112 protein-coding genes and 1 tRNA gene (2 of these 113 running past the window's edge) are annotated in these 109,906 nt (G+C 67.1%); 64 read left to right on the top strand and 49 right to left on the bottom strand.

Annotation, left to right across the window (positions count from 1 at the left end; genetic code table 11):
• From rplF to BLQ28_RS20050, 13 genes are all read left to right on the top strand, one after another.
• A protein-coding gene (gene rplF / locus BLQ28_RS19990) for a 50S ribosomal protein L6 (RefSeq protein WP_093242997.1) crosses the window boundary here: on the top strand, positions 1–17 show its end. It extends 517 nt beyond the left edge of the window; 17 of the gene's 534 nt are visible here — the last part of the coding sequence; its start codon lies off the left edge, out of view; it ends in the stop codon at positions 15–17.
• A gap of 14 nt (positions 18–31) precedes the next feature.
• A complete protein-coding gene (gene rplR / locus BLQ28_RS19995; protein WP_093243465.1) occupies positions 32–397 on the top strand; it encodes a 50S ribosomal protein L18 in 366 nt (121 codons plus the stop codon).
• Positions 398–415: 18 nt separating this feature from the next.
• On the top strand, positions 416–934 hold the full coding sequence (rpsE, locus tag BLQ28_RS20000; RefSeq protein WP_093242999.1) for a 30S ribosomal protein S5: 519 nt from the start codon (positions 416–418) through the stop codon (positions 932–934).
• A gap of 26 nt (positions 935–960) precedes the next feature.
• Positions 961–1,146: a 50S ribosomal protein L30 gene (rpmD, locus tag BLQ28_RS20005; protein WP_009124818.1), complete on the top strand. Its 186-nt coding sequence runs from the start codon at positions 961–963 to the stop codon at positions 1,144–1,146.
• Positions 1,147–1,157: 11 nt separating this feature from the next.
• Positions 1,158–1,589 carry a 50S ribosomal protein L15 gene (gene rplO, locus BLQ28_RS20010; RefSeq protein ID WP_093243001.1) on the top strand — a complete coding sequence of 144 codons (432 nt, stop codon included), beginning with the start codon at positions 1,158–1,160 and terminating at the stop codon, positions 1,587–1,589.
• 27 nt (positions 1,590–1,616) lie between these two features.
• Entirely contained in the window at positions 1,617–2,930 is a 1,314-nt protein-coding gene (gene secY / locus BLQ28_RS20015; RefSeq protein WP_093243003.1) for a preprotein translocase subunit SecY, read from the top strand.
• Between the two features lie 77 nt (positions 2,931–3,007).
• Positions 3,008–3,121 carry a 50S ribosomal protein L36 gene (gene rpmJ, locus BLQ28_RS20020; RefSeq protein WP_013544106.1) on the top strand — a complete coding sequence of 38 codons (114 nt, stop codon included), beginning with the start codon at positions 3,008–3,010 and terminating at the stop codon, positions 3,119–3,121.
• Positions 3,122–3,144: 23 nt separating this feature from the next.
• Positions 3,145–3,510, top strand: a complete 366-nt coding sequence (rpsM, locus tag BLQ28_RS20025; protein WP_093243005.1) for a 30S ribosomal protein S13 — start codon at positions 3,145–3,147, stop codon at positions 3,508–3,510.
• 12 nt (positions 3,511–3,522) lie between these two features.
• Positions 3,523–3,927 (top strand): 30S ribosomal protein S11, encoded by a 405-nt coding sequence (rpsK, locus tag BLQ28_RS20030; RefSeq protein ID WP_009124825.1) that lies wholly within the window; start codon positions 3,523–3,525, stop codon positions 3,925–3,927.
• A 128-nt stretch (positions 3,928–4,055) separates the two neighbouring features.
• A complete protein-coding gene (rpsD, locus tag BLQ28_RS20035) occupies positions 4,056–4,679 on the top strand; it encodes a 30S ribosomal protein S4 (protein ID WP_009124826.1) in 624 nt (207 codons plus the stop codon).
• Positions 4,680–4,821: 142 nt separating this feature from the next.
• Entirely contained in the window at positions 4,822–5,811 is a 990-nt protein-coding gene (gene rpoA / locus BLQ28_RS20040) for a DNA-directed RNA polymerase subunit alpha (RefSeq protein ID WP_093059385.1), read from the top strand.
• Between the two features lie 93 nt (positions 5,812–5,904).
• Positions 5,905–6,303 carry a 50S ribosomal protein L17 gene (gene rplQ / locus BLQ28_RS20045; RefSeq protein ID WP_093243007.1) on the top strand — a complete coding sequence of 133 codons (399 nt, stop codon included), beginning with the start codon at positions 5,905–5,907 and terminating at the stop codon, positions 6,301–6,303.
• Between the two features lie 18 nt (positions 6,304–6,321).
• A tRNA-Met gene (locus BLQ28_RS20050) sits at positions 6,322–6,398 on the top strand.
• Positions 6,399–6,499: 101 nt separating this feature from the next.
• On the opposite strand, the gene BLQ28_RS20055 is transcribed toward BLQ28_RS20050, so the two are convergent.
• Positions 6,500–7,135, bottom strand: coding sequence for an HD domain-containing protein (locus BLQ28_RS20055; protein ID WP_371126690.1), 636 nt, complete (start codon positions 7,133–7,135; stop codon positions 6,500–6,502).
• A gap of 162 nt (positions 7,136–7,297) precedes the next feature.
• Here BLQ28_RS20055 and BLQ28_RS20060 point away from each other — a divergent pair, with 162 nt between their 5' ends.
• Positions 7,298–8,242, top strand: coding sequence for a GlxA family transcriptional regulator (locus BLQ28_RS20060; RefSeq protein ID WP_371126697.1), 945 nt, complete (start codon positions 7,298–7,300; stop codon positions 8,240–8,242).
• Between the two features lie 33 nt (positions 8,243–8,275).
• Here the strand turns inward: BLQ28_RS20060 and BLQ28_RS20065 are convergent, their stop codons facing one another.
• The 6 genes from BLQ28_RS20065 to BLQ28_RS20090 are packed head-to-tail and all read right to left on the bottom strand — an operon-like array spanning position 8,276 to position 15,213.
• Positions 8,276–8,674, bottom strand: coding sequence for a RidA family protein (locus tag BLQ28_RS20065; RefSeq protein ID WP_093243013.1), 399 nt, complete (start codon positions 8,672–8,674; stop codon positions 8,276–8,278).
• Positions 8,671–10,293 (bottom strand): AMP-binding protein, encoded by a 1,623-nt coding sequence (locus BLQ28_RS20070; RefSeq protein ID WP_093243015.1) that lies wholly within the window; start codon positions 10,291–10,293, stop codon positions 8,671–8,673. Before BLQ28_RS20070 ends, BLQ28_RS20065 begins: the two co-directional genes overlap by 4 nt.
• Before the next feature lie 5 nt (positions 10,294–10,298).
• On the bottom strand, positions 10,299–11,492 hold the full coding sequence (locus BLQ28_RS20075) for an acyl-CoA dehydrogenase family protein (protein ID WP_093243017.1): 1,194 nt from the start codon (positions 11,490–11,492) through the stop codon (positions 10,299–10,301).
• A gap of 4 nt (positions 11,493–11,496) precedes the next feature.
• On the bottom strand, positions 11,497–12,351 hold the full coding sequence (locus BLQ28_RS20080; protein ID WP_093243019.1) for an enoyl-CoA hydratase family protein: 855 nt from the start codon (positions 12,349–12,351) through the stop codon (positions 11,497–11,499).
• Entirely contained in the window at positions 12,348–12,827 is a 480-nt protein-coding gene (locus BLQ28_RS20085) for a MarR family winged helix-turn-helix transcriptional regulator (RefSeq protein WP_093243021.1), read from the bottom strand. The genes BLQ28_RS20080 and BLQ28_RS20085 overlap by 4 nt, the downstream gene beginning before the upstream one ends.
• 1 nt (position 12,828) lies before the next feature.
• Positions 12,829–15,213, bottom strand: a complete 2,385-nt coding sequence (locus BLQ28_RS20090; protein ID WP_093243023.1) for a bifunctional salicylyl-CoA 5-hydroxylase/oxidoreductase — start codon at positions 15,211–15,213, stop codon at positions 12,829–12,831.
• A gap of 118 nt (positions 15,214–15,331) precedes the next feature.
• Here BLQ28_RS20090 and BLQ28_RS20095 point away from each other — a divergent pair, with 118 nt between their 5' ends.
• Together BLQ28_RS20095 and BLQ28_RS20100 are read left to right on the top strand one after the other, a co-directional pair.
• Positions 15,332–16,600 (top strand): SAM-dependent methyltransferase, encoded by a 1,269-nt coding sequence (locus BLQ28_RS20095; protein ID WP_093243025.1) that lies wholly within the window; start codon positions 15,332–15,334, stop codon positions 16,598–16,600.
• A gap of 12 nt (positions 16,601–16,612) precedes the next feature.
• Positions 16,613–16,936 carry a DUF1840 domain-containing protein gene (locus tag BLQ28_RS20100; protein ID WP_093243467.1) on the top strand — a complete coding sequence of 108 codons (324 nt, stop codon included), beginning with the start codon at positions 16,613–16,615 and terminating at the stop codon, positions 16,934–16,936.
• A 21-nt stretch (positions 16,937–16,957) separates the two neighbouring features.
• Here BLQ28_RS20100 and BLQ28_RS20105 read toward each other — a convergent pair whose 3' ends face one another.
• Both BLQ28_RS20105 and BLQ28_RS20110 read right to left on the bottom strand, forming a co-directional pair.
• Positions 16,958–17,986, bottom strand: coding sequence for a Bug family tripartite tricarboxylate transporter substrate binding protein (locus BLQ28_RS20105; RefSeq protein ID WP_093243027.1), 1,029 nt, complete (start codon positions 17,984–17,986; stop codon positions 16,958–16,960).
• A gap of 61 nt (positions 17,987–18,047) precedes the next feature.
• A complete protein-coding gene (locus BLQ28_RS20110) occupies positions 18,048–18,974 on the bottom strand; it encodes a LysR family transcriptional regulator (protein WP_093243029.1) in 927 nt (308 codons plus the stop codon).
• A gap of 123 nt (positions 18,975–19,097) precedes the next feature.
• Between BLQ28_RS20110 and BLQ28_RS20115 the strand changes: the two genes are divergently transcribed.
• Positions 19,098–19,868, top strand: a complete 771-nt coding sequence (locus tag BLQ28_RS20115) for an SDR family oxidoreductase (RefSeq protein ID WP_093243031.1) — start codon at positions 19,098–19,100, stop codon at positions 19,866–19,868.
• Positions 19,869–19,891: 23 nt separating this feature from the next.
• On the opposite strand, the gene BLQ28_RS20120 is transcribed toward BLQ28_RS20115, so the two are convergent.
• The 4 genes from BLQ28_RS20120 to BLQ28_RS20135 all read right to left on the bottom strand — a co-directional run bounded on the left by BLQ28_RS20120 (position 19,892) and on the right by BLQ28_RS20135 (position 23,082).
• Positions 19,892–20,314: a MarR family winged helix-turn-helix transcriptional regulator gene (locus tag BLQ28_RS20120; protein WP_093243033.1), complete on the bottom strand. Its 423-nt coding sequence runs from the start codon at positions 20,312–20,314 to the stop codon at positions 19,892–19,894.
• 15 nt (positions 20,315–20,329) lie between these two features.
• Positions 20,330–21,295, bottom strand: coding sequence for an alpha-ketoacid dehydrogenase subunit beta (locus BLQ28_RS20125; protein ID WP_093243035.1), 966 nt, complete (start codon positions 21,293–21,295; stop codon positions 20,330–20,332).
• Positions 21,286–22,308, bottom strand: a complete 1,023-nt coding sequence (locus BLQ28_RS20130) for a thiamine pyrophosphate-dependent dehydrogenase E1 component subunit alpha (RefSeq protein WP_093243037.1) — start codon at positions 22,306–22,308, stop codon at positions 21,286–21,288. The genes BLQ28_RS20125 and BLQ28_RS20130 overlap by 10 nt, the downstream gene beginning before the upstream one ends.
• Positions 22,309–22,698: 390 nt before the next feature.
• Positions 22,699–23,082, bottom strand: coding sequence for a RidA family protein (locus BLQ28_RS20135; RefSeq protein WP_256327375.1), 384 nt, complete (start codon positions 23,080–23,082; stop codon positions 22,699–22,701).
• A gap of 233 nt (positions 23,083–23,315) precedes the next feature.
• Between BLQ28_RS20135 and BLQ28_RS20140 the strand changes: the two genes are divergently transcribed.
• The 6 genes from BLQ28_RS20140 (at position 23,316) to BLQ28_RS20165 (ending at position 29,166) form a co-directional block, all read left to right on the top strand.
• Positions 23,316–23,945, top strand: coding sequence for a response regulator (locus tag BLQ28_RS20140; RefSeq protein ID WP_093243041.1), 630 nt, complete (start codon positions 23,316–23,318; stop codon positions 23,943–23,945).
• 97 nt (positions 23,946–24,042) lie between these two features.
• A complete protein-coding gene (locus BLQ28_RS20145) occupies positions 24,043–24,699 on the top strand; it encodes an alpha/beta hydrolase family protein (protein ID WP_256327376.1) in 657 nt (218 codons plus the stop codon).
• Positions 24,700–24,879: 180 nt separating this feature from the next.
• On the top strand, positions 24,880–25,902 hold the full coding sequence (xylF, locus tag BLQ28_RS20150; RefSeq protein ID WP_093243043.1) for a D-xylose ABC transporter substrate-binding protein: 1,023 nt from the start codon (positions 24,880–24,882) through the stop codon (positions 25,900–25,902).
• Positions 25,903–26,017: 115 nt separating this feature from the next.
• Complete coding sequence (locus tag BLQ28_RS20155) at positions 26,018–27,208, top strand: sugar ABC transporter permease (protein ID WP_093243045.1); 1,191 nt, start codon at positions 26,018–26,020, stop codon at positions 27,206–27,208.
• A 1-nt stretch (position 27,209) separates the two neighbouring features.
• Entirely contained in the window at positions 27,210–28,007 is a 798-nt protein-coding gene (locus tag BLQ28_RS20160) for an ATP-binding cassette domain-containing protein (protein ID WP_093243047.1), read from the top strand.
• 1 nt (position 28,008) lies between these two features.
• Positions 28,009–29,166 (top strand): ROK family transcriptional regulator, encoded by a 1,158-nt coding sequence (locus BLQ28_RS20165; RefSeq protein ID WP_093243049.1) that lies wholly within the window; start codon positions 28,009–28,011, stop codon positions 29,164–29,166.
• Between the two features lie 37 nt (positions 29,167–29,203).
• Here the strand turns inward: BLQ28_RS20165 and BLQ28_RS20170 are convergent, their stop codons facing one another.
• Positions 29,204–29,953, bottom strand: coding sequence for an SDR family oxidoreductase (locus tag BLQ28_RS20170; protein ID WP_093243051.1), 750 nt, complete (start codon positions 29,951–29,953; stop codon positions 29,204–29,206).
• 108 nt (positions 29,954–30,061) lie between these two features.
• Here BLQ28_RS20170 and BLQ28_RS20175 point away from each other — a divergent pair, with 108 nt between their 5' ends.
• Positions 30,062–30,973 carry an AraC family transcriptional regulator gene (locus tag BLQ28_RS20175; RefSeq protein WP_093243471.1) on the top strand — a complete coding sequence of 304 codons (912 nt, stop codon included), beginning with the start codon at positions 30,062–30,064 and terminating at the stop codon, positions 30,971–30,973.
• 15 nt (positions 30,974–30,988) lie between these two features.
• Here the strand turns inward: BLQ28_RS20175 and BLQ28_RS20180 are convergent, their stop codons facing one another.
• Positions 30,989–32,281, bottom strand: a complete 1,293-nt coding sequence (locus tag BLQ28_RS20180; RefSeq protein ID WP_093243053.1) for a helix-turn-helix domain-containing protein — start codon at positions 32,279–32,281, stop codon at positions 30,989–30,991.
• 133 nt (positions 32,282–32,414) lie between these two features.
• Between BLQ28_RS20180 and BLQ28_RS20185 the strand changes: the two genes are divergently transcribed.
• Entirely contained in the window at positions 32,415–34,535 is a 2,121-nt protein-coding gene (locus BLQ28_RS20185) for a PQQ-dependent dehydrogenase, methanol/ethanol family (protein ID WP_093243056.1), read from the top strand.
• 33 nt (positions 34,536–34,568) lie between these two features.
• On the opposite strand, the gene BLQ28_RS20190 is transcribed toward BLQ28_RS20185, so the two are convergent.
• The 4 genes from BLQ28_RS20190 to BLQ28_RS20205 all read right to left on the bottom strand — a co-directional run bounded on the left by BLQ28_RS20190 (position 34,569) and on the right by BLQ28_RS20205 (position 38,865).
• Positions 34,569–35,555, bottom strand: a complete 987-nt coding sequence (locus BLQ28_RS20190) for a hypothetical protein (protein WP_143012524.1) — start codon at positions 35,553–35,555, stop codon at positions 34,569–34,571.
• A 12-nt stretch (positions 35,556–35,567) separates the two neighbouring features.
• On the bottom strand, positions 35,568–37,007 hold the full coding sequence (locus tag BLQ28_RS20195; RefSeq protein WP_093243061.1) for a hypothetical protein: 1,440 nt from the start codon (positions 37,005–37,007) through the stop codon (positions 35,568–35,570).
• Positions 37,004–37,765 (bottom strand): hypothetical protein, encoded by a 762-nt coding sequence (locus tag BLQ28_RS20200; protein WP_093243063.1) that lies wholly within the window; start codon positions 37,763–37,765, stop codon positions 37,004–37,006. The genes BLQ28_RS20195 and BLQ28_RS20200 overlap by 4 nt, the downstream gene beginning before the upstream one ends.
• Before the next feature lie 125 nt (positions 37,766–37,890).
• Positions 37,891–38,865, bottom strand: coding sequence for a tripartite tricarboxylate transporter substrate-binding protein (locus BLQ28_RS20205; protein WP_093243066.1), 975 nt, complete (start codon positions 38,863–38,865; stop codon positions 37,891–37,893).
• 198 nt (positions 38,866–39,063) lie between these two features.
• Here BLQ28_RS20205 and BLQ28_RS20210 point away from each other — a divergent pair, with 198 nt between their 5' ends.
• A complete protein-coding gene (locus BLQ28_RS20210; RefSeq protein ID WP_093243068.1) occupies positions 39,064–40,272 on the top strand; it encodes a M48 family metallopeptidase in 1,209 nt (402 codons plus the stop codon).
• Between the two features lie 168 nt (positions 40,273–40,440).
• On the opposite strand, the gene BLQ28_RS20215 is transcribed toward BLQ28_RS20210, so the two are convergent.
• Positions 40,441–41,598: a citrate synthase gene (locus BLQ28_RS20215; protein ID WP_256327377.1), complete on the bottom strand. Its 1,158-nt coding sequence runs from the start codon at positions 41,596–41,598 to the stop codon at positions 40,441–40,443.
• Positions 41,599–41,681: 83 nt separating this feature from the next.
• On the opposite strand from BLQ28_RS20215, the gene BLQ28_RS20220 reads away from it, so the two are divergent.
• Together BLQ28_RS20220 and BLQ28_RS20225 are read left to right on the top strand one after the other, a co-directional pair.
• The gene (locus tag BLQ28_RS20220) at positions 41,682–42,803 is read left to right on the top strand and encodes a citrate synthase/methylcitrate synthase (RefSeq protein WP_093243072.1); all 1,122 of its coding nucleotides are present in this window, start codon (positions 41,682–41,684) and stop codon (positions 42,801–42,803) included.
• A gap of 89 nt (positions 42,804–42,892) precedes the next feature.
• Positions 42,893–43,924, top strand: a complete 1,032-nt coding sequence (locus BLQ28_RS20225; protein WP_093243075.1) for a hypothetical protein — start codon at positions 42,893–42,895, stop codon at positions 43,922–43,924.
• Here the strand turns inward: BLQ28_RS20225 and BLQ28_RS20230 are convergent.
• The 7 genes from BLQ28_RS20230 to BLQ28_RS20260 all read right to left on the bottom strand — a co-directional run bounded on the left by BLQ28_RS20230 (position 43,915) and on the right by BLQ28_RS20260 (position 52,560).
• Positions 43,915–45,162: a phenylacetate--CoA ligase family protein gene (locus BLQ28_RS20230; protein WP_093243078.1), complete on the bottom strand. Its 1,248-nt coding sequence runs from the start codon at positions 45,160–45,162 to the stop codon at positions 43,915–43,917. The two genes, BLQ28_RS20225 and BLQ28_RS20230, sit on opposite strands and share 10 nt — an antisense overlap.
• 206 nt (positions 45,163–45,368) lie before the next feature.
• Positions 45,369–46,181, bottom strand: coding sequence for an ABC transporter ATP-binding protein (locus BLQ28_RS20235; protein ID WP_093243473.1), 813 nt, complete (start codon positions 46,179–46,181; stop codon positions 45,369–45,371).
• A gap of 89 nt (positions 46,182–46,270) precedes the next feature.
• Entirely contained in the window at positions 46,271–47,602 is a 1,332-nt protein-coding gene (locus BLQ28_RS20240) for an ABC transporter substrate-binding protein (protein WP_093243080.1), read from the bottom strand.
• A gap of 67 nt (positions 47,603–47,669) precedes the next feature.
• On the bottom strand, positions 47,670–48,734 hold the full coding sequence (locus BLQ28_RS20245) for a branched-chain amino acid ABC transporter permease (protein ID WP_093243083.1): 1,065 nt from the start codon (positions 48,732–48,734) through the stop codon (positions 47,670–47,672).
• Between the two features lie 5 nt (positions 48,735–48,739).
• Entirely contained in the window at positions 48,740–49,669 is a 930-nt protein-coding gene (locus BLQ28_RS20250) for a branched-chain amino acid ABC transporter permease (RefSeq protein ID WP_093243085.1), read from the bottom strand.
• A gap of 153 nt (positions 49,670–49,822) precedes the next feature.
• Positions 49,823–50,608, bottom strand: a complete 786-nt coding sequence (locus BLQ28_RS20255; RefSeq protein ID WP_093243088.1) for an ABC transporter ATP-binding protein — start codon at positions 50,606–50,608, stop codon at positions 49,823–49,825.
• Positions 50,605–52,560, bottom strand: a complete 1,956-nt coding sequence (locus BLQ28_RS20260; protein WP_093243090.1) for an AMP-dependent synthetase/ligase — start codon at positions 52,558–52,560, stop codon at positions 50,605–50,607. Before BLQ28_RS20260 ends, BLQ28_RS20255 begins: the two co-directional genes overlap by 4 nt.
• An 84-nt stretch (positions 52,561–52,644) precedes the next feature.
• On the opposite strand from BLQ28_RS20260, the gene BLQ28_RS20265 reads away from it, so the two are divergent.
• From BLQ28_RS20265 to BLQ28_RS20280, 4 genes are all read left to right on the top strand, one after another.
• A complete protein-coding gene (locus BLQ28_RS20265) occupies positions 52,645–53,418 on the top strand; it encodes a Crp/Fnr family transcriptional regulator (protein ID WP_093243092.1) in 774 nt (257 codons plus the stop codon).
• On the top strand, positions 53,415–53,879 hold the full coding sequence (locus tag BLQ28_RS20270; protein ID WP_093243094.1) for a hypothetical protein: 465 nt from the start codon (positions 53,415–53,417) through the stop codon (positions 53,877–53,879). The genes BLQ28_RS20265 and BLQ28_RS20270 overlap by 4 nt, the downstream gene beginning before the upstream one ends.
• An 88-nt stretch (positions 53,880–53,967) precedes the next feature.
• Positions 53,968–54,738, top strand: a complete 771-nt coding sequence (locus BLQ28_RS20275) for an SDR family NAD(P)-dependent oxidoreductase (protein ID WP_093243096.1) — start codon at positions 53,968–53,970, stop codon at positions 54,736–54,738.
• Between the two features lie 33 nt (positions 54,739–54,771).
• Complete coding sequence (locus BLQ28_RS20280; RefSeq protein ID WP_093243098.1) at positions 54,772–55,029, top strand: hypothetical protein; 258 nt, start codon at positions 54,772–54,774, stop codon at positions 55,027–55,029.
• A 145-nt stretch (positions 55,030–55,174) separates the two neighbouring features.
• Here the strand turns inward: BLQ28_RS20280 and BLQ28_RS20285 are convergent, their stop codons facing one another.
• Together BLQ28_RS20285 and BLQ28_RS20290 are read right to left on the bottom strand one after the other, a co-directional pair.
• Positions 55,175–56,182 carry an MBL fold metallo-hydrolase gene (locus tag BLQ28_RS20285; protein WP_093243100.1) on the bottom strand — a complete coding sequence of 336 codons (1,008 nt, stop codon included), beginning with the start codon at positions 56,180–56,182 and terminating at the stop codon, positions 55,175–55,177.
• Positions 56,183–56,242: 60 nt separating this feature from the next.
• Entirely contained in the window at positions 56,243–57,223 is a 981-nt protein-coding gene (locus BLQ28_RS20290) for a Bug family tripartite tricarboxylate transporter substrate binding protein (protein ID WP_093243102.1), read from the bottom strand.
• A 207-nt stretch (positions 57,224–57,430) separates the two neighbouring features.
• Here BLQ28_RS20290 and BLQ28_RS20295 point away from each other — a divergent pair, with 207 nt between their 5' ends.
• A complete protein-coding gene (locus BLQ28_RS20295; RefSeq protein WP_093243104.1) occupies positions 57,431–57,808 on the top strand; it encodes a VOC family protein in 378 nt (125 codons plus the stop codon).
• Positions 57,809–57,836: 28 nt separating this feature from the next.
• On the opposite strand, the gene BLQ28_RS20300 is transcribed toward BLQ28_RS20295, so the two are convergent.
• Genes BLQ28_RS20300 through BLQ28_RS33330 form a run of 6 tightly spaced genes read right to left on the bottom strand, consistent with a single transcriptional unit; the run spans position 57,837 to position 64,969 of the window.
• Positions 57,837–58,418, bottom strand: coding sequence for a superoxide dismutase (locus BLQ28_RS20300; RefSeq protein ID WP_093243106.1), 582 nt, complete (start codon positions 58,416–58,418; stop codon positions 57,837–57,839).
• A gap of 51 nt (positions 58,419–58,469) precedes the next feature.
• On the bottom strand, positions 58,470–59,141 hold the full coding sequence (locus tag BLQ28_RS20305; RefSeq protein ID WP_093243108.1) for a helix-turn-helix transcriptional regulator: 672 nt from the start codon (positions 59,139–59,141) through the stop codon (positions 58,470–58,472).
• Positions 59,142–59,187: 46 nt separating this feature from the next.
• A complete protein-coding gene (locus BLQ28_RS20310; RefSeq protein WP_093243110.1) occupies positions 59,188–60,624 on the bottom strand; it encodes an efflux transporter outer membrane subunit in 1,437 nt (478 codons plus the stop codon).
• An 18-nt stretch (positions 60,625–60,642) separates the two neighbouring features.
• The gene (locus BLQ28_RS20315; protein WP_093243112.1) at positions 60,643–63,753 is read right to left on the bottom strand and encodes a MexW/MexI family multidrug efflux RND transporter permease subunit; all 3,111 of its coding nucleotides are present in this window, start codon (positions 63,751–63,753) and stop codon (positions 60,643–60,645) included.
• On the bottom strand, positions 63,750–64,850 hold the full coding sequence (locus BLQ28_RS20320; protein ID WP_093243114.1) for an efflux RND transporter periplasmic adaptor subunit: 1,101 nt from the start codon (positions 64,848–64,850) through the stop codon (positions 63,750–63,752). Before BLQ28_RS20320 ends, BLQ28_RS20315 begins: the two co-directional genes overlap by 4 nt.
• Positions 64,847–64,969 (bottom strand): hypothetical protein, encoded by a 123-nt coding sequence (locus BLQ28_RS33330; RefSeq protein ID WP_256327378.1) that lies wholly within the window; start codon positions 64,967–64,969, stop codon positions 64,847–64,849. The genes BLQ28_RS20320 and BLQ28_RS33330 overlap by 4 nt, the downstream gene beginning before the upstream one ends.
• Positions 64,970–65,133: 164 nt before the next feature.
• Between BLQ28_RS33330 and BLQ28_RS20325 the strand changes: the two genes are divergently transcribed.
• On the top strand, positions 65,134–65,460 hold the full coding sequence (locus BLQ28_RS20325; RefSeq protein ID WP_093243475.1) for an ArsR/SmtB family transcription factor: 327 nt from the start codon (positions 65,134–65,136) through the stop codon (positions 65,458–65,460).
• Between the two features lie 49 nt (positions 65,461–65,509).
• Here the strand turns inward: BLQ28_RS20325 and BLQ28_RS20330 are convergent, their stop codons facing one another.
• The gene (locus BLQ28_RS20330) at positions 65,510–65,923 is read right to left on the bottom strand and encodes a DsrE family protein (RefSeq protein ID WP_093243116.1); all 414 of its coding nucleotides are present in this window, start codon (positions 65,921–65,923) and stop codon (positions 65,510–65,512) included.
• Between the two features lie 99 nt (positions 65,924–66,022).
• On the opposite strand from BLQ28_RS20330, the gene BLQ28_RS20335 reads away from it, so the two are divergent.
• The 11 genes from BLQ28_RS20335 to BLQ28_RS20385 all read left to right on the top strand — a co-directional run bounded on the left by BLQ28_RS20335 (position 66,023) and on the right by BLQ28_RS20385 (position 75,655).
• Positions 66,023–66,982: an MBL fold metallo-hydrolase gene (locus BLQ28_RS20335; protein WP_093243118.1), complete on the top strand. Its 960-nt coding sequence runs from the start codon at positions 66,023–66,025 to the stop codon at positions 66,980–66,982.
• Positions 66,979–67,452, top strand: a complete 474-nt coding sequence (locus BLQ28_RS20340; protein WP_256327379.1) for a thioredoxin domain-containing protein — start codon at positions 66,979–66,981, stop codon at positions 67,450–67,452. The genes BLQ28_RS20335 and BLQ28_RS20340 overlap by 4 nt, the downstream gene beginning before the upstream one ends.
• 174 nt (positions 67,453–67,626) lie before the next feature.
• Positions 67,627–67,923, top strand: a complete 297-nt coding sequence (locus BLQ28_RS20345; protein WP_256327396.1) for a c-type cytochrome — start codon at positions 67,627–67,629, stop codon at positions 67,921–67,923.
• 19 nt (positions 67,924–67,942) lie between these two features.
• A complete protein-coding gene (soxC, locus tag BLQ28_RS20350; RefSeq protein WP_256327380.1) occupies positions 67,943–69,301 on the top strand; it encodes a sulfite dehydrogenase in 1,359 nt (452 codons plus the stop codon).
• A complete protein-coding gene (locus BLQ28_RS20355; RefSeq protein ID WP_093243120.1) occupies positions 69,285–70,361 on the top strand; it encodes a c-type cytochrome in 1,077 nt (358 codons plus the stop codon). The genes soxC and BLQ28_RS20355 overlap by 17 nt, the downstream gene beginning before the upstream one ends.
• A gap of 50 nt (positions 70,362–70,411) precedes the next feature.
• The gene (gene soxY, locus BLQ28_RS20360) at positions 70,412–70,867 is read left to right on the top strand and encodes a thiosulfate oxidation carrier protein SoxY (protein ID WP_093243122.1); all 456 of its coding nucleotides are present in this window, start codon (positions 70,412–70,414) and stop codon (positions 70,865–70,867) included.
• A gap of 71 nt (positions 70,868–70,938) precedes the next feature.
• A complete protein-coding gene (soxZ, locus tag BLQ28_RS20365; RefSeq protein ID WP_093243124.1) occupies positions 70,939–71,238 on the top strand; it encodes a thiosulfate oxidation carrier complex protein SoxZ in 300 nt (99 codons plus the stop codon).
• A 20-nt stretch (positions 71,239–71,258) separates the two neighbouring features.
• On the top strand, positions 71,259–72,062 hold the full coding sequence (soxA, locus tag BLQ28_RS20370) for a sulfur oxidation c-type cytochrome SoxA (protein ID WP_093243126.1): 804 nt from the start codon (positions 71,259–71,261) through the stop codon (positions 72,060–72,062).
• 15 nt (positions 72,063–72,077) lie between these two features.
• Positions 72,078–72,743 carry a sulfur oxidation c-type cytochrome SoxX gene (gene soxX, locus BLQ28_RS20375; RefSeq protein ID WP_093243128.1) on the top strand — a complete coding sequence of 222 codons (666 nt, stop codon included), beginning with the start codon at positions 72,078–72,080 and terminating at the stop codon, positions 72,741–72,743.
• A gap of 22 nt (positions 72,744–72,765) precedes the next feature.
• On the top strand, positions 72,766–74,493 hold the full coding sequence (soxB, locus tag BLQ28_RS20380; RefSeq protein ID WP_093243130.1) for a thiosulfohydrolase SoxB: 1,728 nt from the start codon (positions 72,766–72,768) through the stop codon (positions 74,491–74,493).
• A 43-nt stretch (positions 74,494–74,536) separates the two neighbouring features.
• Complete coding sequence (locus BLQ28_RS20385; RefSeq protein ID WP_093243132.1) at positions 74,537–75,655, top strand: YeeE/YedE family protein; 1,119 nt, start codon at positions 74,537–74,539, stop codon at positions 75,653–75,655.
• A 24-nt stretch (positions 75,656–75,679) separates the two neighbouring features.
• On the opposite strand, the gene BLQ28_RS20390 is transcribed toward BLQ28_RS20385, so the two are convergent.
• Positions 75,680–76,885 (bottom strand): hypothetical protein, encoded by a 1,206-nt coding sequence (locus BLQ28_RS20390; RefSeq protein ID WP_143012525.1) that lies wholly within the window; start codon positions 76,883–76,885, stop codon positions 75,680–75,682.
• 274 nt (positions 76,886–77,159) lie between these two features.
• Between BLQ28_RS20390 and BLQ28_RS33335 the strand changes: the two genes are divergently transcribed.
• Genes BLQ28_RS33335 through BLQ28_RS33035 form a run of 7 tightly spaced genes read left to right on the top strand, consistent with a single transcriptional unit; the run spans position 77,160 to position 82,410 of the window.
• Complete coding sequence (locus BLQ28_RS33335; RefSeq protein WP_256327381.1) at positions 77,160–77,288, top strand: hypothetical protein; 129 nt, start codon at positions 77,160–77,162, stop codon at positions 77,286–77,288.
• Positions 77,285–77,383 carry a K(+)-transporting ATPase subunit F gene (kdpF, locus tag BLQ28_RS20395; protein ID WP_093243136.1) on the top strand — a complete coding sequence of 33 codons (99 nt, stop codon included), beginning with the start codon at positions 77,285–77,287 and terminating at the stop codon, positions 77,381–77,383. The genes BLQ28_RS33335 and kdpF overlap by 4 nt, the downstream gene beginning before the upstream one ends.
• Position 77,384: 1 nt before the next feature.
• Positions 77,385–79,184, top strand: a complete 1,800-nt coding sequence (gene kdpA, locus BLQ28_RS20400; protein ID WP_093243138.1) for a potassium-transporting ATPase subunit KdpA — start codon at positions 77,385–77,387, stop codon at positions 79,182–79,184.
• 10 nt (positions 79,185–79,194) lie between these two features.
• Entirely contained in the window at positions 79,195–81,294 is a 2,100-nt protein-coding gene (kdpB, locus tag BLQ28_RS20405) for a potassium-transporting ATPase subunit KdpB (RefSeq protein ID WP_093243140.1), read from the top strand.
• A 13-nt stretch (positions 81,295–81,307) separates the two neighbouring features.
• Complete coding sequence (kdpC, locus tag BLQ28_RS20410; RefSeq protein ID WP_093243142.1) at positions 81,308–81,910, top strand: potassium-transporting ATPase subunit KdpC; 603 nt, start codon at positions 81,308–81,310, stop codon at positions 81,908–81,910.
• A gap of 13 nt (positions 81,911–81,923) precedes the next feature.
• The gene (locus tag BLQ28_RS20415) at positions 81,924–82,283 is read left to right on the top strand and encodes a hypothetical protein (protein WP_093243144.1); all 360 of its coding nucleotides are present in this window, start codon (positions 81,924–81,926) and stop codon (positions 82,281–82,283) included.
• The gene (locus tag BLQ28_RS33035; protein ID WP_176801170.1) at positions 82,273–82,410 is read left to right on the top strand and encodes a hypothetical protein; all 138 of its coding nucleotides are present in this window, start codon (positions 82,273–82,275) and stop codon (positions 82,408–82,410) included. The genes BLQ28_RS20415 and BLQ28_RS33035 overlap by 11 nt, the downstream gene beginning before the upstream one ends.
• A gap of 54 nt (positions 82,411–82,464) precedes the next feature.
• Here BLQ28_RS33035 and BLQ28_RS20420 read toward each other — a convergent pair whose 3' ends face one another.
• Positions 82,465–83,871 (bottom strand): MFS transporter, encoded by a 1,407-nt coding sequence (locus tag BLQ28_RS20420; protein WP_093243146.1) that lies wholly within the window; start codon positions 83,869–83,871, stop codon positions 82,465–82,467.
• 132 nt (positions 83,872–84,003) lie between these two features.
• Between BLQ28_RS20420 and BLQ28_RS20425 the strand changes: the two genes are divergently transcribed.
• The 5 genes from BLQ28_RS20425 to fusA all read left to right on the top strand — a co-directional run bounded on the left by BLQ28_RS20425 (position 84,004) and on the right by fusA (position 92,411).
• The gene (locus tag BLQ28_RS20425; RefSeq protein WP_093243148.1) at positions 84,004–86,745 is read left to right on the top strand and encodes a DUF4118 domain-containing protein; all 2,742 of its coding nucleotides are present in this window, start codon (positions 84,004–84,006) and stop codon (positions 86,743–86,745) included.
• A gap of 4 nt (positions 86,746–86,749) precedes the next feature.
• Positions 86,750–87,448 carry a two-component system response regulator KdpE gene (kdpE, locus tag BLQ28_RS20430; RefSeq protein ID WP_093243150.1) on the top strand — a complete coding sequence of 233 codons (699 nt, stop codon included), beginning with the start codon at positions 86,750–86,752 and terminating at the stop codon, positions 87,446–87,448.
• Between the two features lie 713 nt (positions 87,449–88,161).
• On the top strand, positions 88,162–89,331 hold the full coding sequence (locus BLQ28_RS20445) for an FAD-dependent oxidoreductase (protein ID WP_256327398.1): 1,170 nt from the start codon (positions 88,162–88,164) through the stop codon (positions 89,329–89,331).
• Positions 89,332–89,350: 19 nt separating this feature from the next.
• The gene (locus BLQ28_RS20450) at positions 89,351–89,935 is read left to right on the top strand and encodes a hypothetical protein (protein WP_143012527.1); all 585 of its coding nucleotides are present in this window, start codon (positions 89,351–89,353) and stop codon (positions 89,933–89,935) included.
• Positions 89,936–90,392: 457 nt separating this feature from the next.
• Positions 90,393–92,411 carry an elongation factor G gene (gene fusA, locus BLQ28_RS20455; protein WP_093243160.1) on the top strand — a complete coding sequence of 673 codons (2,019 nt, stop codon included), beginning with the start codon at positions 90,393–90,395 and terminating at the stop codon, positions 92,409–92,411.
• Between the two features lie 42 nt (positions 92,412–92,453).
• On the opposite strand, the gene BLQ28_RS20460 is transcribed toward fusA, so the two are convergent.
• The 6 genes from BLQ28_RS20460 to BLQ28_RS20485 form a co-directional block, all read right to left on the bottom strand.
• Entirely contained in the window at positions 92,454–93,584 is a 1,131-nt protein-coding gene (locus BLQ28_RS20460; RefSeq protein WP_093243162.1) for a zinc-binding dehydrogenase, read from the bottom strand.
• A 90-nt stretch (positions 93,585–93,674) separates the two neighbouring features.
• Positions 93,675–94,217, bottom strand: coding sequence for a tyrosine-protein phosphatase (locus BLQ28_RS20465; protein ID WP_093243164.1), 543 nt, complete (start codon positions 94,215–94,217; stop codon positions 93,675–93,677).
• Entirely contained in the window at positions 94,214–94,708 is a 495-nt protein-coding gene (locus BLQ28_RS20470; protein WP_093243166.1) for a hypothetical protein, read from the bottom strand. The genes BLQ28_RS20465 and BLQ28_RS20470 overlap by 4 nt, the downstream gene beginning before the upstream one ends.
• Positions 94,705–95,859 carry an MGDG synthase family glycosyltransferase gene (locus BLQ28_RS20475; RefSeq protein ID WP_093243168.1) on the bottom strand — a complete coding sequence of 385 codons (1,155 nt, stop codon included), beginning with the start codon at positions 95,857–95,859 and terminating at the stop codon, positions 94,705–94,707. Before BLQ28_RS20475 ends, BLQ28_RS20470 begins: the two co-directional genes overlap by 4 nt.
• Before the next feature lie 406 nt (positions 95,860–96,265).
• Positions 96,266–97,711, bottom strand: coding sequence for a nicotinate phosphoribosyltransferase (locus BLQ28_RS20480; RefSeq protein WP_093243170.1), 1,446 nt, complete (start codon positions 97,709–97,711; stop codon positions 96,266–96,268).
• 66 nt (positions 97,712–97,777) lie between these two features.
• Positions 97,778–98,848 (bottom strand): bifunctional nicotinamide-nucleotide adenylyltransferase/Nudix hydroxylase, encoded by a 1,071-nt coding sequence (locus BLQ28_RS20485; RefSeq protein ID WP_093243172.1) that lies wholly within the window; start codon positions 98,846–98,848, stop codon positions 97,778–97,780.
• 251 nt (positions 98,849–99,099) lie between these two features.
• Between BLQ28_RS20485 and BLQ28_RS20490 the strand changes: the two genes are divergently transcribed.
• The 5 genes from BLQ28_RS20490 to BLQ28_RS20510 all read left to right on the top strand — a co-directional run bounded on the left by BLQ28_RS20490 (position 99,100) and on the right by BLQ28_RS20510 (position 103,718).
• A complete protein-coding gene (locus BLQ28_RS20490) occupies positions 99,100–99,882 on the top strand; it encodes a pseudouridine synthase (protein WP_371126698.1) in 783 nt (260 codons plus the stop codon).
• A gap of 23 nt (positions 99,883–99,905) precedes the next feature.
• The gene (locus BLQ28_RS20495) at positions 99,906–101,030 is read left to right on the top strand and encodes a winged helix DNA-binding domain-containing protein (RefSeq protein WP_093243174.1); all 1,125 of its coding nucleotides are present in this window, start codon (positions 99,906–99,908) and stop codon (positions 101,028–101,030) included.
• A 125-nt stretch (positions 101,031–101,155) separates the two neighbouring features.
• On the top strand, positions 101,156–101,812 hold the full coding sequence (locus BLQ28_RS20500) for a response regulator (protein WP_093243176.1): 657 nt from the start codon (positions 101,156–101,158) through the stop codon (positions 101,810–101,812).
• Entirely contained in the window at positions 101,809–103,191 is a 1,383-nt protein-coding gene (locus BLQ28_RS20505; RefSeq protein ID WP_093243484.1) for a sensor histidine kinase, read from the top strand. The genes BLQ28_RS20500 and BLQ28_RS20505 overlap by 4 nt, the downstream gene beginning before the upstream one ends.
• Positions 103,192–103,379: 188 nt before the next feature.
• Positions 103,380–103,718, top strand: a complete 339-nt coding sequence (locus BLQ28_RS20510) for a hypothetical protein (protein ID WP_093243178.1) — start codon at positions 103,380–103,382, stop codon at positions 103,716–103,718.
• A gap of 52 nt (positions 103,719–103,770) precedes the next feature.
• Here the strand turns inward: BLQ28_RS20510 and aqpZ are convergent, their stop codons facing one another.
• Together aqpZ and BLQ28_RS20520 are read right to left on the bottom strand one after the other, a co-directional pair.
• The gene (aqpZ, locus tag BLQ28_RS20515; RefSeq protein WP_093243180.1) at positions 103,771–104,475 is read right to left on the bottom strand and encodes an aquaporin Z; all 705 of its coding nucleotides are present in this window, start codon (positions 104,473–104,475) and stop codon (positions 103,771–103,773) included.
• 179 nt (positions 104,476–104,654) lie between these two features.
• Positions 104,655–105,665, bottom strand: a complete 1,011-nt coding sequence (locus BLQ28_RS20520) for a zinc-dependent alcohol dehydrogenase family protein (protein ID WP_093243182.1) — start codon at positions 105,663–105,665, stop codon at positions 104,655–104,657.
• A gap of 99 nt (positions 105,666–105,764) precedes the next feature.
• Between BLQ28_RS20520 and BLQ28_RS20525 the strand changes: the two genes are divergently transcribed.
• Positions 105,765–106,679 (top strand): LysR family transcriptional regulator, encoded by a 915-nt coding sequence (locus BLQ28_RS20525; protein ID WP_093243185.1) that lies wholly within the window; start codon positions 105,765–105,767, stop codon positions 106,677–106,679.
• A 69-nt stretch (positions 106,680–106,748) separates the two neighbouring features.
• Positions 106,749–107,795 carry an ABC transporter substrate-binding protein gene (locus BLQ28_RS20530; protein ID WP_093243188.1) on the top strand — a complete coding sequence of 349 codons (1,047 nt, stop codon included), beginning with the start codon at positions 106,749–106,751 and terminating at the stop codon, positions 107,793–107,795.
• 121 nt (positions 107,796–107,916) lie between these two features.
• Here BLQ28_RS20530 and BLQ28_RS20535 read toward each other — a convergent pair whose 3' ends face one another.
• The 3 genes from BLQ28_RS20535 to BLQ28_RS20545 all read right to left on the bottom strand — a co-directional run.
• The gene (locus tag BLQ28_RS20535; RefSeq protein WP_093243190.1) at positions 107,917–108,450 is read right to left on the bottom strand and encodes a DUF3761 domain-containing protein; all 534 of its coding nucleotides are present in this window, start codon (positions 108,448–108,450) and stop codon (positions 107,917–107,919) included.
• A gap of 77 nt (positions 108,451–108,527) precedes the next feature.
• A complete protein-coding gene (locus BLQ28_RS20540) occupies positions 108,528–109,184 on the bottom strand; it encodes a hypothetical protein (protein ID WP_093243192.1) in 657 nt (218 codons plus the stop codon).
• Positions 109,184–109,906 carry the 3' portion of a fimbrial biogenesis chaperone gene (locus BLQ28_RS20545; RefSeq protein ID WP_093243194.1) on the bottom strand. It continues 108 nt past the right edge of the window, so the window shows 723 of its 831 coding nt (coding positions 109–831); the start codon falls outside the window, past its right edge — the gene reads right to left on this strand; it ends in the stop codon at positions 109,184–109,186. The genes BLQ28_RS20540 and BLQ28_RS20545 overlap by 1 nt, the downstream gene beginning before the upstream one ends.

Raw genomic sequence — 109,906 nt, forward strand, 5'->3', positions numbered from 1 at the left:
AGACCAAGAAGAAGTAAGGGGCAGCAAAATGATGTTGACCAAAAAAGCACAGCGTCTTCGCCGCTCGCGCCAGACCCGCATTCGCATCGCGACGCAGGGCGTGGCCCGTCTGACGGTGAACCGCACCAACCTGCACATCTATGCCACCGTCATCTCCGACGACGGTACCAAGGTGATCGCAACCGCATCGACGGCCGAAGCCGAAGTGCGCGCCTCGCTCGGCGGTTCGGGCAAGGGCGGCAATGCCGCTGCAGCCACCGCCATCGGCAAGCGCATCGCTGAAAAGGCGAAGGCTGCCGGCGTCGAGAAGGTCGCTTTCGATCGCGCAGGTTTCGCCTACCACGGCCGCGTCAAGGCGCTGGCCGAGGCAGCCCGCGAAGCCGGTCTGCAGTTCTAATCGGACACGAGATTCAAAATGGCAAAGATTCAAGCAAGAACGCAGAACGAAGGTCCTGAGGACGGTTTGCGCGAGAAGATGATCGCGATCAACCGCGTCACCAAGGTGGTGAAGGGTGGTCGTATCCTTGGTTTCGCAGCGCTGACCGTGGTCGGCGACGGCGATGGCCGCGTTGGCATGGGCAAGGGCAAGTCGAAGGAAGTGCCTGCTGCCGTGCAGAAGGCGATGGAAGAAGCCCGTCGCAACCTGTTCAAGGCTCCGATCAAGAACGGTACGCTGCATCACCAGGTGCAAGGTCACCACGGCGCCTCGACGGTCGTGATGTACCCGGCTCCCAAGGGTACCGGCATCATCGCCGGCGGCCCGATGCGCGCCGTGTTCGAAGTCATGGGCATCACCGACATCGTGGCCAAGAGCCATGGTTCGTCGAACCCCTACAACATGGTTCGCGCCACGCTCGACGGGTTGAAGAACTCGACGACCGCGTCCGCAGTGGCTGCCAAGCGTGGCCTGACCGTCGAAGAAATCTTCGCCTGAGCGCAAGCAATCGGAAGAGCATTCAAATGACGACGCAACAACAAACCCTCAAGGTGCAATTGGTCAAGAGCCCGATTGGCACCAAGGAATCGCATCGCGCGACCGTGCGTGGCCTCGGCCTGCGCAAGCTCAACAGCGTGAGCGAGCTGCAAGACACCCCGGCGGTGCGCGGCATGATCAACAAGATCAGTTATCTGGTCAAAGTTCTGTAAGAGAGACTGATATGGAACTCAATGGCATCAAGCCGGCAGCCGGCGCCAAGCACGCAAAGCGTCGCGTTGGTCGTGGTATCGGCTCTGGCATCGGCAAGACCGCAGGTCGCGGTCACAAGGGTCAGAAGTCGCGCGCTGGCGGTTTCCACAAGGTTGGTTTCGAAGGCGGCCAAATGCCGCTGCAACGTCGCCTGCCCAAGCGTGGTTTCAAGTCGCACCTGCTGAAGTTCAACGCTGAAGTCACGCTGACTGCCCTCGAGCAGCTCGGCCTGGCCGAAGTGGACGTCCTGGCGCTGAAGCAAGCCGGCCTCGTGGGCCAGCTCGCCAAGGTCGTCAAGATCGTCAAGACCGGTGAACTCACCAAGGCCGTCAAGCTGACGGGCGTGGGTGCAACCGCTGGTGCCAAGGCTGCGATCGAAGCAGTCGGCGGCAGCATCGCCTGATCACCAACGGACTGAAAGAAGTTCTTCGTGGCAACTAACGCGGCAACGATCGCAAAAACAGGCAAGTTCGGCGACCTCCGTCGTCGGCTCGTCTTTTTGCTGCTCGCGCTCGTGGTCTACCGGATTGGCGCGCACATTCCTGTGCCGGGTATCAACCCGGACCAGCTGGCAGCGTTGTTCCAGGGCCAGCAGGGCGGCATTCTGAGCCTGTTCAACATGTTCTCGGGCGGTGCGCTGTCGCGCTTCACCGTGTTCGCGTTGGGGATCATGCCGTACATCTCGGCGTCGATCATCATGCAGCTGATGACCTACGTGCTTCCGACCTTCGAGCAATTGAAGAAGGAAGGCGAGGCCGGTCGCCGCAAGATCACGCAGTACACGCGCTACGGCGCGCTGGGTCTGGCCCTGTTCCAGTCGTTCAGCATCGCAGTGGCCCTCGAATCGTCGGCTGGTCTGGTGATCTCCCCTGGCTTCGGCTTCCGCCTGACTGCCATGGTGAGCCTGACGGCAGGTTCGATGTTCCTGATGTGGCTCGGCGAGCAGATCACTGAACGCGGCCTTGGCAACGGTATCTCGATCCTGATCTTTGCAGGTATCGCAGCCGGCTTGCCGAACGCCATCGGTGGACTGCTGGAGCTGGTGCGTACCGGTGCCATGAACGTCATCGTCGCGCTCTTCATCGTCGCGGTGGTGGTGCTGGTGACCTACTTCGTGGTGTTCGTCGAGCGCGGCCAACGCAAGATCCTCGTGAACTATGCGCGGCGCCAGGTTGGCAACAAGGTCTACGGCGGTCAGTCGTCGCACCTGCCCCTGAAGCTGAACATGGCTGGCGTGATCCCGCCGATCTTCGCTTCGTCGATCATCCTGCTGCCCGCAACGGTGGTTGGCTGGTTCAGCACCGGTGAAGGTGGCTTCCGCTGGATCAAGGACATTGCCGGCGCTCTGCGTCCGGGCGAGCCGATCTACGTGCTGCTGTATGCCGCTGCGATCGTTTTCTTCTGCTTCTTCTACACGGCACTCGTGTTCAACAGCAAGGAAACGGCCGACAACCTGAAGAAGAGTGGTGCGTTCATTCCTGGCATTCGCCCGGGTGACCAGACCGCTCGCTATATCGACAAGATTCTGGTTCGCCTGACGTTGGCTGGCGCGGTGTACATCACCTTCGTCTGCCTGCTGCCCGAGTTCCTGATCCTGAAGTACAACGTGCCGTTCTACTTCGGTGGTACCTCCCTGCTGATCATCGTGGTCGTCACGATGGACTTCATGGCCCAGGTGCAAAACTACATGATGTCCCAGCAGTACGAATCGCTGCTGAAGAAGGCCAACTTCAAGACATCGTAGGGCTGTGAGTTTCAGTATTGAGAATATTGGGTGAGTGGGCGGTGTACCGCCACGTTAAACAGTTTTAGGAGAATGAAATGAGAGTTTCGGCTTCGGTCAAAACCATCTGCCGTAATTGCAAGGTCATCCGCCGTAAAGGTGTGGTGCGTGTGATTTGCACCGACCCGCGCCACAAGCAGCGCCAGGGTTGATTGAAGAGTATTAGAGGACGCACATGGCACGTATTGCTGGCATCAACATCCCGCCGCACAAGCACGCTGAAATCGGCCTGACCGCCATTTTCGGTATCGGTCGCACCCGCGCCCGTCAAATCTGCGAAGCGAGCGGCATCGAATATTCGAAGAAGATCAAGGATCTGACCGACGGCGATCTCGAGAAGATCCGCGATCAGATCGCTCTGTTCACCATCGAAGGCGATCTGCGTCGCGAGACGACGATGAACATCAAGCGTTTGATGGACATCGGCTGCTATCGCGGCTTCCGTCACCGTCGCGGCCTGCCGATGCGCGGCCAGCGCACGCGCACCAACGCCCGCACCCGCAAGGGTCCGCGCAAGGCTGCGCAGTCCCTGAAGAAATAAGGATAGACCAGCATGGCTAAAGCACCTGCAAACAACGCCGCACAGCGCGTTCGCAAGAAGGTTCGCAAGAACGTTGCGGACGGTATCGCCCACGTGCATGCCTCGTTCAACAACACCATCATCACGATCACCGATCGCCAGGGCAACGCCCTGTCGTGGGCTTCGTCGGGTGGCCAGGGCTTCAAGGGCTCGCGCAAGTCGACCCCGTTCGCTGCGCAGGTGGCTTCCGAAGTGGCCGGCCGTGCTGCTGTCGAACAAGGTATCAAGAACCTCGACGTCGAGATCAAGGGCCCCGGCCCCGGTCGCGAATCGTCGGTGCGCGCACTGGCTGCGCTCGGCATCCGGATCAATTCCATTGCCGACGTGACGCCCGTTCCGCACAACGGCTGCCGTCCCCAGAAGCGTCGCCGCATCTGATCGTCAGTCCGCAAGGCGCAGCCAGCTTTCGAGCGGCTGCGCATTTGTTTTTTAACTAAGCCCACCGCCACCCGCGTCTCGCAGATGGCTCCCGCAGGCACCTGCGGCAGATACACAAAGGAAGAATCGTGGCACGTTACCTCGGCCCCAAGGCCAAACTTTCCCGCCGTGAAGGCACCGACCTGTTCCTGAAGAGCGCCCGTCGCTCCATTCAAGACAAGGCCAAGTTCGACTCCAAGCCCGGCCAGCACGGTCGCACTTCGGGTCAGCGCACGTCGGACTACGGTCTGCAACTGCGTGAAAAGCAGAAGGTCAAGCGCATGTACGGCGTGCTGGAAAAGCAATTCCGCCGCTACTTCGAAGAAGCTGACCGCCGCCGTGGCAACACCGGCGCCAACCTGCTGTTCATTCTCGAATCGCGCCTGGACAACGTCGTCTACCGCATGGGCTTCGGCTCGACCCGCGCTGAAGCACGTCAACTCGTATCGCACAAGGCGATCACGGTGAACGGCCAGTCGGTCAACATCCCGTCGTACCTGGTCAAGACCGGCGACGTGATCGCCGTGCGCGACAAGTCGAAGAAGCAGAACCGCATCGTCGAAGCACTGCAACTCGCCCAGCAAGTCGGTATTCCGGCCTGGGTCGATGTGAATGCCGACAAGGCCGAAGGCACCTTCAAGAAGGTCCCCGATCGCGACGAATTCGCAGCCGACATCAACGAATCGCTGATCGTCGAACTGTATTCGCGTTGATTTTTTCTACCCGCACCCGCCCTGTGGCGCGTGCGGGAGATTGTTATTGTTGTTCACGTTCCTGCTCCGTGCTTTGCCGCGGATCAGGTGCTTCACCAGCCTTACCGGTGTAACGAGCCGGGGGTATTGAGAGGAAGTCTGCATGCAAACCACCCTGCTGAAACCCAAGACCATCCAGGTCGAGCAACTTGCCCCCAACAAGGCCAAGGTCACGCTCGAGCCTTTCGAGCGCGGCTACGGCCACACGCTCGGCAACGCGCTGCGTCGCGTTCTGCTGTCGTCCATGGTGGGCTACTCGGCCACTGAAGTCACGATCGCTGGCGTTCTGCATGAGTACTCGTCGATCGACGGCGTGCAGGAAGATGTCGTCAACATCCTTCTGAATCTCAAGGGCGTGGTGTTCAAGCTCCACAACCGCGACGAAGTCACGCTGAGCCTGCGCAAGGACGGCGAAGGCCCGGTGCTGGCGTCGGACATCCAGACGCCGCACGACGTCGAGATCATCAACCCCGATCACGTGATCGCGCACCTGTCGCAAGGCGGCAAGCTCGACATGCAGATCAAGGTTGAAAAGGGTCGCGGCTACGTGCCCGGCACGATGCGCCGCTACGCCGACGAGCCGACCAAGTCGATTGGCCGTATCGTTCTCGACGCTTCGTTCTCGCCCGTCAAGCGCGTGAGCTACACGGTCGAAAGCGCCCGTGTCGAACAGCGTACCGACCTGGACAAGCTGCTGGTCGAGATCGAAACCAACGGTGCGATCACCGCTGAAGATGCCGTGCGCGCTTCGGCTAAAATCCTGGTCGAACAGCTCGCTGTGTTCGCGCAGCTCGAAGGCGGCGAACTGGCTGCATTCGATGCACCGGCACCGCGCAGCGCCCAGCAATTCGACCCGATCCTGCTGCGCCCTGTCGACGAGCTCGAACTCACCGTGCGTTCGGCCAACTGCCTGAAGGCCGAAAACATCTACTACATCGGTGATCTGATCCAGCGCACCGAAAACGAGCTGCTCAAGACCCCGAACCTGGGTCGCAAGTCGCTCAACGAAATCAAGGAAGTCCTCGCTTCGCGCGGCCTGACCTTGGGTATGAAGCTCGAAAGCTGGCCGCCGGCCGGTCTCGACAAGCGTTGATTTGAATTTTTGAAAGAGGCCCCCTGAAAAGGGCCAGTGCACCGGGCAGTACCTGACACGGCTGCCTGTTTTTATAAAGTAAAGGAAAGCACCATGCGTCACGGACACGGACTTCGCAAACTCAACCGCACCAGCTCGCACCGCCTTGCGATGCTGCAGAACATGATGAATTCGCTCATCGAGCATGAAGTCATCAAGACCACGGTCCCCAAGGCCAAGGAACTGCGTCGCGTCATCGAACCGATGATCACGCTTGCCAAGAAGCCCACGCTCGCCAACAAGCGCCTGGCCTTCGACCGCCTGCGCGACCGCGACAGCGTCGTCAAGCTCTTCGCCGATCTGGGCCCGCGTTTCGCGGCTCGTCCGGGCGGCTACACGCGCATCCTGAAAATGGGTTTCCGCGTGGGCGACAACGCGCCGATGGCTCTGGTCGAACTGGTCGACCGTCCTGAAATTAAAGAAGCAGATGCCGCCCAAGGCGCTGCAGAATAAGTTATAATTCCATCTTGCCGCGCGATGGAGCAGCCTGGTAGCTCGTTGGGCTCATAACCCAAAGGTCGCAAGTTCAAATCTTGCTCGCGCAACCAATTTAAAAGGCCCTTTGAATTTCAAAGGGCCTTTTTTCTTTGGCCAGTCAATTGAATGAATCAAGCCCTCGCAATGAGGGCTTTTTTATTTTTCGAATTTCTCAACCGTGCCAGGCCGAGCAGCGAATCACGCTGCAGAAATTGACTCGGTGAAAGTGCGGCTCCTTGTCCGCGATCACGTCGGCCTTCACGTTGCCGAAGGTGGTCTCGGGCTTGTGTTGGATGCCGTCGTAGAAGGCCTGGATGATGTCCTCTTTGAAGTGCTCGCTGCGTGGATGCGCGTGCACGACCTGCGTGCGCTCCGCCTCGCTGTATTCCGGATAGGTCAGGCCCAGCACGTCCATTTCGACGCCCGCCGTGACCAGTGCAACCACCGGATGCATGTGCTGCGGGATCCCCGGCGTCGTATGCAGCGCGATCGCGGTCCAGACCAGGTCGACTTCCTGCTGCGAAATGCCATGGCCACGCAGAAAATCGCGCGCCACGTTCGCGCCATCGACCTCGAAGCGCTCGTGCGCGCTGCTGTGTTTCTGCACGAGTCCCATGTCATGGAACATGGCGCCCGCATAAAGCAGCTCCGGGTCGAAAACCAGGCCACGGTGCTTTCCGGCGAGTGCGCCGAAGTAGTAGACCCGGCTCGAATGATGAAACAGCAGCGGCGGCGCCGTGTCCCGAACCAGTTCCGTGATCTCGCGTGCGAGCTTGCTGTCGGGGACGGACACCCCTTCGATGGTCATCGTCGTCAAAGCCATGTGGATTTCTCCTGAAAGTGTGGGAACAACTTTAGGAGTCGGCTAAAGTGTCCTCAACAGACGTAAAGCGACGAATCAAGCCATTGCATCGCCGAAAGAGACACAAGCGCCGTGCGAACAACCACCAAGACCATTGCGATCCTCGCCATGCCGGGCGTCCAGTTGCTGGACGTGTCGGGCCCGCTCGACGTGTTCGCCGAAGCGAACGTGCAAGCGCGAATGAACGCCTACAGGCTGCTCGTCATCGCAAGCCAGCCGGGCGCGGTCCGCAGTTCTTCCGGCGCGCGCCTGATGCCCGATGCGGTCGTCGGTGAAGAAGAGATCGAAGACCCGATCCACACCCTGCTCGTGGCGGGCTCTCCGCGGGCCGCGAACACTGTCTTCGACGCCAATGTCGGCATGTGGCTGCGCAAGCTCACGCCCAAGGTGCGCCGCTTCGGCTCGGTGTGCAGCGGTGCCTTCGTGCTCGCGCAGGCGGGGCTCCTGAGCGGCCGTCGCGTGACCACGCATTGGGCCGTGGCCGACCAACTGGCCCACGACTTCCCATCGGTCACGGTCGATGCCGATGCGATCCATGTGCGTGACGGTCGGCTGCGCACCGCCGCCGGCGTGACCGCGGGTCTCGACCTGTCACTGTCGCTTGTCGAGGAAGACCTCGGCCGCGAGATCGCCATGAAGGTTGCATCGCAATTGGTGATGTTCTTCAAGCGCCCTGGTGGACAGATGCAGTTCAGCCGCAAGGGCGAGGCTGCGCCAACAGGCCGGTCTGCGTTGCAGGAGGTGCAGCGCTGGATTGCCGCGAATCCTGCGATGGACCACAGCGTGGGGCAACTCGCCAGCCGGATGGGCCTCAGCAGCCGCCACTTCGCGCGCTTGTTCAGCCAGGAGGTGGGCGTCACGCCCGCCGTGTGGGTGGAAGAAACACGCGTGGCCGTCGCGCGCCGCCTGCTGGAGGCGGGCGACGTGGTGCCCAAGCAGGTGGCATCGCAATGCGGATTCGCCGATGTCGACACCCTGCGCCGCGCATTCCAGCGCCAGGTTGGCATCACGCCGGCGGAGTACCGCAAGCGCTACGCGCACGCCATCGAGTAACGACAACGACGACGTGGCGCGGAGAAAGCGCGATCAGTCCGGAATGACCGCCGTCACCTCGATCTCGACCTTGGCGCGGTGCTCGACCAGCGCTGCCACCTGAACGCAGGTCATCGCCGGAAAGTTGCGGCCCATCGCATCGCGGTACACCGGGCCCAGCTCGGCAAGACGGCGGCTGTACTCGTCGCGATCGGTCACGTACCAGGTCATGCGCACCATGTGCTCGGGGCCCGCGCCGCCCGCGCGCAGCACCTCGGCGATGTTGCGCAGCGCCTGGCCGCATTGGTCGATGAAGTCGTCCGACTCGAATTGCTGCTGTCCGTTCCAGCCGATCTGGCCGCCGACGAACAGCGTCGTGCCGCGCGCGGCGACGCCGTTTGCATAGCCCTTGGGAGGCAACCAGCCCTCGGGTTGAAGAAGTTTGTGGATCATGGTGTGGTGTTCAGTTGTCTCAGTTTGAATCGCTGGAGCTTGCCGGTCTCGGTGCGCGGCAAGGCCGCCACGAACTCGATCTCCCGCGGGTATTTGAAAGGCGCGATCGTCGCCTTCACGTGGTCTTGCAGCGCCTTCACCAGCGCGGCATTGCCTTCGTTGCCCGGCTTGAGCACGCAGAAAGCCTTCACGATCATGCCGCGCTCGGCATCGGGCTTGCCGATCACGCCGCACTCGGCCACGGCCGGGTGCTTGAGCAGCGCGTCTTCGACCTCGGGGCCACCGACGTTGTAGCCGGCGGTGATGATCATGTCGTCGGCGCGCGCCTGGTAGAAGAAGTAGCCGTCGTCGTCCTGCACGAAAGAATCGCCGGGGTAGTTCCAGCCGTTCTTCACGTAGTCGGCCTGGCGCGGATCGTCCAGGTAGCGGCAACCGACCGGTCCTTGCAATGCCAGCTTGCCGACCGTGCCGTGCGGCACCTCATTGCCCTGGTCGTCCACCACTTTCGCGGTGAAGCCCGGCACCGCCTTGCCGACCGCGCCCTTGCGCACCTCGTTGCCGGCCGCGGAAATGTAGATGTGGAACACCTCGGTGCCACCGATGCCGTCGAGCATCTCGATGCCCGTGGCTTCTTTCCACAGCTGGCGCGTCGCGTCCGGCAGTGCCTCGCCCGCGCTCACGCTGATGCGCAGGCTCGGCATGCCGTGCTGGCGCACGAAGGGCGCCATCTGGCGATAGAAGGTCGGCGCGGTGTAGCAGATGGTCGCGCCGACCTGGTTGATGAGCTTCACCAGCCCTTCGGGCGTGAACGGCGCATCCGCAAAGTACACCGAGGCACCCGCCCACATCGGAAAGATCAGCAAGCCACCGAGCCCGAAGGTAAAGGCCAGTGGCGGCGAGCCCACCACGATGTCGTCGCTGCGCGCCTTCAGCACATGGCGCGGCCAGGTCTCGCACATCGCGAGCACATCGCGGTGTGTGGTGACAGGCGCCTTCGGCTTGCCGGTGGTGCCTGAAGTGAAGGCGAGCAGCGCGATGTCGTCGGCCGCCGTCGGGCATGGGCTGAAAACGCCGCTCTTGCCCGCCGCGCGTGCGGACAGTGAATCCGGCGCATCTGGCTTGTTGAAGGCAATCACCGTCGCGAGCACCGGATGCGCTTGCTGCGCCGCCACGAGTTCGTCGAGCAGCCGCCCGTCGCACAGCGCGGCCACGGGGCGCGACTTCTCGATGATCTCGCCCAGTTCCTTGGCGCGCAGCAGCGGCATCGTCGCCACCGCGATCAAGCCGGCCTTGACCACTGCAAGCCATGCCAGCGCCATCGCGACCGAATTGCCGCCGCGCAGCAGCACGCGGTTGCCTGGCACGAGGCCGAGGTCTTCCGTCAGCACCTGCGCGATGCGATTGACCTCGAGCGCAGCCTGCGCATACGTGAGCGTGCCTTGCGGCGATCGCAGCATCGGCTTGTCGCCGAAACCCTTCGCGGCCGCCTTGTCGAGCAGCTCCTCCACCAGATTCAACTGGTCGGGCAGCTGAAGCTCTGGCAGGTCATAACGAAAGACCGGCAACTGCTGTGCAGGCGGCAGGCGGTCGTGAACGAAGCGGTCGACTTGGGCAGACACGGTATTTATCCCCGCAGAACGGATTTGCCAATGATCAGTTGTTGAACCTCCGTCGCGCCTTCGTAGATGCGCAGCGAGCGGATGTCGCGGTAGAGGCTCTCAATCTTCGTGCCAACCTTCACGCCCAGGCCGCCGTGCATCTGCAGCGCCATGTCGATCACGCGGCTCGCGTTCTCGGTGGCGCACATCTTGGCCATTGCCGCCGCGGCCGACACGTCGCCCACCGCGGGTGCACCGCGCCGTTCGGCGTCGTCGCGCATCCATGCGGCGCGGTAGGTGAGCAATGCGGCGCTGTCGATCAGCGCGGCCATCTCGCCGAGCTTGGCCTGCGTGAGCTGGAAGTCGGCGAGCGTCTGCCCGAACATGCGGCGGCTCTTCGCATGCGCGATGGCTTCGGCCAGTGCACGACGCCCCATGCCGAGCGCTGCGGCCGCAACCGATGCACGGAAGATGTCGAGCGTGCGCATCGCCAGCTTGAAGCCGCCGTTGAGTTCGCCCAGCTGTGCCGTGCGCGGCACGATGCAGTTGTCGAAGCGCAGCGTGGCCAACGGATGCGGTGCCATGACGTCGATGTGCGCCGAGGTGTCGAGCCCGGGCGTCGTTGCATCGACGATGAACACGGTGATGCCGCGCGTGCCGCCCGTGGGATCGGTCTTGGCGAACACGCAATAGAAGTCGGCGATGCCGCCGTTGCTGATCCAGGTCTTCTGGCCGTTCAGGCGCCAGCCGTCGGCTGTGGGTTCGGCGCGCATGGCCATCGCGGCCACATCAGAACCAGCATCGGGTTCGCTCAGTGCGAAGGCAGCGATCTTCCCGCCCTTGCCGACCGCCGTGAGGTACTGCGATTGCTGCTCGGGCGTGCCGGCGAGCGTGATCGCGCCGCTGCCCAGCCCCTGCATCGCAAAGGCAAAGTCGGCAAGTGGCGAGTGGTAGCCCAGCGTTTCGCGCAACAGCACGAGCGCGCGTGAATCGAGACGCTCCAGCGCACCGCCCGCGCTGCCGGGCACGGCATAGCGCAGCCAGCCGCCATCGCCCAGGCGGCGCACCCATTCGCGGCAGGCCGCGCGGTCGTCGCGCTCGTCGACCTCTTGCGCCGCGCACCAAGGCAGCAGGTCGTGCGCAAGCGCGCGATGCGCTTCATCGAAGAACGGCAGCGCAAGGTGCGCTGTCGAAGGTGGTGCGGGGATCTTGGTCATCATGGCGTCAGTCCCCACCGAACACCGGCTTGTGCTTGGCCGCGAAGGCTTCGTACGCACGCTTGAAGTCTTCGGTCTGCATGCAGATGGCCTGTGCCTGGGCTTCGGCTTCGATGGCCTGGTCGATGGTCATCGACCATTCCTGCGACAGCATGGTCTTGGTCATGCCATGCGCGAAGCTCGGGCCTTCGGCCAGCTCGCGCGCTACCTTGGTGGCGGCATCGAGCAGGGCGGCGCTTTCGTGCAGCGCATTGAAGAAGCCCCAGGCGTGGCCTTCCTGCGCCGTCATCGCGCGGCCGGTGAATAGCAGCTCCGATGCACGGCCCTGGCCGATCACGCGCGGCAGCAGTGCGCACGCACCCATGTCCGCGCCGGCCAGGCCGACGCGCGTGAAGAGGAAGGCGGTGCGCGTGGCGGGCGAGCCGTAGCGCAGGTCGCAGGCCAGCGCGATCATCGCGCCGGCACCGGCGCACACGCCATCGATCGCGCCCACGATCGGCTGCGGGCATGCGCGGATCGCCTTCACCAGGTCGCCCGTCATGCGCGTGAACTCGAGCAGCTCGGGCATGCGCATGCCGGTGAGCGGACCGATGATCTCGTGCACGTCGCCGCCCGAGCAGAAGTTGCCGCCCGCGCCCGTGACCACGATCGCCTTCACATCGGTGGCGTAGGTCAGTGCGCGGAACAGGTCGCGCAGCTCGGCGTACGAGTCGAAGGTCAGCGGGTTCTTGCGCTCGGGCCGGTTCAGCGTGATCGTGCCCACGCCCGCTTCGTAGTGCCATGCGAAGTGCTCGGCCTTGTAGGCTGCCTTCGCTTCGAATTGCGCGCGCATGGGGTTGCTTGCGCCGATGTAGTGCTTCATTCGGTCTCCGCCATCAATTGGTTGTGTGAGTGTTGCTTGACCTTGCCGAGCAGCTTGTGGAGCTGCGAGATCTCTTTGCCGCTGAGGCCCGCAAAGGCCTCGACGATCCAGTCTTCATGCTGCTGCGCCATCTCGTTGAAGAGCTTGCGGCCGCGTGGCGTCAGGCGCACGCGCCAGGCGCGGCGGTCGCCTTCGACGTTGATGCGCTCGACCAGCCCTTCGGTCACGAGCTGGTCGGTGATGCCGGTGACGTTGCCGCCTGTCACCATCATCCGGCGCGAGAGCTCGTTCATCTTCAGGCCGTCGGGCGAACGCTCGAGCTGCGACATCAGGTCGAAGCGCGGCAGCGTGGTCGAGAACTGCGAGCGCAATTCGTTGCGCACCTGCTTTTCGATGAGTTGTGTGCAGGTGAGCAACCGCAGCCAGAGCCGCAGGGCTTCGGGGTGTTCGCTGTGCGCGCGCGCTTCGAGGTCCATGTCAGTGTGTCTCCTCGGGGTTCGGTGCGGTGCCCATCGCGGCGTTCGCGGCAGCGATCTGCTGCTGCTTGGCGATCTCGCGGTACATCTGGTCGCGGCCGCTGAGGTACTGCTTGGGCCAGTCGACGTCGCGGCTTTGCAGCTTGGCGGCTTCGTGCAGCGTCCATGCGGGGTCTGCCAGGTGCGGGCGCGCAATGGCGCAGAGGTCGGCACGGCCGGCCGCGATGATGCTGTTGGCCTGGTCCGCGTCGGTGATCGCACCGACCGCGATGGTCGAGATGCCGACCTCGTTGCGGATGCGGTCCGAGAACGGCGTCTGGTACATGCGGCCATAGATCGGCTTGGCGGCGCGCGTGGTCTGGCCGGAAGACACGTCGATGAAATCGGCGCCGGCTTCCTTGAAGAGGCGCGCGACCACGACTGCGTCGGCATCGGTGTTGCCGCCGGGTGCCCAGTCGTGCGCCGAGATGCGCACGCTCATCGGCTTGTCTTGCGGCCACACGGCGCGCATGGCGCGGAACACTTCGAGCGGATAACGGCAGCGCGCTTCGATGTCGCCGCCGTATTCGTCGGTGCGCTGGTTCGTGAGCGGGCTGATGAAGGCCGACAGCAGGTAGCCGTGCGCGCAGTGCAGTTCGAGCCAGTCGAAGCCGCACTCGACGGCGCGGCGCGTGGAGTCGACGAACTGGTCGCGCAGCGTGTCCATCTCGACGCGTGTGATGGCGGCGGGCAACTGGTTCTGTTCGCCGTAGGGCAATGCGCTTGCGCCGAGCAGCGGCCAGTTGCCTTCTGCGAGCGGCTCGTCGGTGCCTTCCCAGCCCACGCGCGTCGAGCCCTTGGGGCCGCTGTGGCCGAGCTGCATCGCGATCTTCGCGCTCGACTGCGTGTGCACGAAATCGACGATGCGCTTGAACGCGGCTTGCTGCGTGTCGTTGTAGAGGCCAGTACAGGCTGGCGTGATGCGGCCTTCGGGCGTCGGGCTCGTCATTTCGACGAACACCATCGCGGCACCGCCGAGCGCGCGTGCGCCCAGGTGCACCAGCAGGAAGTCTTGCGGCACGCCATCGACCGCGCTGTAGGTGGCCATCGGCGACACCAGGATGCGGTTTTTCAGCGTGAGCCCGCGCACCTTGTAGGGCATGAGCATCGGCGCCATCGCCTTGCCGCCCGCGAGCCATTCTTCGTAGCCGCCGAGCCATTGCGTGTCGCGCACGCGCAGGTTCTCGTGGCTGATGCGCTGCGAGCGCGTGAGCAGCGAGTATGCGAACTGCTCGATCTGCATGCCGGTGTAGCGCGGCACGTTCTCGAACCATTCGGTGGAGTTGCGTGCGGCGTTCTGGATCTTCAGCACCTCGACGCTGCGGCGTGCCTCATAGCCTTCGAGCACGTGATCGACGGTGCCGCCCTGCGCGAATTCGTTGGCAAGGTCGATCGCGTCTTCGAGCGCGAGCTTGGTGCCCGAGCCGATCGAGAAGTGTGCGGTGTGGGCTGCATCGCCCATCAGCACCACGGGCACTGAGCGGCCATTGACGTCGATGCGGTGCGTCCAGCGCTCGCACACCACGCGCGGAAAGCGGATCCAGTTGGCCGAGCCGCGCAGGTGCGTGGCATTGCTGATGAGCGAGTGGCCGCCGAGGTACTTGGCGAACAGCTTCTCGCAGAAGGCGATGGCTTCGGGTTGCTCCATCTGGTCGAGGCCGTGGGCCTTCCACGCGGCTTCGGGCGTCTCGACGATGAAGGTCGAAGTCTTGTCGTCGAACTGGTAGGCGTGCGCCTGGAACCAGCCGTGCTCGGTCTGCTCGAAGGCGAAGGTGAAGGCGTCGAAGGTCTGGTGCGTGCCGAGCCACACGAAGCGGCAGTTGCGCAGGTCGACGTCGGGCTTGAACACATCGGCGTAGCGCTGGCGGATGCGACTGTTGAGGCCGTCGCTGGCGATGACGAGGTCGGCGTTGTACTGCGCGGCGATCGCCTGGTCGTCGGTGGCGTCGGTCTCGAACACGAGGTCGACGCCCAGCGCGAGGCAACGCTCCTGCAGGATGTTCAGGAGGCGCTTGCGGCCAATGCCGCAGAAGCCGTGGCCGCCCGAGCGCACCTGGCGGCCCTTGAAGAAGACCTGGATGTCGTCCCAGTGATGGAACTCGTTGCCGATGAGCGCCGCGGTGTCGGCGTCGGCCGCCTTGAGGTTGCCGAGCGTCTGGTCGCTCAGCACCACGCCCCAGCCGAAAGTATCGAAGGGGCGGTTGCGTTCCACCACCGTGATCTGCAGCGCCGGGTTGCGCGCTTTCATCAACAGGGCGAAGTAAAGCCCGGCCGGCCCGCCGCCGATGCACAGGATGCGTTGGAGGTCCGAGGCAGGAGCGGGGCGGACGTGGCTTAGGCTGTTCATGGTTCAATAGTTTAGACATAAACAATCTGCTGTCAATGCCGAATGGTTGCGGCCGCTGGTTGCGTCCGGTTGCGGGGCGGGGATGCAAAGCCTTGTAAAAATCAATACCATGAGCCCCATGCAAAACTTGATACCCAAGATCGAGTCGCAGCTGGCTTCGCTGCCTGTCCCCATCGCGCTGGAACTGCCGGATGGCCGTCGCGTAGCCCAGGCCGGAGCCCGCGTCACCCTGGCCTTCAAGGAGTGGGCGGTGCTGGCCAAGCTGGCAGCCCGCCAGGTCGGCGCCATCGGCGAGGCCTATGTCGAGGGCAAGGTGCAGATCGAAGGCGCGATGCGCGACCTGATCGATGCCACTGTCGGCATGCTGCCCGGCAACCCGGCCGAAACAGACACCGGCTGGTGGAGCCGCCTGCAGCACATGGCCAAGTCGCACGGCTCGCACTCGCTGCGCAAGGACGCGGCCCAGATCGAGTTCCACTACGACGTTTCCGACGATTTCTATGCGCTGTGGCTCGATCCGCGCCGGGTCTATTCGTGCGCGTATTTCCGTACACCCGACCTCACGCTGGCGCAGGCGCAAGAGGCCAAGCTCGACCACATCTGCCGCAAGCTCATGCTGCAGCCAGGCGAGCGCTATCTGGACATCGGCTCCGGATGGGGCGCGCTGCTGCTGTGGGCCGCCGAGCACTACGGCGTGGACGCCACCGGCATCACGCTGTCGAAAAACCAGCATGCGCACGTGCAGCGCCTGATTGAGGAGAAAGGCCTACAGGGCCGCGTACGCGTCGAGTTGCGCGACTACCGCGAGGTGCCGGCCGACCGGCCTTTCGACAAGATCTCGTCGGTCGGCATGTTCGAGCACGTGGGCGCGGCCAACATGCCGACCTATTTCCGCAAGATCCATTCGCTGCTCAAGCCCGGCGGCCTGGTCATGAACCACGGCATCACCTCGGGCGAGCTCAACTACCGCCAGCTGGGCGCGGGCATGGGCGACTTCATCGAGAAGTACATCTTCCCGGGCGGCGAGCTGCTGCACGTGACGCACGTGCTGCGCGAGACGGCGGCGGCCGGCCTGGAGATGGTCGACACCGAGAGCCTGCGCCCGCATTACGCACGCACGCTCTGGGCCTGGTCGGATGCGCTCGAGGCGCAGCTCGACACGGCGCGCGAAGTGCTGCGGCGCAGCGGCGGCCGGCAGGGCGAGAACGCGGAGCGCGTGCTGCGCGCCTATCGCCTCTACCTCGCGGGTTCGGCGATGAGCTTCGAGCAGGGCTGGATCTCGCTGCACCAGATGCTTTCCACCAAGCCCGACGGCAAGGTCGAACATGGCGTTTTGCGTGGCGCGCAATCGGTGTACCCTTTTGCCCGTGACTACATCTACAAGTGAGTGAAAAACACCATGCTCTATCGCTTCCAGTCCCGGGCTTCCGCTGATTTCGTGATGCTCGAAGTGCATGCGCGCCAGTTGCTCGACATCGTCGGCAAGTCGGTGGCGCCCCAGGGCATCATCACGGTCGAGCAGATCCCCGGCGCCATCTCCGCCCTTGAAGGCGCGCTGGCGCGCGAAGGCAGCAATGCCCACAACAACGACGACTACGCCGTCGAAGGCCATGCGGCCGACGCCGAGAAGCAGCATGTCGGACTGCACCAGCGTGCAGCCCCCCTGCTTCACATGCTCAAGGATTCGCTGGCCGAAAAGAAGGACGTGACCTGGAAGACCTGAGGCCCGGCCTCAGGCTTCTTGTCAGTCGACCTTTGCTCCGGAGTCCTTGACGACCTTCGCCCACTTCACGTGCTCGCTGGCAATCAGCTTCGTGAAGTCGGCCGGTGAATTGCCGCTCGGGATCGCGCCCTGGGCCAGCATCTTTTCCTTGATGGCCGGGGTGCCGAGCGACATGGCCACCTCCTGCTGAATCCGGTTCACGATTTCGGGCGAGGTGCCGGCCGGTGCCAGCAGCCCGAACCACGAACTCGCCTCGTAGCCCTTGAGCGACGGGCCACCCACTTCGGCCACCGTCGGAATGTCGGGCAGCGCCGGCGAGCGCTGCGCGCTGGTCACGGCCAGCGCCGTCAGCTTGCCGGCCTTGATCTGCGCCATCGACGAGGGCAGGTTGTCGAACATCACGTCGGCGTTGCCGCCCACCATGTCCAGCAGCGCCGGGCCCGAGCCCTTGTACGGGATGTGCGCCATGAAGGTGCCCGTCATGCTCTTGAACAGCTCGCCCGCCAGGTGGATCGACGTGCCGCTGCCGCTCGACGCCATGTTGAGCTTGCCGGGGTTGGCCTTGGCGTACTTGATGAAGTCCTGCACGTTGTGGATGTTCAGCGTCTTGGCCTTCTCGGCGTTCAGCTCCATCACGTTCGGCACGGCCGCCACCAGGGTGATCGGCGCGAAGTCCTTGATCGGATCGAAGGGCAGCTTGGGGTACAGCGCGCGGTTGATGCCGTGCGTGCCCACCGTGCCCATCAGCAGCGTGTAGCCGTCGTTCGGCGCGCGCGCCACGATCTCGGCGCCCAGGTTGCCACCGGCGCCCGGCCGGTTGTCGACGATGAACTGCTGGCCGAAGGCCTTCGACAGTTCGGGCGCCACGGCGCGCGCCAGGATGTCGGTGGTGCCGCCGGCCGCGAAGGGCACGACGATGCGCACCGGCTTGGTCGGCCACGTGCTCTGCGCCCACGAAGGAGCGGCCATCAGCGTGACGGCCGCGGCAACCGAAGCCGCGAGCACGCCGCGGCGATTCAACGAAAAGGAAGAGGAAGAGAGAAAAGTCATGCGCGCGGTTGTACAGGGGAGCGCCGCCCGCGTCGCGGGTAAAAACCCCGTGGGTTGCCGCCTACGCGACCTGCATCCGCTGCGCGAAGCGCTCGTTGCGAAAGCGTTCCAACACGAAATCGACGAACACGCGCGTCTTGGGCGGCAGCAGTTTCTTGCTCGGGTAATAAAGCCACACGGTGCCCGCGTCCTGGTGCCATTCGGGCAGCAGCCGCACCAGCCCGCCGCTGCGCAGGCCGCGCTCTACAAAAGGCATCGGCAGCATCGCGACACCCAGGCCCATCAGCGCGGCATGCGCGATGGCCTCGGGGTCGTTGAAGATCGCGCGCGGTCGCGGCAGATCGACCGCGGTTTCTTCGCCGTTCGCATGGCGCAAGGTCCAGCTGCGCAGCCGTCCGGTGGGCGAGGAGCGCCGCAGCAGCGTGTCGAGCCGCGCCAGGTCGGCGGGCTGCTCGGGCAGCGCGCGCCCTTGCAGGTACGCCGGCGCCGCGACCGCGACCACATGGATGCGCGACAGCTCGCGCGCCACCAGCCCGGCCGGCAGCTCGATGCCGCCGCCGATGGCCGCGTCGAAACCTTCGCCGACAAGGTCCACCTGCTGGTTGTCGAAATGCCAGTCCGGCTGGATGGCCGGGTAGCGCGCGAGGAAGTCGCCCAGCATCGGCAGCACATGCTCGCGGCCGAAGGCCTGGCCCATGCTCACCTTCAGCGTGCCGGCGGGCTGGCCGTCGTCCTTGTCGATGCCGGCCACGGCTTCCTGCAAGGTGGCGAGCGCGCCGCCGATCTGCGCGAGAAAACGCTCGCCGCCTTCGGTCAGCGTCAGGCGGCGCGTGCTGCGCTGGAACAGCCGCACGCCGAGCCGCGCTTCGAGCCGCGCGACGTTCTTGCTGACCGCCGCCGGCGTGAGGCCCAGGCGTCGTGCCGCGGCCGAGAAGCTGCCGCCCTCCGCGCTCTGCACGAAGGATTCGAGGTGATTGAGCGGTTCCATGGGCGCATTTTCAACGCCATCTTCAACCTTTGGTTGAATTTGATTGCGCCGATTGATGGCTGCCGGAGCAGGAGTGGAATCCCGACACTGAAGTCATTCCTCCACACACCGATCGGAAAAATCATGGCTTCCAACGCTTCTTCCTCCTCTTCTTCTCCCGTCCTGGCTGGCAAGGTCGCCTTCGTCACCGGCGGCTCGCGCGGCATCGGCGCCGCCATCGTTCGCCGGCTGGCGCGCGACGGCGCCGCCGTGGCCTTCAGCTATGCCAGCTCCAGCGCCCCGGCCGACGAACTCGTGCGCAGCATCCAGTCCGAAGGCGGCCGCGCACTCGCGTTGAAGATCGACAGCGCCGACGCCGCCGCGCTGACCGCCGGCATCGACGAGGCGGCCCGCACGCTCGGCAAGATCGACCTCCTCGTCAACAACGCTGGCGTGTTCCTCGGCGGCACCCTCGACGAGTTCTCGCTCGAAGACTTCGACAAGACGCTGGACATCAACGTGCGCGCCGTGTTCGTGGCGGCCAAGGCAGCCTCGCGCCACATGGGCGAAGGCGGCCGCGTCATCAACATCGGCAGCACCAACGCCGAGCGCATGCCCTGGCCCGGCGGCAGTGCCTACGCGATGAGCAAGTCGGCGCTGGTCGGGCTGGTGCAGGGCCTGTCGCGCGATCTCGGGCCGCGCGGCATCACGGTCAACAATGTGCAGCCCGGCCCGGTCAACACCGACATGAACCCGGTCGACGGCCCGAACGCCGCCGCGATGCATGGCCTGATGGCGCTGCCGCGCCACGGACACCCGGAAGAAATCGCCGGCATGGTGGCGTATCTGGCGAGCCCGGAAGCGGCGTTCGTGACGGGCGCCAGCATCAACATCGACGGTGGTTTTGCCGCCTGAGCCCCCGAGTCGTTTGCGCCGGGCTATCCGGCGTGCTGCACGGCGGCGATCAGCTTGTCGAGCGTCGCGTCCAGCCGGGCCAGTTCTTTCGCATCGAGGCCGGCGAACAGCTCCGCCTCGCGTTGCCGGCCGAGCGCGCTCACCGTGTCGTGCAGTGCCTTGCCGGTGGCCGTGAGGTAGAGCCGGCCACGGCGCTGGTCGGTCGGATCGCCGCGGCGCTGCACGCGCTGGTGATGCTTCAGGCCGGCCAGCGCGCGGCTCACTGCCATCTTGTCGAGGCCCGTCTGGTCAGCGATCTGCGTGGCGCTGAGCCCCGGCTGCGCCGCGAGCACCGCCATGGTCCGCCACTCGTTCAGCGTGAGCTGGTGCGCGCGGCCGACGCGTTCGTGGAACGGCCGCGCCGTGAGGTTGACCACCCGAACCAGCTTGAAGAAGAGCGGGTCCATGGCGCGGCGCCGTCGTCAGCCGAGCAGCTTCTTCGCGGTGGCCACGATGGCCTCGGTGCCGACGCGCGACTGCGCCTCCAGCACCGGCGCATAGCCGACCGGAATGCGCGGCGCACCCAGCCGCGCCACGCGGCAGCCCGTGGCTTCCGCCGCGCTGGCCGCGATCTCGGCGCCGAAGCCCGCGGCCTGCACCGCCTCGTGCACGACCAGCAGCCGGCCGGTGCGCGCGCACGACGACAGCACCGTCTCGCGGTCCCACGGCCAGAGCGTGCGCAGGTCGATCAGGTCGACCGCGATGCCTTCGGCCGCCAGCGCATCGCAGGCGGCGGCGCAGGCCTGCATCTGTTTGCTCCAGCTCACCAGCGTGAGCGCGTTGCCTTCGCGCACCCGCGCGGCCTTGCCCAGCGGCACGTCGATGTTTTCGTCGACTTCGCCGCGCAGGCCCCACAGCGTCTTGTGCTCGATGTAGACGACCGGGTCGCCGCACTGCAGCGCGGCGCGCAGCAGGCTGTGGTTGTCCTGCGGCGTCGAAGGGCTCACCACCACCACGCCCGGCAGGTGCGCGAACCAGGCTTCGAGCGACTGCGAATGCTGCGCTGCCGAGGCGTCCCAGATGCCGCCGGGCATGCGCGCCACCAGCGGCACGCGGCCCTGGCCGCCGAACATGAAGCGGTTCTTGGCGGCCTGGTTCACCAGCTCGTCCATGCCGCACAACGCGAAGTCGACCACGCGCATCTCGACCACCGGCCGCAGCCCCGCGAGCGCCATGCCCACGCCGGCGCCCATGATCGCGGCCTCGCTGATCGGCGTGTCGATCACGCGTTCGGCGCCGAAGGTCTGCTGCAACCCCTTGTACTGGCCGAAGATGCCGCCGCGGCCCACGTCTTCGCCGAGCACGACCACGCGTGGGTCGGCCTCCATCTCGTGCTGGATCGCGAGCGCCGCGGCCTCGGAATAACTCAGTTCTTTCTTCAATGCCATTGGCCCGCTCCGATGGTCTGCACGTCGGTGAAGGCGGCGCTGGCATCGGGCCAGGGCGCGGCATTGGCCACGGCCAGCGCGGTGTCGACTTCGTCGCGCGCCGCGTTCTCGATGGCGTCGAGCGTTGCGGCGGCGATGCCCATCGACAGCAGATGTCCGCGCGCCCGCGCGATCGGGTCCGTTTCCAGCGCGGCGGCCAGTTCGGCCGGGTCGCGGTAGGCCGCGAGGTCGACCGACACATGGCCCTTCACCCGGTAGGTCAGCGCGTGCAGCAGGCGCGGCCCGCCGCCGGCGCGCACCTCGGCCACCAGCCGCGCGGCTACCGCGTGCACCGCGAACACGTCGTTGCCATCGACCTGCGTGGCCGCGATGTCCATCGACGCGGCGCGCGCCGAGGCGCCGTCGCCGGCCGTCATCGGGCCGCTCGCGGTGGTCGCGCTCCAGCGGTTGTCTTCGCAGACGAAGAGCACCGGCAACTCGTACACGCGCGCCCAGTTCAGCGCTTCGAGAAAGGGGCCGCGGTTGATGGCGCCGTCGCCGAAGAAGCAGACGGTGATGTCGTCGCTTTTCTTGAGCAGCTTCTGCGCATGCGCCGCGCCCACCGCGATCGGCAAACCGGCTGCGACCACGCCGTTGGCGCCGAGCATGCCGACCGAAAAATCAGCGATGTGCATCGAGCCGCCCTTGCCGCCGTTGAAGCCCGTGGCCTTGCCGAACAGCTCGCACATCATCCGAGTGAGGTCGGCGCCCTTGGCCAGCGTGTGGCCGTGGCCTCGGTGGGTGGAGGTGAGGTAGTCGCTCGCTCGCAGGTGCGCACAGACGCCGGCCGGCACCGCCTCCTGCCCGGTCGAGAGGTGCAGCGGCCCGCGCACCTTGGCGGCGCCGGCGGCCTGTTGGCCATAGGCGCTCACGCCGCCCTGGCTGGCCGTTTCGGCGGCGTTCTCGAAGGCGCGGATGCGCACCATGACGCGGTACAGCGCCTTGCCGGCGCGGCCTGGAATGCTCGGGTCCATCTTGTCTCCAACGCCCTGGGAATCGGCGCTTTGACAAAAATCGTATCAAGCGAGATGGAATGGATGCAGCGGGCTTACCCCGGCGCGGCCGCGGCATCGGGCGCGACATCGCGCGCCGCACGCAAGGGAAAACTCTGGGGACAGTTTCGGCACAAAGTCACGGTTATCCACAGTCGGATCGACCGCGCCCAAGTTGTTCTTCTTTTCGAGACAGCTCGGAAGCACGGGTGCACACAGTGACACGGGCATGACAAGTCGTTGTCAGCCAAGGGAAAAAGTGCACTGTCCACAGATCGGGTTTACCCCTATCTACTACTACTAATTTAATTAAGAAGAATTAAGAAAGAAGAAGCGCGGAAGCGATGCGGCACTGCACGGTGAAAAAGCGGCTCATTCGACGACGGCCACCGCTTCGATTTCGATGAGCAGGTCCGGTCGCGCAAGCCTCGAAACTTCCACGAGGCTGCATGCGGGCAGCGGCGCCGAGAAGAACCGGTCCCTTGCTTCCCGGAACGCGGCGAGCCGGGACATGTCGCTCACGAACACCGTGAGCTTCACCACGTCGCGCAGGCCGGACTCGCTGGCGGCGAGCGCGGTGCGCAGGTTCTCGAACACCTGGGTCGTCTGTGCGTGCAGGTCGTCGGGCCCGACCAGTCGGCCTTCGGCGTCGAGCGCGATCTGGCCCGACACGTAGAGCGTGCGGCGCGCGACGACTTCGACCACATGGCTGTAGCCGGTCGGTGGATGCAGGGCGGGTGGGTTCGAATGCTTCACGTGTTTTCTCCGGGGTTGAGCGGCCGCAGCATGCCGCATTCAGGCGACGACCGGTGCGCCAGGCACGCCCGAACGCGCACGGCTCCTACGCCGCCGAAAGACATGCCAGCGTTCCGGTGCAGGACAACAGCCCGACCCGCGCCGGCGCCGCCCGATCGGCGGATGCGTGTGGCATGGTGGGGCATTCCCCGGCGCTTCTTGCGTCCATGAACCTGCCCGGAGGCACACATTCCATGATCAAGATCGGCATCGTCGACGACCACGCCGTCGTCCGCGCGGGCCTCAAGGCCTTCTTTTCAACCTTCGTCGATTTCCGCGTGGTCGGCGAAGCCGGCTCCGGCCGCGAAGCCATCGACCTCGTGCGCACCGCCGACATGGACGTGCTGGTGATGGACCTGTCCATGCCCGGCCAGAGCGGCATCGACGCGCTCGCGATGGTGCGCGCCAAGGCGCCCGAACTCGGCGTGCTGATCCTCAGCGGCTACCCGGAGGAGCACTACGCGGTCAACCTGATCCGCCAGGGCGCGTCGGGCTACCTCAACAAGGAATGCGAGCCGGAAGAAATCGCCAGGGCGATCCGCACGGTGGCGCTGGGGCGCCGCTACATCTCGGCCTCGGTCGCCGATCTGCTCGCGGGCCAGCTCGAACGCAAGGACGGCGCGCCGCACAAGCACCTGTCGGAGCGCGAGTTCCAGGTGTTCCTCAAGCTCGCCAAGGGCGAGTCGGTGGGCAGCATCGGCGAGGCGCTGTCGCTGTCGGTGAAGACCATCAGCACCTACCGCACGCGGCTGATGGAGAAGATGAACCTCTCCACCAACAGCGACCTGACGTACTACGCCATCAAGACGCAGCTGATCGATTGAGCGGGCGGCCGCGCACCGTTCGCGAGTCTTCGGTTTTGGGGCTCTGGATCTTGGGCAAACTGCGGCCGTGATCACCACCCATCCCCTTTCCATTTCCGTGGCACCCGACACCGTCGTGTCGGCCCTCGCCGTGTCGCCGCCCTCGCCTGAAGCCTGCTATGTGCTGGCACACGGCGCCGGTGCGGGCATGACGCATCCGTTCATGCAAGCGGTGGCCGAAGGGCTCGCGCAGCGCCGCATCGCCACGCTGCGCTACCAGTTTCCCTACATGGAGCGCGGCAGCAAGCGCACCGACGCGCCGGCCCTGGCGCACGCCACGGTGCGCGCGGCGGTGGGTTGTGCGTCGGCGCACTTCGGCGGGCTGCGTCTCTTTGCCGGCGGCAAATCGTTCGGCGGGCGCATGACCTCGCAAGCCCATGCGCTGGAGCCGCTGCCCGGCGTGCAGGGGCTCGTCTTTCTCGGCTTTCCGCTGCATCCCTCGGGAGCGCCATCGGCCTCGGCCGCGCGGGCGGCGCATCTGCAGGACGTCGATGTGCCGATGCTCTTCGCGCACGGTCCGCGCGACACGCTGGCCGAGCCGGCGCAGTTCCATGCGGTCACACAGGCGCTGGGCCCCATCGCCACCGTGCTGGAGATCGATGGCGCAGACCACTCGTTCCAGGTGCTCAAGCGCTCAGGGCGCACCGACGAGGACGCGCTGGACGAACTGCTCGACGGCATCGCCGTGTGGACGCAGGCCTGGCACATCGGCTGAAACCGCCTGCGAAACAGCCGTTCGCCGGCCGCGCGCGGGCGCAACGCACTTGCGGAAAGCGCTCCGGGAATTCCCGGATGCCCAGTGCCCAGCCCAGATGGGATAGTTAGTTCGCCCTTCAAACTAACTAATTTCTTACTCGGCTTTCTTGTCGGGCGAACCAACTCTGGAGAGACATCGATGCAACTGAAACACACCCTGGCCGCCATGGCTTTCGGTCTCACGGCAGTGGGCGCGTTGGCGCAGACCGTGGTCGGCGTGAGCTGGTCCAACTTTCAGGAAGAGCGCTGGAAGACCGACGAAGCCGCGATCAAGGCAGAGCTGGAAAAGCTCGGCGCCAAGTACATCAGTGCCGATGCGGGCGGCTCGCCCGAAAAGCAGCTGGGCGACATCGAGGGCCTGATGTCCAAGGGCGCCAAGGCGCTCATCGTGCTGGCGATGGACAAGGACGCGATCCTGCCCGCCGTCACCAAGGCCACGCGCCAGAAGGTGCCCGTGATCGCGTATGACCGGCTGATCGAGGCGCCCGGCGTTTTCTACATCACCTTCGACAACGTCGAGGTCGGCCGCATGGAGGCGCGCGAGGTCTTCAAGGTCAAGCCCAAGGGCAACTACGTGATCATCAAGGGCTCGCCAAGCGACCCGAACGCCGACTTCCTGCGCGCCGGCCAGCAAGAGGTGCTGGCGGACGCGATCAAGAAGGGCGACATCAAGATCGTCGGCGACGAATACACGGAAGGCTGGAAGCCCGAGGTCGCGCAGAAGAACATGGAGCAGATCCTCACCAAGGCCGGCAACAAGGTCGATGCGGTGGTCGCGGCCAACGACGGCACGGCCGGCGGCGCGGTGGCGGCGCTCACGGCCAAGGGCATCCGCGGCATTCCGGTGTCGGGGCAGGACGCCGACTTCGCCGCGCTCAACCGCATCGCGCTCGGCACGCAGACCGCCACCATCTGGAAGGACTCGCGCGAACTCGGCCGCGAAGCCGCCATCGCTGCCGTTTCACTGGCGGCCGGCAAGCCGGTCGACAAGGCCGCGCCATGGGCCGGCGGCGCCAAGAAGATCTCGTTGTCCTCGCGCCTGCTGACGCCGGTGCCGATCACGCGCGACAACCTCGACGTGATCGTCAAGGCCGGCTGGATCAAGAAGGACGAGCTGTGCAAGGGCGCCACGGGCGCCAGCGCGCCCGCAGCCTGCAAGTAAGGCAAGGCAGGCCGACACCGGCAGTCGTCAATCCGCGCGATGCAGGCGTCAGGCCGGGCTCCCGAGGCCCGGCCGGGACGCTCTCGCGCATCCGCTTCAAGGGGGTATCCAAAAAATGAGCAATGAAACGCCAGGCTGGTGGCGCCGCACGGGCATCGACCTGCGGCTGATCCTGATGTGCCTGCTGCTGGTGGCCATGGGCGTGGTCTTCAGCGTCATGTCGGGCGGCGTGTTCCTGTCGCCCGAAAATCTCTACAACGTCGCGCAGCAGACGGCCGTGGTCGGCATCGTGTCGACCGTGATGGTGCTCATCATCGTGGCGCGCCACATCGACCTGTCGGTCGGCTCGGTGATGGGCTTCGTCGGCGTGCTCATCGCGTACCTGCAATACACCTCGGGCTGGTCGTGGCCCACGGCCTGCCTTGCGGGGCTCGCGGTGGCGCTGCTGGTGTCGATCTACCAGGGCTGGCTCACGGCGGTGCTGGGCGTGCCTTCGTTCGTGGTCACGCTCGGCGGGCTGATGTCGTTCCGCGGCGCGGCCTTCCTGGTGGCCGACGGCAAGACGCAGCCCGTCAACGACGAATTCTTCCAGCGCTTGGGCGGCGGCTACGACGGCGGCATCGGCACCACGGCGAGCTGGGTGCTCGCGGGGCTGGTGGCGCTGGTGCTGTTCGGGCGCATGGTGCAAAAGCGCCGCGCGCGCCAGCGCTACGACATGCCGACCGAGGCGCTGTGGCTCGACATCCTGCTTACGGCCGTGCCGGTGGCCGTGGTGTTCGTCTTCGCGGCGGTCATGAACAACTACCAGATCTCGTCCAAGAGCGAGCCGCAGGGCATTCCGATCCCGGTGCTGATCTGGGCCGCGGTGGCCATCGTGCTGTCGTTCATCGTGCACCGCACGCGCTTCGGCCGCTACGTGTTCGCGATGGGCGGCAACCCCGACGCGGCGGCGCTGGTGGGCATTCCGGTCAAGCGCGTCACGCTGATGCTGTTCGCGCTGCTGGCGGTGCTGGTCACCATCGCGGCCATCGTGTCGATCGCGCGGCTCAACGCGGGCACCAACTCGCTGGGCACGGGCATGGAGCTGTACGTGATCGCGGCGGCCGTCATCGGCGGCACCGCGCTTGCGGGCGGCAGCGGCTCGATCTTCGGCTCGGTGCTGGGCGCGCTGATCATGCAGTCGCTCGACAGCGGCATGCTGCTGCTCGACGTGCCCATCGGCAAGCGCATGGTCATCATCGGCCAGGTGCTGATCGTGGCGGTGGTGTTCGACGTGCTCTACCGCCGCAAGTTCGGGGAGAACTGACATGGCCGACATCGATACCTCCAAACCCCTCGTCGAACTGCGCGAGATCCGCAAGTCCTTCGGCGGCGTCAAGGCCGTGGACGGCGTGAGCGTGAACCTCTACCCCGGCGAAGTGGTCGCGCTGCTCGGTCACAACGGCGCGGGCAAGTCCACGCTCATGAAGATGCTCGCGGGCGCCTACCCCATCGACTCGGGCGACACGCTCATCGCGGGCGAAAAGGTCCACATCCGCACGCCCTCCGAGGCGCAGGCACAAGGCATCGAGACCATCTACCAGACGCTCGCGCTGGCCGACAACCTCGACTCCGTGTCCAACCTCTTCCTCGGCCGCGAGAAGATGACCCGCTGGAACACGCTCGACGACCACTTCATGGAAGTGCAGGCGCGCAAGGTGTTCCATCGCCTCAACAAGAACTTCACCAACATCCGCGTGCCGGTGCGTCGCCTCTCGGGCGGGCAGCGGCAGGTGGTGGCGATCTCGCGGGCGTTGTACTTCAACGCGCGCATCCTCATCATGGACGAGCCCTGCGCCGCGCTCGGCCCCGAAGAAACCGCGATGGTCGGCGGCCTCGTGAAGCAGCTCAAGGCCGATGGCGTGGGCATCTTCCTCATCACGCACGACATGCCCGACGTGTTCTCGCTGAGCGACCGTCTCGCGGTCATGAAGAACGGCAAGCTGGTGGGCACCTACCGCACCGCCGACGTGACCGAAGACGAAGTGCTGGGCATGATCATCGCGGGCAAGCGGCCCGAAGGAAAAGAGCAAGCCCACCACGCCGACACCGTCGTGGCTGCCTGACGTGAAGACCATCGGCGACCAGCAACTGCTCAAGCGCATGAACCGCAGCGTGCTGCTGCGGCTGCTGCGCGCGCAGCCGGGCCTGTCTCGCGCACGGCTGGCCACCGAGAGCGGCCTCACCAAATCGACCGTGAGCCTGCTGGTGCGCGAGCTGATCGACGAAGGCTGGCTGAGCGAATCGGGCGCCGCCGTGGCCGATGGCCTGGGGCGGCCCTCGACGCCGCTCGAAATCAACGTCGGCGTGCGCGCATTGATGGGCGTGGAGATCGCCGTCGAGACCGTGCGCCTCGTCTGCGTTTCGCTGCAGGGCGAGGTGCTGTACTCGGACACGCATGCGCTGACCGATGGCTCCCCGGCCGGCGTGTGCGCGCAGGTCGCGCGCATGGCGGCGGCGGCGCACGCGCATCTGCAGGCACTGGGCCTGCGCCTGTCGAGCATCGGCGTGTGCGTGCCCGGCGCGGTGGACGACTGCACCGGCGTGGTCCGCTTCGCGCCCAACCTCGGCTGGCGCAACGTGAACCTGCTGCCGGCACTCGAAAAAGCCTTTGCCGCGGTCGGCCTGCCCGGCGTGACGGTGCAACTGCAGAACGACGCCGACGCCGCCGTGCTCGGCGAGTACGAGTTCGCGGCGGGCGAGGGCGAAGACCCGCTGATCTTCGTCAACTGCGACGTGGGCGTGGGCGCCGGCGTGGTGCTGAACGACCGCCTCTTCACCGGTGCGCAGGGCATGGCCGGCGAGATCGGCCACACCATCCTCCAGCTCGACGGCCCCTTGTGCTCATGCGGCCGGCGCGGTTGCGCCGAAGCCTTCTTCGGCTCGCGCGTGCTCGAGCGCGAGGGCGCCGACGTGCAACGCGCCGCTGCCTTCTTCGGCGTGCTGCTGCAGAACCTGTGGGTCACCTTCAATCCGCGCGCCATCGTGCTCGGCGGCAAGGCCTGCGCGGAACATCGCGGCTTTGCGCAGGCCGCGTTCGAGGGCGTCAAGCACCACGCCGATGGGGCCGGCATGCCGGCACCCGACCTGCGCACCGCGCGCTACGACGCGCTGGCGCCGGCGGTGGGCGCGGCCGCGCTCGCCCTGCATGAATATCTCCGGCCCCTGCAACCCGACGCGCGGACGCGCCGCGCGCGCGCCGCTCAGGTCCTTGCCACGGCCTGAGCCTTCGGCCCTGCAGCCTTGAAGACGATCGGACGGATCAGCGGGCTTCTGCGGCCCACTGCACGGCATCCGCACCAGCCGGGATGTGCATCGGGGCCGACGGATCGGTCGCCGCGCGCCACACGGCCTCGGCCACATCTTTCGCGCGCGTTCCCGGGCCCGTGGACGCGAGCATGCGGGCGACGGTCTGCTGCATGAAGTCGCCATAGGCCTCGTCGTCGATGCCGCGCAGGCGGGTTCGTGCGGTGTCGCGAAAGCTGGTTTCGCCCGAGGACCCGGGCAGCACGATGTGCACGCGCACGCCGAAGGGCTCGACCTCGCTGGCCATCGATTCGGTGAGCGCATTCACCGCCGCCTTGGCCGCGCGGTAGATGCCGACCAGCGGCAGCGGCTTGTACGTGACGCTCGACGTCACGTTCACCACGACGCCGGACTTGCGCGCACGCATCTGCGGCAACACCGCCTGCGTGACCGCGATCGTGCCGAAGGTGTTGGTCTCGAACAGCGCGTGCACCGTTTCCATGGAGGTGAGTTCGAGCGGCGCGGGCGCGCCGAAGCCGGCGTTGTTGACGAGCACGTCGATCGGCCCCGCAGCCTCGACGGCGTTGCGGATGCTCTGTGCATCCGTCACGTCGAGCTGCAGCACGCGCAGGCGCTCGGACGGCGGCAGCACGTCCTCGCGCGGCGTGCGCATGGTGGCGACCACCTGCCAGCCCTGCGCGAGAAAGTGGCGCGCGGTTTCGAGGCCGAAGCCGGAAGAGCAGCCAGTGATCAATACGGTTTTCATGAGGTTTCCTTCGTGTGGATGGTGTGGATGGCGATGCCTTCACGATAGGTGGCCTGAGCCGTACTTGCTACCATCCAGAGTCCATAACTCATGTTCGAGAGTCCGGCCATGGTCGATCCGTTTGCCGAGGTGGTCGCGTTGCTGCAGCCGGCTGCCCGGTTCTCGAAGCACGTCGTCGGCGCGGGTCCGTGGCAGATCCGCCGCTCCGACGCCGGGCAGCCCTTCTACTGCGCCGTCCTGGAGGGCGGCTGCCGCCTGGCGCTCGATGGGCACGAGGAGATCGTGCTGCAGGCCGGCGACTTCGTGCTCATTCCCGCGGCCTTCGGCGTCGCCATGTCCAGCCTTGTGCCGCCGGCCGGCGTGGCCGACTCGCTGCCGGTCGCGCTGGGCCAGGGGCTGTTCAGGGTCGGCGAGCAACAGGGCCCGACGGACCTGCGCATCCTGGCGGGCCACTGCAGTTTCGGCTCGCCCGATGCGGCCCTGCTGGTGCCGCTGCTGCCGCAGCTGGTTCATGTTCGCGGTGAACAGCGGCTCGCAACGCTGGTGCAACTGGTGGGCGAGGAGTCGCGTGCACAGCGGCCCGCACGCGAGGTCGTGCTGGCGCGCCTGCTGGAGGTGCTGCTCATCGAAGCCTTGAGATCGACGGCAGGCACGGCGGCATCGCCGGGCCTGGCGCGCGGGCTTGCCGACGTGCGCCTTGCGGCAGCGATCCGCGCGATGCACGAGCAGCCGACGCGGGCATGGACGGTCGTGGAGCTGGCGAAAGAGGCCGCGCTCTCGCGCTCGTCGTTCTTCGATCGCTTCAGCCGCGAGGTGGGCATGGCACCGATGGCGTACCTGCTCGCCTGGCGCATGGCGCTCGCGAAGGACCTGCTTCGACGCAAGGAAGGCGGCGTGGCCGAGATCGCCGAGCGCGTGGGCTACAGCTCCGCGAGCACGTTCAGCGTCGCCTTCACCCGCCACGTCGGGCGGCCGCCGAGCCAGTACGCGCGCGAGCAGGCGAGCGCTGTGCCGGTGTGAACAGGCCTTGATGCGCTAGTCGCAGGCGGCGTCGCCCCAGCCGCGCATGCGGCGGTACAGCGTGCCGCGCGACACGCGCAATTGCCGCGCCGCCTGCGACACATTGCCACCGTGCGCCGCGAGCGTTTCCTCGATCAGCTTGCGGCTGTGCTCGCGCAGCGTCGCCGCAAGCGGTGCGGGCTCCTCGGCGTCGGCATCGCTGTCGTCGGCCGTCGCGTCTTCACGGGTGTCGTCGATGGCCTCGGCCTGCACATGCCGTTCGATGGCAATGGGTGGATGGCTGCCCGCATGCGCAACGGCGCCGGGCATCGCCACCGAATGCCGGAAGTCCACGCCGTCCGGCCTCTTCAGATGCGCCTGCACCCACACGCCGAGCCCGCTCGCCAGCCGCAGCGGTTGCGCCGCTTCACGACGCCCCAGCCGCAGCAGGCTCGCCAGGTCGTGGCCCAGCAGGCATTCGACATCGCGTTCGTCCGCCGCTTCGGGCAGGCGCCCCAGCAGCCGCGCCCCCGCATTGTTGAGCCACGCGATGGTGCCGTCGGGCGCGATGCCGGCCAGTGCTTCGAGCGGCGTGCCGAGCAGCGTCGGGCTCGACTGGAAGCGCAGGATCAGGTGGTCGCGCGACTGCGCCTGCAGCAGCCGGTTCTCGATGGTCGTCGCGTGGATCGCCACCATCGATGCCGCATCGAAGCCGAAGCCCCGCGACTCCACCGTGAGGTCGAGCACGCCGGCCAGCCGGCCCGTCACGTCGCGGATCGGCGCGGCCGCGCATTGCATGTGGCTCAGCACGTCGAAGTAATGCTCGGCGCCATCGACCGTGCAGGCCTGCCCGGTGGTGGCCACGATGCCGGGCGCGGTGGTGCCGACGATGCGCTCGGAGATGTTCACGCCCACGCGCGCGGTCTTGCGCAGCACCGGCTGGTGCGCGTCGCTCGGCTGGCTGCTCACGTGCACCACCACGCCGTCGGGGTCGGTCAGGATCACGCGGCAGTCGGTGCCCGCGAGCATGTTCTCCATCTGCCCGAGTTCATGCCGCGCCACGTCGAGCAGCTCGCGGTTGCGCGCCAGCGTGGTGTGCAGCCGGCTCGGCGTGACCGCATCGAAGGGCACGATGCGCTGGCGGTCGCGGTGCGTGCGGCTGCAGCGCATCCACGACTGCAGCACCGCCTCGCCGACCAGTCCCGAAGGCCGCACGCCTTCTTCGAAGAACTGCTGCCGCGCGAGCGCCACGCGCTGCGCCGGCGTGCTGGCGAAGAGCTGGCGCGGCGCATCCGCCGTGCCGAGCCGCTCGAACTTGTCTGGGGACATGGGGTTCGCTGCCTCGCTGGATTCGGGACCAGCAGCGAATGTGTTCCGCAATGGAACAGCGCCGGACTGGGGAAATCCCGGGGGTGAGCGCGAAGGCCGTGCGCGCGATCCTTGCACCACAAGGAGACCCACGATGAAAAAAACACACTCCGGGCTGGTCATGCTCGCCGGCGCATTGCTGTGCCTGAACGCATCGACGGCCACGGCCCAGGATTCGACGGCACCGCAAGACCGCGCCGCGGCCGCCACGAAACGGGTCGACGGCAACTTCATCCGCGCCAACGCGGCGCAGAAGAAAACGCCCGACTGGCCCAGCGTGGGCCTCGATTATTCGGAGTCGCGCTTCAGCAGGCTCGACCAGGTGAACGCGGGCAACGTGAAAGACCTGGGGCTGATCTGGTCGTACAACCTCGAGTCGACGCGCGGCGTGGAAGCCACGCCGCTGGTGGTCGACGGCATCATGTACATCACCGCCTCGTGGAGCGTGGTGCATGCCATCGACACGCGCACCGGCCAGAAGCTGTGGACCTTCGATCCGCAGGTCGATAAGTCCAAAGGCTACAAGGGCTGCTGCGACGTGGTGAACCGCGGCGTGGCCATCTACGAAGGCAAGGTCTACGTGGCCGCCTTCGACGGCCGCCTCATCGCGCTCGATGCGGCCACCGGCAAGACGGTCTGGGAGAAGAACACGCTCGAAGGCCAGAAGGGCAGCTACACCATCACCGGCGCGCCGCGCGTGTTCAAGGGCAAGGTCATCATCGGCAACGGCGGCGCCGAGTACGGCGTGCGCGGCTTCGTCACCGCCTACGACGCCAACACCGGCGACCAGAAGTGGCGTTGGTTCGTGGTGCCCGGCGATCCGAGCAAGCCGTTTGAAGACGCGTCGATGGCGCGCGCCGCCAAGACCTGGGACCCGAGCGGCAAGTACTGGGAGGCCGGTGGCGGCGGCACCGCATGGGACAGCTTCGCCTTCGACCCCGAACTCAACCTGATGTACGTGGGCACCGGCAACGGCTCGCCGTGGTCGCACAAACTGCGCAGCCCCAAGGGCGGCGACAACCTCTACCTGGGCTCGGTGGTGGCGCTCGACCCCGACACCGGCAAGTACAAGTGGCACTACCAGGAGACGCCCGGCGACAACTGGGACTACACCTCCACGCAGTCGATGATCCTGGCCGACATGAAGGTGGGCGGCAAGCCGCGCAAGGTGCTGCTGCATGCGCCGAAGAACGGCTTCTTCTTCGTCATCGACCGCACCAACGGCAAGTTCATCTCGGCCAAGAACTTCACCGAAGTGAACTGGGCCACGGGCTACGACAAGAACGGCCGGCCCATCGGCATTGCCTCGTCGCGCGACGGCACCAAGCCCAACGACGCCATCCCCGGCCCGTTCGGCGCGCACAACTGGCACCCGATGTCGTTCAACCCGCAGACCGGCCTGGCCTACCTGCCTTCGCAGCATGTGCCGATCAACCTGATGGACGACAAGGACTGGAAGTTCAACGAAGACGTGCCGGGCCGTCCGCATGCGGGCCTGGGCTGGAACCTGGCCAAGTTCGCCAACGTCGAGCCGCCCAAGAGCAAGCCCTTCGGCCGCCTCGTGGCCTGGGACCCGGTGACGCAGAAGGAGGCCTGGGGCGTGGACTACGTGTCGCCCTGGAACGGCGGCACGCTCACCACCGCCGGCAACCTCGTGTTCCAGGGCACGGCCGACGGCCGCCTGCTGGCCTACAACGCCAAGACCGGCGAGAAGCTGTGGGAGACACCCACCGGCACCGGCGTGGTGGCCGCGCCCTCGACCTACATGGTCGACGGCAAGCAGTACGTGTCGGTGGCCGTGGGCTGGGGCGGGGTGTATGGCCTGGCGCAGCGCGCCACCGAGAAGCAGGGGCCGGGCACGGTCTACACCTTCGCGGTCGGTGGTACGGCCAAGATGCCGGACTTCGTGCAGTACCGCATGGACAAGCTGGTGCAGGGCGTGAAGTACGACCCCGCCAAGGTCCAGGCCGGCACCATGCTCTACGTGAGCAACTGCGTGTTCTGCCACGGCGTGCCGGGCGTGGACCGCGGCGGCAACATCCCGAACCTCGGCTACATGGACGCGGCGTACATCGAGAACCTCGACAAGTTCGTGCTCAAGGGCCCGGCCATGGCGCGCGGCATGCCGGACTTCACGGGCAAGCTCTCGGGCGAGGAGATCGAGAGCATCAAGGCTTTCATCCAGGGGACGGCGGACGCGATCCGGCCGAAGTAAGGCCCGAAGTAAGGGCTGCTCTTCGCGCGCCCCTTACCGGCCGCCGTACCAATACTGGGTGCTGGCGGCCCAGGTCGAGTTCGGGTAGTTCGCGTGCAGGGTCTGAAGGCCCTTGCGCGACCAGTCGCCCACGGCCTTGTCCGGGCAGGTGTAGCGCGCCATCTTCACCGCGACCGACAGCGCCTGCGGCACCAGCGGGTCGGCGCGGTTGCGCTGCATCAGCGCCAGGCTTTCCTGCGTGAAGTAGATCGAGTCCTGCGGAATGGCGCGCAGCTTGCCGACCAGTGCCTCTTGCTGCGCGCGCTCTTCCTGCGACAGGAACGCGGGCATCTCGAAGTCGGCGGCGGTGGCGGCCTGCGGGCCGGAGACCGGCACGCCGAGCGGGCGGCACCACTTGCCGTAGCTGCCGATGGCCATGGCGCGGTCGTACGCCGGCGCAATGCCTGGCTTGAGGGGCGGAGTCCGGATGCCTTCGGCGCCGGACCAGTGTGGCGGCAGCAAGACTTCGGTGGTGCTCGCCATGCGCTCCAGCAACAGGCGGTGCCAGGCGGCGGTGTCGGTGTCCGCCAGCTTCACCGAGCGGCGGATGCCGGCGATCGGGTCCGGCCCCTTCGCCGAGGTCGCCGCGGTCGCTGCCTGCGACGGCGATGCCACGCGCATCTGCGCCGCGCGGCGGGCCATCGCGTAGTCCTCGGCCAGCACCGCGCGGGTCCACGCGGTTTCGAGCAGGCCGTCGCGCAGCGCGGGCGCCAGGGTGGGGTCGGCGGCAAGACGCAGCCACATCGGCAGCGGCGCACGCGTGTTGAGGAAGCGGATCACGTCGTCGTCGAGGGCACTGGCCAGCGGCACCGCGTTCGGCTTGGCTTCCGTTGCCTCGGGGTCGCGGCGCGCGACCACGGGGCGGATCGCGAGGCGGCGCCATTCGTCTTCCGATGCGGCCGTGGGCAGCAGCAAGGCCTTCACAAGGTTCCGGCCCGAAAGGCTGCGCGCGATCAGCGGCGAATCGCCCGCGTCGGCCATGAGCTCGCGCACCTACTTGTAGCGGCCCTGCGCGAACAGGCGCTGCGCGCGCAACTGCGTGGCCGCGAAGCGCGCGGGATGGTCTTCGGGCACGGCCGCCAGCGCGGCCTGCAGTTCGGCCTCGCGCTTGTCGTCGCTTGCCGCGGCCACCGGCAGCAGGCTCGCGGCGGCCATCAGCCATGCGAGGTCGTGCGTGCGCTGGTAGCGGCTCCAGCTCAGGGTTTCGCGCCACTTGCCGTCCGGCTCGGCGCTGCTGCCCGGACCGTTGAAGCCGCGCACGGTGCTGAGCCATTGCACGAGGTCGGAGGTCTGTGCGGGGCCGACGTACGAGCAGTCGTAGATGAATCCGCAGGCGCGGAACTCGTGGTTCAGCAGCAGCAGCTTCGCGGCGGCCGCATCGGGCGGGCCCATGGTCTTCAGGCCGTCCGCCAGCCGCTGCATGCGCGTGGCGGGCAGCAGGTAACGGATGCGCAGCGCCTCGGCCAGCCGATGGACCGACGGATGCAGCGCCCGCAGGCGCGGGTTCTTCAGCAGCGGCAGCGCGATGGCGTCGACCTGCTTCGTGAGCTCGGCCTGCCGCTTGAGGGCCTCGGGGCTGTCCTTCTCGTTCTTGTTGTCCGAGGGCGCCTCGCCCGGGTTCTGCCGTGCCAGCACGCGCAGCCGCATGTAGGCCGCGAGGTCGCGCCAGGTGCTGGCCTTGTCCTCTGCGATGGTGGTGAATGCGGTGTCGGCTTCGTCGAGGTCGTCGGCATAGAAGCGCTGTGCGGCCAGCTGGTAGGCCTGGTCGGCCTTCAGCCAGGCGGGCGCGTGCTGCGGCAGCTCGGGGACGGTGCCGGACTGCTGGTTGCAGGTGTCGAACACCGCGTCTTGCGCCTTCAACCAGTGCAGCACGTAGGGAGCGGCAGCCTTGTCGCCGGCCACGCGCGTCATGCGCTGGGCCAGCGTCTTCGTGGCGTTGCGGAAGGCATCGCTGTAGAAACAGTTCGGGGACGCCTGCAGGCTGTCGGCGTTCCACTTCGGCGGCTGCTGCGATGGCGGCGCCAGGGCCGCCTTGTCGCGCGCCGACTGGGGATCGAGCTTCGCGGTGGCGGCGTCGTGCGCCTGTCGCCATTCGGTCCAGGCGTCGTCCAGCTCTTCCATGCTGTTGTCTTCGCGCGGCAGCTTCTCCAGCAGGTCGGTGAAGGCGCGCACCGCATCGACAGAAAACGCCTGGCCATGCAGGCGCCAGTACCAGAGCACCTGGTAGGGCACGAGGTAGCTGGTGTAGTAGCCCGCGGGCCGTTCGACGAACTCGCGCACCGGCTGGTCGGGCCGGTTGGTGGCGAAGAACAGGTCCTCGGGTTCGTAGCCGCCGCTGGCGTGCGCCATGGTGGCGCCGAGCAGTGCGGTTGCCGTCATTGCCAGCAGCCTGGCGCCGGCGCGCATCGTGCGCCTCGAGTTGGAAGAAATCATGGGTGCCTGTTGATGTCGATGTTGTTGTTGCTGCTGTCGATCCGTGCGAAGTCTTCGTTCTTCCATGCGCCCGCGTGGAACACATAGCGCCGCTTCACGCCGCCGAGCGCGGGCCAGTTCTCGCCGAACATCAGTCCCGCCGCATCGCGGCAGGCCGGCACCGTGGCCGCGCCCGTCGCATCGAGCCGCTGGCGGATGCGTGCGCCTTCCGCGCCCATGCGGAAGTACATCGGCACGATCTCGTCGAGCAGGCCGGCGGGCAGCCACGGATCGCTCATGCACCACGAGGCCAGCGCGGTGGCCGAGAGCCGCACGCCGCCTTCGCGCAGCGGCTGCAGGCGCTTGAGCAGCGCGACGTAGGCCTCGCGCTGGCTGCGCCGCGCCTCGAAGTCGAGCTGCACCCAGCCTGAGCGGTTGCCCTGCTTCGCGGCATGCTCGATGGCGGCGGCAATGGCCGCCTGCTGCGCATCGTCGACAGGCGAGGGCGCGAGGTTGTCCAGCGTGACGTGCACCACTGGCATCACCGTGGCACCCGGCGCGATGCGCAGCGGCCACTGGCGCCAGGTCGTGCGGCTGCGCTCGCCGCTCAGTTGCACCGTGGCATGCAGGTAGGCCACGCCGGTGGCTTCGGGCAATGCGGAGAAAAGCTGGGGCCGGTCCCATACCCACAGCAGCGTTTGCGGTTGGGCCTTGCCTTCCTGCGCCGGCAAGGCCAGGAAGACCGCAAGAACCGAAAGGGCCGCGCCGCGAAAACGCATGGAAAGGGGCTGGAGGGTGGAAGAAAAATCCCGGCCAGCATAACGAAAAAGCCGCCTGGCCCAGGGGGCTCAGGCGGCCTTGCGGCTGCTTGCGTGTGAAGGCAGCGGCGGTTGTTGTTCGTCGATCAGTCGGCGTACACGCCGGCGGCCTTGATGATCGGGCCCCACTTGGCGATCTCGGCCGCAACGAACTTCTTGTGCTCGGCCGGCTCGGTGCGCTTGTCGGTGGTGATCACCGCGCCCAGCGCTTCTTCGCGCTTGATGAAGCCCGGGTCCTTCATGGCCGCCTTGACGGCTTCGTTGAGCTTCTTCAGCACCGGTGCGGGCGTGCCCTTGGGCGCGTACACGCCGTGCCAGATCGTCACTTCGAAGCCCTTCAGGCCCGACTCGTCCAGCGTCGGCAGGTCTTTCAGGCCGGGCGTGGTCAGGCGCTTGGCGGTGGTCACGGCATAGGCCTTGACCTTCTTGGCCTCGATCTGCGAGGTGGTGTTGGTGGTCTGGTCGCACAGCAGGTCGATCTGGCCGCCCAGCAGGTCGGCGATGGCGGGGGCCGTGCCCTTGTACGGCACGGGCGTCATCTCGACCTTGATCGCGCTCTGGAACAGCAGGCCGCACAGGTGCGACGCGGCGCCCAGGCCGGCGTTGCCCAGGTTGATCTTGCCCTTGTTGGCGGCGATCCAGGTCGTCAGTTCCTTGTAGTTGTTGGCGGGCAGGCCGGGCTTGCCGATCAGCGTCATCGGCACTTCATTGACCATGCCCAGGTACTCGAAGTCGGTCTCGACGTTGAACGGCAGCTTGCGGTACAGCGCGGGCATGGTGGACATGCCGATGTGGTTCAGCAGCAGCGTGTAGCCGTCGGGGTTGGCGCGGGCCACCTTGGCCGTGCCGATGGAACTGCCCGCGCCCGCGGTGTTGTCCACCACGATCGTGGTGCCGAGCGTCTTCTGCATGGCTTCGGCGAGGTCGCGCGCCACACGGTCGGTCGGGCCGCCGGCCGCGAAAGGCACCACCAGCGTGACGGTCTTGTTCCCGGGGAAATCCTGGGCGTGAACACCGGCAGTGGCGGCGGCGATCGCCGCGAAGGCGAGCAGTTTCTTCATGATGTCTCCGAGAGGGGGTAAAAAGGCCGCGATCTTATCGGCTGACCGGGGCCTGACCTATACCGAATAGCCCTTAGACGGGTGTCGAATTTCGCCCCACTCTGGGGCATGATGCCGACCGGGCACTCGCGCAAGGGAAGGCGCGAAAACAACCACAAACAGCGCGGTCGCCACGGCCGCATCGAGGAGGAAATTCCAATGGATCCATGGGTCTATCCGCGCGAGCGCTGGCTCGGTACCGTCACGCTCGTGCTCGGCCTGCTGGTCTGGCTGCTCGTGATCGTCGGCACGCTGGGCATCGCGCTCGTCTATGTGCTGCTGGGCTTCATCGGCTACGTGTTCGCGCAGTCGGCCGTCATTGCGTGGATCAAGGGCACGGCCGTGAAGATCTCGCCGACCCAGCTGCCCGAGCTGCATGCGCGCTTCAAGGCCTGCTGCGGCTACCTCGGCATCGAGAACCCGCCCGAGGCTTACCTGCTGCACGGCAACGGCATGTTCAACGCCTTCGCCACCCGCTTCTTCGGCCGCAACTTCGTGGTGCTGCTGTCCGACGTGGTCGATGCGATGGAAGCGCAGCCCGACGGCATCAACTTCTACATCGGCCATGAGCTGGGCCACATCCGGCGCGGCCACCTCACGGGCCACATCTGGCGTGCCCCGGTGCTGTGGCTGCCACTGCTCGGTGCCGCCTATGCACGCGCGAAGGAATACACCTGCGACCTGCACGGCGCCGCCTGCTGCGAAGAGCCCGACTCCGCGCCGCGCGCGCTCGTGGCACTGGCCGCCGGTGCCCAGCAGTGGCGCAACGTCGACCTGCAGGGCTATGCCAACCAGTCGGCCGGCAACAGCGGCTTCTGGGCCTCGTTCCATGAACTGATCGGCGGCTACCCGTGGCTCACCAAGCGCGTGGCGCGTGCCATCGATCCGGCGGCGGCGTTGCCCAGCCGCAACCCGCTGGCCTATGTGCTCGCGATCTTCGTGCCCTACACGGGCCGTGCCGGTGGTGGCGCCCTGGGCGTGCTGATCGTCGTGGCCGTCATCGGCGTGGCGGCGGCCGCGGCGATCCCGGCCTACCAGGACTACGTTGCGCGCGCACAAGTCGTGCAGGCCTGGGCGGAAGGCGCACCGGTGCGCGAGGCGCTCACCAACTACTACACCGAGAAGGAAGAGATCCCTGACACCCTCGCCGCCGCGAACGCGCCCGAGACGTTGCCCGGCGGCTCGGTGCTCACGCTCGACCCCGAGACGATGGTCGTCGAGGCCACCTTGCCGAAGCTGCCCCGGGGAATGAGCGGCGTGCTGCGCATGGAGCCTTCGTCTGCGGACAACGGCATCGTCTGGCATTGCGTGAGTGGGGACGACTTGCCGGTGAAGCTGTTGCCGCTGGGTTGCCGCAAGGTGCGGTAACGGCCGTTCGCGTGCGTTGGGGGGGCGTGCGGATGGCACCGGGTGGTCCCCTCCGCGAATGTCCCCCGGCCTGCGGCCTCCTCCTTTATTTCGCTGCGGGGACCACCCGGCGCCATCCGCACAGTGGGCGCTGTGGGTGCATGGCAGAACAGCAGCGTGCCGTCTTTCTTATGAAGCGGCCGGCCCCGTGTACCGCGCACGCGGTCTTATCAAATGCCCCGTGGCCTGCTGCTCCAGCACATGGGCAGTCCATCCGACGGTGCGCGCGAGCGCGAACAGCATGAGCGGTGCGCCGGGCGGCAGCTTGTGCACGGCCGCCAGCGCGGCGAGTGCAAAGTCGATGTTCACCGTCTCGCCGAGCAGCTTCTCGCCGATCTCGCGCAGTTCAGTGAAGGCGGGCGGCAGTTCGATGTTGGCCAGCAATGCACCGCATCGCGCGTCGCCGTTCGGATAGAGCGGATGGCCGAAGGCCGCCAGTGACCGGTCATGCGCAAGCCATTCGCGCACGGCGGCTTCGGTGCCGATGGCCGATGCATTGCGCATCAGCGCCTGCACGGCTGCCGATGCACCGCCATGCAAGGGCCCGGTCAACGTGGAGAGCCCGGTGAGCAGGCTCGCGGCGAGCGATGCGCCCGTCGAAGCGGTCACGCGCGCGGCGAAGGTCGATGCGTTGAGCTCGTGGTCGGCCAGCAGCACCAACGCGCGACGCAGATCATCGGCCGCGCGGGGGCGGCGCCATGCCGAAGCCAGCCGCGCGTGCAGTGCCACCGGCTTCGTGGGTGCGGGGCCGATCAGCGCATCGGCCAGCGTGCCGATCACATCCGCCGCCTCGGCCTGCAACACCGCGCGTGAACGACCGCGCGAGGGTGGATCGACGGCGGCACGCGCCGCCAGTGCGAGCAGGCCGGCCTGCAAGGGCGTCGCGTCCTTGCGGGGCATCGTCATGGGCGCAACGGCCATGAAGCGCGGCGGCGCGCTTTCCCACAGCAGGGCGGCCACGTCTTCCAGCGTGGCGTGCGAGGCGAGCGCGCACGCGTCTTGTCCGCGGTAGAGAAGCCGGCCATCGGCCACCGTCGACACCGCCGATGCCAGCACCGGCTCGCCCCACTGGATCGTTTCGCTCGCCACCGCTTCGGTGCTGCGCCGCCCGCGCGTGCGCGCTGCGATGCGCTGCACGTCGTCGCGGTGGTAGAGGCTGCGTCTCGGGTCGGTGGCGTCGGGCTTGGCGCGGATGCGGCCACGGCTCACGCTTGCATAGAGGGTCTGCGGGCGAACCTGCATCAGTTCGAGGGCCTCGCCCGCGGGCAGCCAGAGTGCTGTCTTCATCACCATGTTGATGGAATAAATCAAGATTGACGTCAACGTCAGTGTGGCCAGAATCAATGACATCGTCAAACCAGGAGAGAACGATGATTGAAGAGAACGGCCTCGAAGGCGTGGTAGCCGCGCACACGGTCTTGTCGGAAGTGGACGGTGCCGAAGGCCGGCTGGTCATTCGCGGCCACACGCTCGACGAGATCGCGCAGCACTGGCGCTTCGAAGACGTGGTGGCGCTGCTGTTCAAGGGCTTCTTCGACACGCTGCCCGGCAACGCCGCCGCGTTGCGCACCGCCCTGGGCCGCGCGCGCCGCGAAGCCTTCGAGCGCCTGCAGCCCAACGACGACAGCGTGCTGCGCCGGCTGCCGCCCATCGAGGCGGTGCGCGCGCTGCTCGCGCGCCTGCCCGATGGCGACGACCTGCAGACCGCGTTGCGCCTCGTGGCCGCACCCGCCGTGTACACGGCGGCCGTCATGCGCTGGCGCCTGGGCGTGCAGGCGCTCGCGCCCGACGAAACCCTGCCGCACGCCGTCGACATGCTGCGCATGCTGCATGGCCGCACACCCACGGCCGCGCAGGGCGCCGCGCTCGACACCTACCTCGTCACCGTCTGCGATCACGGCCTCAATGCCTCGACCTTTGCCGCGCGCGTGGTGGCGTCCACCGGCGCGGGGCTGGCGTCGGCCGTGCTTGCCGGCATCAGCGCGTTGAAGGGGCCGCTGCATGGCGGCGCTCCGGGGCCGGTGCTCGATGCGCTCGATGCCATCGGCACCGCCGCCAATGCGCGCCACTGGCTCGAAGGCGCGGTGGCCAGCGGGCAGCGCCTGATGGGTTTCGGCCATCGCATCTACCGTGTGCGCGATCCGCGCGCCGATGCGCTCAAGGGCGCGCTGCAGCGCTTGAGCGCCGAGGGCAGCGTCAATGCCGCGCGCTTTGAACTGGCGGAAGCCGCCGAGCAGGCCGCGCTGGCGATCCTGCGCGAGAAGAAGCCCGACCGCGCGCTGGAAACCAACGTCGAGTTCTACACCGCACTGCTGCTCGAAGCGCTGGGCTTCGGCCGCGAAAGCTTCACCTGCGTGTTCGCCGCCGGCCGCGTGAGCGGATGGGTGGCGCATGCGCGCGAGCAGGTGCACAAGGGCCGGCTGATCCGCCCGCAGTCGGTGTATGTCGGCCCCGCGCCCGAGGAAGCGGGCGAAACCGCACTCGCGCACTGAGCCTGCACGGGTCGTTCCCCGTCATCCGATACCCTCGCAGTCTTCGCATGCCGGTTGCGGCATGCGCGATTCAACGCGAAAGTATTCCCATGACGGCGAACCCCTCTCACTCCCGCGCGCTGCGCCTGCCCCGCGACTTCGCGCTCCTCGCGGTGGGCCTCGACGCGCTCCTGTTCGTGATCAACATGGCCGCGCTGCTGCTGCCCTCCACGCCGCAGGCCGGGCAGATGCGCCAGGCGTATGCCATTCCGGGCGTGTGGATCATGCTGCTCGCGGGCACGGCCGTGTCGTGGGTGCTGGTGGCGACGCTCTCGTGGAGCCACGCGCGCAACGCGCTCGAACGGCAGGGCGTGGCCCGCGTGGCACTGGCGGACGACGCAAGGCTGCGCTTCGGCGGCGTGTGGGTGCTGGTGCTGGTGCTGAACTACTACGCGCTGACGCCGCTGTTCTACGAGGTGCAGGTGCTCTTCATGCCGGGCGGCCGGTTCGCGGAGGTCTTCGGCGATTCGCCGCTGCGCATCTCGATGAGCGTGGCCATGGTGCTGCAGTCGCTCATCCAGCTGGCGGTGACCGTGCTCGGCCTGTGGCTGGCGGCGCGCATCGCGCTGATGACGCGTCGCGGCGCGTCGGTGCCGGCGCAAGAAGAGACGCTGCCGGCCGAGGTGCCCGGTGCATCGCCTTCATCGCCGCGCCGGGCCGTCGCGATGGTCGCGGCGGCCATGCTCGCGGGGCTTCAGCTGTGGGGCGGCATTGCCGTGGCGCGCTGGGCCCCGCCGGGCAGCGACGTGGATGCGCCGACGCTGCTGCTGGCCTGGGTGTTGCCGGCCCTCGTGACCTTCGCACTCGCCTTCTGGGGCGGCTGGCTCGGCACCAAGCCCGGCCTGTCGATCGTGCGCCCCTTCCGGGCCGTGGCGGCCGCGGTGCTGGCCTTTCTGCTGGTGCAGGTGGGCTGCATCGTCATCGCGATCGTCTGGCTGTTCATGGCGGCGACGGCGTCGTTCAGCTTCTACGGCGGCGGTGGCCTCGTCGGTTTCATCCTGGCGCTGGTACTGCTGTACATGGCGCTGACGGTGCTGCTGATGCGCTTCGCCACGCGCTGGCTGTATCGCCGCTACTTGTAGCTGCGCGCGTCCTCAATCACCTTGCCGTCGTTGGGCAGGCTGCCCGGCGCCACCAGCTCGATGGTGCCGCGCAGCTTGGTCACTTCGCGCACCGCGTCGGCAATGCGCGCGTCGAGCCCGGCCGGTGCGCCCGCGCATTCGAGTTTGAAAGTCATCTGGTCGTCGCCCATCTCGCCCGACACCACGAGGCGCGCGCGCTGGATCTCCGGGAAGCGCCGCGCGACCTCCGCGACCTGCGACGGGTGCACGAACATGCCGCGCACCTTGGTGGTCTGGTCGGCGCGGCCGAGCCAGCCCTTGATGCGCTTGTTGGTGCGGCCGGTGGGGCAGGTGCCCGCTAGCACCGCGGAAAGGTCGCCGGTGCCGAAGCGCACCAGCGGGTAGTCGGGGTTGAAGCTGGTGACGACGATCTCGCCCACCTCGCCATCGGGCACCGGGTCGCCGGTGCCGGGGCGCACGATCTCGACCAGCACGCCTTCATCGATCACCAGGCCTTCGCGCGCGCTGGTCTCGTAGGCGATGAGGCCCAGGTCGGCGGTGGCATAGCACTGCGTGCCCTTCACGCCATGCGCGGCGATCCAGTCGTGCAGGCTCGGCGGAAAGGCCTCGCCCGACACGAGGGCCTTGGTGAGCGAGGGCAGCTTCTGCCCTTTCTCTTCGGCCTTCTCCAGCAGGATCTTCAGGAAGCTCGGCGTACCCGCATAGCCTTCGGGCTTGAGGTCGACCATGGCTTCGAGCTGCTGTTCGGTCTGGCCAGTGCCACCCGCGAACACGGTGCAGCCCATGGCGCGTGCACCGCTTTCCATGATCGAGCCAGCCGGCGTCATGTGGTAGCTGAAGCTGTTGTGGATCAGCTCGCCGCTGCGAAAGCCCGCCGCGTGCAGGGCCCGCGCGGTGCGCCAGTAGTCGCGCGCCTCGCCTTCGGGTTCGTAGATGGTGCCGGGGCTCGCGAACACGCGGGGCATGCGCGGGCCACGTGCGATCGATGCGAAGCCGCCGAACGGGTCGTCGGCGCGGCGTGCCTTCTGCAGGTCGAGCAATTCCGATTTGCGCGTGACGGGAAGTTTCGCGAGTGCTTCGCGCGTCGTGATGTCCGTCGGCTTCACGCCGTCGAGGATCTTGTTGAACGCGGAGGTCGCGGTCTGTGCCTGCGCGATCTGCTTCGGCAGCGCAGCCAGCAGGTCGCGCTCGCGCTCGGCGGGGTCGCGGATCTCAAGCTTGTCGTAGTGGTCGGTCATGTCCGCACCCTTCGTCTTTCAAATCGGTTTTCACCATGCTGGTGTGTGGTCCGGGGGCGTGCACAGGACACCGGGTACTCCCCTTTGCGAATGTCCCCCGGGCCTGCGGCCTCCTCCTTCATTTCGCTGTGGGGAGCACCCGATGCCCTGGGCACAAAAAGCGCTGTCGTCGTGTTCGCCGATGAACCTGCACCCCGAGTGCACCTTCAAGCCAGCCACCTCTTGCGCCGCTTGTAGCTCTTCACATCGCGAAAGCTCTTGCGGTCCGCGCCGCCGACGCCGAGGTAGAACTCCTTCACGTCTTCGTTCTCGCGCAGGCTCTTCGCCTCGCCGTCCATCACGATGCGCCCGTTCTCCAGGATGTAGCCGTAGTCGGCGTAGCGCAGCGCCATGTTGGTGTTCTGCTCGGCCAGCAGGAAGGTCACGCGTTCCTTGGTGTTGAGGTCTTTCACGATCTCGAACACCTCTTCGACGATCTGCGGCGCGAGGCCCATCGAGGGTTCGTCGAGCAGCACCATCGTCGGGTTGGCCATCAGCGCGCGGCCGATGGCGCACATCTGCTGTTCGCCGCCCGAGGTGTAGGCGGCCTGCGAGGCGCGCCGCGTCTTCAGGCGCGGGAAGTAGGCGTAGACCTTGTCCAGCGTCTGCTGCACGGCGGCCTTGCCGTCGGTGCGCGTGTACGCGCCGGTCATCAGGTTCTCTTCGATCGTCAGGTGGGCAAAGCAATGGCGGCCTTCCATCACCTGGATCAGCCCTCGCTTGACCAGCTCGGCCGGCGACAGTGCCTCGATACGTTCGCCGCGCAGCTCGATGGTGCCCTTGGTCACGGCGCCGCGTTCGCCCGCGAGCAGGTTGCTCACGGCGCGCAGCGTGGTCGTCTTGCCCGCGCCGTTGCCGCCGAGCAGCGCCACGATGCCGCCTTCGGGCACGGTGAGCGACACGCCCTTGAGCACGAGGATCACATGGTTGTAGATGACCTCGATGCCGTTGACGTTGAGGAGGATGTTGGGTTCGCTCATGGTGTGGTCCGAAGCATTCGACAACGCGGCAAGGCGTCGCGCTGTCGAATGGCGGCTCTTGCGAGCCGCCACGGAACTCGGTCAGTGCATCAAGACTGGCAATCCGCCGCGTCGCGGCGCGTCAGCTTTTTCTCGGTCGCGTACTTGTCGGCTGCGGCCTTGGCCATCGGCTTGATGATCTGGTCGTCGGCCTGGTACCACTCGGGCGCGATGTTCCACTTGGCGCCGTCCCAGGTTTCCATGCGGGCCCAGGTCGAGCCGATGTGGTCCTGGCACGAGGTGCTCACCGGGCGCATCACGCCGGCGAAGCCGAGCGCGTCGAGCTTCTTCTGGTCGAGCGCCAGGTTCTCAAGGCCCCAGCGCACCTGCTCGCCGGTCATGACCTTGCCCTTGCCGAAGCGCTCCTGCGCGCGCCGCACTGCCTCGACGCCGAGCATCGAGATGATCGTGCCGCGCGTGTACAGCACCGAGCCCACTTCTTCCTTCGGACCGGTGCCCTGGCCCTTGTCGTGCACCTGCTTGATGATGTCCTGGATCACCTTGTTGTCGGGGCCGGAACCGTTCAGCGCGAGCGCGTTGTAGCCCTTGGCATTGGCGCCCACGTCCTTCACGTCGGGCTCCGCGCCGGCCCACCACACGCCGTACATCTTCTCGCGCGGGTAGCCGGTGGCCACGGCTTCCTTGAGCGCGGTGGAGTTCATCACGCCCCAACCCCACAGCAGCACGAAATCGGGACGCTGCTGGCGCACCTGCAGCCAGGCCGACTTCTGCTCGACGCCCGGCGCCGTCACCGGAATCAGCGACAGGTCGAAGCCGTGCATCTTCGCGCGCTCCTGCAGCAGCGGGATCGGCTCCTTGCCGAACGGCGAGTCGTGGTACACGAGGGCGATCTTCTTGCCCTTGAGCTTGTCCATGCCGCCTTCCTTCTTGCCCAGGTGCTGGATCAGGATGTCGGCCGCGGTCCAGTAGGAGCCCATCAGCGGGAAGTTCCACTTGAACACGCCGCCATCCTGCGAGGCCGCCAGGCCATAGCCCAGCGTGACCAGCGGGATCTTGTCGGCGTTGACCTTGTCGGTCAGCGCGAAGGTGATGCCGGTGGCTTGCGGGTCGAACAGCGCAACGCCGGGGCGGCCCTTCAGGCGCTCGTAGCATTCGACGCCCTTGTCGGTGGCGTAGCCGGTCTCGCATTCTTCAAAAGTGATCTTCACGCCGTTGATGCCGCCTTGCGCGTTGACCAGCTTCAGGTAGTCCTGCTTGCCGTTGGCCCAGGGCGTGCCGTTGGGCGCGTAGGGGCCGGTGCGGTACACCAGCAGCGGGAAGAACTGCTCCTTGGCCTGCGCCTGTGCGAGCGATGGCGCGAGCATGGCGCCGAGGGTGCTGGCCACCAGGGCGGCGGTCAGAGCGAGCGATTTCAGTTTCATGCCTGTCTCCTTATGTGGGCACCTCGGTGCCGGGGTTTTGACGAACGGGAACTCTCGAGATGCCTTGTCAGTGAGGGAAGGGCCAAAGGCGCAGCTTCTCCTTGGCCGTGGACCACAGCCGCGCAAGGCCGTGCGGCTCGACGATCAGGAAGAACACGATCAGCGCGCCGAAGATCATGGTCTCCAGGTGCGAGGCCAGCGCGGTCGAAATCGAAAAGCCCAGCCACGCCGGCAGCTGGTTCAGAAAGAGCGGCAGCAGCACGATGAAGGCGGCGCCGAAGAAGCTGCCCATGATCGAGCCGAGCCCGCCGATGATCACCATGAACAGCAACTGGAACGAGCGGTCGATGCTGAAGGCTGCCGGCTCCCACGCACCCAGGTGAATGAAGCCCCACAGCGCGCCGGCCACGCCGACGATGAAGCTGCTCACCGCGAAGGCCGTGAGCTTGGCGTACACCGGGCGAATGCCAATCACCGCGGCCGCCACGTCCATGTCGCGCATGGCCATCCACTCGCGGCCGATGGCGCTGCGCACGAGGTTCTTGGCGAGCAGCGCGAACACCACCACGAAGACCAGGCAGAACAGGTACTTCTGCACCGGCGACTCGATCGGCACGCCGAACACGTTCAGCCCCGCCACGCTCACCGAACCCGACGACGAGTTGTTGGTGAACCACTGGATGCGCAAGAACGCCCAGTCGGTGAAGAACTGCGCCGCGAGCGTTGCCACAGCAAGGTACAGGCCCTTGATGCGCAGGCTCGGAATGCCGAACAGCACGCCGATCACCGTCGCGCAAAGCCCGCCCAGCAGCAGCGACGCAATCAGCGGCATGCCGTCGATGCGCACCTGGAAGTTGTAGGCCGCATACGCACCCACCGCCATGAAGGCGCCGGTGCCCAGTGAGATCTGGCCGCAGTAGCCGACGAGGATGTTCAGGCCCAAGGCTGCGAGCGACAGGATCAGGAAGGGCGTGAGGATGGCGCGCATCCAGTAGTCGGACACACCCAGCGGCACGACGATGAAGGCCACGAGCAGCAGCACCAGCATCGCGATGCGGTCCTGCGCGATGGGCAGGATCTGTTGGTCGGCCCTGTAGCTCGACTTGAACTGGCCGTTTTCTCTGTAGAACATCGCGTTCAGACCCGATCGATGATCTTTTCGCCGAACAGCCCTTGGGGCCGCACGAGCAGGAAGACCAGTGCAAGAACATAGGCAAACCAGATCTCGATGCCGCCACCGAGCATGGGGCCGAGATAGATTTCGGACAGCTTCTCGCCCACGCCGATCAACAGGCCGCCGATGATCGCGCCCGGTATCGAGGTGAGCCCGCCGAGGATCACCACCGGCAGCGCCTTCAGTGCCACCAGCGAGAGCGAGAACTGCACGCCCAGCTTCGACCCCCAGATGATCCCGGCCACCAGCGCCGAGAAGCCGGCCACCGACCACACGATCACCCAGATGCGCGACAGCGGAATGCCGATCGACTGCGCGGCCTGGTGGTCGTCGGCCACCGCGCGCAGGGCACGGCCCGTGGCGGTCTTCTGGAAGAAGATCGCGAGCACCACCACCAGCGCGGCCGCCACCAGTGCGGCAACCAGGTCTTCCTGGCTCAGCAGCAGGCCGCCGTCGAAGGTGCCCTGCAGCACCATCAGCGGCTCCTTGGGCATGCCCACGTCGATCTTGTAGATGTCGTTGCCGAACAGCGTCTGGCCCAGGCCGTCGAGAAAGTAGGCAATGCCCAGCGTGGCCATCAGCAGCGTGATGCCTTCCTGGTTCACCAGCTTGCTGAGTGCGAGCCGCTCGATCAGCCAGGCGACGACGATCATCACGGCCATGGCCGCGACGAAGGCCAGGATGTTGGCGAGGATCTGGCTCTGGAAGCCGAACCACAGCGGGAACCACTCGGCAAAGCGCGCCATGGCGAGCGCCGCGAAAAGCACCATCGCGCCCTGCGCGAAGTTGAAGACGCCCGAGGCCTTGTAGATCAGCACGAAGCCGATGGCGATCAGCGAATAGAGCATGCCGACCATGAGGCCGCCGAAGAGGGTTTCGAGGAAAAAGCCCATGGTCAATGTCTTTCTTGTTTTTCTCCCTCCCCCGCTGGGGGAGGGTTGGGGTGGGGGCAGGCGGCGCATCCATCGGGCGCTCTGCATGCCCCCATCCCAGCCTTCCCCCAGAGGGGGAAGGAGCAATGCTTCAGGGCGAGGTGGGGCATGGCGTCAGTGCTCCACACCCAGATACGCCCGGATCACGTCTTCGTTGTTCCGCACTTCATCCGGCGTCCCATCCCCGATTTTTTTGCCGTAGTCCAGCACCACCACGCGGTCCGAGATGTCCATCACCACGCCCATGTCGTGCTCGATCAAGACGATGGTCGCGCCGAACTCGTCGTTCACGTCGAGGATGAAGCGGCTCATGTCCTGCTTCTCTTCCACGTTCATGCCGGCCATGGGCTCATCGAGCAGCAGCACCTGCGGCTCCATCGCGAGCGCGCGGCCGAGGTCCACGCGCTTTTGCAGGCCGTAGGGCAGGCGGCCCACGGGCGTCTTGCGGTGCGCCTGGATCTCGAGAAAGTCGATGATGTGCTCGACGAACTCGCGGTGCTGCAGCTCCTCGCGTTCGGCAGGGCCCCACCGGAAGGCCTGCGCCAGCAGCCCGCTCTTCATCTTGAGGTTGCGCCCGGTCATGATGTTGTCGAGCACGCTCATGCCCTTGAACAGCGCCAGGTTCTGGAAGGTGCGTGCCACGCCCATCTCGGCCACCTGGCGCGAGTTCATGTGCTTGAAGGTCTGGCCGCGGAAGGTGATGGAGCCCTGCTGCGGCCAGTACACGCCGTTGATGCAGTTCAGCATCGAGCTCTTGCCCGCGCCGTTCGGTCCGATGATGGCGCGAACCTCGTGCTCGCGCACGTTGAAGCTGATGTCCGTCAGCGCCTTCACGCCGCCGAAGCTCAAGGAGATGTTCTGCACGTCGAGGATGACGTCGCCGGTTTTACGCGCGCTCATGCCGCTGCCTTCACGATGGGGAAGGTCTTGGCTTCGACGATCTTCAGCGTGGCACTCACCACGCCCGTGCGTCCGTCCTCGAACTTGACCTGGGTCTCGATGTACTGCTCGGTCTTGCCGCCATACAGGGCATTGACCAGCACCGCGTATTTCTCGGCGATGAAGCCGCGCCGCACCTTGCGCGTGCGGGTCAGCTCGTCGTCGTCGGGGTCCAGCTCCTTGTGCAGCACCAGGAAGCGCGCGATCTGCGTCTCGCCCATGCCGTCTTCGCCCGCAAGGTCGGCGTTGACCTTGGCGATGCACTCGGCCACCAGCGCGAGCACATCGGGCTTGCCGGCCAGGTCGACATAGCCGCCGTAGGCCAGGCCGCGTCGCTCGGCCCAGTTGCCCACCGCCTCGAAGTCGATGTTGACGGCCGCGCACACCTCGTCGCGCCCGTTGCCGAAGCACACTGCTTCCTTGATCTGCGGAAAGAACTTGAGCTTGTTCTCGATGTAGTTGGGCGCAAAGATCGCGCCGCTCACGAGCCGGCCCACGTCCTTGGCGCGGTCGATGATGCGCAGGTGTCCTTCGCTGTCGAGCACGCCCGCGTCGCCGGTGTGGAAGTAGCCGTTGGCATCGAGCACCTCGGCCGTGGCGTCGGGGCGCTTGTAGTACTCCTTGAGCACCGACACGCCGCGCACCAGCACCTCGCCGTCGTCGGCGATCTTCAGCTCGATGCCCGGCGCGGCGGTGCCGACCGTCTGCAGCTTGACCTTGCCGTCCTGCTGCAGGCACACGTACGCGCAGGTCTCGGTCTGGCCGTAGAACTGCTTGAGGTTCACGCCGATGGAGCGGTAGAAGCGGAACAGGTCGGGCCCGATGGCCGCGCCGGCCGTGTAGGCCACGCGGATGCGGCTCATGCCCAGCACGTTGCGCAGCGGCCCGTAGATCAGCAGGTTGCCCAGCGCGTACATCAGCCGGTCGCCGGTGCCCACCGGCGCGCCGTTGAGGATGTCGGCACCTACGCGCTGCGCCAGCGCCATGAACTTCGCATACAGCCAGCGCTTGGGCGCGGCCGCGTCTTCCATGCGGATCGACACGGCCGTGAGCAGGCCTTCGAAGGTGCGCGGCGGGCCGAAGTAGTAGCTCGGCCCGATCTCGCGCATGTCGTTCATCACCGTCTCGCTCGACTCGGGGCAGTTGAGCGTGAAGCCGCCCACCAGCCATTGCGCCACCGAGAACAAATGGTCGCCCACCCACGCCATCGGCAGGTAGCTCATGATGTTGTCGCCGGGGCCGAGCTTGTCGGTTTCCACGCCACCGCGGCCCGCCGCGATGAAGCTCGCATGCGTCTGGCACACGCCCTTGGGGCGGCCGGTGGTGCCCGAGGTGTAGAGGATCACGCCGACGTCGGTGGCCTCGCCGCTCGCCACCGCGCGGTCGTAGTAGCCGACGTTGGCCTTGTCGAAGGCCCGGCCCAGCTCGCGCAGCTGCTCGTAGCTCATCAGCCCCGGCTGGTCGTAGTGGCGCAGGCCCTTGGGGTCGTCGTAGATGATGTGGCGAATGCCTGGCTGCTTGTCCTTCTGGAGCTCGCGGCATTCGAGCAGCTTGTCGACCTGCTCCTGGTCTTCGACGATCACGAACTCGATGCCCGCATCCTGCAGCATGAAGACCATCTCGCTGGCCACCGCGTCCTGGTAGAGCGGCACCGGCACGCCGCGCAGGCTCTGCGCCGCGATCACCGCCATGTACAGGTGCGGCCGGTTGGCACCCACGATGGCGAGGTTGTCGAAAGGCTTGAAACCCAGGCTCGCCAGACCGCAGGCCATTTCGCGCACCTCTTGCGCCACGGCGTTCCAGGTCCAGGTTTGCCAGATGCCAAGGTCTTTCTCGCGCACGGCGGGTGCCTCGGGACGGGCCTCGGCATGCGCGAGCAGCAGACGGGGGAAGGTGGGGGCGGTTGTTTGCACAGTGGGCGGATCGTAGGTCTCACTTTGACGCCCGGTTGTCGTTCCAACGACAATCCTAGGGACACTACTCCCCGGAGTTTCCCGATGCCTCACGGCAATCTCAATCCCCGCAACGTGCTTGGCGGTTCCATCAAGGACCGCGTGCGCCCTCCCAGCGACGCGGAGCTCGGCGGCATTCCCTGGCTGCCCACGCTCACGCCCGCCGAGCGGCGCCGCGCCGAGGCCACGCTGGTGGTCGGCGAGGCCGAGCCCGGCGACCTGGTCTGCCGCGTCGGCCGCTCGCCCACCTACTGGTTTGGCGTGGTCGAAGGCCTGCTCAAGATGAGCAACGACAGCGCCGACGGCGGCTCCGTCACCTACACCGGCGTGCCGCCCGGCGGCTGGTTCGGCGAAGGCACGGTGATGAAGCGCGAGCCCTACCGCTACAACATCCAGGCGCTGCGGCGCAGCCTGATCGCGGGCCTGCCGACCGAGAGCTTCCACTGGCTGCTCGACCATTCCATCGGCTTCAACCGCTTCGTGATGAACCAGCTCAACGAGCGGCTCGGCCAGTTCATCGCCGCGCTGGAGATCGACCGGCTCAACAACCCCGACGCGCGCGTGGCGCGCAACCTGGTGTCGCTGTTCAACCCGGTGCTGTATCCGGGCGTGGGCGAGGTCTTGCGCATCACGCAGCAGGAGCTGGCGTACCTGGTCGGCCTGTCGCGCCAGCGTGTGAACGAGGCGCTGAACGGCCTGTCGGCGCAGGGGTTGATCCGGGTGGAGTACGGTGGCCTGCGCGTGCTCGACCTGCCGGGCCTGCGCGTGAGCGCGATGTCGAGCAAGAAGAACCCCGCACCGGAAACCGAAAAATCATGAGCCTCACCGACCAGCTACAGATCGTGCCCGCGAATGCGGAAGCGGGCTTCATCCCGCCGCCCGAGGCGCCGAAGCCGAAGGCCGACGACACCGGCCCGACGCTCGAGGAAGCCATCGCGCGCAACGAGGCGCTGACCGAGAAGATCGATGCGCTCGACGCCATCCTGGCCAAGCCGCTCCATGAGATCCTGGTCGACCGCGAGAAGGCCGAAGAGGCGGCGCTCGCGTGGGACCGCTTCGGTGCGATGTGGATGCTGTCGCAGCGCGCCATGCGGCGCGTGGCGCTCGACCTCGCGGCGCAGCTCGGCGTGAGCGAGCAAGAGGTCGTCGCGCGCGCCATGGCCAATGCCAACGCGGTGCTCAATGGCGCGGACGAAGTCGATCTTGGCGGCAGCGTCGCGCCGGCGCAGCTGCAGCACATCGCGCGGCACCGCAACTTCCTGCGCAAGCAGTTCAAGTGAACCTGGCACCGGTCGGCGCGCATGCCGACGTGCCCGGTCGCCTCATTCCATTTACCCTTACCGCCTTCGTTCAAGAAAGAGTTTCCCGATGACCGCTGCTTCTTCCCACCTCACCCTGATCACCGGCGCCTCGCGCGGCCTGGGCCGTGCCATGGCCGAACAGCTGCTGCAGGCCGGCCACACGGTGCTCGGCATTTCGCGCAAGCAAGACCCGCAGCTGGCAGAAATCGCCAAGGCCGCCGGCGCCGAACTCACGCAATGGGAGCAGGACCTGTCCGACCCCGTGGCCGCATCGGCCCGTGTGTCGGCATGGCTCAAGGCCATCGACGCGCAGCGCTTCGACAGCGTGACCCTCATCAACAACGCCGGCACCGTGGGCAACCCCGCGCCGCTGTCGAGCGCCGTCGAAGCCGAGCTGTCGCTGGCCCTGCGCATCGGCCTCGAAGCGCCGATGCTGTTGACCGCCGCCTTCCTGGGCGCGACCCGCGGATGGCGCGGCGCGCGCAAGGTGCTGAACATCTCGTCGGGCCTGGGCCGCAACGCCATGGGCAGCCAGGCGCCTTACTGCGCGGCCAAGGCAGGCATGGACCGTTTCTCGCAGGCCGTGGCGCTCGAAGAAGCAGGCGCACCGAACGGCGCGCGCATCGTGTCGCTCGCGCCCGGCATCATCGACACCGACATGCAGGTGCAACTGCGCGGCGCGTCGGCCGAGAAGTTTCCGGACCGCACGCGCTTCGTGAGCATGAAGGAAGAGGGGCGCCTCGACAGCCCCACCTCCGCGGCGGCCAAGGTGCTGAAGTACCTGGCGCGCGAAGACTTCGGCAGCAACCCCGTGGCCGACGTGCGCGATCCGGCCTGAGCGCGGACGAAGAAAGAAACAAGCGAGCACACCATGGCCACTGCCAAGTCGATCGACACCCTCGAATACAAGCTCTTTCCGTCGCCGAGGAACGTGCACCGCATCGTCTTCGCGCACCAGGTCTTCGTGCCGTACCCGTACGCGTTGATCGTGATGGACGAGTTCTATTTCAAGGGGCGCTACAGCCTGTTCTCGGCGTGCCGGATGAGCGACGGGAAGATGGGGCAGGTGGCGACGTTCGAGGATGCGGCGGACGTGGCGATCTTCAACGCGAAGTTTGTGCCGGACTGAGCCCGTCCTTCGGTATTTCTCCCTCCCCCGCTGGGGGAGGGCAGGGGTGGGGGCAGGCGGCGTATCAAATGCTGTCGGCGCAACCAGCGCCGCTTGCCCCCATCCCGACCTTCCCCCAGAGGGGGAAGGAGCAAGGCAGCATCGCTCACTGCATCGCAAACCTGTCGCGCTGCGCCTGCGCACATTCCCCCATCACGCTCAGCGCCCGCTCCACCGTCGGCGTGCCCATCACGAACGGGTTCGCCGCACCCGCCGGCTGCTGCCGCAGCGCCGCCATCTTGGCCTGCGAGCTGTCGACGTTCGAGTGGTTCGACAGCAGCACGTCGATGCCTTGCGCCTTGGCCACCGCGTCCATGCGCCGCGTGGACGCGATGTAGCTGTCCAGCCGCGGCACGTCCTTGCCGAAGTTGAAGCCCGTGCCGCCCCAGAGCATGGCGCGGTGCTTCCTGCCGTTCTCGCTCACGTCGAACACCGGCGAGAGCGTGCCCATGGTGTGGCCTGGCGTCAGGTACAGCGTGACGGTGGTGTCGCCCAGGGTGACGCGGTCGCCGTCCTTCACCGAGATGTCGCGCTTGGGCGGCGCGCCCCAGACCGGCGTGGCGAACTCCAGCCGGGTCTCGGTCATCGTCCAGTCGGCATCGCTCATGACCACGCGCGCGCGGTATTTTTGTGCCAGGTAGGGCGCGCCGCCGTAGTGGTCGCCGTGGCCGTGCGTGACGATCACGTACTTGATCTGCGACGGATCGAGACCCAGCTTGCGCATGCCGCCCTCGATCAGCGCGGCCGCTTCCACCTGGTTGTTGAGCGCATCGATGAGGATGATGCCGTCCGACGTCTTGATGGCCCAGGCGCTCACCCAGTCGGCGCCCACGAAGTACAGGTTGTCGAAGGCCCGGGTGGCCGGCGGCGCCGGCTTGTTGATGAGCAGGGGAAGGCCCTTGTCGAGTTCCTCCTGCGGCGGCCGCGTGGCGGGGGCGGGCTTGCACAGCGAGAGCAGGGGGCCGAGGTCGGTGCCCGCGGCCTGCGTGGCCGCCGCGACGTGGGCGGCCACGGTGGCGTCGGAGGGCTTCTGCGCGGGCGTCTGCGCGCAACCCTGGACGAGAGCGACAACCGCCGCCAGGGCGGCTGTCTTCAGTGAAAGCGAAGGAACCATCGGTGTCTCCATGCCGTCGTCGCGGCTTGTCCTGGAGACACCATTCTGCGGTGCGCCGGCTTATTCGATGGTCGCGCCCGAGGCTTGCACGATGCCCTTCCACTTCTCGTAGTCGGTCTTCAGCAGCGCACCGAACTGCTCCGGCGTCATGCTCTCGGGCTCCGCGCCCTGCGCGATGATGGCCGCCTTCATTTCGGGCGTGGCCAGCAGCTTGTTGATCTGGGCGTTGAGCGTGGCGACCACGTCCTTCGGCGTGCCGGTCGGCACGAAGATGCCGTACCAGGTGCTCACGTCGAAGCCCTTGTAGCCCAGTTCGGCCACGGTGGGCGTGTCGGGCAGCGAGGTGCTGCGCTTGATCGATGTCACGGCCAGCGGGCGCAGCTTGCCCGACTTGATCTGCGCCATGGCCGACGGCACCGACGACACCATCAGGTCGACGTTGCCCGCGAGCACGTCCATCATGGCCGCGTTGGAGCCCTTGTAGGGTACGTGGCGCATCTTGATCTTGGCGGCGCCATTGAAGATCTCGCCGGCCAGGTGGATGGTGGTGCCGTTGCCGGGCGAGCCGTAGGTGACGGTGTCGGGCGCGGCGCGCGCGGCCTTCACCACGTCGTCGAGCGTCTTGAACCTGGAGTTGGCCTGCGTGACGATCACCACCGGCGTGTAGGCCACGTGGGCCACGGCCGTCAGGTCTTTCACCGGGTTGTAGCTCAGGTTCTTGTAGAGCCACGGCGCGACGACCATGTTGTCTTTCTGGCCCATCACGATGTCGTAGCCTGTGGGCGCGGCGCGCGCGGCCTCGGCGATGCCGATGGTGCCGCCGGCACCGCTGCGGTTGTCGGGCACCACGGTCCAGTGGTTCGCCTCGGTGAGCTTCTGGGCGACCAGGCGCGCCAGGATGTCGGTGCCGCCGCCGGGCGGGAAGGGCACGACCATGCGGATCGGCTTGGCGGGGTAGGACTGCGCTTGCGCGGCGGTCGAGAAGAAAGCCAGCGGGAGCGCCAGCGCGATGGCCAACTGGCCGAAGTGTCTGCGGATCATGGGTGTTGTCTCTTTGTCGGGGCGATTCGGGGTTGCAGCCATTGCCTTCACTGCACCAGCGGTGCAGTGTGCCGGAAGCCGCGCAGCGCGGATTTCTTCATTCGCGATGGGGCTCGTATCGGCTCGCGGTGGCTGTTTCCCTTCGTGGCTTGACAGACGCCTGCTTGCGCCGAACATGGCGTGTCATTGATTTCACAGGAGACGCCCATGCTCGGAAACATCAATGCGGTGGCCACCCTCGCGGTGAAAGACCTCGCCGCGGCCCGCCGCTTCTACGAAGACGCGCTGGGCCTGGCGCAGGTCGGCGCGCACGGCGAGGAGGTGATCGTCTATCGCTGCGGCAGCACCGTCGTGAACGTGTACCGCTCGGCATTCGCCGGCACCAACCAGGCCACGGCCGTGACCTGGTCGGTCGGCGCCGACATCGGGCGCATCGTCGATGCGCTGAAGGCCAAAGGCGTGCGCTTCGAGCACTACACCCTGCCCGACACCACGCTCGAAGGCGACCTGCATGTCATGGGCGACATGAAGGTCGCGTGGTTCAAGGACCCGGACGGCAACATCCTCAACCTCATCAACGCTTGAGGCGTTGCCGCCCTGCGGCTGTCGTCGATCAGCCGAAGTTCCTGGCGACGAAGTCCCAGTTGACCAGCTTGGCCAGGAAGGTCTCGACGAACTTCGGGCGCAGGTTGCGGTAGTCGATGTAGTAGGCGTGCTCCCAGACGTCGACGGTCAGCAGCGCGGTGTCGGCGGTGGTCAGCGGCGTGCCGGCGGCGCCGGTGTTCACGATGTCCACCGAACCGTCGGGCTTCTTCACCAGCCAGGTCCAGCCCGAGCCGAAGTTGCCCACGGCCGACTTCACGAAGGCTTCCTTGAAGGCGTCGAAAGTGCCCCACTTGGCATCGATGGCCTTGGCCAGCGCACCGGTGGGAGCGCCGCCGCCTTGGGGCTTCATGCAGTTCCAGAAGAAGGTGTGGTTCCAGATTTGCGCGGCGTTGTTGTAGATGCCGCCGCTGGACTTCTTGATGATCTCTTCCAGCGTCAGGGCTTCGAACTCGGTGCCCTTTTGCAGGTTGTTCAGGTTCACGACGTAGGCGTTGTGGTGCTTGCCGTAGTGGTACTCCAGCGTCTCTTGCGAGTACTCGGGTGCCAGCGCGTCGAGGGCGTAGGGCAGGGGAGGGAGCTTGTGTTCCATGGTGGGTCCTTGTGGTTGGTTGGAGAGAAACAGATCAACAGATAAATCGATTCAGGCCTGCGGCGTGCCTGTTTTCGGAACGACCTGGTAGGCGCAGCGCCGCGCGCCCGCCAGCACGTGTTCGACGCGGCTGACGCTCACGTCGGGCCCCAGCACTTCGTCGAAGAGTTGCAGTTCACTGCGGCAAAAACCCGTGCAGGCCTGCGCCGCGGTGCAGATGGGGCAATGGTTCTCGATGAAGAGAAAGCCGTCGCCCTCGGGCCGGAACTCGGCCATGTAGCCCTCGCGGCTGCGGATCTCGGCAAGGCGCTCCAGCCGCGTCTTGAGGCTGCGCGCACCGCGCATGGCCTCCGTGTAGTTGGCGCGCATGGTGTTCTCGCGCGCACCGATGAGCTGGTCCATGCCCTTCTGGCCGAACACGCTGATGACGGCGCTGATCATCTGCACCGTCATCTCGGCATGCGTGTCGGGAAAGCGCTTGTGGCCTTCGCCGGTGAGCCGCCAGATCTGCGTGGGCCGGCCGCGCCCGCTGGGGCGGCTCTCGGCGTCCACCAGCTTGTCGGCCTCCAGCTTGGCCATCTGCTGGCGCACCGCTTCCACCGTGACGTTCAGCACCTTGGCGATGTCGGGAATACCGAGCGCGCCACGGGTCTTGAGCGTGGAGAGGATGCGGTCTGCCGGCTGGTGCGGCATCCAGGTGGGCTTGGCATCTGGGGCGGACATGGGCGGGTTCAATCGTGGAGAAAGTCGGGGCTGATCGGCGTCATTGTCAGGTGGTTGGACCTCCCCTTACATCCGAAGGTGCTTGCCACCCGCCGCCCAGCGCCTTGTAGAGCGCCACGAGGCTGGTGTACGAGGCGGTCTCGGCCTCGGCCACCGCATCTTGCGCGCGCAGCAGGGTGCGCTGCGCGTCGAGCACGCTCAGGTAGGGCGCGGCGCCTTCGCGGTAGCGCACTTCGGCCAGTTCGGCGGCGCGGCCGCTGCGGGCCGCGGCTTCCACCAGCCGCTGCAGGCGCAACTGGTTCTGACCGTAGCCGGTGAGCGCGCCTTCCACGTCCTCGATGGCGCGCAGCACGGTCTGCTCGTAGAGCGCGCGGTCGCCTTCGGCGCGGGCCTCGGCACCGCGCACGCGGGCCTTGACCGAGCCCAGCCGCAGCGCGGGCCAGCTCACGCCGGGCGTCACGCTGAAGGCGCGGCTCGACGAGCTGCCGAGGTCGGAACCCCGCAGCGCGATGAAGCCCAGGAAGCCGCCGATGTCGAACCGCGGATACAGCTCGGCCGTGGTGGCGCCCACGTCGGCGGTGCTGGCCGCAAGGCCGCGCTCGGCGCGCAGCACGTCGGGCCGGCGCCGCAGCAGGTCGCCCAGGTCGCCGATGGGCAGGCGCTTGTCGAGCACGCGCAGCGGCTGCGGCCGCAGCATGGGTTCCAGCTCGGCCGGGCGCAGGCCCGCCAGCACGGCCACGCGGTAGGCCGATTGGCGGCGCGTGGTCTCGAGCGCGGGCAGCTGGCTTTCGGTGGTCGCAAGGTTGGCCTGCGCGCTCGCCAGGTCGCCTTCGAGGCCACGGCCGGTCTGCACCTGCGCCTCGGTCACGCGCAGGCTCTGGCGCAGGCTGTCGAGCGTGCGGCGCGTCACGGCGATGCGCTGCTCGGCGCCGCGCATCTCGTAGTAGTTGCGGGCCAGCTCGGCCACGGCCACGATGCGCACCTGTTCAAGGTCGGCCGCCGAGGCCTGGGCGCGCGCCGTGGCCGCTTCGTCGAGCCGCTGCAGGCGGCCGAACAGGTCGATCTCCCACGAGGCATCGAAGCCCGCGCGGCTGCTCTGCGCGAGCGACCGCACATCGGGTTGGGCACCGTTGTTGCCCTGCGCGATGCTGCGCGTCTTGCTCGCGCTCGCCGTCACGACGGGCAGGCGGTCAAGCTCGGCTTCGGTCTGCGTGGCACGGGCTTCCAGCAAGCGGGCCTGCGCGATGCGGATGTCGTGGTTGTTGCCGAGCGCGCGCTCGATCAGCGCATCGAGCTGCGCATCGTCGAGCTGGTGCCACCAGTCGCGCTGCACCGCGTCGTTGGCGAACAGCGACTGCTCGGGCGCGGAGATGGCCACCGGCGCATCCGCCGGTGCCGTGTAGGTCGGCCCGACGGCGCAACCGGCCAGCACCAGCAGGCTCAACGCGAAGGGCGCGGTGTACGAAAAGAGTCTTGTGTTCATGGTCGTGCTCCTTCGGTGTCAGGCGGGGTCGCCGGCCGGCTCGCTGGCCGGTTCGCGCGCCGCGAGCGCATCGAGTTCGGTGGCGCGCTGCGAGCGGCCCACCGTGCGGTGGTCGCGTGCCAGCAGCGTGTACATGGTGGGCAGCACGAACAGCGTGAACAGCGTGCCCACCAGCATGCCGACCACGATCACCAGGCCGATGCTGAAGCGGCTGGCCGCACCCGCGCCGCTGGCGAACAGCAGCGGCACCAGGCCCACCACCATCGCGGCGGTGGTCATCAGGATCGGGCGCAGCCGGATGCGCGCGGCCTGCTCGATGGCGGGGCGGCGTGCCAGGTTGTCGCGCTCCTGGATCTCGTTGGCGAACTCCACCATCAAGATGCCGTGCTTGCTGATGAGCCCGATCAGCGTCACCAGCCCGATCTGCGTGTAGATGTTGATGGTGGCGAAGCCCATGGCCAGCGGCACCAGCGCGCCGCAGATCGACATCGGCACGCTGATCAGAATGATCAACGGGTCGCGCAGGCTTTCGTACTGCGCGGCCAGCACCAGGTAGATCACCACGATCGCGAACACGAAGGCCATCACCAGTGCCGAGCCCTCCTGCGTGAACTGCCGCGCATCCGACTGCCAGTCGAAGCTGAAGCCGGCCGGCAGCTTCTTCGCCTCGCCGCTCAGGAAGGCCACCGCATCGCCCATGGTCACGCCCGGCATCGGAATGGCCTGGAAGGTCGAGGCATTGAGCTGGTTGAACTGCGTGAGCTTGTTCGGCCCGACGCTGGTCGACAGCGACACCAGGTTGCCCAGCGGCACGGCTTCGCCGCTCGCGCTCTTCACGAAGTAGCGCGAGAGCGCCTCGGCCGACAGGCGCAGGCCGCGCGGCGATTGCGGAATCACGTCGTACGAGCGGCCGTCCATGCCGAAGCGGTTGACGTAGTTCTCGCCCACCAGCACCGCCAGCGTGTCGCCGATGGCCTTCATGGTCACGCCCATGCTGTTGGCCTTGGCGCGGTCCACGCGCACTTCGGTCACCGGGTTGTTGAACTCCAGGTCGCTGTCGACCACGGCGAACTTGCCGCTCTCGCGCGCTGCCTTCTTCAGCGCCTCCATGGCCTCGAACACGGTGCGGTGGTCGCCCGCGCTGCGGATCACCATCTGCACCGGCAGCCCGCCGGTCGAGCCCGGCAGCGAGGGCAACTGGAACGCGAAGACGCTGCTGCCCTCGACCTCGTTCATGCCGCCCTGCACCTCGCCCTGGATCTGGTCGGCGCTGCGCTTGCGGTCTTTCCAGTCCGACAGCTGCACGCCGCCGATGCTGTTCGACACACCGTCCGAGCCGTTGATGAGCCAGCGGCCGGTGTTCTCGGGCAACGTGGCGAGCACCTCGTCCCACTTCTTGCCGAACTTCTCGACGTAGTCGATGTTGGCGTGCTGCGGCGACTTGATGACGGTCAGCACCATTGCCTGGTCTTCACCGGGTGCCAGCTCGCGCTGCGCCGCGTTGTACAGGAAGGGCAGGCTCACCAGCACCGCTGCCGCGAGCAGGCCCGTCACCCAGCGGTGGTGCAGCGACACGTCGAGCAGGCGGCCATAGGCCGTGGCGAGCTTGTGGAAGAAGGCTTCGGCATAGCGGGCCATGCGCCCCGCGCTCGCATCCTGCGGCAACAGGAAGGAAGCCATCACCGGCGACAGCGTGAGCGCGATCACGCCCGACACCACCACCGCGCCCGCGAGCGTGAAGGCGAACTCCTTGAAGAGCGATCCCGTGAGGCCGCCCATGAGGCCGATGGGTGCATACACCGCGGCCAGCGTGAGCGTCATCGCGATCACCGGGCCGGCCACTTCGCGCGCGCCGATCAATGCGGCCTGCACGCGCGACTTGCCTTCCTCGATGTGGCGGTGCACGTTCTCCACCACCACGATGGCATCGTCCACCACCAGCCCGATCGCCAGCACCATCGCCAGCAAGGTCAGCAGGTTGATGCTGAAGCCGAACAGCAGCATCAGGGCCGCCGCACCGAGCATCGACAGCGGAATCGTCACCACCGGAATCAGCACCGCGCGCATCGAGCCCAGGCACAGGAAGATCACCACCACCACGATGGCAATGGCTTCGAGCAGCGTCTTCTGCACTTCGTCGATCGAGGCCTCGATGAAGCGCGCCAGCTCGAAGGGCAACTGCACGTCCACGCCCGGTGGCAGGTTCTGCTTGATGCCGGGCAGCAGGTCGCGGATGCGCTTCACGATCACCAGCGGATTGCCGTTGGGCGCCGCCTGCAGGCCCAGGTAGATGGCCTTGTCGCCGTCCATCGTCGCGCTGCTGTCGGCGCTGGCCGCACCCAGCTCGACGGTGGCCACGTCGCCCAGGCGCACGATGGCGTCACCGTTGCGCTTGACGACCATGTCGCGGAACTCCGCCACGCTCACCAGGTCGGTGTTCACGCGGATGTTCGACACCACGTACAGGCCCTTCACCTGCCCAGGCGCGGCCTGCACGTTGTTCTGTCGCAGCGCGTCGGCCAGCTCGCCGGCCGAGATGCCGCGCGCGGCCATGCGGTTGGGGTCGAGCCACACGCGCATCGCCAGCGTCTGGCCGCCCGACACTTCCACGCCCGACACGCCGGGAATGGACGCGAACTGCGGCTGCACCACGCGCGAGAGGTAATCGGTGAGCGCCGGCACCGGCATCGTCTTGCTCGAGAAGCCGACGTAGGCCACGGCGGTGGCCTCGCCCGACGACTTGAGGATCACCGGGTCGAAGGCCTCGGCCGGCAGCCGGTACTTGACCTGGCTCACTTGCGCCATCGCCTGCGTGAGCGCCTGGTTGGCGTCGGCGTTGAGCTTCATGCGCACGCTGATGACGCTGCGGCCCAGCGTGGAAGACGACGAGAGGTAATCGACGTTCTCGATGGTCGCCACCGCCTGCGCGATCGGCTGCGTGACGAAGCCCTGCATCAGCTCCGGCGAGGCGCCGGGGTACTGCGTGGTGATGGTGAGCGTGGTGCTCTCGGTCAGCGGGTATTGCCGCACCGGCAGGTCGCCCAGCGCGCGGGCGCCGAGCAGCAGGATCAGCGTGCTGACCACCAGCGCCAGCACGGGCCGGCGCACGAAGAGGTCGGTGAACGTCATGGCCGGGGCTCCTGCAGGGCGAGCGTGTCTTTCTCGCTCGGTGCCACGGCGGCACCGCTGTACAGGCGCAACTGGCCGGAGGTGACGACCTTCTCGCCGGCCTTCAGGCCTTGCTCGATGACGACCAGCCCGTCCTGCCGGTCGCCGGCCTTCACGAACACCTGCTGCGCCGTGAAGCCGCCCTTGTCGCCGGGGCGCACCACGAAGACCGAGTCGCCGTGCGTGCTGTAGGTGATGGCGGTCTCGGGCACGGTGATCGCGTCGGTGCGTGCCGGCAGCGCGACGCGGCCGTTGACGAACATGCCGGGCGTGAGCGCGCCATCGGCGTTGTCGACCGTGGCCTGCAGCCGCACGGTGCGCGTGTCGCTGCCGATCTGCGGCTCGATGGTGCTCAGCTTGGCCTGGAACACGCGGCCCGGATAGGCATCGACCATCAACGTCACCGCTTGCTGGCGCTTGAGCACCGGCAGCGCGGTTTCGGGCAGCGTGAGGTTCGCGAACAGCGTGCGGGCATCGGTGAGCGACACCAGCGCGTCGCCGGCCCGCACGAACTGGCCGAGGTTGACCTTGCGGATGCCGAGCACGCCGTCGAACGGCGCCTTGATGCGCTTCTGCTCGACCAGTGCCTGCACCCGCCGCAGGTCGCCGCTGGCCTGGTCGAAGGCGGCCTGCGCCTGTTCGAGCTGCTCCTGCGTGGCCGCCTGCTGCGGCACCAACCGGCGCGTGCGGTCGAGCAAGGCCTTGGCGTTCGCGCGCTGCGCGGTCAGGCGCTCGATGTCGCCTTGCTCGGGCGCGTCGTTGAGCTGCACGAGCAATTGCCCGGCATGCACCTGGCCGCCGGGCGTGAACAGGATCCTGGCGACGCGGCCTTCCACTTCGGCCGGCACCTCGACCTGCCGGTTGGCTTCGAGCGTGCCGATGCCGCTGAGAAAGCGCGCCATCTCCGTGGGCTTGGCGATGGCCACCGCGACCTTGGACGGCGGCCTGCCGTCATGGCTGTCGGCGGGTTTGGACTTTGCCGTGAGCGCGTAGCCCGCGACTCCCACGACCACTGCTGCGAGACCGGCCCCGAGCCAGGCCCTTGATTGTTTGTTCATGCGCACCCCGGCGTTTTATCAAAGAATGTGCTTTGATTATTAAATCGGCGCGAAAGGCTGTCGAGAAAGACGTGGCAATGCCCGCGATAGGCGAGGGCTATCCCTTGAATGCTGTGCATGCTGAGTTCTCCTGGTGGTTGGACGGGGGAATCCCGCTGACCAGGAGACGGCCGGGCCTGCCGGCTTGTGACACGCGGCCGCAAAAAGACACCACGCACGGGCCGTGCATCGCCCGTGGCACAGGCCCGATGTACATTGCGGCCTGCTCATGAACCTTTTCAGCATGGCCACCAAACCCCGCAAGAAGTCCACGGCCATCACCGAGGACGAGGTCTTCGACATTGCCGCGGACCTGTTCCGGGCCATGGCCGCGCCGATGCGGCTGAAGATCGTGAGCCAGCTGTGCAACGGCGAGAAGAACGTCAGCGAGCTGCTGGCCGAGATCGACACCACGCAGCCCAACATGTCGCAGCACCTGAACACGCTCTACCAGGCGGGCGTGCTGGCGCGGCGCCGCGAAGGCGTGAGCATCTACTACAGCATCGCGAACGAGACCGTGGTGGCGCTGTGCCGCAGCATCTGCGTGCAGATCGCCATCGAGCAAGAGTAGTAGGCGGGGCTTGCCGCCAGGCGCTTTGCTTCAAGCGCCGACCGCAGCCTCAGGGCTTCAGGTAGACGTAGCCTTCCTTGGCCTGCAGCCGCGCGACCTCGGCCACGCCCGAGGGCACGACCTTGGTTTCCATCAGCAGCTTGCCCGGGTCGATGTTGCGCGTGGTCAGCGTGTTGTTGCACACCTTGAACTCCACGCCGCGCGCGGCCAGCGCACTCACCGGGCCGCTGAACTCGCGGCCCTTGCTGTCCTTGGCGTCCGTCAGAAGAAAGTCGATGCCGGGGCCGTGCGTCACGACCACGATCTTCACCTTCGGGTCGGCATTGAGGTGGTTGGTGATGTTGGCGAGCACCGCCGCGCTGGTCTCGATGCCGGTGTTGACGTGATAGACCACCTTGACCTCCTGCGCGCCCGCGAACGGAGCGACCAAGGCGAGCAGGAAGGCGATGAATGCGTGTCTCATGGGGAAACCCTCTGGATGTTGTCGTTGTTCGCAAAATATCATCTTCTGCTTATATGTACAGCCGGGCAAGCCCGCAGACCCGGCAGGAGACAACACACGATGGTCCCGGTTTTTCTTCGATGCAGGCAGGCTGCGAAAGCGCTGCTGCTGGCGGTCGCTTCGCTCGCCACCGCGAACGCGCTCGCAGTGCCGGACATCCAGCCGGTGAACGTGGCGCCCGATGTCTATTACGTGCAGGGCATCTCGGCGCTGGGCTCCACGGAGAACCAGAACTTCATTTCCAACGCCGGCTTCGTCGTCACGCGCGACAGCGTGGTGATGATCGACGCGCTGGGCTCGCCCGCCGTGGCCGAGCGCGTGGTGGCACAGATCCGCAAGATCACGCCCAAGCCGATCAGCCACGTGATCCTCACGCACTACCACGCGGACCACGTCTACGGCCTGCAGGTGTTCAAGGCGCTGGGCGCGCAGGTGATCGCGCACACGCTAGGCAAGGCGTACCTCAACTCCGACACGGCGCGCCTGCGGCTCGAAGCCTCGCGCAAGGACATCGCGCCGTGGATCGACGACAAGACGCGGCTCGTGCCTGCCGATGTGTGGCTCGACGGCCCCACCGAGATGACCATCGGTGGCACGCGCTTCGTCATCCAGCCGGCGGGCCCGGCCCATACGCCCGAAGACCTGGCCATCTACCTGCCGCAGCAGAAGGTGCTGTTCGCGGGCGACATCGTGTTCCGCAACCGCATTCCGTACGTGGGCACGGCCGACAGCCGCCACTGGATTGCATCGCTCGATGCGCTGCTGGCGCTCGATGCCCGCACCATCGTGCCGGGCCACGGGCCGGCGTCCGATGAGCCGAAGAAAGACCTGCAGCAGACGCGCGACTACCTCGTCTTTCTTCGCGCCGCGATGAAGAAGGCCGCGACCGACATGACGCCGTTCGACGAAGCCTATGCAGCGACCGACTGGTCGCGCTTCGAGTCGCTGCCGCTGTTCAAGGTCGCCAACCGCATGAACGCCTACAACACCTATCTGCTGATGGAGCAGGAGGCGCGATGAGCCACGGCGACACCACGCGCCGCCAGCTCGTTGCGAGCCTCGCCGTGCTGTGCGTTGCGCCGATGGTTGGTGCCGCCGAGGTTGAACTGCCCGCGCCGGCTTCACTGGCCGAGTCCCTTGCGATGGCGCTCGCGAAGTCGCAGCCGCTGGTCGTCATGGTGAGCCTGCAGGGCTGCCCCTTCTGCAAGGTCGTGCGCGAAAACTATCTCGTGCCCGAGCATGCAACGGGCCTGCCGGTGGTGCAGATCGACTTTCGCGACCAGCGCATCGTGCGCGACTTCGACGGCACGCCGCGCACGCACGATGCACTCATCAAGTCGTGGCACGTCGGCGTTGCACCGACGGTGCTCTTCTTCGGGCGCAACGGCCGCGAGGTCGCCGAGCGTCTGGTCGGGGGCGCATCGGACTTCTATGGCGCGTACCTCGACGCACGTTTGCAGCAGGCGCGCGCCGCAGCACGAGGCTCATGAAGCCGGCGTTATGCATGGCGAAACCGAGCGGGTTTCCCCCAAGCATGAAGGGCTTCCCTTGCGCGCGATCACTCCTAAAATCAATACATAACGATTTGCTTATTTAACGATGAAACCGGCAGCTCCTGCACGCGTTTCGAGGAGACCGAATTGAAGTTGTCGCCGTCGCTCGCCGTGGCAGTCTCAGCCGCTGCATTGCTGCTCTCTCCCCAGGTTCATGCCAGCAAGGAACTCGCCCAGAAGAACGCCTGCCTCGCCTGCCATGCGATCGACAAGAAGCTCGTGGGCCCGGCCTACATCGATGTGTCGAAGAAGTACGCGGGCCAGGCCGATGCACTGGCGGTGCTCACGGCCAGCATCCAGAAGGGCAGCAGCGGCAAGTGGGGCGCGGTGCCGATGCCCGGCCAGCCCGCATTGAGCGAGGCCGATGCCAAGGCGCTGGCCGCCTGGGTGTTGGGCGGCGCGAAGTAACCCACGCAAGGCGGCGCGCATGGGCACACGCATCCAGCAGCAACCCGGCCAGGTGCGCAAGGCGCCGGAAAACTTCGTCGACACCGACGGCGTGCGCACGGTCTTCGCGCAGGCCCGGGGCGGGCGCCGCGACTTCATCCGCAATGCTTTCGCCGCAGCAGTGGCGGGCACGGCCGCTTCGACAGCGCTTGCACAGAGCAGTACCGCCGATGGTGACCCGGCCATTCTTCAACTGCCGGCGCACAGCACGGGGCTCGGCCAGCCGGTGGTCACCGATGGCTACGGCAAGCCGTCGAAGTACGAAGCCAATGTGCAGCGCCGGCAGAGCCCGGGGCTCACGCCGACCGCGCAGGCTTCGGTGTCCTTTGCGCCGCTGCAGTCGCTGTTCGGCATCGTCACGCCGAGCGGCCTGCACTTCGAGCGACACCACCAGGGCTGGTGGGACATCGATCCGTCGAAGCACCGCCTGATGATCAACGGCATGGTGAAGGCGGCGAAGGTCTTCACGCTCGACGAGCTGATGCGCCTGCCTTCGGTCTCGCGCTTTCACTTCATCGAATGCGGCGCCAACACCGGCATGGAGTGGGGCAACGTTGCGGTGCCCACGGCCCAGTACACGCACGGCATGCTGTCGTGCAGCGAGTTCACCGGCGTGCCGCTCATCACCTTGCTGGAGATGGCCGGTGCCGACCTGAAGGGCGAGCGCTTCGTGCTGGCCGAAGGCGCCGATGGCTCGTCGATGACGCGCACCATTCCCATGAGCCTCATCCGCTCGGGCGAGGTGCTGGTGGCCTACGGACAGAACGGCGAGATGCTGCGGCCCGAGCAGGGCTACCCGCTGCGGCTGGTGGTGCCCGGCGTGCAGGGCGTGAGCTGGATCAAGTACCTGCGCCGCATCGAGCTGGGCGACCAGCCCTACGGCACCAAGGACGAGACGGTGCACTACGTCGATCTCATGCCCGACGGCCAGCACCGCCAGTACACCAGCATCCAGGAATGCAAGAGCGTGGTCACCACGCCTTCGGGCGGGCAGATGCTGCTCGACAAGGGCTTCTACAACATCACCGGCCTTGCATGGTCGGGGCGCGGCAAGGTCAAGCGCGTGGACGTGAGCGTGGATGGCGGACGCAACTGGCGCACCGCGCGGCTCGAATCGCCGGTGCTGTCGAAGTGCCTCACGCGCTTCAACATCGACTGGGTGTGGGACGGCTCGCCCGCCATCATCCAGAGCCGCGCGATGGACGACACCGGCTACGTGCAGCCCAGCTACCGGCAACTGCGCGCGGTGCGCGGCACGCGATCGATCTATCACAACAACGCGATCCAGTCGTGGCAGGTGCAGCCGAGCGGGGAGGTGGCCAATGTCCAGCTCAGCTGAACGCGCGGCCTTGCGGGCCCTGCTGGCGCTGGCCGCCTGCAGCGTGTGCATTGCCACATGGGCGCAGCCCAAGGCCACGGGCTACCCCGGCATCGGTCGCGACGCCACGCCGAAGGAAGTGGCCGCGTGGGACATCGACGTGCGCCCCGACTTCAAGGGCCTGCCGCCCGGCTCGGGCTCGGTGACGCGCGGGCAGGACGTGTGGGAGAGCAAGTGCGCGTCGTGCCATGGCGTGTTCGGCGAATCGAACCAGGTGTTCAGCCCGATCGTCGGCGGCACCACGGCGGACGACATCAAGACCGGCCACGTCGCGCGCTTGAAAGACCCGGCCTTTCCGGGCCGCACGACGCTGATGAAGGTGTCGAGCCTGTCGACGGTCTGGGACTACGTGTACCGCGCGATGCCATGGAACCAGCCCAAGTCGCTGACGCCGGACGACGTCTATGCCGTCACGGCCTACATATTGAATCTGGGCGGCATCGTGCCCGACGACTTCACGCTGTCCGACAAGAACATCCGCGAGGTGCAGGCCCGCATGCCCAACCGCAACGGCGCGACCACCGCGCACGCGATGTGGCCGGGCACCGAGTTCGGCCGCAACGCCAAGCCTGATGTGGCGGCGGTGGCCTGCATGCACGACTGCGTGCCGGGAGAGCAGAAGGTCGCCCAACTGCCGCCGCATGCACGCGGCAGCCACGGCAACCTGGCCGACCAGAACCGGCTGGTCGGCGCGCAGCACGGCATCGAGACCGCGCCGCCTGCATCCAAGACCGCCGCACCGCAAGCCGCCGCTGCAGCATCGAAGGTGCCCACCGCGCTGCTGGAGAAGAACAGTTGCACGGCCTGCCACGGCATGACGCAGAAGCTCGTCGGCCCCGCCTTCTCCGATATCGCGAAGAAGTACCCGGGCCAGGCCGACCACCTGCTGCAGAAGATCAAGGCCGGCGGCTCCGGCGTGTGGGGCGCGATCCCGATGCCACCACAGACCATTGCCGACGACGAGGCCAAGTCCATCGCACGCTGGCTCGCCGAAAGCGCGGCGCCCGAGGGCAAGCCATGACACGCAGGCCGCCCGCCCGGCCTACCATCGATTCGACAGGAGACAACCCCATGAAAAACCGCAGACAGATCCTTGCGCAGTCCGCCGCCCTCGCGGGCGTGGTGGCCACTGCCGGCTGGCTTCCCACCACGGCGCTCGCCTATTCGAAAGACGCCTTCGAGGCCAAGAGCGTGGCCGACGCGCTGAAGGCCGTGGGCGCCGGCGCACCCACCGAAAGCAAGGACGTCACCATCACCGGTCCCGACATCGCCGAGAACGGCGCCGTGGTGCCATTGAGCGTGGCCACCACGCTGGGCGGCGTCAAGCAACTGATGCTGCTGGTCGAGAAGAACCCGAACGCCGTGGTCGCGATCTTCAACACGTCGGAGTTCGTCGAGCCGAACTTCACCACGCGCGCCAAGCTGGGCCAGTCGTCGGACGTGTATGCCATCGCGATCATGAACGACGGCAAGGCCTTCTTCGCGAAGAAGGAAGTGAAGGTCACCCTCGGCGGCTGCGGCGGCTGAAGACGCAGGCACTTTCCGCGCGGCAGCACCCCACGACAACAACAAGGAGACACACCATGGCAGCAGATCCCATGCGCATCCGTGCCCAGGCTTCGGGCGACAAGACAACCGTGCGCATTCTCATGGCGCACGAAATGGAAACCGGCCAGCGCAAGGACGCCGCCGGCAAGATCATTCCCGCGTGGTTCATCCAGGAGGTGACGGCCTCGCTCAACGGCAAGACCGTGCTCACGGCCGACTGGGGTCCGGCGGTGTCGAAGAACCCCTTCATGCAGTTCACGCTCAAGGGCGCGAAGGCCGGCGACAAAATCTCCGTGACCTGGAAAGACAACCGCGGCGAAACGCGCACCGACGAAGCCACCGTCAGCTAGCCCCGAAGAAGAGGCAGCCCATGAGAACGACCACATGCCTGAGCCTGCTGGTGCTGGCAGGCTGCATTCCGCTGCATGCCTCGGCGCAGAAGAGCGCCGCCGAAGGCATCGCCGAATACCGCGCGTTGCTGCAGGACGGCAACCCCGCCGAGCTGTTCGAAGCCAAGGGCGAAGACCTCTGGAAACAGAAGCGCGGCCTCAAGGCCGCCTCGATGGAGAAGTGCGACCTGGGCAAGGGTCCGGGCGTGGTCAAGGGCGCCTTTGCGGAACTGCCGCGCTACTTTCCCGATACCGGCCGCGTGCAGGACATGGAGTCGCGCCTGCTCACCTGCATGGAAACGCTGCAGGGCTTCGATGCGGCGGCCATCGCGAAGACGCCTTTCGGCACCGGCGAGCAGAAGAACATCGAAGGGCTGGTGGCATGGATCTCGGCCGAGTCGAAGGGCATGCCGCTGAACCTGCCGCAATCGCATGCGAGCGAGCGGCGCGCCTACGAAGTGGGCAAGCGCCTCTTCTTCCTGCGTGCCGGCCCGCACGACTTTGCTTGCGCCACCTGCCACGGCGCGGACGGCAAGCGCATCCGCCTGCAGGACCTGCCCAACCTCACGAAGAACCCCGGCGCCGGTGAAGGCTTCGGCGCGTGGCCGGCCTACCGCGTGTCGTCGGGCGAGTTGTGGGGCATGCAGCGGCGGCTCAACGACTGCTTCCGCCAGCAGCGCTTTCCGTACCCTGGTTATGCGAGCGACGTGACCGTGGCGCTGGCCGTGTACATGGGCGTCAACGGCAAGGGCGGGAAAACCACCGCGCCGGCCATCAAGCGCTGAAGGAGCCGGCACACCATGAACACCGATCACCTCTTTGGCATGGCCGCCGTGGCCTGCGCGCTCACCGTGTTCGGTTGCGCGTCCGTCGACAGCGCGGCCGACCTCGACAAGCTCACTGCCCAGGCATTGCAGCGCTCCTTCCGCGACCAGGGCATCGCCAAGGTCGACCGGCTGGTGCAGGACCCGGCCAACCTCGCCTGCAGCGAAGCCGATGCCAGCGGCAAGCCGCTCGACGAGAAGACCGCGAAAGACATCGAGGCTGCCAACATGAAGACCATCCGCTGGCCCGCCGATGGCAAGTTCATCGGCGACTGGCGCGAAGGCGAAAAGCTCGCGCAGAACGGGCGCGGCCTGACCTGGACCGACCCGGCGCCCACGGCCACCACGTCGGTCAACGGCGGCAATTGCTACAACTGCCACCAGATATCGAAGGAAGAAATCTCCTTCGGCACGCTCGGCCCCAGCCTCTATCACTACGGCAAGCTGCGCGGCGTGAGCGATCCGGCCAGCGCGGCGGCCAAGCCCATCGTCGAATACACCTGGGGCAAGCTGTGGAACGCGCGCGCCTACAACGCCTGCTCGAACATGCCGCGCGTCGGCCACGCCGGCATCCTCGACGAGAAGCAGATCCGCGACGTCATGGGCCTGCTGCTCGACCCCCAGTCTCCCGTCAACCGCTGACCGCACGGCGCTCATTTTTTCCATGAATCTTTCCAAGCGCGAGTTCGTCCAGATGCTCGGGGCCGGCGCCGTGGCCGGCATGGGCCTCGGCCGCTACGGCACTGCCGACGCGGCCGCCGGCCTCGACAGCATGTATGCGCTGCCGCGCTTCGGCAACGTGTCGATGCTGCACATGACCGATTGCCATGCGCAGCTCAAGCCGCTGTACTTTCGCGAGCCCGGCGTGAACATCGGCGTGGGCAACATGCGCGGCAAGGTGCCGCACCTGGTGGGCGAGCACCTGCTCAAGGCCGCGGGCGTGCCACCCGGCACGCGCATGGCGCATGCGCTCACGTACCTCGACTTCGACAAGGCCGCGCAACGCTACGGCAAGGTCGGCGGCTTCGCGCACCTTGCGACGCTGGTGAAGCAGCTCAAGGCCAGCCGGCCCGGCGCGCTGCTGCTCGATGGCGGCGACACCTGGCAGGGTTCGGCCACCTCGCTGTGGACGCAGGCGCAGGACATGGTCGATGCCTGCAAGCTGCTCGGCGTCGATGTCATGACGGGGCACTGGGAGTTCACCTATGGCATGGAGCGGGTGCAGCAGATCATCGAGAAAGACTTCGCCGGCAAGATCGAATTCGTCGCGCAGAACGTCAAGACCGCCGACTTCGGCGACCCGGTCTTCAAGCCCTATGTGATGCGCGAGATCAACGGCGTGCCCTGTGCCATCGTCGGCCAGGCCTTTCCGTACACGCCCATCGCCAACCCGCGCTACATGGTGGCCGACTGGACCTTCGGCATCCAGGACGACAACCTGCAGCGCGTGGTGAACGAGGCGCGTGCCAAGGGCGCGCAGGTGGTGGTCGTGCTCTCGCACAACGGCATGGACGTCGACCTGAAGATGGCCAGCCGCGTGACCGGCATCGACGCCATCCTCGGCGGCCACACGCACGACGGCACGCCGATGCCCACGCTGGTGAGCAACGCGGGCGGCAAGACCATCGTGGTCAATGGCGGCTCCAACGGCAAGTTTCTCGGCGTGATCGACTTCGACGTCAAGGGCAAGAAGGTCAGCGACTTCCGCTACCGACTGCTGCCGGTGTTCTCCGACCTGATACCGGCCGACAAGGAAATGGATGCGCTCATCGCGCGCATCCGCGCGCCTTATGAAGCCAAGCTCTCGGAAACGCTCGCCCACACCGACGGCACGCTGTACCGGCGCGGCAACTTCAACGGCACCGGCGACCAGGTGCTGCTCGATGCGCTGATGGAAGTGCAAGACGCGCCCATCGCCTTTTCGCCCGGCTTCCGCTGGGGCACCTCGCTGCTGCCGGGCCAGCCCATCACGCGCGAATGGCTGATGGACATGACGGCCACCACCTACTCGTACGCGACCGTGACGCAGATGACCGGCGAGACGCTCAAGACCGTGCTCGAAGACGTCTGCGACAACCTCTTCAACCCCGACCCCTACTACCAGCAGGGCGGCGACATGGTGCGCGTGGGCGGGCTGCAGTACACCTGCGACCCGACCGCAGGCATGGGCCAGCGCATCCAGGACATGCGCCTGGGCGGCAAGCCCATCGAAGCGAGCCGCACCTACAAGGTCGCGGGCTGGGCGCCGGTGAGCGAAGAAGCGCGCACGGCCGGCAACAAGCCGGTGTGGGAAGTGATCGAGCCGTGGCTGAAGTCGCGCAAGGTGATCTCCACGCGCCGGCTCGACGAACCCGTGCTGAAGAACGTCGCACCGAATCCCGGCCTGAGCTGAATCGAACCGGCGCTGCCGCGGGGCCGCTCCCTAGAATCGCGGCATGTCCATTGAGCAGGTTTCTCTTCTCACGTCGCTCGCACTCGTGGCCGCCTTCGTGCTGTCGGCGGTGTTCGGCGCCGTGGCGCGGTCCACGCGCTTTTGCACCATGGGCGCGATCAGCGACGTGGTGAACCTGGGCGACTGGACGCGCGTGAAGCAATGGGCCGCTGCCGGCGGCATCGCGCTGATCGGTTTCTCTGCGCTGGTCTTTGCCGGGCTGGTCGATCCGAACCAGACGCTGTATGCCTCGAACCGCATCCTCTGGCTGGCGGCGCTGGTCGGCGGCCTCCTGTTCGGCGCGGGCATGGTGCTGTCTTCGGGTTGCGGCAACAAGACGCTGGTGCGCCTGGGCGGCGGCAGCCTGAAGGCGCTGGTGGTGCTGCTGGTGATGGGCGTGTCGGCCTTCGCCACGCTCAAGGGCATCACCGCCGTGCTGCGCGTGGCCACCGTGGACAAGGTGCATGTCGACATGGCGACCAATGCGTCGCTGCCCGACGTGCTGGCCGCGGCGCTGCAGGTGCATGGCCCGTCGCTGCGCCTTCTCATCGGCCTGGTCGTCGGTGGCGCACTGATCGCATGGGCTGCGTGGGGCCGTCGTGACACGCGCGACGTGCGCAGCCTTGTCGGCGGATTGCTGATCGGCCTGCTGGTCGTGGCGGCGTGGTGGCTCAGCGGCCACTGGGCCGTGGTCGACGAGCATCCGCTCACGCTGGAGCATGTCTTTCTTGCGACCAACTCCGGCCGCGCCGAGGCGCTGAGCTTCGTCACGCCGGTGGCCTATGCGCTCGACTGGCTGCTGTTCTACAGCGACGCCAACAAGCTGCTGACCCTGGGCATCGCATCGGTCGCTGGCGTGGTGGTGGGCGCTGGTGTGCATGCGCTGTGGTCGCGCGAATTCCGCTGGGAAGGCTTCGCGAATACAGGTGACCTCGCGCACCACGTGACGGGCGGCGTGCTGATGGGCATCGGCGGCGTCACGGCCATGGGCTGCACCATCGGGCAGGGGCTGAGCGCCTTTTCCACCTTGAGCATCGCCAGCCTGCCGGCCATTGCCGGCATCGTCGTCGGCGCGGTGGCGAGCCTGAAGTACCAGGCCTGGCAGCTTCAGCGGGCGCTTTGACACCCGCCGGCGATGCGTCTGGAATCAGGGCACGACGTCCATGACCACCGGGTAGTAGATCTCGTAGACGGGGCCTCCACCCGGGGCGTAGCGGAAGTGAACCTGCGCGCTGTAGCGCCCGGGCACCAGGCATCGGCCGCCGTAGCAGGCCTGCACCTGCGTGCTCCAGCTGTCGCCCTTCGTCGCGTACCTGGGCAAGCCCGCTTCGTTGGTGGAGCGGAAGTAGAGCCACAGATTGGGGCCCGGATACATGCTGGTGTCCACGCCGGGCGGTGTGCTCATCACCGTATCCACATAGCTCATCTTGTCGCTGGTGTTTCCCGGGAAGTAGACATAGTTGTCCTGTTGGGGCGCCAGGGTGGCCGTCCCTTGCTTGACCACGAAATGCGCATCCGGTTTGGACAGGACGTAGGGCGCGTTCGAGGGGTTGGTCAGCACGCTCACGTCGAGCATCCTGGACAGCTTCTGCCCATCCGAGGTCGTGGCGCTCACGCTGAAGCTGGCCTTGTACGACGAAGCGCTCGGCATCAGTCCCTGCAGTGCGACCACGACGTTCGGCGAGCCGTCGGCCGCCTTCTCGACCTTGAAAATATCGGTAGCACCGAGCGTTGGCGCGACGGCCCACGAGCTTGCGTCCGCAGGCAGTGTGATCGGAACAGTCACGGGTGACACGGCGGCGCCGAAAGGTGTGACGAAGTCGACGCTCTTCCTGCTCAGCCCCAGCCCGGCCTTGACGGTGATCGAATACGGAATCTGTGGATTCTCGACCCGGATTTCCGACAGGCAAGCCGTATCCAGACAGGCCTTGACAGTCATGTTGCCCTTGTAGGCCTTGGGCCCGTCGGGTGCCACCTTGCCGGTCATGCTCAGCGAAGCCGACTGTGCAGCGGCATTGATGGCGACGGCAGGCTTTTCTTCGAACAGCGGATCGGGCATCACGACAAGGAGTACCAGCACCTTGCCGCTGAGGAGGTTCACGTCGCCCGAAAGCGTGCCCGACACCAGGACGCCCGGGACCATCTGCCCTTCGTAGACTGTCTTGTCGATGCTGGCCGGCTGAGTGATGCGAATGGAAAGCCCATTCACATAGTTCGCCGTGGGAACGACGGGTGCAACGCCCATCGGAAAACCACCACCTCCTCCGCCACCCCCTCCGCCGCCGCCACAAGCGGCGATCACCAGGGACACAAGGCCGGCCGAGGCCGCCTGAAAAACACGCTTCAGTTTCATCTCTTCCTCCCAGTGGATTTCACTTGCTTGCGAATCCGATCGATCGCTCTTTCGGACTGCACCCTCTTTGGCTCGCTTTTGCTTTTGCTTTTTGCGCGCTTGATTCTAGAGATTGTTGTCGATTCCGCCTGGTTGCCGTGCCAGCCGTGCAGGCCTGACCGTCCCCGTTGCCTGCGGTTTTTACGCTTTCTTTACGCCCACCCACCGACTCTTTCCCCCGGTTTTACGCACGACTGCCGAGACTGAAGCCTGTCTTGTTTTGCAGGAGTGATGTATGGACATCGTCTGGATGGGCGCCTTGCTGGCGCTGTGGGTCGTGGTGGCGGCCATGGTCGTCGGGCTGAACCGGCTCGAAGGGCCGAACCCGTCGAAAACCGCTGTTGGCGATGGAGAAGCATCGTGATCAGCCTTGAAGTTCTTTATGGGTTCGGCGCGCTGATCGCCGTGATCCTGTTCGCCTACCTCGTGTTCGCGCTGATCTGCGCGGAGGAATTCTGAAATGACTTCCTCCGCCTGGGGCCTGTTGGCCTTTTTCCTGGCCGCGCTGCTGGTGCTGGCCTGGCCTGTCGGCAAGTTCCTTGCCGCGCTGTGCAACGAGCGCGTGCCGCGCTGGATGCAGCGCGTCGAGTCGCCGCTCTACAAGATCGCCGGTACGAAGCCGGAGCAGTCGATGCACTGGCTGCGCTACGCGCTCGCGCTGCTGGCCTTCAATGCCATCGGCGCCATCTTTCTTTATGCCCTGCAACGCGTGCAGGGCTGGTTGCCGCTGAACCCCGCGGGCATGACGGCCGTGTCGCCCGACTCGGCCTTCAACACCGCGGTGAGCTTCGTCGCCAACACCAACTGGCAGGGCTATGCCGGTGAGTCGACCATGAGCTATCTCACGCAGATGCTCGGCCTGACGGTGCAGAACTTCCTCTCGGCCGCCACCGGCATCGCGGTGGCCTTCGCACTGGTGCGCGGCTTTGCGCGCCGGGGTGACGGCAAGGGCCTGGTCGGCAACTTCTGGGCCGACGTCACGCGCATCACGCTGTGGGTGCTGGTGCCGCTGTCGTTCGTGCTCGCGCTGTTCCTCGCGGGGCAGGGCGTGATCCAGAACTTCGACGACTACAAGACCGTGAACACGGTCGAGACCACCGCCTTCCAGCAACCGAAGAACGGCGCCGACGGCCAGCCGCTGAAGGACGACAAGGGCCAGCCGGTGATGGAAGACGCCACCACCAAGACGCAGGTGCTGGCCATGGGCCCGGTGGCTTCGCAAGAGGCGATCAAGATGCTCGGCACCAACGGTGGCGGCTTCTTCAATGCCAACTCGGCGCATCCGTACGAGAACCCGACCGCGTTGACCAACCTGCTGGAAATGCTCGCGATCTTCGTGATCCCGGCGGCGCTGTGCTTCACCTTCGGCCGCGTGGTCGGCGACATGCGCCAGGGCTGGGCCGTGCTGGCCGCCATGACGATCATGTTCGTGATCGCGGTGGTGGTCATCACGCCCGCCGAGCAGGCCGGCAACCCGCTGCTGACTTCGCTGGGCGTCGACCAGGTGTCGAGCGTGCTGCAGACCGGCGGCAACATGGAAGGCAAGGAAGTGCGCTTCGGCATCGACGCCACCTCGCTGTTTGCCGCGGTGACCACCGCCGCCTCGTGCGGTGCGGTCAACGCCATGCACGACTCGCTCACGCCGCTGGGCGGCATGGTGCCGATGGTGCTCATGCAACTGGGCGAAGTGGTGTTCGGCGGCGTGGGCTCGGGCCTGTACGGCATGCTGATCTTCGCGATGCTCGCGGTGTTCATCGCCGGCCTCATGATCGGCCGCACGCCCGAGTACCTCGGCAAGAAGATCGAGGTGCGCGAGATGAAGCTGATCTCCATCGCGATCCTGGTCACGCCGATTCTGGTGCTGGCGGGAACCGCCGTGGCGGTGGTCGCGGGTGCCGGCAAGGCCGGCATTGCCAACCCCGGCGCGCATGGCTTCTCGGAAATCCTCTACGCGCTGACCTCGGCCGCCAACAACAACGGCAGCGCCTTCGCGGGCCTGTCGGCCAACACGCCCTTCTACAACGGCCTGCTCGGCCTGGCGATGTGGCTCGGCCGCTTCGCGATGATCGTGCCGGTGCTGGCCATTGCCGGTGCACTGGCCGCCAAGAAGCGCCTGCCCGTCACCGGCGGCACCTTGCCCACGCACGGCCCGCTGTTCGTCTCTTTGCTGATCGGCACGGTGCTGCTGGTCGGCTTGCTCAACTACGTGCCGGCGCTGGCCCTCGGGCCGATCGTCGAACACCTGGTGCTCTGGAAATAAGGAGCCCACCATGACTGTCAACACCAAAACTTCTCTCTCGCTGTTCGATGCAGCGCTGGTCAAGCCCGCCCTGTGGGGCGCCTTCGCCAAGCTGAACCCGCGCACCCAGTGGCGCAACCCGGTGATGTTCATCGTCTACATCGGCAGCATCCTGACGACGCTGCTCTGGGTGCACGCGATGAACTTCCCGGGCGACACCGGCATGAAGCCCGCCTTCGTGCTGGCCGTGACCATCTGGCTGTGGTTCACCGTGCTGTTCGCCAACTTCGCCGAAGCCCTGGCCGAAGGCCGCAGCAAGGCGCAGGCCGCGTCGCTGCGCGGCCTGCGCAAGGACACCTGGGCCAAGAAGCTGACGGAGCCGCATCACGGCGGCCAGTGGCTGCCCGAGCAGGCGCCCAACCTGCGCAAGGGCGACGTCGTGCTGGTCGAGACCGGCGACGTGATCCCGCTCGACGGCGAAGTCATCGAAGGCGTGGCCTCGGTCGACGAAAGCGCCATCACCGGCGAATCGGCACCCGTGGTGCGCGAATCGGGCGGCGACTTCTCGGCCGTGACCGGCGGCACCCGCGTGCTGTCCGACTGGCTGGTGGTGCGCATCTCGGTGAACCCGGGCGAGTCTTTCCTCGACCGCATGATCGGCATGGTCGAGGCCGCCAAGCGCCAGAAGACACCGAACGAGATCGCGCTGACCATCCTGCTGGTGGCGCTCACGCTGGTGTTCCTGATGGTCACCGTCACGCTGCTGCCGTTCTCGGTGTTCAGCGTGGAGGCTGCCGGTGCGGGCACCGTGGTGTCGCTCACCGCGCTGGTGGCGCTGCTGGTGTGCCTGATCCCGACCACCATCGGCGGCCTGCTCTCGGCCGTGGGCGTGGCCGGCATGAGCCGCATGATGCAGGCCAACGTGATCGCCACCTCGGGCCGCGCGGTGGAAGCCGCCGGCGACGTCGACGTGCTGCTGCTCGACAAGACCGGCACCATCACGCACGGCAACCGCCAGGCCACGGCCTTCCTGCCGGCGCCCGGCGTCCCCAAGGCCCGGCTGGCACGCGCCGCGATGTTCGCCTCGCTGGCCGACGAAACGCCCGAGGGCCGCAGCATCGTCGAACTGGCGCGCCGCGACGGCCTGGACGCCACGGCCGTCGAAGGCGCCCGCTTCGTGCCCTTCACCGCGCAGACCCGCATGAGCGGCGTCGATCTGCCGGCCGCACCCAACAGCCTGGACACCGACGCCATCCTGCTGCGCAAGGGCGCGGTCGATGCGATCCGCCGGCATGTGGAATCGCTCGGCGGCGCGATGCCCGCCGAGATGCTGCGCGCCGCCGAGGAAACGGCCCGCCGCGGCAGCACGCCGCTGGCCGTGGCCGAAGGCGACCGCGTGCTCGGCGTGGTCGAGCTCAAGGACATCGTCAAGACCGACATCAAGGAGCGCTTTGCCGAGCTGCGCCGCATGGGCATCAAGACGGTGATGATCACCGGCGACAACAAGCTCACGGCAGCCGCCATCGCGGCCGAGGCCGGCGTCGACGACTTCCTGGCCGAAGCCACGCCCGAAGACAAGCTCGCGCTGATCCGCAAGTACCAGGCCGAAGGCCGCCTGGTCGCCATGACCGGCGACGGCACCAACGACGCCCCCGCGCTCGCACAGGCCGACGTGGCGGTGGCCATGGGCAGCGGCACGCAGGCCGCGAAGGAGGCCGGCAACATGGTCGACCTCGACTCCAACCCGACCAAGTTGCTCGAAGTGGTGGAAACCGGCAAGGCGCTGCTCATGACGCGCGGCTCGCTCACCACCTTCTCGATCGCGAACGACGTGGCGAAGTACTTCGCGATCATTCCCGCGATCTTCGTGTCGACCTACCCGCAGCTCGGCGCGCTCAACGTGATGCGGCTTGCGAGCCCTTCGTCGGCCATCCTGAGCGCGGTGATCTTCAACGCGCTGGTCATCGTGTTCCTGATTCCGCTCGCGCTCAAGGGCGTGCGCTACCGGCCGGTGGGCGCGGCTTCGCTGCTGCGCCGCAACCTCGCCATCTACGGCCTGGGCGGCCTGCTCGTTCCTTTCATCGGCATCAAGTTGATCGACTGGCTGCTCGTGGCCGTCCATCTCGTCTGAGGAGTTCTTCATCATGAAAAACAACAACGGCAGCATCTTTCGCCCCGCGCTCGTGCTCTTCGTATTGCTGAGCGCGATCACCGGGCTGATCTATCCGGCGGTCGTCACCGGCGCCGCGAAGGCGGTGTTTCCGGCGCAGGCAGCCGGCAGCCTGATCGTGCTCGATGGCACGACCGTGGGCTCCAAGCTCATCGGCCAGAACTTCAGCGACCCGAAGCACTTCTGGGGCCGCCCATCGGCCACTTCGCCGCAGCCCTACAACGCCAGCGCCTCGGGTGGCTCGAACCAGGGGCCGCTGAACCCCGCGCTGACCGATGCGGTCAAGGGCCGCGTCGAGGCCCTGCGCGTGGCCGATCCGGGCAACACCGCACCGGTGCCGGTCGACCTCGTCACGGCATCGGCCAGCGGGCTCGACCCGGACATCAGCCCCGCCGCCGCGCAATACCAGGCGGCACGCGTTGCGCGCGTGCGCGGCGTGCCGCTCGAACAGGTCAACACGCTGATCGCGAAGAACACGCAGCGCCCGTTGCTGGGCTTGTTGGGTGAATCGCGCGTCAACGTGCTCGCATTGAATCTCGCGCTCGACGCAGTTCCTGCTTCGACCACCGCGCGTTGAGGAGAAAAAAACCATGGCCTATGCCGCTTACCGAGAACACCCTGGCGTCTTGCGCACCGCGCACGCCGCGATGAGCAAGACGAGCCCGTTCTACGTGCTCGACGTCACCGTCTGCTGCGCCGACGCCCTGCGCGTGCGCCGCAGCATCGCCGGTTGCGCCGACGCGGGTGTGGTGCGCTGCGAGCCGCTGCTGCACGCGTGCAGCACGCAGGAAAGCGATGCGCCCTGCGTGCGCCTGATGATCCGCCTGCCGATCACCAGCTACGCGGACGTGCTGCACCGCCTGATCGAATGCGTGCCTTCGGGCGAGATCGGCCGGCTCGTGAGCTGGCGCGAGCACCTCGCACGCTGCGGCCTGCGCCATGGTCACTGACCTGCTCCTTGCCTTGCTGGCCATGGCGGCACTGTTCGTGCCGCTGGGTTTTGCCTGGTTCGTGCTGTCGCGCACGGCCCGGCGCCATCACCACCGTTCGCGTGGCAAGGATGGTCCGGCGCGCTGAGAGGCGCGCCGTTTCCCCATGCTGCGGGCCAACCCCTTAGCCGACGCCACCGGGTCAGGCCGGCTGCGTGCGCGTCATGCGCCACGCCAGGGCCGCGCAGGCCAACTGGACCGCAGCGCCCGCGAACATCGCGAGCCGCAGTCCGTCGGCACCGCCGTGCACCAGCGCGTAGAGCGCGCCCAGCATCGCGACGCCGAGCGTGGCTCCCGCGATGCGCGCGACGTTGATCAACGCCGATGCCGTGCCCGAGCGTGCGGCATCGACCGCACCGACCGCCACGCCCATCAGCGGCCCGGTGGCGAAGCCCATGCCGATGCCTGCCAGCAGCAGCCCCGCTTCGGCCAGCACGATCGATGCGATGGGCGCACCGCTTCCGATCAGGACCAATCCGCAGCCGATGACCGCCACGCCGCCGCAGGTCGTGGTGCGCGCGCCGAACCGCGTGGTCAGCCTGCCGCTGAACGGCGAGACCGCCACGAACACCAGCGACATCGGGATCAATGCAAGGCCGGCCTGCGTGGCGTCGAGCGTTCCGGTGCCCAGCCATGTGAGCGGCACCAGGAACAGCGTGCCGTACATGCCGAAGGTCATGCCGATGGTGGCGACCATCGCGCTGCGGAACGCGCGAATGCTGAAGAGGTCGAGTGGCACCAGCGCCGCGGCGCCCTTGCCGTGCTCGATGCGAAGGAAGAGCACGAAGGCAACCACGGCCGTCGCCAGAACGGCGGCGGCCAGTGCCGGCGCGTCATGCGACTGGATGGCTGCGAAAGCCAGCCCGCCCAACGCGAGCGCTCCGAAAACCTGTGCCGGCATGTCGAGGCTGCGCCCCTTGGGGTCCGACGATTCGGGAATCGACCGCAGCACCAACAGCAATGCGGCCCCGCTCAGCGGAATCACCGCGAGAAAGATGCTGCGCCATCCGAAGTGATGAATCAGCAAGCCACCCAGCGGTGCGCCGATGGCCATGGCGAGGCCGTTGCACGCGGCCCAGATGCCCAGCGCCCGGCCGCGCTCGGCACTGTCTTGCCACACCACGCGGATGATCGCGAGCGACGCGGGCATCAGCAGCGCCGCGCCCAGGCCCGCCAGTGCGCGGCCGGCGATCAGCATCCAGACGGACGTCGAGAGCGCGCACAACAGCGTGGCGCCGGTGAAGACCGCCGCGCCCGTCATGAAGATGCGGCGCCGGCCATACAGGTCGGCCAGCAGGCCACCGGTGAGCAGCAGCACGGCATAGACCAGGTTGTAGCTGTCCACCACCCACTGCAGCGCGATGACGCTCGCAGAGAAGTATTCGCCGATGGGCCGCGTGCCGAGATTGACCACCGCCATGTCGACCTGCGCGACCAGGACCGCCAGGCACAGCGTGACCAGCGCGAGCCCGCGATGCCTGCCTGTATCGCGGCCGCCGTGGGTGGATGGCGAAAGAACCGGACGGGCGGAAGAAGAGGGGCTGTTCATGGTGTCGTGTCTGCTTTCCAGGCTTCAGACGGTTCATTCTGGCGAGCAGGAAATTCGCCGCTTCGCCCACGAGCGAAGCGTTCGATGCACCCCTGGCGCCCGTGCCCCCCGATGCGATAACCTGCGTTGCCGATGAACGAGATGCTCCGCCCCGACCCCGATGCCCTGATCGCGCAACTGCGCAGCGACGAGGCGCGCGCGCAGCGCGGCAAGCTGCGCATCTACTTCGGCGCCAGCGCCGGCGTCGGGAAAACCTGGGCCATGCTCAGCGCCGCCCAGCGCGAGCGCGCCACCGGCCGCGACGTGCTCATCGGCGTGATCGAAACCCACGGCCGCAGCGAAACCGCCGCGTTGCTCGCGGGCCTCGACGCGCTGCCGATGCGCGAGCTGGACTACCGGGGCCGCACGCTCGCCGAGTTCGACCTCGACGCCGCGCTGGCGCGCAAGCCCGCCGTGCTGCTGGTCGACGAACTCGCCCACACCAACGCCCCCGGTTCGCGCCACACCAAGCGCTGGCAAGACGTGCAGGAGCTGCTGGCCGCCGGCATCGAGGTGTGGTCGGCGCTCAACGTGCAGCACCTGGAAAGCCTCAACGGCACGGTCGGTGCCATCACCGGCGTGCGCGTGCACGAGACCGTGCCCGACACCGTGCTCGACGAGGCCGACGAAGTGGTGCTGGTCGACGTCACGCCCGACGAACTCACCGCCCGGCTCGCGGCCGGCAAGGTCTACCTGCCGCAGCAGGCCGAGCGCGCGGCGCAGAACTTCTTTCGCAAGGGCAACCTGATTGCGCTGCGCGAGATCGCCCTGCGCCGCACCGCCGAGCACGTGGAAGACGATGTGCGCGGCTGGCGCGTCGAGCAGTCGGGCGTGGGCGGCAATGGCCGTGGCCTGCAGGCGTGGAACACCTCGGGCGCGATCCTCGCGTGCGTCGGCCCGCATGAAGGCGCGGCGCAAACGGTACGCACGGCGGCGCGCCTGGCAGGCCAGCTCAACGTGCGGTGGCATGCGGTGTATGTCGAAACGCCCCGCCTGCAACGGCTGGCCGCCACCGAGCGCGACCGCATCCTTGCCGTGCTCAAGCTGGCCGAAGAACTGGGCGCGGCCACGGCTGTGCTCACGGGTTCCGATGTGGCGGAGCAGCTCGCCGAACAGGCGCGCCGGCTCAACTGCGCGACGCTGGTGCTGGGGCGCTCCGAGCCGGCCACCGGCTGGCGCCGCTGGTGGCCCGCGCGCACGCTGCCGCTGTCGCGTGCGCTGGCCCAGCGCGCACCCGCGCTCGACATCATGGAAGTGGCACGCGCCGACAGCTCGCGCCGCCTGTCGCGTGCGCCGCTCGAAGGCGCGCGCATCGACAGCGACGATCACGAGAAGGCGCCGACCTACTGGCCCGGCTACGCATGGGCCGCCGCCACCAGCGTCGCGCTCACGCTGGTCTGCACGCCGCTGGCCAGCGTGCTCGAACTGTCGAACATCGTGATGCTCTTCCTGCTCGGCGTGGTGGGCGTGGCGATGCGCTTCGGCCGCGGGCCGTCGGCGCTGGCGGCATCGCTCAACGTGGCGGCCTTCGACTATTTCTTCGTGCCGCCGCGCCTGTCGTTCGCGGTGAGCGACGTGCAGTACGTGCTGACCTTCGCGGTCATGCTCGGCGTCGGCCTGCTGGTGGGCCAGCTCACCGCCGGGCTGCGCTTTGCGGCCGGCGTGTCGACCAGCCGCGAGCGGCGCGCACGCTCGCTGTTCGAGCTGACGCGCGAGCTGTCGGCCGCGCTGGAAAGCTCGCAGGTCGTCACGTTGGGCGGCGCGGCGGTGCGGGGCCACTTCGGCGGCCACGCGCTGGTGCTGGTCACCGATGCGGCCGACCAGCTCGTGATGCCCACCGATCCGCCGGAGGGCTTCGACCCGCAGGTGGCCGACTGGGCCTTCCGCCACGGCCAGCCGGCCGGCCTTGCCACCGCCACGCTGGCGGCGCAGCCCTGGCACTACGTGCCGCTGCAGGCGCCGATGCGCGTGCGCGGCGTGCTGGCGCTGTCGCCGGCCCAGCCGCGCTGGCTGCTCATTCCCGAACAGGCGCAGCAGCTCGACACGCTGGCGCGGCAGATCGCGATTGCGCTGGAGCGCGTGCACTACGTCGAGGTGGCGCAGCAGGCGGTGGTCGAGATGGAATCGGAGCGGCTGCGCAACGCGCTGCTCGGCGCGATCTCGCACGACGTGCGCACCCCGCTCACCGCGCTGATCGCGCTCGCCGAATCGCTGCAGACCTTGCCGCCCGCCGAGCATGCCGACGCCGCGCGCGCCATCGTCGCGCAGGCGCACGAGCTGCATGCGCTGGTCAACAACCTGCTCGACATGGCGCGGCTTGAAAGCGGCATCGCGGGCGGCGCGGTGAACCTGCGGCGCGACTGGCAATCCGTGGAAGAGGTGGTGGGATCGGCCATTCGCGCGGCGCGCACCTCGCTGGGCAACGTGGTGGTGCAGACGGCGCTCGACCCCGAGCTGCCGTTGGTGGAGTTCGATGCGGTGCTGATCGAGCGCGTGCTGGTCAACCTGCTCGAGAACGCCACCAAGTACGGCGCGCCACCCATCGTGGTCGGTGCCCGCGCCGAGCCCGGCACGCTGGTGCTGACGGTGCGCGACCATGGGCCAGGCCTGCCCGCCGCGCTGCTCGGCCATGAGCAGAAACTGTTCGATAAATTCACGCGCGGCGAGGTCGAATCGGCCACGCCGGGCGTGGGGCTGGGCCTGGCAATCTGCAGGGCGGTGGTGAGCGCGCACGGCGGCGAAATCACGGCGGCCAATGCGCGCGATGGCGGTGCAGAATTCACGGTCACCCTGCCACGTCGCGAGCCGCCCGAACCGGCCGAAGCCCAACTCTGAAGCCATGCCATCTCCCACCGCCATCGTGATCGAAGACGAGCCGCAGATCCGCCGTTTTGTGCGCGGCGCGCTCGAGGCCGAGGGCTGGCTGGTGCACGAGGCCGGCACGCTGCGCGATGGCCTTGCGGCAGCGGGAACGCGCCAACCCGACTTGCTGGTGCTCGACCTCGGGCTGCCCGATGGCGATGGGGTGTCGCTGATTCGCGATGTGCGCGGCTGGTCGGCCGTGCCGATCATCGTGCTGTCCGCGCGCACCGATGAAGCGGACAAGATCGCCGCGCTCGACGCGGGTGCCGACGACTATCTGACCAAGCCCTTCGGCACCGGCGAATTGCTGGCGCGGGTGCGCGCGAATCTGCGGCGCCCACGAGCGGCGGGTGGCGGCAGTGATGAACCTGCGGAAGCACTGTTCCGCTTCGGCGAGATCGAGTTCGATCGCGGCGCGCGCATCGTGCGCCGCGCCGGTGAAGAGGTGCACCTGACGCCGACCGAGTACCGGCTGCTGTCGGTGCTGGTTGCCAATGCAGGGCGCGTGTTGACGCAGCGCCAACTGCTGCGCGAGGTGTGGGGTCCGTCGCACACGGACCAGAGCCACTATCTGCGGATCTACATGGGGCATCTGCGGCAGAAGCTGGAGGCCGACCCTGCGCAGCCTCGGCATCTGTTGACGGAGACTGCTGTGGGGTATCGGTTGGTGGTCTAGTTTTTTTCGACCGCCGACCGCCGACCGTTGGTTGTTGGTTGTTGGTTGTTGGTTGTTGGTTGTTGGCTGTGTCGATCGGGGGCGCGGCGATGGGTGCTGTGCCCTTGGGCGGCCGACGTCACCGGCCCTACGGGCTTCCCTGCGCTGCTCACGACGGGCGGGGTCTCGCAGAACTCGCTTCGCTCAAACAGCTGCGAGCCCTGATCCGCCCGTCGCTCCGCTGCTCGGCGGTGCCTCAACGGCCACCCAAGGGCACAGCACCCATCGCCGTGGACAAGGCGGTTGTTGATCTTTCCTCCTCCTCGGAGCCCGCTCCCTGCATTACTCCCTCTCCCTCTGGGAGAGGGGTGGGGTGAGGGCAGTCGGCATCAACGCCACGACAAGCGTCCGGTACGCGGTGCGGTGTGGTCGGCCCCTCTGGGCCGCCGAGGAGCGCAGCGTTTCGCGGATCAGGGCTCGCAGCTGTTTGAGCGAAGCGAGTTCTGCGAGACCCCGCGAAATGCGAGCACCGCAGGGAAGCCCGAAGGGCCGGCACAGCGGGGCTGACCGCGCCGTGCCGCGTACCGGGCGCCTCCCCAAAGAACACTGAAGGAGCCTCCTGACCCAATCTCATTACTTTCAGTCCCTCACTCATTACCGTCTTCAAGTCATCCGGCTCAACACTGTCTCCTGTCCGAATGTCCGGAAAAAACAGGAGAGCAGGTTTGCACATAGTGATCATCGGCGCAGGCCTGGGCGGCCTGTGCCTCGCACAAGGACTCCATCGACGCGGCATGTCCTTCGCCGTCTACGAGCGCGACGCCGCACCCGACAGCCGCCCACAAGGCTTCCGCATCAAGATCGATCAGACCGGCCAGCAAGCACTCGAAGCTTGCCTGCCACCCGCGTTGAACACGCGCTTCAAGGAGACCTGTGCAATCCCCGTGAATGGCGTCAACCTCATCGGCCCGAACCTCGAACCCGTGAGCGAACGATGGGTCGCATCATGGCAGCGCGCCGGTGGGGACGATGCTCCCGTGGGCCGCGTGGAGGATGTGAACGCCGACCGTCTCGCGATGCGCCGCGTGCTGCTCAGCGGCATCGAAGCGCACGTCCATTTCGGTCGCGCATTCGCCGGCTACGAGCGCAGCGGCGGTGTGCTGCGTGCACGCTTCGAGGACGGCAGCGTGGTCGAAGGAGACGTTCTCGTGGCCGCCGATGGCGTCAACTCCACCGTGCGCGCGATGCGCCTTCCCGACGTGGTGCCACTCGACACCGGATCGACCTGCATCTACGGCAAGACCCTCTTCAGCGCGGACACCGCATCACGCATCGCGCCGCTGTTCCACACGAAAACCTCTGTCGCATTCGGCGATCGCCTCGCGGTCATCGTCGATCCGATGAAGTTCAGGCGAGAGGCATCGCTTCAGCCAGTCGGCGACTACCTCTACTGGGCCATGATCGGGCCGAACGACCGCCTGAACCCCGATGACGGCACCGGTGCGCCACCATCAGAGCCGCGCAACCGCGCGCATGCCATCGTGCTGTCCCGCGCCGCCGATTGGCATCCCGGGTTCCGTGCCCTCTTCGAGCTGGCCGCACCCTCCGACGTCGCCATGCTCCCGATCCGAACCATGACCGCACCACCAGCCTGGACGACAGACGGCGTGACCGTACTCGGCGATGCGATCCACGTCATGAGTCCTGCTGGTGGCCTGGGCGCGAACACTGCATTGCACGACGCCGCCACGCTCGCCGAAAAACTGGGCGCGGCATTCGCCAATCGCACCTCTGTGATGGCGGCAGTCGCCGCGTACGAGGCGGCCATGCGCGACTACGCACGCGAGGCCATCCAGCAATCGAACGAGGGTGCACAACTGTTGTTCGGCGCGGTGGCCGCGTAGCTAGTGACAATCGGCCGGCATGAACACCACGATGAAACGCTTCGGCAGGGCCTGGGTTGTTGGCGCATCGATTGCGTTGCTCGGCGCGGTAATCCATGCGGCGCCGCCATCGCAGCCGCTACAGATCGGCGAAGGCACCACGCTCCGCATCGTGCCCGTGCCGCGCGCAAAGCTGGCCTCCGGCACTTCAGTGAACCTGAGATGGAGCCCGACGCTGAAGCGGGCCATCGCCACGTCGGACGATGTGTTCGTCGCCGGCGCCGCGACCTTCCAACAAGACGGCCACACCTACTTCTACCTCGTGACCCAGGAGCCCTCGCGCGAGAACCGCGGTGCCGGTTACTGCGGCGCAGGCACGGAAGACATCCTTCGTCTCATCGAGATAGCGAAGCCACCATTGCACCTGATCGAGCGCGACAAGCTGCTCCTGCAAAGCTGCCTCGAATCGATAGAACTCGACGACGCCAGCGGCGCCTCGCTGCGCACGCAACTGGAAGGCCGTACCGATCCGCAGCACCTGATGCTCACATGGTCAGCGCACCCCAAGTTCGGCTCCGTACCCAAGCGGGTGACGGTGCGCGACGGACGGCTCGCGCTCGAATAGACACCGTCGCACATCGAGCGCAGTCGTGGTGTCCGGCCAACATCGCGCTCACGCACAACTTGCCTTCCGCCTTTCCTGCAAACACAATCCGCCCCACCATGAAATTCATCCAGGCCATCGAGGCGAGCATCGCCACCCACTGACATCGCCCTCGATCGCGTTCGGAAGGCGTTGCGCCTTCCGGTCTCCAACCCCGGCAGGTTCGTCCCTCCGGGGTTTTGTTTTTTCTGCGTTCCCATTCCATTCACACCATGCGTACCTACGACAAGCTGATCGCCACGATTTCCGTCCGCCGGAGCGTGGACACCGTGCGCCCGGGCTCCGGCCGCAGCAACAACAGATTGCACGACCCCGTTCGTCGCTAGCCCCAAGGCGAATCTCGCCTGGGGCTGGCGCAAAGCCAACCAGGCATGCGAAGCGCGCAGGACGCGCCTCGATTCAAAGAAAGAGATTCGTCATGAACCCGAAACCCAGGAACATCCGCAACATCGGCATCATTGCCCACGTCGACGCGGGCAAGACCACCACCACCGAACGCATCCTGTTCTACGCCGGCGACAGCCATCGCATCGGCGACGTGAGCAGCGGCACGACCCGCACGGACTTCGATCCGCAGGAACGCGCGCGTGGCATCACCATCAGCAGTGCGGCCGTCACGGTCCACTGGAACGCGACCCAGATCAACCTGATCGACACGCCGGGCCACATCGACTTCAACATCGAGGTGAACCGTTCCCTGCGTGTGCTCGACGGTGCCGTGGTCGTGTTCGACGGCGTTGCCGGCGTGGAGCCGCAGACGGAAACGAACTGGCGCCTCGCGGACAAGTACCGCGTGCCGCGCATCGCCTTCGTCAACAAGCTCGATCGGCTCGGCGCCGACTTCCTGCGCGTGGTCGCGATGATGGAAGAACGCCTGGGCGTGAAGGCCGTGGCCGTGCAGTTGCCCATTGGCGCGGAAGGCGACTTCCGTGGCGTGATCGACCTGGTCGGCATGCGCGCGCTCGTCTGGGACAAGGACGATGCCAGCCAGCCCTACCGCGTGGCCGGGATTCCTGCCGATTCGTTGGCTCTGGCGCAGCGCCATCGCGCGCGGCTCGTGGAGCTTGCGGTTGAGCAGGATGAAGCGGCAATGGTCGCGTATCTGAATGGCGAAGAGCCGACGGCCGACGCGCTGCGCGCGTGCATCCGCAAGAGTGTGCTGGCAGGTGCGTTCGTGCCGGTGCTGGCAGGTTCGGCGTTCCGCAATCGCGGCGTGGAGCCCCTGCTCGATGCCGTCGTGGACTGGCTGCCGAAGCCTGGCGAAGTGGAGATGGCGTGCGATCCGGCGGCGCCGTTCGCAGCCCTCGCGTTCAAGGTCGTCACCGACGACCACGGCGCGATGGTGTTCGTGCGCGTCTACAGCGGCAGGTTGCGGCGTGGCGACGCGATGCTCAATGCCACGACAGGTCGCAGCGAACGCGCGGCACGGCTGTATGAAGTGCATGCGGACGACCGCATCGAACGCGACGAGCTCGTGGCCGGCGATATTGCGGCCATCGTCGGGTTGAAGGACACGCTGACCGGCCACACCCTGTGTGACCGGAACCATCCGGTGCATCTGGAAGAGATCAGCGTGCCCGAGCCCGTGATCCACATCGCGATCGAAGCGAAGGCGCAGGCCGATCAGCAAGGGCTGTCGAAGGCATTGCAGGCCATGTTGCGGGAAGACCCGAGCCTGCAGCTTCGGCAGGATGCCGAATCGGGCCAGACGATCCTTTCGGGCATGGGTGAGTTGCAGCTCGAAGTGTCGATCGAGAAGTTGCGCGCAAAGTACGGCATCGATGTGTCGGTGGGCCGGCCCCAGGTCGCCTACCGTGAAACGATTTCAAGAGAAGTGGAGGTGCACCATGTGCACAAGAAGCAGACCGGCGGCCCCGGTCAGTTCGCGGAGCTGACGCTTCGTCTCGCGCCGCAAGCGCGTGGCGAAGGCATCGCTTTCGAGAGCCAGGTGGTGGGCGGCGTCATTCCGCGCGAGTTCATTCCCGCGGTCGAGGCCGGCATCCGCCGAGCCGCGCAATCGGGTGTGGCCGCCGGTTTTCCGTGTGTGGACTTCGTGGCCACGCTGGTGGACGGTAGCCACCATGAGCGCGATTCGTCCGCGATGGCTTTCGAGCTGGCGGCTGCCAAGGCATTCCGCGAGGCGGCTGTCAGGGCGGGGCCCCAGGTGCTCGAACCGGTGATGGCCGTGGAGGTCATCACGCCGGCCGACTACCTGGGCGACTGCATCGGTGACCTGCACCGGCGCCGTGGTTCGATTCGCGGCCAGACGATGCGCGGCAACGCGGCCGTCATCGATGCGCGTGTGCCGCTGAAGGAGATGTTCGGCTACATCGGCAACCTGCGCGCGCTGTCTTCGGGCCGCGCGCAGTACACGATGCAGTTCGATCACTACGCAGTGGCGCCTGCGAGTGAAACGGCTGGGCTCGCGAAGAGCTGATGGCCTTGAAAGGGCGGTCCTGTGGGCCGCCCTTTTTTCATGTCAGGCCGCCAGGCCCTTGTTCGGATTCAGCAAGAACTTCTCTCCCGTCGCCTGCTTGCCATACACACCGATCGCATCGAGCTGCAGCGCCTCGACCAGCGACACCTCGCGCGTGTACTTGCTTGCGAACGTGGTCTTCAGTTCCGCCACCACGCGTGCCTTCAGGCGTTGCGTGCCTTCGTCGCCGAGCTTCCCGAGGAACGGGAACAGCAGCCAGCCGCCCATGCCCCATGCCATGCCGAAGTTGCGCACGAACTCGGTCGGGCTGCGGTCGAGGCCGCCGTAGATGTAGACCTGCTTGTGGGTGGTCGAGCCGTAGCGGCTGTATTCCTTGGCGGTACGGTTCAGCGCCGCTTCCATGCAGCCGAGGATCTGGCCCGCGAGCTTGCCGCCGCCGGTGGCATCGAAGGCCAGCGTGGCGCCGGTGTCGACCAGCGCCTGCGTCAGGTCTTCGAGAAAAGTGGGCGACGTGGCGTTGCACACGTACTTCGCGCCGAGGCCGCGCAGCAGCGCTTCCTGCTCGGGCTTGCGCACGATGTTGACGAGGTCGATGCCATCCTTCTGGCAGATCTTGTTGAGCATCTGGCCGAGGTTGGAGGCGGCGGCGGTGTGCACCAGCGCCTTGTGGCCTTCGCGCCGCATCGTCTCGACCATGCCGAGCGACGTGAGCGGATTGACGAAGCACGAAGCACCTTCGGCCGCCGTCGTGCCCGCCGGCAGTTCCATGCACTGCGCGACGGCAACCGCGCGGTACTGCGAGTACATGGCGCCGCCGATAGCGGCCACGGTCTTGCCGAGCAGGGCCTGCGCGGCCGGCGACGAGCCGGCCTTGACGACCACGCCTGCGCCTTCGTTGCCGACCGGCATCGACTGGTCGAGGCGACCGGCAACGAAGGCGCGGGCGCGTTCGGGCACGGTGGCGGTAACGACGGGGCGCTCGGCCGTGCCGGATGCCTTGGCGGTGCTCATGTCGGCGGCGCCGAACAGCAGGGCCAGGTCCGACGGGTTCATCGGCGATGCCTCGACGCGGATCACCACCTCGTGGGCCTGCGGTTCGGGGATCGGCTCGTCATACAGCGAGAGTTCGAGTTCGCCGTTCGAGCGAACGAGGGAGCGGATTTGCAGCGCCATGGAAGTAGCCCTTGAAGAGGTTCGTTCGGAGATGGCCGGTGGCCACGGGGCGGCCAGTATAGGAGCGGGGTGCGAAAGCCGCAGGCGCCTTCAGGACACCATGGGAATGGCTTGGGCATGGGCCAGCGCGTGGCGCATCTTCGGCGGGTCGAGCCGCTCGATGTAGCGCGGGATGTTGCGCCACAGCGTGTGGTAGCCGTAGCCGCCGCGCAGCATTTCGTGGCGCGCGCTGTCCTTGTCCCAGTCCTGCACCGCCATGCGGTAGACGGCCGCCACCACGCCGGTGCGGTCGGCGCCGTGCATGCAGTGGATGAGCACCGGGCCGAGTTTTTCGGCCTCGCGAATGGCGACCAGCGCGCGCAGCACCTTGGCGTCGTCGATGGACCAGGTGTTGATCGGCACGCGCAAGAGGCGGATGCCGGAGCCGGCAAACACCTTCTTGTCGTCGTTGAAGGAGCGCAGGCTCACCACGGTGCGGATGCCCAGCGACTGCAGCGCGGCCATGTTGGCGCGCCGGGGCTGTGCGCTGCGGTACAGCGTGGGTGTGATGCGGTGCAGGTTCTCGACTCGCAGTTCGTCCAGCGGGTCGGCCCAGTGGCCGGGGCGCGGGTCGTCGATCTTCGGTGTGGTCATTTCTTCTTTCGGCGCCAGTGCCGGGTCACCACGATCAGCAGCGCCACCGCCAGGCCGCCCCAGTAGTCGACCGGCGCGCCCCACAGCCAGTGCTTGTGCCAGAAGGCATCGACCGGGTTGAAGCGGGCCCAGCCGAAGGCCGGGTTGATCATGAACCACATGAAGTCTTCGCAGACCCAGAACACGATCAGCCCCGCGAGCGCAAGGCCCCAGTCGCGCAGCTTCCAGCGTCCGTTGAAGGCCAGCGGCGAGAAGAACACCAGCGCCATGAAGGTGAAGACCCAGGCGTGGTAGCCGGTCATGGCGCGGCCGCCCCAGAAGATGTCGAGCCAGATGCTGTTCTCGATGCGCCAAGTGGGCAGCGAGGTGGCCCAGCCCGCGCCGCCTTCGATCTGGATTTCTGCGTTGGCAAAGAAGAAGGCCATCACGACCACCCAGACGAGGTAGCCGAGCGTGCGGCCCACGCCCGTCTTTTCGACCTCGCCGCTCACGCGCCGGCACCCAGCACGTGTTGCAGCACGGCCCGTGCGGCCTGCGGCTTGCCGAGCGCGCGGCTGCGCGTGGCCATGTGTGCGAGCTTGGCGGGGTCGGCCATCAGGCGCGCCACCTTGTAGTCGAGGCCGATGGCGTCGTAGGCAAGCCATGCGGCGCCTTCTTCCATCAGGAAGCCGGCGTTGTGTTCTTCCTGCCCCGGAATGGGCGAGATCAGCAGCATCGGCTTGCCGAGCGCCAGGCATTCGGACACCGTGAGGCCGCCGGGCTTGGTAACCACCAAGTCGGCCGCAGCCATGAGCTTGTGCATCTCGTTGGTGAAGCCGATGGCCACCACGCGGCCCGGATGGCGCCGGGCCAGCGCCTCGAGCTTGCCGTGCGCCTCGACGTTGCGGCCCGCCACGGCGATGACCTGGAAGTTGCCCTTGCTGCCGTCCTGTCCGCCGAGGCCGAGCACGCGCTCGACCATGCTGGGCAGGTCGCCCACGCCGGCGCCGCCCGAAGCCATCAGCAGGATGGGGCGCGAGGGGTCGAGGCCGAGTTCGGTCGCGCAGGCGTGGCGCGCGAGCGCCGGCACGTCGGGTTCGGAAAAGCCGGGCATCACCGGGATGCCGGTCACGTGGATGCGCTCCGGCGGAATGCCGCGCGCCCGCAGGCGGAAGGCCACTTCTTCCGTCGCCGCAAGGTAGCCCGCCATGCCCGGCACCAGCCACATGTTGTGCAGGTCGTAATCGGTGATCTGCAGCCACACGGGGTAGTCGATGCGGCCCCGGTTGCGCTCACGCATCAGAAGCTCGGCCGGCAGGAAGTGGGTGCAGATCACCGCATCGGGCTTCTCGCGGCGGATCTCGCGCACCAGCGCGCCGGTGCTCAGGCGCTCGATGCCGCGGCGCAGCCGTTGCGAAGGCGCGTGGTGCGGCGTGACGTCGGTGCGCTGATGGAGGTACGACCAGAGGTCGGGCGCGCGGTTCACGAGCTGGATGTACCAGTCGGTGTAGACCTTGCGAAAGCCTCCGGCCACATGGGCCATGGCGTCGATGTGGACCGCCGTGCAGGGCGGGGCGAGGGTCTGGGCGGTGGCGGCGAGCGCCTGTGCTGCACGCACATGTCCGTTGCCGGCACTTACGCTGAGGATCAGGAGTTTGGTCATGGATTCGGCAGTCTGCGCGGATTATGGCCATGCCGCGTGGCAGTGCTGGCTGCGGCTGTCCAGGTCGCGGCTTGCGGGGTGATGAACTCCTCGACTTGAGCGCTGTTGTTGCTCCTGGCGCTGCTGTTCAGGGCGGCGCTCACGCCGACGGCGTACTCCCCTCCGCGAATGTCCCCCGGGGCTGCGCCCCTCCTCCTTTATTTCGCTGCGGGGAGCACACCGCCGGCGTGGGCGTTGTCAGAGCAGTTATTGATCAGCGATTCACCAGCAGCGTGCCCTCGTGCGAATGGCACCGGGTGCTCCTCGCAGCGAAATAAAGGAGGAGCGAAGCGGGGGACATTCGCGCAGGGGAGTACCCGGTGTCATCCGCACGCGCCCCGAACAGCAGCGCCGCGAAAGAAACCCTTCAGAGCGGAGCGCGCGAAGTCACGAACTGATTGACACCAACGGCCGCACGCTCGCGAATCGCATCGAAAGTCGTGCTCGCCACGATGCGCCCGTTCTCGAACACCGTCTGCAGCAGATCGACCTGATCGGCCGCAAGCGTTTCCTCGCGCAACGTCTGCACCTCGCCACGCGCGTTCTGCACGAGCGCGAGCCGCCCCTTCTTCGATGCCTTGCTCACATCGCCCACCGGCGACTTGTAGACATCGCGCCACTCGCCGTTCACCTGCATGGCCGAACACTTCATCGCCCACTGCATCGTGTCGCGGTTCACCTGCTGCAGCAGCCCGCCGCCCATGCCGAAGGAGATGTTCTCGGTCGAGAACCCGTTGTGAAAGAAGTTCGACAGGCACAGCCGCAGCGAATCGAGCGTCACGCCGTCGCCCTGGATGATGCGCACGTTGTTCAGCACGCGAAAACCCTTGGCGTTGGTCGTGGTGCCGAAGCGATCGGCCAGGATCTGCGCCACCTTCAGCGTGGTTTCGGCCGGGTCGCCCGAGTCGGGCCGCACCACCAGCGTCGCGCCCGAGCCCACCACCTTCGCCTTCAGCTCGTTGCCCCAGATGTGCGCGCAGGCATTGAAGATGTCGTAGCTGTCGCTCACCACCGCGAAGGTCGCGCCGGGCTTGCCGAACTGCTCGACCATGTTGCTGTACGCATCGGCCTCGTGGTCGCGGCCCCAGCCGGTGATGGTGCTGTGCTCGGCCGCGGGAATCGAGAAGCCCGCCACATCGCAGTCGTAATAACGGCGCGCGGCCACCAGCGCGGCGAGCGTGTCGGTGCCCATGAAGTTGACCAGGTGCGCCATGCCGCCGAGCGCCGCCGATTCGAGGCTCGACACACCGCGCGCGCCGAAGTCGTGCAGCCTGAAGGCGATCTGCCCCTGCGGGTCGTCGCATGTCGCTTCGAGGTAACGCAGCAGCGTGGTGCGCGCGGCGGCCGACAGCGTGGCCACCGTGGTGGGGTACCAGATGGCGCGCAGCAGTTCGGTTTCGAGAAAGCTCGTGACCCAGAAGAACTCGGGGTCGGTGTTCTCGATGGTGGCCAGCACGTTGTGCACCGGCAGCACGCTGCCTTCGGGCACGGCGCGGATGCGCACGGGCATCAGGCCGCCGTGCTTCTCGATCAGGCGCAGCCAGCCTTCGCGGTTGAAGGGCTCGCCGTGCACCGCCATCAGCGCGGCGGCTTCATCGACATCGGCCAGCGTGACGGGCGTCTGCAGGTACTCGCGCAGGTACGCCTGCAGGCCGAAGAAGAGCGAGTGGCTGAAGATGCCGCCGCGCGATTCGATGTAGCTGTACACCGTCTGCGTGCCGGGCGGATATTGCATCCAGTGCGACACCTTGTAGGAGTCGGTGCGCAGCAGCAGGTTGTTGCCCAGGGGCGAGGAGGTGAGGTTGCGGTTCATGTGAAAGCTCCTTTCACTGTGGCACCCGTCAACCGGGTGCCGTTCTTGCTGACAAAGCCTGGTCGTTCAGTTCTTGCCCAGGCCACCCAAAAAATGATTCGCGATGAAGAAGTGGTCTTCGTAGACGCGGTCCTGCATGTCGAGGAATTCTGCGATCGGCACCCAGCGCACCTCGGCCGCATCGTCGTCGGCGCGCACGTCCGAAAGGCCGGTCCACTGGTTGTGCGCCAGCTCGAAGAAAAATCCGTGCGTGATCGTGCGGCCGCGCTGCGAGCGGTCGGGCGCATCGAACACATGGCTGGCCTTCATGCTGCCGTTGAGCACGGGCACGGGCACCTTGAGCCGGGTTTCTTCCTTCAGCTCGCGGACGGCAGCGTCCTGCAGCCGCTCGTGCTGGCCGACGAAGCCGCCGGGCAACGCCCAGGTGCCCTTGCCAGGGTGGAACTTGCGCTGCACCAGCAGGATGTGGCCGGCCTCGACCACGATGGCATCGACCGTGGTGTAGATGGGCGGAAAGTCGCTGCCCGCATAGCGGTACTTGTCGCGGTAGTCGACAAGAAAGGCGCGCTCTTCGCAAAGCTCGGCGTAGTCGCCGGTGTGCGTGAACTGTTCGAGGAATGCGGCGGTGCCGTCGGGCAGGTCGGCGCGTGCGAGCTGGCCGCGGTTCTCGGGGTCGAAGTAGAGGCTGCGCACGTCGGTGGCGTTCAGGCTCTCCACGTTCTGGTGGGCCACGAACTCCCAGTGCGGGAACAGCTTGAGGTAGTAGCTCGATGCGTCCTTCAGATGGCCCACCAGCGCCACCTTGGCCTTGGCGGGCGCATGGCCGTCCTGCTGGATGAGGCGCTCGACGGCCGACTGGATCGACGCGATCCAGAGCTGGTCGTTGTAGGGCGAGTCGCCCACGCCGACGACGCTCACGCGCATCTGGTCACTGCTGCGCAGGCAGGCGCGCACCATGCGTTCGCGCTCGTCGAAAGTGAAGGGGTTCTTGACGCTGCGCGGTGTGCGGGCGGAGCCGACCACCACGATGACCCGATCGGCGGCGCGAGAGGCCTCTTCGATGAGTCGTTGGTGACCGAAATGAACGGGCTGGAAACGCCCGATGACGATGGCGTACTGGTACTTGCGTGTGCTCACTTGGGAATCCCCCAAAAAGGGCGCGATCAACTCGCGCTTGCGGTCAGGATAGCGCGCTCCCGCATTTCGATCAAGCCATTCTGGCGACGGCCACCGGGCCTCATCGATAATCGGCCATGCCTGCGTCTCCTCCCTCCAACGGCCCGGCCCGTCGCCTGCCGGCCCGCCCTCCGACCGAATCCAGCCAGCCGTTTCGCCGCGCGCCCGCGCCGCAAGCGTCCAGCGATGGCCCGGTGCGGCTCAACAAGCGCATGGCCGAACTCAACATGTGTTCGCGCCGCGAAGCCGACGAATGGATCGCCAACGGCTGGGTCAAGGTGAACGGCAAGCCGGCCGAGATGGGCGTGAAGGTCACGCCCTCCGACCGCATCGAGATCGACAAGGCGGCCAAGGGCCAGCAGGCGAACCAGGTCACCATCCTCATCAACAAGCCCATCGGCTATGTGAGCGGGCAGGCCGAGGACGGGCATGAACCCGCGGTGGTGTTGTTCACCCCGCAGAACCGTTGGGCGGACGACAACGCGCGCTTCTTCTTCAGCCCCCAGCAGCTGCGCGGACTGGCGCCGTGCGGCCGGCTCGACATCGATTCCATCGGCCTGCTGGTCATGACGCAGGACGGCCGCGTCGCGCGCCAGCTGATCGGCGAAGACTCGGTGATGGAAAAGGAATACCTCGTGCGCGTGGCCTACCACGGCCTGGGCCAGCCGGCGCCCACCGGCCAGCTCATTCGCATGGACGATGACGATCCCGTCACGCAGAACGTGCAGGCGGTCTTTCCGCCGGCGATGCTTGCGAAGCTGCGGCATGGCCTGAGCCTCGACGGCCAGGCGCTCAAGCCGGCGCGGGTCGAATGGCAGAACCCCGAGCAGTTGCGCTTCGTGCTCACCGAAGGCAAGAAGCGCCAGATCCGCCGCATGTGCGAGCTGGTCGGCCTGAAGGTGGTGGGCCTGAAGCGCGTGCGCATCGGCAAGGTGATGCTGGGCAACCTGCCGGTGGGGCAGTGGCGCTACCTCGGCCCGCACGAAAAGTTCTGATTGACCGAGGGCTTCGCACGCGCATGGCCGCCGATGCCCCGCTGCTGAGCCTGCGCGCGCTCAACCGCGCGACGCTGGCGCGCCAGATGCTGCTGGCGCGGCGCAAGCTGTCGGCCGTGCAAGCCATCGAGCGGCTGGGCGGGTTGCAGGCGCAGGCACCGAACCCGCCTTACATCGGCCTCTGGAGCCGGCTTGAAGGCTTCGAGCGCGAACAACTCACCGAGGCCATGCGCAAGCGCCGCATCGTGCGCATGTCGGGGATGCGCTCGACCCTGCACCTGATGACGGCGGCCGACGCGCTGGCATGGCGTCCGCTGCTGGAGCCCGTGCACCAGCGCGGCCTGCTGGGCAACCACAAGCGGGCGCTCGACGGCCTCGATCGCGCGGCCGTGGTCGCGGCCGGCCGTGCGCTGCTCGACCAGCGCCCGCACACCAGCGCCGAGCTGGGGCAGGCGCTCGGCGCACGCTGGAAGGGGCGCGAGACCGCATCGCTGGCCGCGCTGATCCGCAACAACGTGCCGCTGGTGCACCTGCCGCCCGCCGGCAGCTGGAACTCGCACCAGAGCGCGTTGCTGCAGCCCATCGGGCACTGGCTCGGTGAATCTGCCGCCGGCGTCGCTCCGGCCACGCAGGACGACCTGCTGCTGCGCTACCTCGCCGCCTTTGGCCCCGCCACGCTGGCCGATGCGGGCGCGTGGTCGGGCCTGACCGGCTGGAAGGCAGTGGCCGAACGCCTGCGGCCAAAGCTGCGCGTGTTCGTGGGCGAGCAGGGCGAGGAATTGTTCGACCTGCCGCGCGCGCCGCGCCCCGACCCCGACACACCCGCGCCGCCGCGCCTCGTCGCCGAGTGGGACAACCTGCTGCTCTCGCATGCCGACCGCAGCCGCGTGCTGAGCGAGGCACATCGCGCGCGTGTGTTCACCATCAACGGCATCGTGCGCGGCACGGTGCTGCTCGACGGCTTCGTCGCGGGCGTGTGGAAGATCGAGCGGGCGAAGAACACCGCCGCCGTGGTGCTGGAGCCGTTCACGCGCTGGTCGAAGGCCGACCGGCTCGGCGTGCAGGAAGAGGCAATGCGGCTGCTGGCATTCACCGCCGCTGATGGCGACGGCGATGAAAGCGAGCGGCACGCCGTTCGCATGCCCTGAACCTGCTGCACTGTGCGGCGGCCAAGTCAGTCCCGTCTAATTCTTCGCCCTTAGGCTGCGCCACGGCGCAAGCACTTCCGGTCATCCCGATCGCGTGCTACCTTGCGGCCGAAGGAGTCGCTGCAATGCGCGTGCTTTTGGTGGAAGACGACGAAATGATCGGGCGCAGCCTGAAACAGGCGCTCGAGGGCGCGGGCTGGTCCGCCGATTGGGTGCGCGACGGCGAGCTCGCGCAAAGCGCTCTCGGCGATGGCGGCTACACCTGCGTGCTGCTCGACCTGGGCCTGCCCAAACAAGACGGCACCGAGGTGCTGCGGCGCGCCCGCGAACGCGGCGACGCCACGCCGGTGCTGGTGCTGACCGCGCGCGACGGGGTCGACGACCGCATCCACAGCCTCGACCTCGGCGCCGACGATTACCTGCTCAAGCCCTTCGAATTTCGCGAGCTGCTCGCGCGCATGCGGGCCGTCGTGCGTCGCCGCGACGGCGCTGCGCACTCGCTGGTCGGCAGCGGCGCGCTGCAGCTGGACCTCACCACGCGCGAGGTGGTGGTGAACGGCGCACGCGAGGCGCTGACCGCGCGCGAGTTCGCGCTGCTGCATGCGCTGCTGGAGCGGCCCGGCGCCATCCTCTCGCGCGAGCAGCTTGAAAACCGCATCTACGGCTGGGGCGAGGAAGTGACGAGCAATGCCATCGACGTGCTGATCCACGGCATGCGCCGCAAGCTCGGTGCGGATGCGATCCGCAACGTGCGCGGCCTGGGTTGGCGCGTGGCGGCATGAACGGTGCAACGCGCGGCCACGGCCGGTGGTGGCGGCCGCGTTCGCTGCGCACGCAACTGCTGCTGTGGCTGATCACGCTGCACGTGCTTGCGGCCGTGCTCACGGCGTGGTTTTCTTTTCTGGCCTACGGCAACCTGGTCCACAACGCGCTGGATGACCAGATGCGGCTGGTGGCCGAGTCGTATACGGGCAGCGATCAGCCCAAGACGCCACGCGAGATGGACGGCGAGGCCGCCTTCTCGCGCGGCGCGTTCATCGTGCAGATATGGAGCGCCGACGGCACCACGCTGCGCGCGAGTTCATGGCCCGCGCTGTCGGTGCCGCTGCAGCCGAGCATCGGCTTCAGCGACGTGAGTGCGGGTGCGCACGCGCAATCGAGCTGGCGCGTGTTCACCGCCGAGCCCGGTCCGCGCGCCGACCAGCCGCGCGTGCAGGTGCTGCAGAACGAGGACTACCGCCGCCGCCGCGCGCTGCGGCGCGCCTTGCTCGAAGGCTTGCCGATTGCGCTGCTGTTGCCTGTGGCGTTGCTGATCCTGTGGCTCATCGTGTCCGCCGCGTCGCGCTCGCTGCGCGCGGTGGCGCGCGAAGTGGCGTCGCAGGACGAGCGCAGCCCCACCGAGTTGTCGCTTGCGCGCGTGCCCGACGAGATCGCGCCGCTGGTGGGGGCCTTCAACAACCTGCTGTCGCGCGTGCGCAGTGCCTTCGCCACGCAACGGCGCTTCGTGCAGGACGCGGCGCATGAGCTGCGCACGCCGATGGCGGCCATCGGCCTGCAGATCGAGAACCTGCGCTCACACGTGCCGGCCGGCGAGGCCACGGAGCGCTTCAACCAGCTCGAAGCCGGCGTGACGCGCGCGCAGCACCTGATCGAACAGCTGCTGCATCTCTCGCGGCAGGATGCACCGCAACGCGGCGCTGCCGGCGAGCGTGTCGACATCGAGGTGCTGCTGCGCGAGAGCGTGAGCCAGCTCATGGTGCTGGCCGATGCACGCTGCGTGGATGTGGGCTTCGAGGGCACCACGGCGGCGGTGGTGTTCGCGCCGGCCGCCGAACTGCGCAGCGTGTTCGACAACCTGATCGACAACGCGCTGCGCTACGCGCCCGAAGGTGGCGTGGTCGACGTACGGCTGCACACCTTCGACGGGCATGCGGTGGTCGATGTGCTCGACAACGGCCCCGGCATTCCGCAGGCTGCGATGGGCCGCGTGTTCGATCGCTTCTTCCGCGTGCCGGGCGCGGCGGCGGGTGGCAGCGGGCTGGGGCTTGCGATCGCGCGCACGGCGGCCGAACGGCACGGCCTGCGCATCGAACTGCGCAACCGCATCGACAGCCGGGGCCTGATGGCACGTGTGCATTTGCCCGCGTCGATGGCGCAGTGATCTGCGAAACAGCGAACCAGCGCTTGCGTGAAACCAAAGCGGTATTTTTAAGCGCAACGCTAACCCGCGCTTAACTCTTCGCTCACCTTCATCTCAGTCTGCCTGCCTAGAGTGCATTCAGGTCCTGCCACGCGCAGTTCGCGCGATGGCACGTGACCGGAGACAACCTGCTCTCAGGAGAACACACCATGCGCAATTCCTTCAAGCTTCTCGCCGTTGGTTCCTTTGCTGCGCTTGCAGCGCTGGGCGCGGTCAATGCGTCGGCCGAAACCACCGATGGTTCGGACTTCCACCCGCTGCAGATGAACTCACCGGAAAAGCCGGAAGTGCAAGCCGGTGCCATGGCGGCCGCCCGTCCGAGCGGCACGGAAGCCGTCGGTCAGTCGACCTCTGCACCCGCGATGAATTCGACGACGCCGGTGTCCGACATCCAGGCCGGCGCCTGGGCGGCTTCGCACCCCACCGGCACGGAGCCGATCGGGCAATCGACTTCACTGCCGCTGGTGAAGTCGAGCAGCGGAAGCTGAGTCGGTAGCAATCGACACATAGCTTCCGCCGCGGCTCACGACAACGACGGCATCAGTCGTCGTTGTTGCTGAGCAGAGCGCGGTAGATCACCGCGCCGATGATCGCGCCCGCGATGGGCGCGACCCAGAACAGCCAGAGTTCCGACACGGCATAGGACGGCCCGAACAGGGCCGGGCCCGTGCTGCGTGCGGGGTTCACAGACGTGTTGGTCACCGGGATCGAGATCAGGTGGATCAACGTGAGGCACAGGCCGATCGACAGGCCCGCGAAGCCGCCTGCCGCACGCTTGGCGGTGGAGCCGAGGATCACGATCAGGAACACCGCGGTCATCACGACCTCGCACAGCAATGCGGCCGTCATGCCGTACTTGCCGGGCGAGTGCTCGCCATAGCCGTTGGTGGCGAAGCCGCCGATGTCGGCACCGGGCTTGCCGGTGGCGATGAGGTAGAGCACGCCGGCCGCCGCGATGGCACCCAGCACCTGCGACACGATGTAGCCCGCGAGCTCCGAAGCCTTGAAGCGGCCAGCGGCTGCAAGGCCGATCGACACCGCCGGATTGAAGTGGCCGCCCGAGATCGGACCGAGTGCATACGCACCCGTCACCACCGTGAGGCCGAAGGCGAGTGCGACGCCCAGAAAGCCGATGCCGGTACCTGGAAAGGCCGCGGCCAGAACTGCGCTTCCGCAGCCTCCGAGCGTGAGCCAGAAAGTACCAATGAACTCCGCAGACCATTTTTTGTAGGTACTGTGTTCCATAACGCTCCATCCTGAAGTTGAGAAAACGCACGCGGCCGAAGCCAGGCGCGGGCGGATTCTGAAACGAGAAATGGAGAGAGTCGAGCATGTCGTTGCGATGAACGGAACCTGTTCACGAACAACGCAGCTTTTGTGCGGTGCCGCAACTGCGTTGCATGTGAACGGAAGGCCTCAATACCTCAAAGCGTGATGACGATCTTTCCGAAGGCGCCGCGTTCCAGGTGATCGAGCGCCGCAGGCAATGCGTCGAAACCGTACTGCGCAGCGATCACCGGCTTGAGCGCGTTGACGTCGATGGCGCGCACCAGGTCTTCGAGCGCGCGCCGATGGCCGACGCCGATGCCCTGCACCGTCACGCGGCCGAGCACCATGGCGTAGAACGACGCGCTCAGCGTGTCGCCGCCGAGCATGCCGATGATCGACACGCGGCCGCCTTGCTTCGTGGCCTGCAATGAGCGGTCGAGATTGGGGCCGCTCGACAGTTCGAGCACATGGTCGGCACCACGACCGCCCGTGAGGCGCCGCACTTCGGCCGGCCAGTCGCTGTCGCGCAGCAGCGCGTGCGAGGCCCCGAGTGCGAGCGTCTGCGCGCGCTTGTCATCGCTGCCCGTCACCACGATGGCTTGCGCGCCATGCAGCCGCGCGAGCTGCAGCCCGAACAGCGCGACACCGCCGGTGCCGTGGATCAGCACGGTCTCGCCGGCGCGCAATCCGCCGGTCTCGGCCAGTGCGAACCATGCGGTCAGGCCCGCGCACGGCAGCGTGCTCGCTTCCGAAAGGCTCAGCGTGCTGGGCGCGGCCACGGCCCATGCCGCGTCGATCAGCACATGCGACGCCAGCGTGCCCGGGCCGGGGCCGCCCAGCAGCGTGGTGTCGGCGTGCCAGTGGCTGTCGATCCAGCCGCCCCAGAAGGTGTTGACCACGCGGTCGCCCGCGGCGAAGCGGGTCACGCCGGGGCCGGCGGCCACCACGGTGCCGGCCATGTCGGAGCCGGGCGTGAAGGGCAGGCCGAGCGGCATGCCCATGCCGTCGCGAATCATCAGCAGGTCGCGGTAGTTGAGTGCAACCGCACCGACCTTCACCAGGATCTGGCCCGCGCCCGGCGTGGGCATCGGCGCTTCGGCTTGTTCGAGGTGGGTGCGGCCCAGCCGGGGCAGTTGCCAGCGGCGCAGGGTGTCGGGTTCTTGCATTGGAAGGCTCCACGAATGACAGGGAGCCGCCATGCTATTGAGGATACGAGGTATCCGGTGGTGGATAATTTTCTCTTTACTGGTGCTTGAAAGTATCCAATGGGACAACGTCTCCAAGGCATCGAAGAGTTCGTCGCGGCGGTCGAGGCTGGCAGCTTTGCGCTGGCGGCGCAGCGCCTGCATGTCACCCGCTCGGCGGTCGCCAAGAGCATCGCGCGGCTCGAGGCGCGGCTGAACACGCGGCTGTTCCTGCGCACCACGCGCAGCCAGAGCCTCACCGAGGAAGGCCACGGCTACTACGAGCGCTGCCGACGCGTGCTGGACGAACTCGATGCCGCACAGGCGCTGACCGACGTGGCGCGCAGCACCGCGACCGGCGTCGTGCGGATCAGCATGCCGGCGATGCTCGGCCGGCTCAAGGTCGGCCCGTTGCTGCTGGCACTGGCGCGGCAACATCCGCAGTTGTCGCTCGAACTCGCGTTCAACGACCGACGCGTGGACCTGGTCGAAGAGGGGCTCGATCTGGCGATCCGCAGTGGCGAGCTGGCCGACAGCATGGACCTGGTCGCGCGGCCGGTCGGCGTGCAGTGGATGGCGCTGTGCGCCGCGCCGGCGTATCTGGCGCAGCGTGGCCATCCCAGGGGCATCGGCGATCTGGAGGGTGCGCACGAAGCGGTGCTCTATGCCCGCGACGGCCAGGTCTCTGCATGGCGCTTTCACGATGCCCAGGGCCGGCCGGTCGAAGTGACGCTGCCCTCGCGGCTGCGATGCGACAGCGCCGAAGTGCTGCTCGAAGCGGCCATCGGCGGCCTGGGGCTCGCGCGGCTGCCGTCGTGGCTGGCGGCCGATGCGCTCGCGGCCGGCACGCTGGTGCGCGTGTTCGAGGAGCCCAGGCCCTTCGGCTTCGAGCTGAACGTGATCCGCGCGCGCAGCCGCTACCTGCCCTTCAAGACGCGCGTGGTGATCGACTGGCTGGCCGAGCACCTGCCGCCGCTGCTGCAGGTCGCGCCTTGAACGGCGAGGCAGCCGCTATCCTGCGGCTTGCCTTCAACAACAAACGAGCCATTCGCAGGAGACAAACGCATGCGCCCCTTCACGCTTCGCCCTTTCGCAACCATCGCCGCATGCCTGATGGGCACCGCGATGCTTCTTTCTTCGCCGCACGCGGCCGCGCAAGGCACGGTGAATGCGCTGTGCAGCACCGACGCGGGCTGGTGTGAGGCGGCCGCCACGGCCTTCACGCGCGAGACCGGCATCAAGGTGCTGCAGGCCCACAAGGGCACCGGCGAGATCGGGGCGCAGCTGCGTGCCGAAGCGGCCAACCCGAAGACCGATATCTGGTGGGGCGGCACCGGCGACCCGTTCCTGCAGGCCGCCGAGCAGGGCCTGCTCGATGCCTACCGGCCGGCCTACATCAACGACCTGCACGAATGGTCGGTACGGCAGTACGCGCTGTCGCAGAACATGGTGGGCGGCTTCTACACCAGCGCGATCGGCTTCGGCTTCAACACCGACCTGCTCAAGAAAAAGAAGCTGCACGAACCCAAGTGCTGGGCCGACCTCGTCAAGCCCGAATACAAGGGCGAGATCGAGATCTCGCACCCGGCTTCCAGCGGCACGGCCTACACCGTCATCGCGGGTCTCGTGCAGCAGATGGGCGAGGACGCGGCCTTCGACTACCTGAAGAAGCTGCACCGCAACGTCACCAGCTACACCCGCAGCGGCCAGGCGCAGGCGCCCAACGTGGCCAAGGGCGAGGTGGCGATCGGCGTGAGCTTCATCTTCGGCTTCGAGCGCTGGCGCTTCGACAAATTTCCGGTGAAGACGGCTGCGCCGTGCGAAGGCACGAGCTACGAAGTGGGCGGCATCGCGCTGGTGAAGGGCGCGCGCAACAAGGAGAACGCGAAGCGCTACTACGACTGGCTCATGAGCCCTGCCGGGCAGTCCATCGGCGCAAAGGTGGGCAGCCTCCAGACGCCGGCCAACAAGACCTTCAAGCCCGATGCGCGCATCGCGTCGATGGCCGACGTGAAGCTCATCAAGTACGACTTCGAGAAGTACGGCAAGGCGGCCGAGCGCAAGCGCCTGATCGACCGCTGGACCCGCGAGGTCGAGTCGCAGCCGAAGTAGCCGACGCCAGTCAGGCCCATTTCGTGAAACACCGCGGAACCGGCTTTGCCGGGCCGCAGGTGTTGCCCCCGGCAGGGGGAAGGCGCGCGCGACACGAAGTGCGCGCAGCCTGGGGGCGAGCTTATGAGCAGGCCTTGTTGTGCGAGGCGTGCATGCCCTTGGCCTTGGCATCGGCTTCGCTCATGTACTCGCCCTTCTTGGTCTTGCCGTAGTAACGGTCGCCCATGCAGTGGTAGACCTTGGTCGTGTCGTTGGCCCACACCATGCCGGGGCCGCCGCCGGGTGCCGCGGCCATCTTCGTGAGGTCGGGCGAGCCGGGCGTCCTGGTCGCCGTGCCGGTGCTCGGGGCCACGCCGGTCTTGTCGACGCTGGCCGACTGGGTTTCCACGGCGGGTGCGGCGGCGGCAGCGGGTGCAGCAGCAGCAGCGGCTGCTGCCGGTGCTGCCTTCGCATCGGCGGCCTTGCCGAACCAGGTCTTGATGCCCTTGTGGCCACGGCAGGCGCCGGACTTGGTGTCGGGCGAGGCATAGCTGCCGTCCTTGCATTGCACGGTGGTGCCGGCTGGCGCATCGGCGGGTACCTGCGCCTGGGCGGCAAAGGAGGCCAGCCCGAGGCAGGCGGCGATCCACAGCATCTTCCTGGGGTTCTTGTTCATGCAAAGCTCCTGAGGTGTTGAAGGGCAGCTGCGCAGCTTTGGGGGGCAATCCCAGCGGAAGCTGACTTGCTGGAGATTCAGGGTGAGCTGGCGGTAAAAGTCACTACGCCCTGGTAGTTGCCGGCGGGGCGGTTCGCGGAGTTGGCATAGAAGAAAGTCCAGTTCGCGCTGCTCTGGGTCACGAAATTGGTGGCATCCGTGGTGGCGACGGTCACGGTGCTGCCGGTGCCGCTGGCAGGGATCGCGGGCGCGGGCAGCAGGCTGTTGCTCGACGTGATGGTGATCTCGGACATCGGAATCGTGGCGGTCCCGTTGGTCAACGGCGAGGTCGCGGCGGCGCGCAGGCTGACCGGTCCGCCATTGCTGCGCACCTCGACCGCCAGCGTCACGCCGGCGGACGGTGCGACCGAGAAGGTGGGCGCACCGCCGTTCCAGTTGGCGGCCGTGTTGTTGGCAACGGCCGGCGTGGTGGGCCCGCCCGGGATCGACGGCGTGAGGACGAAGGCCGCGCTGTTGACCGTGCCGCTCAGCGTGGGCCAGGCGCCATCGCCCAGCCGGAAGAACACGAACTTGTCGATGTTGACCGTGAACTTGAGATCGACGGCCGCGGGGTTGCCCAGGCCGGCGGTGGTGGTCGTGCCGGCCAGTGCCGCGCAGGGCAGGAGCAGCGCCGCGAGGAGGCCCCCGGCGCGCATGCACGGGGCCTGCAGGTGCGGCCGCCGGCCCGCGTGCATCAGCGGAACTCCGCGTTCACCTTGAAGCCGCCCTTCTCCCAGTCGAGCGTGCCGCTGGCCTTCAGGGGGTAGGCCGGTGGTGCGGCGGCCTTGCCGCCCGCTTCGCCCTTGGGCAGCAGCGAAATCAGGCGCGTCTGCCCCGGCATGACGGGCGTGCCCTCGGGCACCATCTCGAAGGTCTTGCCTGCTGCATCGGTGGCGTCGAGGCTGCCTTCGAGCCGGCCGTGCGCGTCGCCGGTGTTGCTGACCGTCACGTAGGGCGTGCGCTGGCCGCGCACTTCCCGCATGCCGACCTGGCTCAATGCGAGCTTTGGCTCGGCGCCGTTCAGCAGCACGTACACCGCCACGGCGATGCGCCCGCTGACAGGAAGGCTCAGGCTGGCGCCGCCTTGCGCAATGGCGGCCTGGTAGGCCGGCTCCACGCCCTCGATCGCCAGCATGAAGCGGCACTCGCCGCGCGGCGCATTGGCCGGTGGGTCGATCTGGAAGCGGAAGCCGGCCTTGCCGCGCGCGGGCACCTTGACCGTCTTGCGTTCCAGCGTCACCCACGGCCGGCAACTGCCGGGCTGCAGCGGATCGAGGTAGGCGATTTCCCCCTCGGCCGAATAGCTCCAGTCGAGCGTGCGCACCGACACCTCGGTGACGGTGTTGCCCACGTTGTGGATGTCGAGCGACTGGCCCAGGCGCACGCCGCTCTTGGCCGACAGCTCGAAGCGCGAAGG

The sequence above is a fragment of the Variovorax sp. EL159 genome (assembly GCF_900100965.1).
In the GTDB taxonomy this organism is placed as follows: Bacteria; Pseudomonadota; Gammaproteobacteria; order Burkholderiales; family Burkholderiaceae_C; genus Variovorax.

Bases quoted from the DNA above. Each gene is read 5' to 3' on its own strand.
- BLQ28_RS20085 (WP_093243021.1), bottom strand. From the start codon at position 12,827: ATGGACCTCGAAGCGCGCGCGCACAGCGAACACCCCGAAGCCCTGCGG.
- BLQ28_RS20140 (WP_093243041.1), top strand. From the start codon at position 23,316: ATGATCAAGATCGGCATCGTCGACGACCACGCCGTCGTCCGCGCGGGC.
- BLQ28_RS33330 (WP_256327378.1), bottom strand. From the start codon at position 64,969: ATGCACAGCATTCAAGGGATAGCCCTCGCCTATCGCGGGCATTGCCAC.
- BLQ28_RS20355 (WP_093243120.1), top strand. From the start codon at position 69,285: ATGTCCAGCTCAGCTGAACGCGCGGCCTTGCGGGCCCTGCTGGCGCTG.
- BLQ28_RS20475 (WP_093243168.1), bottom strand. From the start codon at position 95,859: ATGACCAAACTCCTGATCCTCAGCGTAAGTGCCGGCAACGGACATGTG.
- BLQ28_RS20340 (WP_256327379.1), top strand. From the start codon at position 66,979: ATGAGCCACGGCGACACCACGCGCCGCCAGCTCGTTGCGAGCCTCGCC.
- rplO (WP_093243001.1), top strand. From the start codon at position 1,158: ATGGAACTCAATGGCATCAAGCCGGCAGCCGGCGCCAAGCACGCAAAG.
- BLQ28_RS20205 (WP_093243066.1), bottom strand. From the start codon at position 38,865: ATGAAGAAACTGCTCGCCTTCGCGGCGATCGCCGCCGCCACTGCCGGT.
- BLQ28_RS20225 (WP_093243075.1), top strand. From the start codon at position 42,893: ATGACGGCGAACCCCTCTCACTCCCGCGCGCTGCGCCTGCCCCGCGAC.
- BLQ28_RS20480 (WP_093243170.1), bottom strand. From the start codon at position 97,711: ATGAACCGCAACCTCACCTCCTCGCCCCTGGGCAACAACCTGCTGCTG.
- BLQ28_RS20250 (WP_093243085.1), bottom strand. From the start codon at position 49,669: ATGGGCTTTTTCCTCGAAACCCTCTTCGGCGGCCTCATGGTCGGCATG.
- BLQ28_RS20080 (WP_093243019.1), bottom strand. From the start codon at position 12,351: ATGAAGCACTACATCGGCGCAAGCAACCCCATGCGCGCGCAATTCGAA.
- BLQ28_RS33035 (WP_176801170.1), top strand. From the start codon at position 82,273: ATGGTCACTGACCTGCTCCTTGCCTTGCTGGCCATGGCGGCACTGTTC.
- soxY (WP_093243122.1), top strand. From the start codon at position 70,412: ATGAAAAACCGCAGACAGATCCTTGCGCAGTCCGCCGCCCTCGCGGGC.
- rpsE (WP_093242999.1), top strand. From the start codon at position 416: ATGGCAAAGATTCAAGCAAGAACGCAGAACGAAGGTCCTGAGGACGGT.
- BLQ28_RS20425 (WP_093243148.1), top strand. From the start codon at position 84,004: ATGAACGAGATGCTCCGCCCCGACCCCGATGCCCTGATCGCGCAACTG.
- BLQ28_RS20310 (WP_093243110.1), bottom strand. From the start codon at position 60,624: ATGAACACAAGACTCTTTTCGTACACCGCGCCCTTCGCGTTGAGCCTG.
- BLQ28_RS20230 (WP_093243078.1), bottom strand. From the start codon at position 45,162: ATGACCGACCACTACGACAAGCTTGAGATCCGCGACCCCGCCGAGCGC.
- BLQ28_RS20245 (WP_093243083.1), bottom strand. From the start codon at position 48,734: ATGTTCTACAGAGAAAACGGCCAGTTCAAGTCGAGCTACAGGGCCGAC.
- BLQ28_RS20105 (WP_093243027.1), bottom strand. From the start codon at position 17,986: ATGACTTTTCTCTCTTCCTCTTCCTTTTCGTTGAATCGCCGCGGCGTG.
- BLQ28_RS20390 (WP_143012525.1), bottom strand. From the start codon at position 76,885: ATGAAACTGAAGCGTGTTTTTCAGGCGGCCTCGGCCGGCCTTGTGTCC.
- BLQ28_RS20180 (WP_093243053.1), bottom strand. From the start codon at position 32,281: ATGTCCCCAGACAAGTTCGAGCGGCTCGGCACGGCGGATGCGCCGCGC.
- BLQ28_RS20190 (WP_143012524.1), bottom strand. From the start codon at position 35,555: ATGGCCGACGCGGGCGATTCGCCGCTGATCGCGCGCAGCCTTTCGGGC.
- rpmD (WP_009124818.1), top strand. From the start codon at position 961: ATGACGACGCAACAACAAACCCTCAAGGTGCAATTGGTCAAGAGCCCG.
- BLQ28_RS20520 (WP_093243182.1), bottom strand. From the start codon at position 105,665: ATGCAAGAACCCGACACCCTGCGCCGCTGGCAACTGCCCCGGCTGGGC.
- BLQ28_RS20255 (WP_093243088.1), bottom strand. From the start codon at position 50,608: ATGAGCGCGCGTAAAACCGGCGACGTCATCCTCGACGTGCAGAACATC.
- BLQ28_RS20280 (WP_093243098.1), top strand. From the start codon at position 54,772: ATGGCCACTGCCAAGTCGATCGACACCCTCGAATACAAGCTCTTTCCG.
- kdpE (WP_093243150.1), top strand. From the start codon at position 86,750: ATGCCATCTCCCACCGCCATCGTGATCGAAGACGAGCCGCAGATCCGC.
- soxC (WP_256327380.1), top strand. From the start codon at position 67,943: ATGGGCACACGCATCCAGCAGCAACCCGGCCAGGTGCGCAAGGCGCCG.
- soxA (WP_093243126.1), top strand. From the start codon at position 71,259: ATGAGAACGACCACATGCCTGAGCCTGCTGGTGCTGGCAGGCTGCATT.
- BLQ28_RS20540 (WP_093243192.1), bottom strand. From the start codon at position 109,184: ATGCACGCGGGCCGGCGGCCGCACCTGCAGGCCCCGTGCATGCGCGCC.
- BLQ28_RS20160 (WP_093243047.1), top strand. From the start codon at position 27,210: ATGGCCGACATCGATACCTCCAAACCCCTCGTCGAACTGCGCGAGATC.
- BLQ28_RS20130 (WP_093243037.1), bottom strand. From the start codon at position 22,308: ATGGACCCGAGCATTCCAGGCCGCGCCGGCAAGGCGCTGTACCGCGTC.
- rpoA (WP_093059385.1), top strand. From the start codon at position 4,822: ATGCAAACCACCCTGCTGAAACCCAAGACCATCCAGGTCGAGCAACTT.
- BLQ28_RS20420 (WP_093243146.1), bottom strand. From the start codon at position 83,871: ATGAACAGCCCCTCTTCTTCCGCCCGTCCGGTTCTTTCGCCATCCACC.
- BLQ28_RS20220 (WP_093243072.1), top strand. From the start codon at position 41,682: ATGATTGAAGAGAACGGCCTCGAAGGCGTGGTAGCCGCGCACACGGTC.
- kdpA (WP_093243138.1), top strand. From the start codon at position 77,385: ATGACTTCCTCCGCCTGGGGCCTGTTGGCCTTTTTCCTGGCCGCGCTG.
- BLQ28_RS20095 (WP_093243025.1), top strand. From the start codon at position 15,332: ATGCAAAACTTGATACCCAAGATCGAGTCGCAGCTGGCTTCGCTGCCT.
- BLQ28_RS20275 (WP_093243096.1), top strand. From the start codon at position 53,968: ATGACCGCTGCTTCTTCCCACCTCACCCTGATCACCGGCGCCTCGCGC.
- rplQ (WP_093243007.1), top strand. From the start codon at position 5,905: ATGCGTCACGGACACGGACTTCGCAAACTCAACCGCACCAGCTCGCAC.
- BLQ28_RS20335 (WP_093243118.1), top strand. From the start codon at position 66,023: ATGGTCCCGGTTTTTCTTCGATGCAGGCAGGCTGCGAAAGCGCTGCTG.
- BLQ28_RS20505 (WP_093243484.1), top strand. From the start codon at position 101,809: ATGAACGGTGCAACGCGCGGCCACGGCCGGTGGTGGCGGCCGCGTTCG.
- BLQ28_RS20490 (WP_371126698.1), top strand. From the start codon at position 99,100: ATGGCCGAACTCAACATGTGTTCGCGCCGCGAAGCCGACGAATGGATC.
- BLQ28_RS20065 (WP_093243013.1), bottom strand. From the start codon at position 8,674: ATGATCCACAAACTTCTTCAACCCGAGGGCTGGTTGCCTCCCAAGGGC.
- BLQ28_RS20100 (WP_093243467.1), top strand. From the start codon at position 16,613: ATGCTCTATCGCTTCCAGTCCCGGGCTTCCGCTGATTTCGTGATGCTC.
- rpsM (WP_093243005.1), top strand. From the start codon at position 3,145: ATGGCACGTATTGCTGGCATCAACATCCCGCCGCACAAGCACGCTGAA.
- BLQ28_RS20465 (WP_093243164.1), bottom strand. From the start codon at position 94,217: ATGACCACACCGAAGATCGACGACCCGCGCCCCGGCCACTGGGCCGAC.
- rplR (WP_093243465.1), top strand. From the start codon at position 32: ATGTTGACCAAAAAAGCACAGCGTCTTCGCCGCTCGCGCCAGACCCGC.
- BLQ28_RS20115 (WP_093243031.1), top strand. From the start codon at position 19,098: ATGGCTTCCAACGCTTCTTCCTCCTCTTCTTCTCCCGTCCTGGCTGGC.
- BLQ28_RS20325 (WP_093243475.1), top strand. From the start codon at position 65,134: ATGGCCACCAAACCCCGCAAGAAGTCCACGGCCATCACCGAGGACGAG.
- fusA (WP_093243160.1), top strand. From the start codon at position 90,393: ATGAACCCGAAACCCAGGAACATCCGCAACATCGGCATCATTGCCCAC.
- BLQ28_RS20315 (WP_093243112.1), bottom strand. From the start codon at position 63,753: ATGACGTTCACCGACCTCTTCGTGCGCCGGCCCGTGCTGGCGCTGGTG.
- BLQ28_RS20060 (WP_371126697.1), top strand. From the start codon at position 7,298: ATGCCGGGCGTCCAGTTGCTGGACGTGTCGGGCCCGCTCGACGTGTTC.
- BLQ28_RS20195 (WP_093243061.1), bottom strand. From the start codon at position 37,007: ATGATTTCTTCCAACTCGAGGCGCACGATGCGCGCCGGCGCCAGGCTG.
- BLQ28_RS20305 (WP_093243108.1), bottom strand. From the start codon at position 59,141: ATGTCCGCCCCAGATGCCAAGCCCACCTGGATGCCGCACCAGCCGGCA.
- BLQ28_RS20235 (WP_093243473.1), bottom strand. From the start codon at position 46,181: ATGAGCGAACCCAACATCCTCCTCAACGTCAACGGCATCGAGGTCATC.
- BLQ28_RS20530 (WP_093243188.1), top strand. From the start codon at position 106,749: ATGCGCCCCTTCACGCTTCGCCCTTTCGCAACCATCGCCGCATGCCTG.
- BLQ28_RS20175 (WP_093243471.1), top strand. From the start codon at position 30,062: ATGGTCGATCCGTTTGCCGAGGTGGTCGCGTTGCTGCAGCCGGCTGCC.
- BLQ28_RS20055 (WP_371126690.1), bottom strand. From the start codon at position 7,135: ATGACCATCGAAGGGGTGTCCGTCCCCGACAGCAAGCTCGCACGCGAG.
- BLQ28_RS20500 (WP_093243176.1), top strand. From the start codon at position 101,156: ATGCGCGTGCTTTTGGTGGAAGACGACGAAATGATCGGGCGCAGCCTG.
- xylF (WP_093243043.1), top strand. From the start codon at position 24,880: ATGCAACTGAAACACACCCTGGCCGCCATGGCTTTCGGTCTCACGGCA.
- BLQ28_RS20210 (WP_093243068.1), top strand. From the start codon at position 39,064: ATGGATCCATGGGTCTATCCGCGCGAGCGCTGGCTCGGTACCGTCACG.
- BLQ28_RS20120 (WP_093243033.1), bottom strand. From the start codon at position 20,314: ATGGACCCGCTCTTCTTCAAGCTGGTTCGGGTGGTCAACCTCACGGCG.
- BLQ28_RS20525 (WP_093243185.1), top strand. From the start codon at position 105,765: ATGGGACAACGTCTCCAAGGCATCGAAGAGTTCGTCGCGGCGGTCGAG.
- BLQ28_RS20185 (WP_093243056.1), top strand. From the start codon at position 32,415: ATGAAAAAAACACACTCCGGGCTGGTCATGCTCGCCGGCGCATTGCTG.
- BLQ28_RS20290 (WP_093243102.1), bottom strand. From the start codon at position 57,223: ATGATCCGCAGACACTTCGGCCAGTTGGCCATCGCGCTGGCGCTCCCG.
- aqpZ (WP_093243180.1), bottom strand. From the start codon at position 104,475: ATGGAACACAGTACCTACAAAAAATGGTCTGCGGAGTTCATTGGTACT.
- BLQ28_RS20320 (WP_093243114.1), bottom strand. From the start codon at position 64,850: ATGAACAAACAATCAAGGGCCTGGCTCGGGGCCGGTCTCGCAGCAGTG.
- BLQ28_RS20265 (WP_093243092.1), top strand. From the start codon at position 52,645: ATGCCTCACGGCAATCTCAATCCCCGCAACGTGCTTGGCGGTTCCATC.
- BLQ28_RS20495 (WP_093243174.1), top strand. From the start codon at position 99,906: ATGGCCGCCGATGCCCCGCTGCTGAGCCTGCGCGCGCTCAACCGCGCG.
- soxZ (WP_093243124.1), top strand. From the start codon at position 70,939: ATGCGCATCCGTGCCCAGGCTTCGGGCGACAAGACAACCGTGCGCATT.
- BLQ28_RS20155 (WP_093243045.1), top strand. From the start codon at position 26,018: ATGAGCAATGAAACGCCAGGCTGGTGGCGCCGCACGGGCATCGACCTG.
- BLQ28_RS20110 (WP_093243029.1), bottom strand. From the start codon at position 18,974: ATGGAACCGCTCAATCACCTCGAATCCTTCGTGCAGAGCGCGGAGGGC.
- kdpB (WP_093243140.1), top strand. From the start codon at position 79,195: ATGACTGTCAACACCAAAACTTCTCTCTCGCTGTTCGATGCAGCGCTG.
- BLQ28_RS20460 (WP_093243162.1), bottom strand. From the start codon at position 93,584: ATGGCGCTGCAAATCCGCTCCCTCGTTCGCTCGAACGGCGAACTCGAA.
- BLQ28_RS20415 (WP_093243144.1), top strand. From the start codon at position 81,924: ATGGCCTATGCCGCTTACCGAGAACACCCTGGCGTCTTGCGCACCGCG.
- BLQ28_RS20300 (WP_093243106.1), bottom strand. From the start codon at position 58,418: ATGGAACACAAGCTCCCTCCCCTGCCCTACGCCCTCGACGCGCTGGCA.
- BLQ28_RS20170 (WP_093243051.1), bottom strand. From the start codon at position 29,953: ATGAAAACCGTATTGATCACTGGCTGCTCTTCCGGCTTCGGCCTCGAA.
- BLQ28_RS20285 (WP_093243100.1), bottom strand. From the start codon at position 56,182: ATGGTTCCTTCGCTTTCACTGAAGACAGCCGCCCTGGCGGCGGTTGTC.
- soxX (WP_093243128.1), top strand. From the start codon at position 72,078: ATGAACACCGATCACCTCTTTGGCATGGCCGCCGTGGCCTGCGCGCTC.
- BLQ28_RS33335 (WP_256327381.1), top strand. From the start codon at position 77,160: ATGGACATCGTCTGGATGGGCGCCTTGCTGGCGCTGTGGGTCGTGGTG.
- BLQ28_RS20200 (WP_093243063.1), bottom strand. From the start codon at position 37,765: ATGCGTTTTCGCGGCGCGGCCCTTTCGGTTCTTGCGGTCTTCCTGGCC.
- BLQ28_RS20090 (WP_093243023.1), bottom strand. From the start codon at position 15,213: ATGAACAGCCTAAGCCACGTCCGCCCCGCTCCTGCCTCGGACCTCCAA.
- BLQ28_RS20125 (WP_093243035.1), bottom strand. From the start codon at position 21,295: ATGGCATTGAAGAAAGAACTGAGTTATTCCGAGGCCGCGGCGCTCGCG.
- BLQ28_RS20535 (WP_093243190.1), bottom strand. From the start codon at position 108,450: ATGAACAAGAACCCCAGGAAGATGCTGTGGATCGCCGCCTGCCTCGGG.
- BLQ28_RS20510 (WP_093243178.1), top strand. From the start codon at position 103,380: ATGCGCAATTCCTTCAAGCTTCTCGCCGTTGGTTCCTTTGCTGCGCTT.
- soxB (WP_093243130.1), top strand. From the start codon at position 72,766: ATGAATCTTTCCAAGCGCGAGTTCGTCCAGATGCTCGGGGCCGGCGCC.
- BLQ28_RS20075 (WP_093243017.1), bottom strand. From the start codon at position 11,492: ATGATGACCAAGATCCCCGCACCACCTTCGACAGCGCACCTTGCGCTG.
- BLQ28_RS20215 (WP_256327377.1), bottom strand. From the start codon at position 41,598: ATGAAGACAGCACTCTGGCTGCCCGCGGGCGAGGCCCTCGAACTGATG.
- rpmJ (WP_013544106.1), top strand. From the start codon at position 3,008: ATGAGAGTTTCGGCTTCGGTCAAAACCATCTGCCGTAATTGCAAGGTC.
- rpsK (WP_009124825.1), top strand. From the start codon at position 3,523: ATGGCTAAAGCACCTGCAAACAACGCCGCACAGCGCGTTCGCAAGAAG.
- BLQ28_RS20270 (WP_093243094.1), top strand. From the start codon at position 53,415: ATGAGCCTCACCGACCAGCTACAGATCGTGCCCGCGAATGCGGAAGCG.
- BLQ28_RS20385 (WP_093243132.1), top strand. From the start codon at position 74,537: ATGTCCATTGAGCAGGTTTCTCTTCTCACGTCGCTCGCACTCGTGGCC.
- BLQ28_RS20450 (WP_143012527.1), top strand. From the start codon at position 89,351: ATGAACACCACGATGAAACGCTTCGGCAGGGCCTGGGTTGTTGGCGCA.
- kdpC (WP_093243142.1), top strand. From the start codon at position 81,308: ATGAAAAACAACAACGGCAGCATCTTTCGCCCCGCGCTCGTGCTCTTC.
- BLQ28_RS20295 (WP_093243104.1), top strand. From the start codon at position 57,431: ATGCTCGGAAACATCAATGCGGTGGCCACCCTCGCGGTGAAAGACCTC.
- BLQ28_RS20330 (WP_093243116.1), bottom strand. From the start codon at position 65,923: ATGAGACACGCATTCATCGCCTTCCTGCTCGCCTTGGTCGCTCCGTTC.
- BLQ28_RS20240 (WP_093243080.1), bottom strand. From the start codon at position 47,602: ATGAAACTGAAATCGCTCGCTCTGACCGCCGCCCTGGTGGCCAGCACC.